Annotated in this window: 128 protein-coding genes and 11 pseudogenes (1 of these 139 cut by a window edge); 68 read left to right on the top strand and 71 right to left on the bottom strand. The window is 42.4% G+C overall.

The genetic code is table 11. The features are described 5' to 3' along the window. From HGT70_RS14845 to HGT70_RS14815, 8 genes are all read left to right on the top strand, one after another. Nucleotides 1-34 carry the final stretch of a S24 family peptidase gene (locus HGT70_RS14845; protein WP_214196381.1) on the top strand. It extends 347 nt beyond the left edge of the window, so 34 of the gene's 381 nt are visible here — the last part of the coding sequence; its start codon lies off the left edge, out of view; it ends in the stop codon at nt 32-34. An 80-nt stretch (nt 35-114) separates the two neighbouring features. Next, nucleotides 115-1374 (top strand): translesion error-prone DNA polymerase V subunit UmuC, encoded by a 1260-nt coding sequence (gene umuC, locus HGT70_RS14840; RefSeq protein WP_214196380.1) that lies wholly within the window; start codon nt 115-117, stop codon nt 1372-1374. A gap of 149 nt (nt 1375-1523) precedes the next feature. Further along, nucleotides 1524-1874, top strand: coding sequence for a type II toxin-antitoxin system RelE/ParE family toxin (locus tag HGT70_RS14835; RefSeq protein ID WP_214196379.1), 351 nt, complete (start codon nt 1524-1526; stop codon nt 1872-1874). Between the two features lies 1 nt (nt 1875). Beyond that, nucleotides 1876-2175 carry a helix-turn-helix domain-containing protein gene (locus HGT70_RS14830; RefSeq protein ID WP_214196378.1) on the top strand — a complete coding sequence of 100 codons (300 nt, stop codon included), beginning with the start codon at nt 1876-1878 and terminating at the stop codon, nt 2173-2175. Nucleotides 2176-2244: 69 nt separating this feature from the next. Next, on the top strand, nt 2245-2373 hold the full coding sequence (locus tag HGT70_RS16910; protein ID WP_425328691.1) for a type II toxin-antitoxin system HigB family toxin: 129 nt from the start codon (nt 2245-2247) through the stop codon (nt 2371-2373). After that, a complete protein-coding gene (locus tag HGT70_RS14820; RefSeq protein ID WP_244968964.1) occupies nt 2370-2666 on the top strand; it encodes a transcriptional regulator in 297 nt (98 codons plus the stop codon). The genes HGT70_RS16910 and HGT70_RS14820 overlap by 4 nt, the downstream gene beginning before the upstream one ends. A 15-nt stretch (nt 2667-2681) precedes the next feature. Continuing rightward, on the top strand, nt 2682-2780 hold the full coding sequence (locus HGT70_RS16790) for a hypothetical protein (protein WP_342355584.1): 99 nt from the start codon (nt 2682-2684) through the stop codon (nt 2778-2780). Nucleotides 2781-3141: 361 nt separating this feature from the next. Then, nucleotides 3142-4089, top strand: a complete 948-nt coding sequence (locus HGT70_RS14815) for a FitA-like ribbon-helix-helix domain-containing protein (protein WP_214196376.1) — start codon at nt 3142-3144, stop codon at nt 4087-4089. Nucleotides 4090-4301: 212 nt separating this feature from the next. Here the strand turns inward: HGT70_RS14815 and HGT70_RS14810 are convergent, their stop codons facing one another. Together HGT70_RS14810 and HGT70_RS14805 are read right to left on the bottom strand one after the other, a co-directional pair. Continuing rightward, nucleotides 4302-4811, bottom strand: coding sequence for a GNAT family N-acetyltransferase (locus HGT70_RS14810; RefSeq protein WP_214196375.1), 510 nt, complete (start codon nt 4809-4811; stop codon nt 4302-4304). A 153-nt stretch (nt 4812-4964) separates the two neighbouring features. Further along, entirely contained in the window at nt 4965-5864 is a 900-nt protein-coding gene (locus HGT70_RS14805; protein WP_214196374.1) for a GNAT family N-acetyltransferase, read from the bottom strand. A 157-nt stretch (nt 5865-6021) separates the two neighbouring features. On the opposite strand from HGT70_RS14805, the gene HGT70_RS14800 reads away from it, so the two are divergent. The 6 genes from HGT70_RS14800 to HGT70_RS14775 all read left to right on the top strand — a co-directional run bounded on the left by HGT70_RS14800 (nt 6022) and on the right by HGT70_RS14775 (nt 8691). Further along, nucleotides 6022-6219 (top strand): hypothetical protein, encoded by a 198-nt coding sequence (locus HGT70_RS14800; protein WP_214196373.1) that lies wholly within the window; start codon nt 6022-6024, stop codon nt 6217-6219. Between the two features lie 177 nt (nt 6220-6396). After that, nucleotides 6397-6705: a type II toxin-antitoxin system HigB family toxin gene (locus HGT70_RS14795; RefSeq protein WP_214196372.1), complete on the top strand. Its 309-nt coding sequence runs from the start codon at nt 6397-6399 to the stop codon at nt 6703-6705. Further along, nucleotides 6705-7115 (top strand): helix-turn-helix domain-containing protein, encoded by a 411-nt coding sequence (locus tag HGT70_RS14790; protein ID WP_214196371.1) that lies wholly within the window; start codon nt 6705-6707, stop codon nt 7113-7115. The genes HGT70_RS14795 and HGT70_RS14790 overlap by 1 nt, the downstream gene beginning before the upstream one ends. 334 nt (nt 7116-7449) lie before the next feature. Beyond that, entirely contained in the window at nt 7450-7749 is a 300-nt protein-coding gene (locus tag HGT70_RS14785; RefSeq protein ID WP_214196370.1) for a helix-turn-helix domain-containing protein, read from the top strand. A 223-nt stretch (nt 7750-7972) separates the two neighbouring features. Then, nucleotides 7973-8281 (top strand): type II toxin-antitoxin system HigB family toxin, encoded by a 309-nt coding sequence (locus tag HGT70_RS14780; RefSeq protein WP_214196369.1) that lies wholly within the window; start codon nt 7973-7975, stop codon nt 8279-8281. Then, nucleotides 8281-8691 carry a helix-turn-helix domain-containing protein gene (locus tag HGT70_RS14775; RefSeq protein ID WP_214196368.1) on the top strand — a complete coding sequence of 137 codons (411 nt, stop codon included), beginning with the start codon at nt 8281-8283 and terminating at the stop codon, nt 8689-8691. Before HGT70_RS14780 ends, HGT70_RS14775 begins: the two co-directional genes overlap by 1 nt. A 202-nt stretch (nt 8692-8893) precedes the next feature. Here the strand turns inward: HGT70_RS14775 and HGT70_RS14770 are convergent, their stop codons facing one another. Continuing rightward, nucleotides 8894-9247: a GNAT family N-acetyltransferase gene (locus tag HGT70_RS14770; RefSeq protein ID WP_214196367.1), complete on the bottom strand. Its 354-nt coding sequence runs from the start codon at nt 9245-9247 to the stop codon at nt 8894-8896. 46 nt (nt 9248-9293) lie between these two features. Further along, a protein-coding gene (locus HGT70_RS14765) for an IS1 family transposase (RefSeq protein WP_214196389.1) occupies nt 9294-10006 on the bottom strand; the annotation gives its coding sequence in 2 pieces (ribosomal slippage) (nt 9294-9739 and nt 9739-10006; 714 coding nt in all). A 350-nt stretch (nt 10007-10356) separates the two neighbouring features. On the opposite strand from HGT70_RS14765, the gene HGT70_RS14760 reads away from it, so the two are divergent. The 5 genes from HGT70_RS14760 (at nt 10357) to HGT70_RS14740 (ending at nt 13464) form a co-directional block, all read left to right on the top strand. Next, nucleotides 10357-10710, top strand: a complete 354-nt coding sequence (locus tag HGT70_RS14760; RefSeq protein WP_214196366.1) for a hypothetical protein — start codon at nt 10357-10359, stop codon at nt 10708-10710. 636 nt (nt 10711-11346) lie between these two features. Continuing rightward, on the top strand, nt 11347-11613 hold the full coding sequence (locus tag HGT70_RS14755) for a hypothetical protein (protein ID WP_214196365.1): 267 nt from the start codon (nt 11347-11349) through the stop codon (nt 11611-11613). 526 nt (nt 11614-12139) lie between these two features. Then, the gene (locus HGT70_RS14750) at nt 12140-12340 is read left to right on the top strand and encodes a hypothetical protein (protein WP_214196364.1); all 201 of its coding nucleotides are present in this window, start codon (nt 12140-12142) and stop codon (nt 12338-12340) included. Between the two features lie 196 nt (nt 12341-12536). Then, nucleotides 12537-12800, top strand: a complete 264-nt coding sequence (locus HGT70_RS14745; RefSeq protein ID WP_214196363.1) for a hypothetical protein — start codon at nt 12537-12539, stop codon at nt 12798-12800. After that, complete coding sequence (locus HGT70_RS14740; protein ID WP_214196362.1) at nt 12790-13464, top strand: hypothetical protein; 675 nt, start codon at nt 12790-12792, stop codon at nt 13462-13464. Before HGT70_RS14745 ends, HGT70_RS14740 begins: the two co-directional genes overlap by 11 nt. Nucleotides 13465-13523: 59 nt before the next feature. On the opposite strand, the gene HGT70_RS14735 is transcribed toward HGT70_RS14740, so the two are convergent. The 4 genes from HGT70_RS14735 to HGT70_RS14720 form a co-directional block, all read right to left on the bottom strand. Continuing rightward, complete coding sequence (locus HGT70_RS14735) at nt 13524-13916, bottom strand: hypothetical protein (protein ID WP_214196361.1); 393 nt, start codon at nt 13914-13916, stop codon at nt 13524-13526. Between the two features lie 10 nt (nt 13917-13926). Continuing rightward, nucleotides 13927-14214 (bottom strand): hypothetical protein, encoded by a 288-nt coding sequence (locus tag HGT70_RS14730; RefSeq protein ID WP_214196360.1) that lies wholly within the window; start codon nt 14212-14214, stop codon nt 13927-13929. Then, nucleotides 14211-14507 (bottom strand): hypothetical protein, encoded by a 297-nt coding sequence (locus tag HGT70_RS14725; protein WP_214196359.1) that lies wholly within the window; start codon nt 14505-14507, stop codon nt 14211-14213. Before HGT70_RS14725 ends, HGT70_RS14730 begins: the two co-directional genes overlap by 4 nt. A 140-nt stretch (nt 14508-14647) precedes the next feature. Continuing rightward, a complete protein-coding gene (locus tag HGT70_RS14720) occupies nt 14648-15142 on the bottom strand; it encodes a hypothetical protein (protein WP_214196358.1) in 495 nt (164 codons plus the stop codon). Nucleotides 15143-15785: 643 nt separating this feature from the next. Between HGT70_RS14720 and HGT70_RS14715 the strand changes: the two are divergent. Then, nucleotides 15786-16463, top strand: a pseudogene (locus HGT70_RS14715) (IS5 family transposase); the annotation flags it as partial. A 95-nt stretch (nt 16464-16558) separates the two neighbouring features. Here HGT70_RS14715 and HGT70_RS14710 read toward each other — a convergent pair. Together HGT70_RS14710 and HGT70_RS14705 are read right to left on the bottom strand one after the other, a co-directional pair. After that, complete coding sequence (locus tag HGT70_RS14710) at nt 16559-16636, bottom strand: hypothetical protein (RefSeq protein WP_425328692.1); 78 nt, start codon at nt 16634-16636, stop codon at nt 16559-16561. A gap of 365 nt (nt 16637-17001) precedes the next feature. Next, nucleotides 17002-17460, bottom strand: a pseudogene (locus tag HGT70_RS14705) (antirestriction protein ArdA). Nucleotides 17461-17767: 307 nt separating this feature from the next. On the opposite strand from HGT70_RS14705, the gene HGT70_RS16905 reads away from it, so the two are divergent. The 3 genes from HGT70_RS16905 to HGT70_RS16900 all read left to right on the top strand — a co-directional run bounded on the left by HGT70_RS16905 (nt 17768) and on the right by HGT70_RS16900 (nt 19816). Next, entirely contained in the window at nt 17768-17875 is a 108-nt protein-coding gene (locus HGT70_RS16905; protein ID WP_425328690.1) for a hypothetical protein, read from the top strand. Between the two features lie 754 nt (nt 17876-18629). After that, on the top strand, nt 18630-19235 hold the full coding sequence (locus HGT70_RS14695; protein WP_214196357.1) for a hypothetical protein: 606 nt from the start codon (nt 18630-18632) through the stop codon (nt 19233-19235). Between the two features lie 410 nt (nt 19236-19645). Further along, nucleotides 19646-19816, top strand: coding sequence for a hypothetical protein (locus HGT70_RS16900; RefSeq protein WP_425328689.1), 171 nt, complete (start codon nt 19646-19648; stop codon nt 19814-19816). Nucleotides 19817-19947: 131 nt separating this feature from the next. Here HGT70_RS16900 and HGT70_RS16675 read toward each other — a convergent pair whose 3' ends face one another. Both HGT70_RS16675 and HGT70_RS16750 read right to left on the bottom strand, forming a co-directional pair. Continuing rightward, on the bottom strand, nt 19948-20406 hold the full coding sequence (locus HGT70_RS16675) for a hypothetical protein (protein ID WP_244968970.1): 459 nt from the start codon (nt 20404-20406) through the stop codon (nt 19948-19950). A gap of 731 nt (nt 20407-21137) precedes the next feature. Further along, the gene (locus HGT70_RS16750) at nt 21138-21266 is read right to left on the bottom strand and encodes a hypothetical protein (RefSeq protein WP_280527742.1); all 129 of its coding nucleotides are present in this window, start codon (nt 21264-21266) and stop codon (nt 21138-21140) included. Nucleotides 21267-21870: 604 nt separating this feature from the next. Between HGT70_RS16750 and HGT70_RS14685 the strand changes: the two genes are divergently transcribed. Next, on the top strand, nt 21871-22479 hold the full coding sequence (locus HGT70_RS14685; RefSeq protein WP_214196356.1) for a hypothetical protein: 609 nt from the start codon (nt 21871-21873) through the stop codon (nt 22477-22479). 881 nt (nt 22480-23360) lie between these two features. Here the strand turns inward: HGT70_RS14685 and HGT70_RS14680 are convergent. After that, a complete protein-coding gene (locus HGT70_RS14680) occupies nt 23361-24338 on the bottom strand; it encodes a ParB family protein (protein ID WP_214196355.1) in 978 nt (325 codons plus the stop codon). Further along, a complete protein-coding gene (locus HGT70_RS14675) occupies nt 24335-25540 on the bottom strand; it encodes an AAA family ATPase (protein WP_214196354.1) in 1206 nt (401 codons plus the stop codon). The genes HGT70_RS14680 and HGT70_RS14675 overlap by 4 nt, the downstream gene beginning before the upstream one ends. 262 nt (nt 25541-25802) lie before the next feature. Here HGT70_RS14675 and HGT70_RS14670 point away from each other — a divergent pair, with 262 nt between their 5' ends. Further along, nucleotides 25803-27017, top strand: a complete 1215-nt coding sequence (locus tag HGT70_RS14670; protein WP_214196353.1) for a RepB family plasmid replication initiator protein — start codon at nt 25803-25805, stop codon at nt 27015-27017. A 407-nt stretch (nt 27018-27424) separates the two neighbouring features. Here the strand turns inward: HGT70_RS14670 and HGT70_RS14665 are convergent, their stop codons facing one another. Next, nucleotides 27425-28006, bottom strand: a complete 582-nt coding sequence (locus HGT70_RS14665; RefSeq protein ID WP_214196352.1) for a hypothetical protein — start codon at nt 28004-28006, stop codon at nt 27425-27427. A 305-nt stretch (nt 28007-28311) separates the two neighbouring features. Between HGT70_RS14665 and HGT70_RS14660 the strand changes: the two genes are divergently transcribed. Both HGT70_RS14660 and HGT70_RS14655 read left to right on the top strand, forming a co-directional pair. Continuing rightward, entirely contained in the window at nt 28312-28671 is a 360-nt protein-coding gene (locus HGT70_RS14660) for a restriction endonuclease (protein ID WP_214196351.1), read from the top strand. A gap of 265 nt (nt 28672-28936) precedes the next feature. Then, nucleotides 28937-29920 carry an Abi family protein gene (locus tag HGT70_RS14655; protein WP_244968963.1) on the top strand — a complete coding sequence of 328 codons (984 nt, stop codon included), beginning with the start codon at nt 28937-28939 and terminating at the stop codon, nt 29918-29920. A gap of 152 nt (nt 29921-30072) precedes the next feature. Here HGT70_RS14655 and HGT70_RS16895 read toward each other — a convergent pair. Then, nucleotides 30073-30207: pseudogene (locus HGT70_RS16895) on the bottom strand (DUF2913 family protein); the annotation flags it as partial. 331 nt (nt 30208-30538) lie between these two features. Between HGT70_RS16895 and HGT70_RS16890 the strand changes: the two are divergent. Both HGT70_RS16890 and HGT70_RS14645 read left to right on the top strand, forming a co-directional pair. Then, the gene (locus HGT70_RS16890; protein WP_214196388.1) at nt 30539-30721 is read left to right on the top strand and encodes a DNA adenine methylase; all 183 of its coding nucleotides are present in this window, start codon (nt 30539-30541) and stop codon (nt 30719-30721) included. Next, a pseudogene (locus HGT70_RS14645) lies at nt 30657-31301 on the top strand (DNA adenine methylase); the annotation flags it as partial. The gene HGT70_RS16890 and the pseudogene HGT70_RS14645, both read left to right, overlap by 65 nt. Before the next feature lie 224 nt (nt 31302-31525). Here HGT70_RS14645 and HGT70_RS14640 read toward each other — a convergent pair. Both HGT70_RS14640 and HGT70_RS14635 read right to left on the bottom strand, forming a co-directional pair. Then, a complete protein-coding gene (locus tag HGT70_RS14640; protein WP_244968962.1) occupies nt 31526-31984 on the bottom strand; it encodes a GNAT family N-acetyltransferase in 459 nt (152 codons plus the stop codon). Between the two features lie 172 nt (nt 31985-32156). Then, nucleotides 32157-33516, bottom strand: a pseudogene (locus HGT70_RS14635) (IS3 family transposase). A gap of 788 nt (nt 33517-34304) precedes the next feature. Here HGT70_RS14635 and HGT70_RS14630 point away from each other — a divergent pair. From HGT70_RS14630 to HGT70_RS16670, 9 genes are all read left to right on the top strand, one after another. Further along, nucleotides 34305-34658, top strand: coding sequence for a hypothetical protein (locus tag HGT70_RS14630; protein WP_214196349.1), 354 nt, complete (start codon nt 34305-34307; stop codon nt 34656-34658). 100 nt (nt 34659-34758) lie between these two features. Beyond that, nucleotides 34759-36564 carry a polyurethane esterase gene (locus tag HGT70_RS14625; protein ID WP_214196348.1) on the top strand — a complete coding sequence of 602 codons (1806 nt, stop codon included), beginning with the start codon at nt 34759-34761 and terminating at the stop codon, nt 36562-36564. 55 nt (nt 36565-36619) lie between these two features. Beyond that, entirely contained in the window at nt 36620-38317 is a 1698-nt protein-coding gene (locus HGT70_RS14620) for a type I secretion system permease/ATPase (protein ID WP_214196347.1), read from the top strand. A gap of 4 nt (nt 38318-38321) precedes the next feature. Continuing rightward, nucleotides 38322-39602, top strand: a complete 1281-nt coding sequence (locus HGT70_RS14615) for an HlyD family type I secretion periplasmic adaptor subunit (RefSeq protein ID WP_214196346.1) — start codon at nt 38322-38324, stop codon at nt 39600-39602. A gap of 2 nt (nt 39603-39604) precedes the next feature. Continuing rightward, nucleotides 39605-40969, top strand: a complete 1365-nt coding sequence (locus tag HGT70_RS14610) for a TolC family outer membrane protein (RefSeq protein ID WP_214196345.1) — start codon at nt 39605-39607, stop codon at nt 40967-40969. Nucleotides 40970-41210: 241 nt separating this feature from the next. Then, nucleotides 41211-41591: a hypothetical protein gene (locus tag HGT70_RS14605; protein WP_214196344.1), complete on the top strand. Its 381-nt coding sequence runs from the start codon at nt 41211-41213 to the stop codon at nt 41589-41591. Nucleotides 41592-41918: 327 nt separating this feature from the next. After that, nucleotides 41919-43190, top strand: a complete 1272-nt coding sequence (locus HGT70_RS14600) for an HlyD family secretion protein (protein WP_214196343.1) — start codon at nt 41919-41921, stop codon at nt 43188-43190. Beyond that, nucleotides 43183-45288, top strand: coding sequence for a peptidase domain-containing ABC transporter (locus HGT70_RS14595; protein WP_342355582.1), 2106 nt, complete (start codon nt 43183-43185; stop codon nt 45286-45288). The genes HGT70_RS14600 and HGT70_RS14595 overlap by 8 nt, the downstream gene beginning before the upstream one ends. Nucleotides 45289-45385: 97 nt before the next feature. Next, nucleotides 45386-45766 (top strand): hypothetical protein, encoded by a 381-nt coding sequence (locus HGT70_RS16670; protein WP_244968961.1) that lies wholly within the window; start codon nt 45386-45388, stop codon nt 45764-45766. Between the two features lie 676 nt (nt 45767-46442). Here the strand turns inward: HGT70_RS16670 and HGT70_RS14585 are convergent. From HGT70_RS14585 to HGT70_RS14560, 6 genes and pseudogenes are all read right to left on the bottom strand, one after another. Further along, nucleotides 46443-46760, bottom strand: a complete 318-nt coding sequence (locus HGT70_RS14585; RefSeq protein WP_280527745.1) for a DUF2268 domain-containing putative Zn-dependent protease — start codon at nt 46758-46760, stop codon at nt 46443-46445. A 152-nt stretch (nt 46761-46912) separates the two neighbouring features. Further along, nucleotides 46913-47740, bottom strand: a complete 828-nt coding sequence (locus HGT70_RS14580; RefSeq protein WP_214196341.1) for a universal stress protein — start codon at nt 47738-47740, stop codon at nt 46913-46915. Between the two features lie 18 nt (nt 47741-47758). Then, nucleotides 47759-48583, bottom strand: a pseudogene (locus tag HGT70_RS14575) (SulP family inorganic anion transporter); the annotation flags it as partial. Nucleotides 48584-48992: 409 nt separating this feature from the next. Further along, on the bottom strand, nt 48993-49481 hold the full coding sequence (locus HGT70_RS14570; protein WP_214196340.1) for a hypothetical protein: 489 nt from the start codon (nt 49479-49481) through the stop codon (nt 48993-48995). A gap of 76 nt (nt 49482-49557) precedes the next feature. Continuing rightward, on the bottom strand, nt 49558-49857 hold the full coding sequence (locus HGT70_RS14565) for a helix-turn-helix domain-containing protein (RefSeq protein ID WP_214196339.1): 300 nt from the start codon (nt 49855-49857) through the stop codon (nt 49558-49560). 1 nt (nt 49858) lies between these two features. Next, nucleotides 49859-50209, bottom strand: coding sequence for a type II toxin-antitoxin system RelE/ParE family toxin (locus tag HGT70_RS14560; RefSeq protein WP_214196338.1), 351 nt, complete (start codon nt 50207-50209; stop codon nt 49859-49861). A gap of 150 nt (nt 50210-50359) precedes the next feature. Between HGT70_RS14560 and HGT70_RS14555 the strand changes: the two genes are divergently transcribed. The 16 genes from HGT70_RS14555 (at nt 50360) to HGT70_RS14480 (ending at nt 64362) form a co-directional block, all read left to right on the top strand. Next, entirely contained in the window at nt 50360-50647 is a 288-nt protein-coding gene (locus HGT70_RS14555; protein WP_214196337.1) for a helix-turn-helix domain-containing protein, read from the top strand. A 49-nt stretch (nt 50648-50696) separates the two neighbouring features. Continuing rightward, nucleotides 50697-51179, top strand: coding sequence for a DUF6882 domain-containing protein (locus tag HGT70_RS14550; protein WP_244968960.1), 483 nt, complete (start codon nt 50697-50699; stop codon nt 51177-51179). A 798-nt stretch (nt 51180-51977) separates the two neighbouring features. Next, nucleotides 51978-52496: a hypothetical protein gene (locus HGT70_RS14545; protein ID WP_214196336.1), complete on the top strand. Its 519-nt coding sequence runs from the start codon at nt 51978-51980 to the stop codon at nt 52494-52496. An 8-nt stretch (nt 52497-52504) separates the two neighbouring features. Continuing rightward, nucleotides 52505-53092 carry a hypothetical protein gene (locus tag HGT70_RS14540; protein ID WP_214196335.1) on the top strand — a complete coding sequence of 196 codons (588 nt, stop codon included), beginning with the start codon at nt 52505-52507 and terminating at the stop codon, nt 53090-53092. A 57-nt stretch (nt 53093-53149) separates the two neighbouring features. Next, the gene (locus tag HGT70_RS14535; protein WP_214196334.1) at nt 53150-53542 is read left to right on the top strand and encodes a TcpQ domain-containing protein; all 393 of its coding nucleotides are present in this window, start codon (nt 53150-53152) and stop codon (nt 53540-53542) included. A gap of 88 nt (nt 53543-53630) precedes the next feature. After that, entirely contained in the window at nt 53631-53972 is a 342-nt protein-coding gene (locus HGT70_RS14530; RefSeq protein ID WP_214196333.1) for a type IV pilus biogenesis protein PilM, read from the top strand. Nucleotide 53973: 1 nt separating this feature from the next. Continuing rightward, complete coding sequence (gene pilN, locus HGT70_RS14525; RefSeq protein WP_244968959.1) at nt 53974-55623, top strand: PilN family type IVB pilus formation outer membrane protein; 1650 nt, start codon at nt 53974-53976, stop codon at nt 55621-55623. A 1-nt stretch (nt 55624) separates the two neighbouring features. Beyond that, nucleotides 55625-56902: a type 4b pilus protein PilO2 gene (pilO2, locus tag HGT70_RS14520; RefSeq protein ID WP_214196332.1), complete on the top strand. Its 1278-nt coding sequence runs from the start codon at nt 55625-55627 to the stop codon at nt 56900-56902. After that, on the top strand, nt 56889-57407 hold the full coding sequence (pilP, locus tag HGT70_RS14515; RefSeq protein WP_214196331.1) for a type IV pilus biogenesis protein PilP: 519 nt from the start codon (nt 56889-56891) through the stop codon (nt 57405-57407). Before pilO2 ends, pilP begins: the two co-directional genes overlap by 14 nt. A gap of 15 nt (nt 57408-57422) precedes the next feature. Next, nucleotides 57423-58904, top strand: coding sequence for a GspE/PulE family protein (locus tag HGT70_RS14510; RefSeq protein WP_214196330.1), 1482 nt, complete (start codon nt 57423-57425; stop codon nt 58902-58904). Continuing rightward, nucleotides 58897-60003: a type II secretion system F family protein gene (locus HGT70_RS14505; protein ID WP_214196329.1), complete on the top strand. Its 1107-nt coding sequence runs from the start codon at nt 58897-58899 to the stop codon at nt 60001-60003. The genes HGT70_RS14510 and HGT70_RS14505 overlap by 8 nt, the downstream gene beginning before the upstream one ends. A gap of 12 nt (nt 60004-60015) precedes the next feature. Beyond that, nucleotides 60016-60597, top strand: a complete 582-nt coding sequence (locus tag HGT70_RS14500; RefSeq protein WP_214196328.1) for a type 4 pilus major pilin — start codon at nt 60016-60018, stop codon at nt 60595-60597. 11 nt (nt 60598-60608) lie between these two features. Further along, a complete protein-coding gene (locus HGT70_RS14495; RefSeq protein ID WP_244968958.1) occupies nt 60609-61073 on the top strand; it encodes a lytic transglycosylase domain-containing protein in 465 nt (154 codons plus the stop codon). A gap of 14 nt (nt 61074-61087) precedes the next feature. Next, nucleotides 61088-61717 carry a prepilin peptidase gene (locus tag HGT70_RS14490; RefSeq protein WP_214196327.1) on the top strand — a complete coding sequence of 210 codons (630 nt, stop codon included), beginning with the start codon at nt 61088-61090 and terminating at the stop codon, nt 61715-61717. A 16-nt stretch (nt 61718-61733) separates the two neighbouring features. Beyond that, nucleotides 61734-63143, top strand: a complete 1410-nt coding sequence (gene pilV / locus HGT70_RS14485) for a shufflon system plasmid conjugative transfer pilus tip adhesin PilV (RefSeq protein WP_214196326.1) — start codon at nt 61734-61736, stop codon at nt 63141-63143. A gap of 58 nt (nt 63144-63201) precedes the next feature. Then, nucleotides 63202-64362, top strand: coding sequence for an alginate lyase family protein (locus HGT70_RS14480; protein ID WP_214196325.1), 1161 nt, complete (start codon nt 63202-63204; stop codon nt 64360-64362). Between the two features lie 395 nt (nt 64363-64757). Here the strand turns inward: HGT70_RS14480 and HGT70_RS14475 are convergent. The 5 genes and pseudogenes from HGT70_RS14475 to HGT70_RS14455 all read right to left on the bottom strand — a co-directional run bounded on the left by HGT70_RS14475 (nt 64758) and on the right by HGT70_RS14455 (nt 68058). After that, a pseudogene (locus tag HGT70_RS14475) lies at nt 64758-66105 on the bottom strand (IS3 family transposase). 111 nt (nt 66106-66216) lie between these two features. Next, nucleotides 66217-66918 (bottom strand): replication initiation protein, encoded by a 702-nt coding sequence (locus HGT70_RS14470; RefSeq protein ID WP_244968957.1) that lies wholly within the window; start codon nt 66916-66918, stop codon nt 66217-66219. Between the two features lie 296 nt (nt 66919-67214). Next, nucleotides 67215-67421: pseudogene (locus HGT70_RS14465) on the bottom strand (type II toxin-antitoxin system HicB family antitoxin); the annotation flags it as partial. A gap of 2 nt (nt 67422-67423) precedes the next feature. Further along, nucleotides 67424-67837, bottom strand: a complete 414-nt coding sequence (locus HGT70_RS14460; protein WP_214196322.1) for a helix-turn-helix domain-containing protein — start codon at nt 67835-67837, stop codon at nt 67424-67426. After that, entirely contained in the window at nt 67834-68058 is a 225-nt protein-coding gene (locus HGT70_RS14455; RefSeq protein ID WP_342355583.1) for a type II toxin-antitoxin system HigB family toxin, read from the bottom strand. Before HGT70_RS14455 ends, HGT70_RS14460 begins: the two co-directional genes overlap by 4 nt. A gap of 380 nt (nt 68059-68438) precedes the next feature. Here HGT70_RS14455 and HGT70_RS14450 point away from each other — a divergent pair, with 380 nt between their 5' ends. The 6 genes and pseudogenes from HGT70_RS14450 to HGT70_RS14425 all read left to right on the top strand — a co-directional run bounded on the left by HGT70_RS14450 (nt 68439) and on the right by HGT70_RS14425 (nt 72106). Then, nucleotides 68439-68831 carry a S24/S26 family peptidase gene (locus tag HGT70_RS14450; protein WP_214196321.1) on the top strand — a complete coding sequence of 131 codons (393 nt, stop codon included), beginning with the start codon at nt 68439-68441 and terminating at the stop codon, nt 68829-68831. Between the two features lie 75 nt (nt 68832-68906). After that, nucleotides 68907-70166: pseudogene (gene umuC, locus HGT70_RS14445) on the top strand (translesion error-prone DNA polymerase V subunit UmuC). A gap of 197 nt (nt 70167-70363) precedes the next feature. Further along, nucleotides 70364-70561, top strand: coding sequence for a hypothetical protein (locus HGT70_RS14440; RefSeq protein WP_214196320.1), 198 nt, complete (start codon nt 70364-70366; stop codon nt 70559-70561). 57 nt (nt 70562-70618) lie between these two features. Beyond that, nucleotides 70619-71236 (top strand): hypothetical protein, encoded by a 618-nt coding sequence (locus HGT70_RS14435; RefSeq protein WP_214196319.1) that lies wholly within the window; start codon nt 70619-70621, stop codon nt 71234-71236. 193 nt (nt 71237-71429) lie between these two features. Further along, nucleotides 71430-71834: a hypothetical protein gene (locus HGT70_RS14430; protein ID WP_214196318.1), complete on the top strand. Its 405-nt coding sequence runs from the start codon at nt 71430-71432 to the stop codon at nt 71832-71834. 32 nt (nt 71835-71866) lie between these two features. Then, nucleotides 71867-72106 carry a hypothetical protein gene (locus HGT70_RS14425; RefSeq protein WP_214196317.1) on the top strand — a complete coding sequence of 80 codons (240 nt, stop codon included), beginning with the start codon at nt 71867-71869 and terminating at the stop codon, nt 72104-72106. Nucleotides 72107-72137: 31 nt separating this feature from the next. Here the strand turns inward: HGT70_RS14425 and HGT70_RS14420 are convergent, their stop codons facing one another. From HGT70_RS14420 to dinG, 4 genes are all read right to left on the bottom strand, one after another. Further along, nucleotides 72138-72515, bottom strand: a complete 378-nt coding sequence (locus HGT70_RS14420) for a beta-sandwich lipoprotein (RefSeq protein ID WP_244968955.1) — start codon at nt 72513-72515, stop codon at nt 72138-72140. Nucleotides 72516-72639: 124 nt separating this feature from the next. Next, entirely contained in the window at nt 72640-73557 is a 918-nt protein-coding gene (gene rdgC, locus HGT70_RS14415) for a recombination-associated protein RdgC (protein WP_214196316.1), read from the bottom strand. A 30-nt stretch (nt 73558-73587) separates the two neighbouring features. Beyond that, complete coding sequence (locus HGT70_RS14410) at nt 73588-74394, bottom strand: Dam family site-specific DNA-(adenine-N6)-methyltransferase (protein WP_214196315.1); 807 nt, start codon at nt 74392-74394, stop codon at nt 73588-73590. A gap of 115 nt (nt 74395-74509) precedes the next feature. Further along, complete coding sequence (gene dinG / locus HGT70_RS14405) at nt 74510-76570, bottom strand: ATP-dependent DNA helicase DinG (protein ID WP_214196314.1); 2061 nt, start codon at nt 76568-76570, stop codon at nt 74510-74512. A gap of 203 nt (nt 76571-76773) precedes the next feature. On the opposite strand from dinG, the gene HGT70_RS14400 reads away from it, so the two are divergent. Then, nucleotides 76774-77181: a hypothetical protein gene (locus HGT70_RS14400; RefSeq protein WP_214196313.1), complete on the top strand. Its 408-nt coding sequence runs from the start codon at nt 76774-76776 to the stop codon at nt 77179-77181. A 20-nt stretch (nt 77182-77201) separates the two neighbouring features. Here the strand turns inward: HGT70_RS14400 and HGT70_RS14395 are convergent, their stop codons facing one another. The 14 genes from HGT70_RS14395 to HGT70_RS14330 all read right to left on the bottom strand — a co-directional run bounded on the left by HGT70_RS14395 (nt 77202) and on the right by HGT70_RS14330 (nt 84659). Then, nucleotides 77202-77879 carry a hypothetical protein gene (locus tag HGT70_RS14395; RefSeq protein WP_214196312.1) on the bottom strand — a complete coding sequence of 226 codons (678 nt, stop codon included), beginning with the start codon at nt 77877-77879 and terminating at the stop codon, nt 77202-77204. Nucleotides 77880-77929: 50 nt separating this feature from the next. Beyond that, nucleotides 77930-78388: a hypothetical protein gene (locus HGT70_RS14390; protein ID WP_214196311.1), complete on the bottom strand. Its 459-nt coding sequence runs from the start codon at nt 78386-78388 to the stop codon at nt 77930-77932. A 501-nt stretch (nt 78389-78889) separates the two neighbouring features. Beyond that, nucleotides 78890-79297, bottom strand: a complete 408-nt coding sequence (locus tag HGT70_RS14385) for an H-NS family histone-like protein (protein WP_214196310.1) — start codon at nt 79295-79297, stop codon at nt 78890-78892. Between the two features lie 15 nt (nt 79298-79312). After that, the gene (locus HGT70_RS14380; RefSeq protein WP_214196309.1) at nt 79313-79525 is read right to left on the bottom strand and encodes an Hha/YmoA family nucleoid-associated regulatory protein; all 213 of its coding nucleotides are present in this window, start codon (nt 79523-79525) and stop codon (nt 79313-79315) included. A gap of 244 nt (nt 79526-79769) precedes the next feature. Next, nucleotides 79770-80273, bottom strand: coding sequence for a single-stranded DNA-binding protein (gene ssb / locus HGT70_RS14375; RefSeq protein ID WP_214196308.1), 504 nt, complete (start codon nt 80271-80273; stop codon nt 79770-79772). A 91-nt stretch (nt 80274-80364) separates the two neighbouring features. Continuing rightward, a complete protein-coding gene (locus tag HGT70_RS14370) occupies nt 80365-80649 on the bottom strand; it encodes a hypothetical protein (RefSeq protein WP_214196307.1) in 285 nt (94 codons plus the stop codon). A 14-nt stretch (nt 80650-80663) separates the two neighbouring features. Next, complete coding sequence (locus HGT70_RS14365) at nt 80664-80969, bottom strand: hypothetical protein (RefSeq protein WP_214196390.1); 306 nt, start codon at nt 80967-80969, stop codon at nt 80664-80666. After that, nucleotides 80951-81484 (bottom strand): hypothetical protein, encoded by a 534-nt coding sequence (locus tag HGT70_RS14360; RefSeq protein ID WP_244968954.1) that lies wholly within the window; start codon nt 81482-81484, stop codon nt 80951-80953. The genes HGT70_RS14365 and HGT70_RS14360 overlap by 19 nt, the downstream gene beginning before the upstream one ends. Continuing rightward, entirely contained in the window at nt 81481-82215 is a 735-nt protein-coding gene (locus tag HGT70_RS14355; protein WP_214196306.1) for a hypothetical protein, read from the bottom strand. The genes HGT70_RS14360 and HGT70_RS14355 overlap by 4 nt, the downstream gene beginning before the upstream one ends. Before the next feature lie 59 nt (nt 82216-82274). Then, complete coding sequence (locus tag HGT70_RS14350) at nt 82275-83057, bottom strand: hypothetical protein (RefSeq protein WP_214196305.1); 783 nt, start codon at nt 83055-83057, stop codon at nt 82275-82277. A gap of 98 nt (nt 83058-83155) precedes the next feature. Then, nucleotides 83156-83602: a hypothetical protein gene (locus tag HGT70_RS14345; RefSeq protein ID WP_214196304.1), complete on the bottom strand. Its 447-nt coding sequence runs from the start codon at nt 83600-83602 to the stop codon at nt 83156-83158. A 203-nt stretch (nt 83603-83805) separates the two neighbouring features. Next, on the bottom strand, nt 83806-84093 hold the full coding sequence (locus tag HGT70_RS14340; RefSeq protein ID WP_214196303.1) for a hypothetical protein: 288 nt from the start codon (nt 84091-84093) through the stop codon (nt 83806-83808). Between the two features lie 2 nt (nt 84094-84095). Further along, complete coding sequence (locus tag HGT70_RS14335) at nt 84096-84389, bottom strand: hypothetical protein (RefSeq protein ID WP_214196302.1); 294 nt, start codon at nt 84387-84389, stop codon at nt 84096-84098. 36 nt (nt 84390-84425) lie between these two features. Then, nucleotides 84426-84659 (bottom strand): hypothetical protein, encoded by a 234-nt coding sequence (locus HGT70_RS14330; protein ID WP_214196301.1) that lies wholly within the window; start codon nt 84657-84659, stop codon nt 84426-84428. A 171-nt stretch (nt 84660-84830) separates the two neighbouring features. Between HGT70_RS14330 and HGT70_RS14325 the strand changes: the two genes are divergently transcribed. After that, on the top strand, nt 84831-85232 hold the full coding sequence (locus HGT70_RS14325; RefSeq protein WP_214196300.1) for a hypothetical protein: 402 nt from the start codon (nt 84831-84833) through the stop codon (nt 85230-85232). Between the two features lie 38 nt (nt 85233-85270). Here HGT70_RS14325 and HGT70_RS14320 read toward each other — a convergent pair whose 3' ends face one another. Together HGT70_RS14320 and HGT70_RS14315 are read right to left on the bottom strand one after the other, a co-directional pair. After that, the gene (locus HGT70_RS14320; RefSeq protein WP_214196299.1) at nt 85271-86173 is read right to left on the bottom strand and encodes a DNA replication terminus site-binding protein; all 903 of its coding nucleotides are present in this window, start codon (nt 86171-86173) and stop codon (nt 85271-85273) included. Nucleotides 86174-86440: 267 nt separating this feature from the next. After that, nucleotides 86441-86722 (bottom strand): hypothetical protein, encoded by a 282-nt coding sequence (locus HGT70_RS14315; protein ID WP_214196298.1) that lies wholly within the window; start codon nt 86720-86722, stop codon nt 86441-86443. 767 nt (nt 86723-87489) lie between these two features. Here HGT70_RS14315 and HGT70_RS14310 point away from each other — a divergent pair. Together HGT70_RS14310 and HGT70_RS14305 are read left to right on the top strand one after the other, a co-directional pair. Continuing rightward, nucleotides 87490-88479 carry a tyrosine-type recombinase/integrase gene (locus HGT70_RS14310; RefSeq protein WP_214196297.1) on the top strand — a complete coding sequence of 330 codons (990 nt, stop codon included), beginning with the start codon at nt 87490-87492 and terminating at the stop codon, nt 88477-88479. A 390-nt stretch (nt 88480-88869) separates the two neighbouring features. Then, complete coding sequence (locus HGT70_RS14305; protein ID WP_214196296.1) at nt 88870-89052, top strand: hypothetical protein; 183 nt, start codon at nt 88870-88872, stop codon at nt 89050-89052. 198 nt (nt 89053-89250) lie between these two features. On the opposite strand, the gene HGT70_RS14300 is transcribed toward HGT70_RS14305, so the two are convergent. From HGT70_RS14300 to HGT70_RS14220, 17 genes are read right to left on the bottom strand one after another with little or no spacing between them, the layout of a single operon-like run. Continuing rightward, on the bottom strand, nt 89251-91032 hold the full coding sequence (locus HGT70_RS14300; RefSeq protein WP_214196295.1) for a hypothetical protein: 1782 nt from the start codon (nt 91030-91032) through the stop codon (nt 89251-89253). Continuing rightward, nucleotides 91022-91453, bottom strand: coding sequence for a hypothetical protein (locus tag HGT70_RS14295; protein ID WP_214196294.1), 432 nt, complete (start codon nt 91451-91453; stop codon nt 91022-91024). The genes HGT70_RS14300 and HGT70_RS14295 overlap by 11 nt, the downstream gene beginning before the upstream one ends. Then, nucleotides 91450-92271: a TauD/TfdA dioxygenase family protein gene (locus tag HGT70_RS14290; RefSeq protein ID WP_214196293.1), complete on the bottom strand. Its 822-nt coding sequence runs from the start codon at nt 92269-92271 to the stop codon at nt 91450-91452. Before HGT70_RS14290 ends, HGT70_RS14295 begins: the two co-directional genes overlap by 4 nt. Beyond that, the gene (locus tag HGT70_RS14285; protein WP_214196292.1) at nt 92255-94159 is read right to left on the bottom strand and encodes an alpha/beta hydrolase family protein; all 1905 of its coding nucleotides are present in this window, start codon (nt 94157-94159) and stop codon (nt 92255-92257) included. Before HGT70_RS14285 ends, HGT70_RS14290 begins: the two co-directional genes overlap by 17 nt. A 36-nt stretch (nt 94160-94195) precedes the next feature. Further along, complete coding sequence (locus tag HGT70_RS14280) at nt 94196-95416, bottom strand: ABC transporter permease family protein (RefSeq protein ID WP_214196291.1); 1221 nt, start codon at nt 95414-95416, stop codon at nt 94196-94198. Further along, complete coding sequence (locus HGT70_RS14275) at nt 95413-96561, bottom strand: ABC transporter permease family protein (protein ID WP_214196290.1); 1149 nt, start codon at nt 96559-96561, stop codon at nt 95413-95415. The genes HGT70_RS14280 and HGT70_RS14275 overlap by 4 nt, the downstream gene beginning before the upstream one ends. Beyond that, nucleotides 96558-97307, bottom strand: a complete 750-nt coding sequence (locus HGT70_RS14270) for an ABC transporter ATP-binding protein (protein WP_214196289.1) — start codon at nt 97305-97307, stop codon at nt 96558-96560. The genes HGT70_RS14275 and HGT70_RS14270 overlap by 4 nt, the downstream gene beginning before the upstream one ends. Then, nucleotides 97304-98413, bottom strand: coding sequence for an efflux RND transporter periplasmic adaptor subunit (locus tag HGT70_RS14265; RefSeq protein ID WP_214196288.1), 1110 nt, complete (start codon nt 98411-98413; stop codon nt 97304-97306). Before HGT70_RS14265 ends, HGT70_RS14270 begins: the two co-directional genes overlap by 4 nt. After that, complete coding sequence (locus HGT70_RS14260) at nt 98410-101007, bottom strand: lantibiotic dehydratase (protein ID WP_214196287.1); 2598 nt, start codon at nt 101005-101007, stop codon at nt 98410-98412. Before HGT70_RS14260 ends, HGT70_RS14265 begins: the two co-directional genes overlap by 4 nt. Then, nucleotides 101004-102074: a zinc metalloprotease gene (locus tag HGT70_RS14255; RefSeq protein ID WP_214196286.1), complete on the bottom strand. Its 1071-nt coding sequence runs from the start codon at nt 102072-102074 to the stop codon at nt 101004-101006. Before HGT70_RS14255 ends, HGT70_RS14260 begins: the two co-directional genes overlap by 4 nt. Beyond that, complete coding sequence (locus HGT70_RS14250) at nt 102061-104565, bottom strand: SagB family peptide dehydrogenase (protein WP_214196285.1); 2505 nt, start codon at nt 104563-104565, stop codon at nt 102061-102063. Before HGT70_RS14250 ends, HGT70_RS14255 begins: the two co-directional genes overlap by 14 nt. After that, nucleotides 104562-105185: a hypothetical protein gene (locus HGT70_RS14245; protein WP_214196284.1), complete on the bottom strand. Its 624-nt coding sequence runs from the start codon at nt 105183-105185 to the stop codon at nt 104562-104564. Before HGT70_RS14245 ends, HGT70_RS14250 begins: the two co-directional genes overlap by 4 nt. A gap of 8 nt (nt 105186-105193) precedes the next feature. Next, nucleotides 105194-106555, bottom strand: coding sequence for a YcaO-like family protein (locus HGT70_RS14240; protein ID WP_214196283.1), 1362 nt, complete (start codon nt 106553-106555; stop codon nt 105194-105196). Continuing rightward, entirely contained in the window at nt 106542-107450 is a 909-nt protein-coding gene (locus HGT70_RS14235; RefSeq protein ID WP_214196282.1) for a thiopeptide-type bacteriocin biosynthesis protein, read from the bottom strand. The genes HGT70_RS14240 and HGT70_RS14235 overlap by 14 nt, the downstream gene beginning before the upstream one ends. A 20-nt stretch (nt 107451-107470) precedes the next feature. Beyond that, entirely contained in the window at nt 107471-108526 is a 1056-nt protein-coding gene (locus HGT70_RS14230) for an ABC transporter permease (RefSeq protein WP_214196281.1), read from the bottom strand. 2 nt (nt 108527-108528) lie between these two features. Continuing rightward, nucleotides 108529-109467: an ABC transporter ATP-binding protein gene (locus HGT70_RS14225; RefSeq protein WP_214196280.1), complete on the bottom strand. Its 939-nt coding sequence runs from the start codon at nt 109465-109467 to the stop codon at nt 108529-108531. A gap of 33 nt (nt 109468-109500) precedes the next feature. Beyond that, nucleotides 109501-109749, bottom strand: coding sequence for a hypothetical protein (locus HGT70_RS14220; protein WP_214196279.1), 249 nt, complete (start codon nt 109747-109749; stop codon nt 109501-109503). 353 nt (nt 109750-110102) lie between these two features. On the opposite strand from HGT70_RS14220, the pseudogene HGT70_RS14215 reads away from it, so the two are divergent. After that, a pseudogene (locus tag HGT70_RS14215) lies at nt 110103-111010 on the top strand (IS3 family transposase). Nucleotides 111011-111057: 47 nt separating this feature from the next. Here the strand turns inward: HGT70_RS14215 and HGT70_RS14210 are convergent. Beyond that, nucleotides 111058-111261 (bottom strand): hypothetical protein, encoded by a 204-nt coding sequence (locus tag HGT70_RS14210; protein WP_244968953.1) that lies wholly within the window; start codon nt 111259-111261, stop codon nt 111058-111060. Nucleotides 111262-111509: 248 nt separating this feature from the next. Continuing rightward, entirely contained in the window at nt 111510-111662 is a 153-nt protein-coding gene (locus HGT70_RS14205) for a hypothetical protein (RefSeq protein ID WP_214196277.1), read from the bottom strand. Here HGT70_RS14205 and HGT70_RS16745 point away from each other — a divergent pair. Together HGT70_RS16745 and HGT70_RS16740 are read left to right on the top strand one after the other, a co-directional pair. Then, nucleotides 111661-111927 carry a DUF1281 domain-containing protein gene (locus tag HGT70_RS16745; protein WP_214196276.1) on the top strand — a complete coding sequence of 89 codons (267 nt, stop codon included), beginning with the start codon at nt 111661-111663 and terminating at the stop codon, nt 111925-111927. The two genes, HGT70_RS14205 and HGT70_RS16745, sit on opposite strands and share 2 nt — an antisense overlap. Next, the gene (locus HGT70_RS16740; RefSeq protein ID WP_214196275.1) at nt 111909-112310 is read left to right on the top strand and encodes a DUF1281 domain-containing protein; all 402 of its coding nucleotides are present in this window, start codon (nt 111909-111911) and stop codon (nt 112308-112310) included. The genes HGT70_RS16745 and HGT70_RS16740 overlap by 19 nt, the downstream gene beginning before the upstream one ends. Nucleotides 112311-112432: 122 nt before the next feature. Here the strand turns inward: HGT70_RS16740 and HGT70_RS14190 are convergent, their stop codons facing one another. Continuing rightward, entirely contained in the window at nt 112433-112804 is a 372-nt protein-coding gene (locus tag HGT70_RS14190) for a winged helix-turn-helix transcriptional regulator (RefSeq protein WP_214196274.1), read from the bottom strand. 83 nt (nt 112805-112887) lie between these two features. Between HGT70_RS14190 and HGT70_RS14185 the strand changes: the two are divergent. Beyond that, nucleotides 112888-113394: pseudogene (locus HGT70_RS14185) on the top strand (NAD(P)H-dependent oxidoreductase). A gap of 115 nt (nt 113395-113509) precedes the next feature. Here HGT70_RS14185 and HGT70_RS14180 read toward each other — a convergent pair. Both HGT70_RS14180 and HGT70_RS14175 read right to left on the bottom strand, forming a co-directional pair. Beyond that, nucleotides 113510-113956 (bottom strand): OB-fold putative lipoprotein, encoded by a 447-nt coding sequence (locus HGT70_RS14180; RefSeq protein ID WP_214196273.1) that lies wholly within the window; start codon nt 113954-113956, stop codon nt 113510-113512. Between the two features lie 78 nt (nt 113957-114034). Then, a partial coding sequence (locus HGT70_RS14175; RefSeq protein WP_214196272.1) for a DUF6882 domain-containing protein occupies nt 114035-114517 on the bottom strand: 483 nt, incomplete at its 5' end.

Genomic DNA, 114517 nt, shown 5'->3' with positions numbered 1-114517 from the left:
GGGCTTCAATACGGTGTGTGACCCACCCTCTTAGTCTAGTCAGTGTTAAGGCTTGCACTCCAAAAAACCACGATCAATACTGTATATATGTACAGTCTATTATGAGGGGGAGCTATGTTTGCACTTGCAGATGCCAACAATTTTTATTGTAGTTGTGAAACTATTTTTCGTCCTGATTTAAGAGGTAAGCCGGTTGTTACTGTTAGCAATAATGACGGTTGTGTTATCGCCCGTTCAGCCGAGGCCAAAAAACTTGGTATTAAAATGGGTGATCCTCTCTTCAAATTTGACCGATTTTTCAAGCAGCATGGCGTACACGTATTTTCAAGTAACTATGCGTTGTACGGCGATATGAGTCAGAGAATGATGTCTATTCTTGGAGAAATGGCCCCAGGACAGGAAGTATATTCAATTGATGAGAGCTTTCTTGATGTGAGTGGAATATCTAACTGCATTAGCTTGGAGGATTTCGGCAGACAAATGCGCACGAGGATCAAGAAGGAAACAGGATTGGTGATTGGCGTGGGCTTTGGCCCGACTAAGACACTAGCTAAGCTTGCTAACCATGCAGCAAAGAAATGGACCAAAACAGAAGGTGTCGTTGACCTTTCCTCTGCTACCAGGCAACAAAAGTTAATGTCTCTTGTTAGTGTCGGTGATGTTTGGGGAGTTGGGGGGAGGATTGAAAAGAGACTCAATACAATGGGGATTAAAACGGCATTGGATCTCTCTCGTACAAACTTGTCATTGATCCGTAAAAACTTCAACGTCATTTTGGAACGCACAGTAAGGGAATTAAACGGTGAGAGTTGTATTGCACTTGAAGATGCGCCCCCGCCTAAACAACAGATAATGTGCTCACGTTCTTTTGGGCAACGAATTGTGTCAATTGATGATATGCGCGAGGCTGTCTGTAGTTACGCGACTAGGGCCGCTGAAAAGCTTAGGGAACAGACATCTAAGTGTCAGCATATCAGTGTTTTTATTGCCACCGGTCGGCATAGTAATGAGCCGCAGTATTACAATACAGCCTCACTCACTTGCGAGTACCCCACCAGCGATTCTAGGGACATCATAGGTCTTGCTATGCGTGGCCTGGATATAATCTGGCGGGACGGCTATAGGTATGCTAAAGCAGGGATTATGCTTAGTGATTTTTATCAGTCTGATATTGCCCAATTTGATATGTTCAGTGAACAACTTCCGAGAGCTAATGCTGATTCACTTATGGCTACACTGGATATGATAAACAAGTCTGGTAAGGGTAAGATCTACTTTGCGAGTCAAGGTACGGAACAAGGATGGCAGATGAAAAGAGAAATGCTTTCACCGCGCTATACGACCTGTTTTTCTGAGCTACTTACTGTGAAATAAAGGCAGCAAAGGTAAATTAATCTCACCGTTTAGAAGGCCTCGCCCCTTCCATGTACTTAATCGACTATTCAGGTTTTCTATCGTTCAGATGTTCCATGTTATAGCCTATATGCTATAATTTAATGGAGTAAAAGGAATGAGGTTTTTTCATGTGGGAAGTGATAACAACTGACGTTTTTGATGAGTGGTTTTTCGCGCAGGAAGAGGGCTTAAGAGAAGATGTATTAGCTGCTATTGGCGTTCTTGAGGAAATGGGACCGCAGTTAGGTAGACCTTATGTGGATACCTTAAAAGGCTCTGACATCCCTAATATGAAAGAGCTACGGGTACAACATGCGGGGAATCCAATACGTGCATTTTTTGCTTTTGACCCGATCCGTAGGGCTATCGTGTTATGTGCCGGTGATAAGACAGGCTTAAACGAAAAGCGGTTTTATCGTGACATGCTCCGCCTTGCAGAAAATGAATACCGTAAACATTTGACCAATTTGGAGAAGTAATATGTCCACTTATAAAGAACTCTTAGCAAAACAAAGTCCTGAAAGTCAGCAACGTATCAAAGAGAAAGTAGAGGCCTTGCGTCAGGAAGTGGTGTTAAGCCAGCTGCGTGAAGAACTGAGTATCTCACAGACTGAGCTTGCTCAAGCGATTGGCGTGTCTCAGCCGACCATTGCCAAAATGGAGCGTCCAGAGAACGATCCGCGCTTATCAACCTTAAAACGGTATGTTGCTGCATTAGGTGGTGAGCTGAGCATCGATATAACGCTTCCAACAGGAAAGCGAGTAGGTTTTCATCTCTAATAGTAACCCACCAGAGTTAACCTAGCGTTTAATGAAAGTGCCTTTACCGAACGCTGGTGAGTCATAAACGTGAGAGGGGGAAACATTATGGTTTTGCTAAAGATAGACTTGCCTACACAAACAGTGTACGTGAAAAACATTACCAATCATGCCGACTATGACAAGCTGATCGCTGGTTTTAGGAGTACGAAACAATGAATACAGATATGCTGTCAACGTTAAACGCCTTGATTAAAACCATTCCCTTATTTGATGGATACCCTAGCGAAAAAGAGTATGAGGAAGCACTCGAACTCTCAGAGTTTCTTTTTGATAATGACCCTCACTCACCCATTTTGACAATGCTGATTGCCAAGATAGAAGAATACGAAAATTCTCTACCAGAAATGGCAGACTTTAATGAACGTATCGCCAATACTCCGGCAGGTGTGGCCATGCTCAGGGTTATCATGGATCAGTATGACTTAAATCAGTCTGACTTTGAAAACTAGTTAGGTAAAAAGTCACTGGTAAGCCGGATTTTAAACGGAGAACGTACTCTAACGGCTGAAGCCATTAAACGGCTTTCCCAACGTTTTGGTCTACCTGTTCATTTATTTATTTAACCCTGCATTGATCTTCGCGTTCCCTTCTATCGTTCACATCGGCTCAGAGTCTATCTGGGGCAATCCTATTTCATCTTGGGGTATTACAGGCTTGTAATACCTCTACGATGGTCGGGCAACGTTACAGGCCTGTAATACCTCGCCGTCTATTAAGTACCTTTGCTGATCTCGACACCGTTACAGGCCTGTAACGGTGTCTACAGGGTAATATTTAGAATTGAAAAAATGGAATGGAGAGCAACTTTGTAGGCAGATTAGGTAGTTCTAAGTTAACTAAACCACATTAAGTTATTTCGTCACACTGGAAGTCGCTTCAGAATGCTGTCATTATGATTTCACATAAAAAATAGAGATTATATATATGAGAAAATTATCAGTCAGAAACATTCCTGAAGAAATATATGCAGCCCTTGAATCTCTTGCTGAAGTCAACATGCGCTCAGTTGAAGCACAGGTACGATACAGTATTCAGCAATGTGTTAACGCTACATCAGAAAAAAAAACAAGCAGTGACATATATAGAGATGCTGTGTCAAAACGCTTAATACAGGTTCTCAATGAAGCAAATAAGATAAATAAAAAATCTTCTAAATTAAAGCCAACTCACATAGCTGAAGAGATGGGTTATGAAAGCATTGGTACCGTCACTGATTGGTTTAATGGGGACATACTACCTACTCTATCCGAAATGAAAGAGCTATCTGAAGTTTTGGGGTGCAGTAGTAATTGGTTAATACACGGTGACTTGCCAGTATACCGGCCAAAAACAAGAATCGACTTAGATAAATACGGTAGGTATGCAGTTGAAGAGCTAACAAAAGCTGACGAAAAAGGTAATAAAGTAAAATCAATTCATTTGATACGAGAGTGTGGTACAGGGTCTTTACTTATAATACGAGAGTTTGAAGGGGTTAGAACCGTAGATGCCTTCTGGCCAGGCATAAATATCATAGATTCTGGCCATATTAGAGGTGAATCAGCATTAGCTAGATTTTTCGTTACATTATGCGGATTATACTACACATACGGAAAAAAAATATTAGTTCATGGATACTTGATGCAAGAAGGCGTACATCAGGAAATATGTGAGGAAAAACACCAGCACCCACTTACTCTACTTCAGGACTATCGTACTATACCGAGCATGTGGTGGGAGGACATTTGGGATAAAATTCAAAACGACCGTAAGAAGGAATATTGGGAAGATGAGAAAAGTACCTCAGCCACAATTCAACGTCATGTTGATTCTAATCCTCGGTTAGTAGATGAAATTGACGCTATAAAAAAACAACTTCCTTTAGAGGACTAATGCTTTTAGGCGTACAAGTAGAAGCTCCGCATATTAGGTATTACAGGCCTGTAATACCCCCGTCTGTTAAGTACCTTGATGATTTTGACTACCGTTACAGGCCTGTAACGGAGTCCACGGGATGGGAGTATAAGTTTATGTTATGAACCAGAGAGTACTGTTAACGAAAGTTTAGTGTTTAGTTCATCTGAAAAAATTTACTAAAATCCAGCTTAATCCTTTTTAGCAAGGGCTTTTAACTTTTCACCAAAAACGCGTCTATAAACCACATCAGTCACAATGTCACTTCCAAGTGAATCATAGAATTTTTGCGCTCGAGGATCAGACTCTACAGATAGCCAATCTAACCTGTCACATTGGTTTTCCACAGCTGATTTAGCAATAAACGCCATGAGTTTCTGGCCAATACCATTACTTCTATACCCAGACTTAACAAACAGCTCCTTTATGAACATTTGACCGCTAAATTTTGGAGCAGGATATAGGATAGACACGCATGCAAAACCAACAGTAGTATCGTTCAACACTGCTTTTAATATTTGAGTACCTGACCCAACCGCTAACACTCGATCCCTCAAATACTCCCCCATCAATTTTTCATCAATCACTACGTTGCCATAGTGGTGATGATTCATTTCTAAAAAAATGTGAATTAACTCCATGTAATCATTAGGGGAGCAATAAGAGATTTTAACCGAATTAAAGTTAGTATCTATGGACATAGGGATAAATCCAATATAGAAGAAAATGTATAAATATCAGGATGTTTTCGTGTTTCTAATGTATTGTGTTATCACAATCACATAAGTGTTTATACCCACTATAGTAAACTTACCTCTTGCAGGGTAGATTATCTTTGAACACATTCTACCGATCTATAACGAATCTGTAGGAAGAAACTCGTACTTAAGTACACAGATACGTCCAACTTTCTCCGCTGTTCTTATAGAGGGTAAATTTTCTGGAAGTATAGTTCCAGCTATTAAGCAGTCTTTCCCAAACAGTTGGTAGAGGTGGTTTTGTAATAAACGTTGTGCGCGAGAAGCCAAAGAAGAACCGCGAAAGGATGGAAGGATAACTTCTTCCAAGATAAAAAGGCCCTCTAAAAAAGCTAACTCCCTTTTCTCACAGACGATTAGCCCAACCTGATTTCCCATATGATTGATAATATAGGTATTACCTTTAATAAGATGGTTCATTAGATCATCGTTATCTATCGGATATAGGCTACCTGCAAGTGTCGGAATAGTAGAGTAAGAATAGTTATAACAGTCCAATACAGCCTGTCTGCACCAATCAAAATCCGCGCTGGTAGCAAGACGTAGGGTAAGAGGATCATCACTATCTTCAAGATTATGTGTCAGTTTTTCTGCATATAAAAGTTGGTCAATAACACCATTCGCGACTTTTCTCCCTGGAATAAGCTGGCGAATATGCTGAGGTTTTAACTCCGACCACTCTGTATTAATAGCTTTGAGTACAAAAGTATCAACGTTCGCACTAGAGGCTACTATATCAATAAAAGGGCGATTAATATCACCGGCTAAATACCTAGGACCTGTCAAAAAGCACTGCCCATTAACCCATACTTTTCGTTGTAAAAAATAGGATTGAGGTAGGCACATTTCTTTCCAAGGAAATCTCGCTGAAAAAGTACTATCCGTTTGCCTATGTTCTTGACTATGAATCCATTGCCTAAGCCAGTGATGGAGCGTGTGCTGTGATACAGGTAGCTCTTCATATTGAGACATCATAAAATTCAGTATCTTATCCATCAGGTGCGCCTACTAAAAAATTACTACCTTAGACTGTGTTATTTTTTCACGTATGCAGCAAGTCATTTCTTATTTTTAAAGACCGACCTTTCTATTGGAGTTGGCTCAACGCCATGGTACTAATCGCATTCGAAAAAACTAATGGATAGGAATAATAATGAATAACAGTGCAACAGAAGCAGTAATTACTGCTCTTTTCTTTGGGGGGTTATGGTTTGTTTTTATGTATTTTTGCTCAAAGCGAGGATGGAATAAGCAACCGCTAAAATTTACATTCATCTGTTTAGTAGCGGGTGTAGCAGGTGCTCTACTCACTTGGGGTTTCAAATACGCCCTCCACTACTATTTAGGATAACCTCCCTTACGTAATAGCTCCTACGGCCTCAGAGCCATGAGGGTGCTACAGACCCGTAACGGTAAGCCTAGAACTACTAACTCGGTAGTTATGTATAAGAAAATCCACAATGAAAGACTGGATAATCAATGATTGTTCTTTGATTATGTTTCCATGTTGTCAATATAAGGCTAAAGCATGAGGGTAGTGAGTCGGGTCCCGTTTCGTGAAGCAGCGGATGAGTTCAAGCAGTTTGCCAAGGCGATAGAAGATGTGTATCAGGTCTTAAAAAAAGGCGAATTTACATCTCCTGATGAGTTAAAGAAAGCCTTTCCAAGTCTCGATAGAATGAAATACAAAGAACGCTGGTGGGTCATAGACGTGAGAGGGGGAAACATTAGGATTTTGCTAAAAATAGACTTACCTACACAAACAGTGTACGTGAAACACATTACCAATCATGCAGACTATGACAAACTGATCGCGGGTTTTAGGAGTACGAAATAATGAATACAGAAATGCTGTCAACGGTAAACAGCTTGATCAAAACCATTCCCTTATTTGATGGATGCCCTAGTGAAAAAGAGTATGAGGAAGCACTCGAACTCTCAGAGTATCTTTTTGATAATGACCCACACTCACCCATTTTGACAATGATGATTGCTAAGATTGAAGAATACGAAAATTCTCTTCCAGAAATGGCAGAGTTTAATGAACGTATCGCCAATACGCCGGCAGGTGTGGCCATGCTCAGGGTTATCATGGATCAGCATGACTTAAATCAGTCTGACTTTGAAAACGAGATAGGTAAAAAGTCTCTGGTAAGCCGGATTTTAAACGGAGAACGTTCTCTAACGGTTGAAGCCATTAAACGGCTTTCCCAACGTTTTGGTCTACCTGTTCATTTATTTATTTAACCCTGCATTGATCTTCGCGCTCCCTCCTACCGTTCATATCGCCTCAGAGTCTCTCTGGGGCAAACCTGCTTAATCTTAAGGTATTACAGGTCTGTAACGGTCAGTCTTACTTTCTATCGTTCTATGCAAAATTCTTAATCTAACCATTTTGCTTTAGTGATCTTTTTATGAAAGATGGCTTCATTAAGTGAATCAGGATAGATGCCATAATTACTTTTAAGGATTTCTTGGGGATTTACATTTACTTGATCGCTCTTTCGCATTTTACTTGATCAGGTATTCGCAGATTATTTGGGCACTTCCAACAGAAATTTGATCAATTTGGAGAAGTAATATGGTCACCTACAAAGAACTGTTAGTAAAACAAAGTCCTGAAAGTCAGCAACGTATCAAAGATAAAGTGGAGGCCTTGCGTCAGGAGGTGGTGTTAAGCCAGCTACGTGAAGAGCTGAGCATGTCACAGACTGAGCTTGCTCAAGCGATTGGTGTGTCTCAGCCGACCATTGCCAAAATGGAACGCCCTGAGAACGACCCTCGCTTATCGACCTTAAAACGGTATGTTGCTGCATTAGGTGGGGAGCTGAGTATCAATATAACGCTTCCAACGGGAAAACGGGTAGGTTTTCGTCTCTAAAAATAGCCCACCAGAGTCCATTAAATTTTAGCGGTCGGAGTTTACATAAGCCTTTTCGATGTAGGGTTACAGGCCTGTAACGGTAAACCTAGGAGTACCAACTATAGGAAACTCTTCAAAGAGAGGCCGGATAATCAATAATTAATCTTTAATTGTGTTTCCATATTGTCAACATTAATGAGTGGTGTATAATGTTTCCATATTGTCAATATAAGGCTAAAGCATGAGGGTAGTTAGCCGGGTCCCGTTTCGTGAAGCAGTGGATGAGTTCAAGCAGTTTGCCAAGGCGATAGAAGATGTGTATCAGGTCTTAAAAAAAGGCGAATTGACATCTCCTGATGAGTTGAAGAAAGCCTTTCCAAGCCTCGATAGAATGAAATACAAAGAACGCTGGTGGGTCATAGACGTGAGAGGGGGAAATATTAGGATTTTGTTAAAAATAGACTTCCCTACACAAACAGTATACGTGAAACACATTACCAATCATGCAGACTATGACAAACTGATCGCTAGTTTTAGGAGTACGAAATAATGAATACAGAAATGCTGTCAACGGTAAACACCTTGATTAAAACCATTCCCCTATTTGATGGATGCCCTAGCGAGAAAGAGTATGAGGAAGCACTCGAACTCTCAGAATATCTTTTTGATAATGATCCACATTCACCCATTTTGACAATGATGATTGCCAAGATTGAAGAATACGAAAATGCTCTTCCAGAAATGGTAGAGTTTAATGAACGTATCGCCAATACACCGGCAGGTGTGGCCATGCTCAGAGTTATCATGGATCAGCATGACTTAAATCAGTCTGACTTTGAAAACGAGATAGGTAAAAAGTCACTGGTGAGTCGGATTTTAAACGGAGAACGTTCTCTAACGGTTGAAGCCATTAAACGGCTTTCCCAACGTTTTGGGCTACCTGTCCATTTATTTATTTAACCCTATATTGGTCTTCGTGCCCCCTCATATCGTTCACACAGTCTCAAAGTTACTCTGGGGCAATTCTACTTAATTTTGGGGTATTACAGGCCTGTAAGGGTGTCCACGGGGTGGAATTGTAAGTTTAATGTTATCAACCAGAGAGTACTGCTAACGAAAGTTTAGTGTTTAGTACATCTAAAAATATTTACTAAAATTTAACTCAATATTTTCCAGCAAGGACTTTCAAGTTTTCACCAAAAACGCGCCTATAAACTACATCAGTCACAATATTACTTCCAAGTGAATAATAGAATTTTTGTGCTCGATAATCAAATTCTACAGATAGCCAATCTAACCTTTCATAATGGTTTCCCACTGCTGATTTAGCAATAAACGCCATGAGTTTCTGGCCAATACCACTACTTCTAAACTCAGACTTAACAAACAGCTCCTTTATGAATATTTGACCACTAAATTTTGGAGCAGGATATAGGATAGATACGCATGCAAAACCAACAGTAGTACCGTTCAATAGTGCTTTTAAAACTTGAGTACCCGACTTAACCGGTAACACTCGATCCCCCAAATACTCCCCCATCAATTTTTGGTGATGCCTCCAACTAGTAGAACATGTATTTCTCAATAAAAGCGCCAATGACTTTTTCATGAAGCTCAACAGAGCGGGAGAAGCAAATGGTTCTGCGAGCCAGACGCTTGAGTCGGGTTCTCAGTGTCAGGTTGTTGCGCTCAATGCGTTGAGTAAAGATTTTACCGGTCAGGTGTTTCTCTTTCGGAAGCTCTCTGGCATAGCTGCCCCATTCATCAGTGGTCAGCATACCGATGTTAAAGGGGGTGAGCAGTGCCAATAATTCGCGACAGGTTGCATCGGTTCGTGGACCAAACGTGTAGGCCAGTACACCCGTTTTTGTATTGTACGCGTACCAGAGCCAGTGCTGTCGGGCCTTACTGCCAACAAAGCTCCACTGCTCATCAAGTTCGGAAATAAGCGCCACATCAGCATGGGCGACGGGTGAAGAAGTTATTCCCTTTGACATGAGTTTTTTAAAGTCCGAATGACGGTATTGATACCGACTTTCAGCGTCCTGGCGGTATCGCGAACGCCGGCACCGTTGAAGGCCATTTCGGTGATCTGCTCTTTAACCCCCGGCTTGCGGGCCTCGTATGAGTAAGTGAGCTGAAACACGCGGTGGCAGTCCCGGCAGCGGAATCTGTCGTGTCCGTTAGGGTTCTGCCCGTGACGATAAACCTGAGCAGACTGACAACGAGGGCAATAACGGTAATGCTGGCCATGATAAAACCTTAAAAGCCTTATTCTACATAACTTCTACTAATTGGATGCACTACCTTAGAATACATGGATAATTGGAATTGACATTACCTTACAAAAAGTTAAATATTGATAATTGAAAGACAGTGAGTTATTACACTCCAATTAACTCTACCCCTCTAGAAAAAGGGTTATTAATATGAAGTTATCAGTTAAAAAAAACTTAGCCACTTTAACTATTTGTATCGTAATATCGTGTATAACTATCTATTTTTTATCAAAAAATGAATTATACAGTAACTACTCAGTATTAATTGTCTCTGTAACTGTTGCTATTGCTTTACCTATATCGAAAATAATCTCATCCAATTTAATGGAATCTAAGGACAAATAAAATGTTAAAAGAATTAACTAGAGAAGAGATTAAAATAGTTTCAGGTGGAAAAGATAATATCGGTGACGGAGGAGCTCACAGTTGTGTCGGTGCAGCCATTAAGAGTGGCCTGGGAGCGGCAGCGGGAACAGCTGTCGCTAATGGGGTCAGAGGTGGTGTAGCAGGTATTGCTGGCGGTCCTGCAGGTATCGGTGCAGGAATAGTAACTGGAGCAGCTGAGGGCGCTGTATATGGTGCTGTGTCTGGCAGTATTGGGGGATATATTGGCTGTAGAAATAGTAACGGTAATTCCGACAATAATACTCATGGAGCATCATCGAACTGTGGAAGTTCTATGGGCGGGCAATGTCATTAATAAATCACCAATTGGAAGGCCTACAACCCCTCATCAACTGTAGTTCTATCACTTTCTGGCTCGATGATGAGGCGATTAAGTCGTAGTATGACTATAACGCCACACCTTCAGCACAGCGGAAGCCTTGCCTGCGTTAGCAAACTCAGCGTAAGCATATCAGCGTACCGATCCCTCACCAGAAGGAGACGGTCACTGACCCGGAGATTACGTTGACCGAAACCGTGCAGTAGCATTCTCAAAGTTGGTGAAGTTGCATGATATTGAAGTCATTACAGATGCTTTGAATAGTAAGCATATAAAAAAGCATCGTGCCCTATGGTTTTTAGCATATTGCACGGTGATACAGTGATAATTTAGGCCATCATGTACCACAGAGGTAGAAGACCTCACCCTCCTGCCAGACCGCCTTTTTCCTTTGACCTTTTGCCAACTGATCACACGTGCCTGGCCACCTTTTATTTTTTCTTTTTTTCTCTTTTCTTTTCTTATTTTTTCTCCGGGGCGTTGGCCAGAGAGACTGTGCAGAATGCTAATGCATTGGAAACTACTTTGGATTATGGGATAACAATGACACTGCATATCGCATCATCACCATAAGGTGATCACTGTGTTTAAATTTCATCAGAGGAATTGACCATGACAGAAGGGCAAATTAAGTTTCGGGTAATGGTAGAAGATTACCCACAAATTGCGTGTTATTGGGATTTCGATGTTATGGAAGCTAAGGTATCGTCCTCAGAAGGTTTACCGCTGAGTCGAGGTGAGCGTCTTATGGTCGATTTTTTCCTTTCAGTATGGTTTAACCGTAACCAGAACTTTGACTTCATTGATGCAGCCGGTGTACTCAGCAGTGACAATAGACACGTCATCATGGAATGGTTCTTGGCTCCCTTCTGGCCATAAATCGCTTTCCGGTCGGGAAGTCACATTACCCGGTGGCGCAGCTGCGTGATCTTGGTCTTTCAGGTAAAAAGAATTGGGGTCCCCTTCCCGGTTTTACCGCGGGGATTTTCATTTCGATAGATTGAGTGTCGTTTATGGCGCCCTATTTCTACCGGGCGCACCGGTAACATCGATAAATTCAATTGCGATGTTCGGTCATGGTTTTGAATACCGATCACCTCATCCGGGGAGTGCGACCGGCACAATGATTTGTTCCAGGGAACGAATGCCAGCTCCCCGGTAGCTTTTCAAATTAACTCTCTCAGTTTCAATTCTCGATGTCTTAAGACAGCTCAGGTACAGGTAAATTCAGTCGGCTACTCTCGATATGATTTTCTTCCCGGTGTATCGATGTCGGCCTAAACCCCTACCCGGTTTTTGGCCAGCTCCAGGCACTCATCCGTCAAGTTGAACCGGAATGTTTCGCGCTCAATTTTGCATACCGATCACCTGTATCCCGCCAGGGTAAACCAAGGCTCATCTCTTCATGAGATTATCAATCTCAATGTGTCGGTTTGGTTTTCGTCACTTCAGCCTCGCGCTCGATGCCGGGCACCGGCAATCAGATCAGGACACCTATTTCTGGCCGGTTCCCGGCCAAAGGCTTAAAGCGTTTTCCGGGGGGGAAAGTGATCACCGGCCAACGGGGAAAGTCGAACAGAACGACTCCCCCCGGAGCGCAGCGTAGGGGTGCCCATACCCCTTGGCACATGATGGCCTAAATTATGAGGATTTAGAGGGTTTTGCTTCACAGCCGGTACGATCAGCCCACAGCGGTGGCCGGTTCTCGGATAAATCAGCTCCGTTTTGATGCTACAGTAGGCAGATAAGAAAGTTATAAAATAAATGTCTCTTTAATAAACAATTTTTTCAGGAGAATTGTCATGCCAGAAAAGCAATCTGTCTTTTTTGTAGAATCATTTTCCGGGGCGCGCCAGCAACGCCGTTACACCCTTGAGCTATTCAGAGAACCCGATGGCCGGTATCGCCTGATCCAATGTAGAATTCATCAGGAATATAAGTCCATTCTTGAGGAGAAGCATACACTCGCAGCCAGTAAGGATGAACTTAAAATGATGAGCCTTGGCAACAACCGGCTGGTCAAACAACTCAGACGATCCGAATGGTGGAACAGTGATGAGCAATAATCCTGAACGAGTGATTAACTACCCTAATACGCTTGCCGGACAAGGATGGATGAAACTTAAGTGGATCTTCATCACCTTAAGTATGCTCGGTGCGATGATTTCAGGGGCGAATACCGTTACAAAATTCCATGCTTGGATATTTATCTCTCAGGACTTTGGCCATGCCCGTTTATTCACCATACTTCAGCTGGCGGGGCTAACTCTCGCGTTCATTTGGCTATTACATCGAAGTCTACTCATGGGTGGAGTGGATAAGAACAGTAGAATGATGAAGCTAAGGGCCTTTTTTGAACCAAATGACCATGATGAAACTACCCAGGTAGCGCGTGGTAGCTACTTTGGGGTGGACTTTAACACAGGCATTATCGGTATCGCTACCGCCTATGCCACGCCCCAAAACAAAAAGAGAATACTGTATTTTGAATCGGATGTTATTGAGAGCTTTGACTATGACTCGGAAACTCATCACTTGATACTGAACCTGCGGAACCGGCGTATGCCATCGCTTTCCATCCCGGTTAAAGATGAAAAGCTGATGTTTCGTAAGATAGAGCAGCTGGCGGTAATCGGTAATAAACGTCCCTTCCTGAGAGGATCGGATAACTACAAACAGCTTAAGGGAAAGATGGTAGAGGCCGGGAAGATGATTGAAGCTGATTACTGATACTCAAGTCAACCACACTATAGCTGGCCTCAATACCGCTCTGAGGCCAGACTAAATCCCTATAAATCTTTCACTGTCTGCTGACCATTACAGGTCAAATGTAATGAGTTGATTTTATGGCCCAAAAGATAGTGGCCGTTAATTTCGATCCCCGAATTATCATAACCAACTGAGTCTATCTGGCAGTCTTTCGCCCACTCTTTAAAGTCAGTTATTTGCAGCTGGTAGGCTTCTTTTAACGGCGTTCCATAGGTCAATGCAGCGAGGCCGGTCAATGCAACAAGGAACACGACACAGCCAAGCCAATAAAAATTCTTCTTCTTACTTTTGATGTGAATAAATAGGCCTACGACCAAAAAAACACTGATGCAGACAATCTCATAAAAATGCAACCTTGAGATGGAGTCAATGAGTTCTTGTCTATTACTAATAAGCGTATCGAACGTTATCATAGGGATTTTCCTACTGCACGGTGGCTTTTAGATAACCGTTAAGTTCGGCATAGCAAACATGGCTGGTGGGTAGGTTTCCTAAGACTTCTCGCGCTACCTCCGTATGTTCAGGAGTCTTATTGACGGTTCTTTCTAAAAGACCCAGGGCAACATCGAGAATACGTTTGTAGCCATCGTAAATATCTGTTTTAAACAGCCGGTCAAAAATACCGACTTCCGCGAGCTTTTCTTTACTCTGCGCAACGGAATCCATGGCTAGGAGGATTTCAGCTTTAACCTTTGGATCGAGGATTGTCATACTGATTCACCTACATTACGGACGAGTACGGGTAAAATATCGTGATAAAGGAGTTGCTGCCCTAAATCTGAGGGGATCTGTCTAATGCTCTCAAGCGATGCCATCACTCCACCATAGTCCCAATGCCCTTCACTCGTTTCTTCTCCCTCTCCCCGGAACTTCGGCATTGCATCCCAAACCGCTTTTTTTACCGCAGCCTCGGTTTCGCCAATGGCCAGAGTTTTATGTACAAACTCCAAATCGCCAACTTCCTCTAAAATCGTGACAACAAAATACAGTTGTGGCTCAGTCATGGGTGTTCCTTTTGGTCGGATCAATATGACCCTCAGTATTTCATAACTTTCATAGTCTCGAAGTGCTAAAGGCCAATACTATGACACCATTCCATGAAGGGTGGTGACAACGTGACGATGGGCTATATACCAGCAAATCGCTAACCGTTATCGTTGGATGATCTCGCTATCGATACCGATTGTCGCAGAACGGCCAATACGTCACTAGGACTCACGCCCCAAGCTTGTGCTTGTCTTCTCAGGACAAAGACCCCCAACTCTATTCTCTGATGATGGCCAAGTAGATGTTGGAGCACTCTTCCGGCTTCAGACAGCTGTATTATTACCCCGGTCGCGCCGTTGTTATAGAGTGTAAATCCTTTATTCTTATGTTGGCCATGGTACTTTGCCTCAACCTTTTTTTTCAGGCCGAACAACAACGAGCATAAGTCGGTAAGTTCATACTTCGACAGCTGCAAGCTAATCTTTGCGTCCCATTCAGGGATATTATTCACACCAATCGTAGCCATCTCAACGTTTAGCGTGAGTACATTCCCTTTAGGTTTCTCAGTGTACTGAATATTCAAAGCAGTACGTTTTGTTTCATCTCTCTGCCAATCGGCAAAGAAGGTTAGAGCTTCTCCATATAAAGACATCCCGGCCCCCCGCTGTTACCGATACTGTGTTGTTCAACTAAATAACCTAATACGGCTTTTCCCACTGCCATACCCTCCCAAATTTTCTAGTGACAGCTGCTTTGGCGAAGCTTGCTTTAGAATAGTACCGAGGAAACCAACCATCATAGCTTTGTGTACCGTTGCGTCTATTCTCAGGTTCTATTGATAATCGCCACCGATCATGAATGAAAACGAGATGTAAGGTTTCGCCCTGTAATTCCTGAGTCTTCAGACGTTGATAGGTCATACTTTGTATTGCCTATGTATAAAGGGAATTTCGGTATTGCTTATTTTATAGGGATTATTTTCTACTCGAAATGAAGATTGTCATTAAAGCTATCCATTTGTTTTCTTCCCTCCACAGCACACGCAACCAAATACCCAAATATCAACGTGTGTTGTAGAGGGAAAACGAACCAAGCACGCGAATATCTACATGTGTTGTAGAGGGAGAATGAGCCAAATACCCTAATATCAACATGTGTTGTACACACCAAGACACCGGCTACTCTTCCCTCCACAGCACACGCACCCGGATACCGGTCGCTCTTCCCTCCACAGCACACGTACCCGGACACCGGCTGTTAACAGAGATTCATCGAGTTTGAGTGATGGTAATTGAAGTACTTTAAACGTTACGTTGCGCTACCCAGATTATAGTAGTGTAAGTAAGCGGGCAACGTCGGTTAATGTCTGTTTCAAAACACCCACTAGGGGTGAAATCGCACACCTAGTGATTGATTCCACTGAGCTGAAGGTCTTTGGTCAAGGCGAATAGAAAGTCAAAAAGCACGGTAAAAAGCGACGTCGTATCTGGCGTAAGTTGCATCTGGCTGTGAATGTAAAAACACATGAAATTATCTGCGCGGACCTGTCGCTGAACAACGTTACGGACTCAGAAGCCTTCCCAGGTCTTATCCGACAAACTTTCAGAAAAATCAGGGTATCAGCTGCAGATGGAGCTTACGATACCCGACTCTGCCACGATGAACGGCGACGTAAAAAAATCCGCACGCTTATCCTTCCTCGGAAGGGTGCGTGTTACTGGCCAGATGAGTATACAGACCGCAATCGTGCTGTTGATAATCAGCATCTAAGCGGGAACAATGCGCGATGGAAGTTGACAAGGTTATAAGCGTCGCTCGATAACGGAAACGGCGATGTATCGGATAAATAGTTCCTCGGAGGTTCACTAACGCTGCGTGATTACGATGGTCAGGTTGCTGAGGCTATGGCCATGGTGCGAGCGCTGAACAAAACGACGAAGGTAGATATGCAGGGAAGCATCCGTACGCCCTGAATAAGCGCTTAGCCACAGGTACGCTCGCCCGAAATCTGATTTATTCAACCATAGCCTATATTTGGATGCATTTGCGCGCGGCGGTGCTGACTGGTCTACCGATGAACTTCAAGCCGTTCACGGAAATACTGGCGAGGATGTTCAGACTGTTCCCGTTCAACAAGTTTAGGCATCACAGGGTTGTTCACCCTTTCCTTCTGGGCAAAAGCGACTAACAATGGAGAGGAGAGTTCGCCGCAGCCTGCCAAGATTTTTCCGCATGATGACAGGTACCATCCGGCTTTTATGACTGCAACCTGCTTACTTCTCTTTTCCAATCTATAGAAATGTCCGCCGATATACACCGTATACTGACAGATCATTTGATAACAGATTTAATTTATCCTTGGGCGGTAGTCTGTTCCCGCTAGTAGATATCACGATTTTGTGACGAAAATTTCATAACTTTTCTCCTTGACCGGCGGGTTTTCCTACCGGAAATTTTTCAGTTGCTGAAGAGATATTCGTCATGGCACACATAACCGCTGCTGAACCGATCTCACGCATAAGCTTCAAAATAAAAGTAGTTACGCAATGACTCCGGCACCTCATTATAGTCAATCGTTTCCTGTGTATAGTCTTACTCATTTTCCGCCTCCCCTCGGTACACATTATCAAAAGCGTCATAGTCACACTCCCCGGTATACTCCGCCCAGATGATAAAAGCGGCATCCCTGCCCTCTTCTGCGGCGCGTTCAAAAGCGGCAAAAAATCCCAGTTAATGAAGCATTCAGAGGTAACTGAGATGAAATATCTTCCCAATCCTGAAGCACAAACTTGGCATCCCATTCATCGGCATGCAGTGCCCAGTGCCTGAAAGGCCTCGTAAAAATCCTCCCTTCCGTCAAACTCCGTCAGATCAAACCATTTGCCGAAAATGCTGCCACCGTTGTATTTTTTGATACGTACCCAGGTAAACATCCGGTGTGATAGTAGTACCCCTAAAAAAATCCTCCATAGTCGATGTCGTCTGAGTTCCGGCTTACGCCTTACCGACACGACAGCCGGGCCAAAAGCGGGAGATTCAAGGGGGATCGTGGTCGCAGCAGCGAAAGCACTGGATACCTGAGTGAATGGCCATCGATATTTAAAAGCGGTTAACATAATCAACGATTTCCACTCTAACAGGAGTTTCACTGCTAATCCTGCTCGATGGTACTCAGCCCCAAAGCTGTAATGAGCTGATGAAAGTCTTGGTCGGTATTAACCATTCATGGCTGGGAAAAGTATAGTTTTAGGGACAGGGGATTGCATCGGAATGGCAAATGAAACAGGAAAAGCTTTCACTGCTCTATACAACTCGCAGGTATGAACGGCCAATAGCGAAATTACGGATTACGAAAATACTAATAAACGCGGTGATTTCAGTATGAAATAATTTTAAATTTGTCTTTATAATCATAGAAATAACCAAGATAAATGTATGGTGAAGATATTTAAAAATATACTCTCAGAGAATGCGTACATTTTATTGGTGAGAAGTCGCTGTATAGTCTGACTGGAGAGAACGTTGGGATAGCTATTGCTGCACAATTACATGATGTACAGACTACCCCTGAAATTTGTAGGGCCTTTCCTTGGTCGACCGCGAAAGTACACGAACTTCCTGCATTGGAATACTTCAGAACTAATGCAGATGAATTTGTGAACTCAGTATTCATAAGCTCACAGGAACAGGGGGAGGCAATCACAGACGTGCTCGCGCTAGTAACACTTAGCGATAAAATGAAGGTTAGGATTATCAGTGAAATGATTTTTAGTTTGGATAGCCTATCGGCGGTATCTTCCTAACCCGTCCTCGCGGAAGAGAATCTGCACCTATCTTTTCATGACTTATTCTATCATCACGATCGTATAAAGGCAGGATAGCCGGAAATACCCTCATATATAGGTGAAGACTACAATATGCAGGTTCTTAGCACATTTATGGCTCGATAGGCAGATACGTTTGCACTATCTGGCCCCGATGTTAGTGATGATAATATTTACTGTTTACTCTATAGGAAAGTTATCTGTAACACGGAATTTAGCGATGAAAATTACAAAAAAATAATGACTCAAGTTGAAATAAAGACTTAATTTTTCGATGATAAGACCAACGATTCTTCAATTATTCATCTGCTAAGTATGAATAAAACACCATTATCAGAAGAGTCTTTTACTCATTTAACTAAAAGTGTATCAGAAACTGACCACGATTTCCGCTGCGCACTTACAGACTGGTTCTGCCACTATCAAAATGAATTCATGGCAGCAACCGATTTATATCTGTATAGAAACGAAAATGAGCATATTTTTTCCAGCCTTTTAAGCCAAATAATGTATTCCCCATTATTTTCTTATAGTATTAAAATTAAGTTATATAAATACTATGAAGAATATTATTTCAATAATCACGAAGGTGAAATTAACCCACCACAGGATATAAAAATATCTGTCTTCTCTGAATCCCACTCTCAGGAAATGAAAATTCGGTTAATGACTTCACTCATTAATGAAAACTTTCACGATAAAAAAATACTGGCAGGGATGGCTGAAAACATGAGTGAAAACGAATTAAAAAAAATATTCACTCAAAGAACCGCAGCGACCCTCACTCTTATCGACCGGGATTTATGCATTCCACTACTGGATACATTACAGAAAGCGGCTCTAATTAGAGACTACGAATTAAGAGACGACAAGAAAGTTTTTGTAACCATCCAACGTTCAGTATCTAAAAACAAAAAATAAGCGCGTAGGGTCGTTTAGATTGCTCCTTATCCTTTAGGGTAGGGAGCAGCCAAATGAAGACTGAAATGAGCATAAGTCGTGGTGATTTCATTATGAAATAATTTGATAAAAACATTTATTTTCAGATAGATACATACAAAAAATCGTGGTGAAAATTAAAAAATCGAGATTACATAAATCTAGATAGTTAGAACTCACACATTCATGAATACAAAATTTAAGTATCGTGATAACAAGGTAAGGAGGTGTTAGAGGAGCGCTGGAGTCGTTAACTATCTTTCGCACCTTTAACTATCACAATTTGAAAAAACGCATTCAACCGATAATTTCGTGCCCTATCTAAGTGAATCCAAACAGCTTCCTGTCTCTACAAAAAAGTAGGCATTGATGTTGGTTTAAAAAATTTATTTGTGACTGATATCGGATTAAAAACTGGTAACCATCGCCATACTACAAAGTATGCGAAACGTTCAGCGCTGCTACAGAGCTGTTTGAGTAAGAAGGAAAAAAGCTCAAATATCCGCGCTATGGCCAAGCCAAAATTCGCAAAACTCCACGCAAAAAAAAGATCACAAACCTAAACTATCGAAAGTGATAGCGAATATAAGTTGGGGTGAGTTCAAGCTCTAACTGGAATATAATACTGATTGGTCTGGCGTTCTGTCTGATCTTCATCGTTGAACCGGACCGAGAGCCTACCTTCGTCAACCGCCTAGTAAAGGTAGGACATAATGGCGTTCTCGGACATCGCCCGCAATGTTCGCCAACTTGCCCTAGGTGCAACTGACAAGAGGTCCCTAGGCAGTTGAGTATCATTGACTAGCTGTGTGCCTATTAACAGAACCATATTATCTGGGCAGGGAATAATCTGGGAGAACACATTGTCCAGAGGACATTTATCAGCGTTATTAATGCGCCATACGTAGTCCAGGCCGTCCAGAGTTAATACGAATGGTTTACTTTTAGTCTTATAGTAGGTTACGCATGCTTCGAGGAGGCCACCCAAGTGACTACCAGGCGCATCAACATCCGGATGTAACCTTTTGACTTGCGCCTTAATCCATTGCTCAACCACGTAGCTGTTCACACGGTATCGACCCCGATCGGTCGTCGAAAGGAAGTAATGGTGCCGTACCGTGGGATCACCTGATTCAGCAAGCACTTCGCACATTGCACTCAAGTATGTAATCTTCCCGCGACCTGGCGGCCCTGTGAGCACGATTGTCTGCCCCGCCTCGGCAACCGTGTCACGTACGAATTCACGGTGGAATGTCTCGTCAGGCACCTCATATCCAAGGGGCACAACAAAATCTTCCGGTAAGGGGGCCGGCGGTATTGCCCGCAGAATAGTACGCACTTGCTCCAAAGAACCCCCCCCTCCGGCGGCGGATAGTTTTTCTGAATCGACCAGTTCAAGGCGACGCTTTTTAAGTTCGCAATTCCCTCTGGTGTGCCGTGCAAGCGCAGTCGGGCATCAATCTCGTGTTCGAGTGATTCGAAACTCTTATCGCTATGAACAATCTGCAACTGCTTGAAAAAGAATTCGCATTTCTTTTCGTCACCGAGCTCGGCAATAGCCTCTAATCGCCGTGGCTCTGGAACTTTTGGTAAATCGATTTTTCCATCAGTCAGGCAAGACTCAATCTCGGCATCTGGTCGGCGATTGGCCCTCAACGATAGCTCTTCAATGTGAGCAGGATCTAATTTAACAAAAGCATCAAACCATTTACGTAACATCGACCTCGATCGCGTAGTCTTTCCAGACCTCTCCAACATCCATGCCCAATTGAGGGTATGCTCAGCAGGATTAGGAGTATATTTAACCTGTTGGAGGTCAACGAGATGGTTAGGGCGCTCGGCAACGATGTAATCCAGCTCGATTGGAGCAACAGTCTCTTCATCTCACTCAAACTTTACTCGGGCATAGCGTGTCGGTGCGTCTAGCCAGTCACATAGCCGTTTAAGCCCCTGCCTGTTCTGATAGAGATAGCCTGCAGCAGTGATTGCAGTATTTTTGATTTCGTTAGACATTAAATGTGCACCTGTGTTCTGGATACTTGACCAACGCTCTCTTAGAGTCCTGCTCCTTGTTTCTCAATGAACAGGACTCCGATTCAGGGATATGCTTTCAGATATTTGAGTAGGCAACTAAAATCACATGACTGTCATGTATAATACTTTACTTTATAATGTATTATGCACTATAAAATAAAACCTATCCGCACCTAAAGAGATTACAAAGTAGCGCTCAAAATACTAGAAACGCTGTTCGAAAATGAGCCGGATGTTGAGACCGAAAAAGGTGATTTTATGGATGTGATGATAACATTCGTTAGTAAGTACGAATATGTTCACTTCAAAATCGACATGTCAGTTTCACCCATCGAAGTTGAAATCAGAACATTTCTATGACCACGCTATCACTGAATACACTCTCGCATATTAGAGATTGCGCGGCAGCACTTATCACCGCCGTAAACTCAACTCCAACTAATGAGCTGTTACACCAAAACCTAGGCAGCAGCTTCCTATCTCACATCTCTTTGGTGATGCGGAAATTTTATATCTATCAACGAATAGATGACAGAGCTATTGCCATCGCTGACCCTAGCTAGCCACATGAGGAGGTAAAGAAATGAGAGAGGAAACCACTTTTCGTATCCGGGCGTTTTGGCAGGCATTGGAGAAGGCTGCCCAGGAACAGCCTGAAGAATACATGAACGAAGCGCGCTGGTGTGAACTGAAAAACTTTCCGGCCGGAAGTTGCGACCTAGCCAGTAATTGTCTCGCGCAATACCTCAAGGACTGTGGGGAAAAAGGCGAGCCAATCATTCTATTTATGTGCGGGAATCAGGATTTTTATAAGGCTGAAAATTCAACTGTTCATGCTCACGTCATCGTCATACATAACGGCGAGTACATCGTTCTGACTCTGGACCAGTTCGATGAATACACGGACTACATAGCATCTGAGCCACTCGAAACCTGTGGTGTTATTGGTAGGCTACTGAGAAAAATCCCGCAGAATGAAGGCGAGATAGAGACCCGCCGAATAAATATCGATCGTCTCCAAAGAATTTACGCGTGGTTACGGAACCGCGCGGATATAATACTGAAAGCAGATCCTCAATGGCAGGCCAGGGAACAGTTGATAGAGCATACAAGGAAAGCCGCCATGGCGTTATTCTCGTTTTCACAAACTACGCCAGAAACTAGAACCGACGCCCCAGCATTAGATAAGTGAATATTTATCAGTGTACCGACCTGAAGAGCATTACAGAATCAGATTCACTTTTCCTCCCTCAGTGACAACAGCTTGTATAACCAAGGCATTAACTTTTTAATATACCAAAGAGGATTCCCAAATTTAGCCCAGAACTCGATCCTAGTTTTCTTCAATGTCCATGAAGTGCTATCTGGCATGTCCATAAATTCTTTCAATAGCATATTAAATACGCTGGTTTAAGTTACCTATAGCCATATCATGGTTAAGTCGATATCGAATATCGATAGTGGTGATTTCACCATGAAATTATTTCAAAAAATATTTAAATATCAATAAAATAGCTATCAAATAAAAATGGTGAAAATAGGAATAATATCAATACGGTCTAAATCAAAATAGTCCATACTCACTGGATTTTTTCGTTTCACCATGGGAATTATATTATCAAACTCAAATGCGTCTACTCAATCTGGCTGAAAAAAATCTGTAACCTGTCAAAGGCTGTACAATCATAGGTATCTCTTTCGATACGTTTCATTGTTATAGATAATTAATAGATAATGTGCGTTAGAAACACTAGTAATTGTAGCCTTCTAAGAACCTATTAACTTACTGAGTCTGCTATTGTTGATCGTTCAGTTTCATTCCCGGCTCGCCATCGGTACAGGACTTGACGAACGACTAGTCCATTATGATAATCACCAACCCCATAAGGGGAAAATAGGTCGCGGCCGTACGTAAGTGGAAATATTAGTTGATATATAGAGCTAAGCTTAACTGAGTAAAATTCAATACAGATGAAATTTGATATTTACCAGTCTGTATCACTGGTAAATGCCAGACCAGGTCTCAGCTAATCCTCCCAGCTGTAGGAATTATGCCAAAAGATATCCTGTTGTTTACTTGTCGATCTCAGTTGAAGATGTCTTTTCAAGAATACGTCTGATAGCTTCATCAATTTCTAACTGTATTTCATTAGATACCCGTGAAAACTCATAAATAACAAGTCGCTTCTTAGAATCAGTTTTTTTCCTGGCAAACTGATTGCGATCAGCAAAATCTTTTAGCTTCTCAGTTTTTATAGTTTTTGTCGGTTTGTTCGTGAGCGCTTTACTCTCTTCTCGTAAGACCGCTAAGATTCTACTTTTATCAATAGTCGGATAGTCAGGAAGTGTCATCAACTTTTGTCGTACTTTTTCCATCAACTCTTTCACTGACGTTTTTTTATTGTTTGCTTCTTCAGAGAGTTTCAGTAGATATTGATAATCGGCTATCGAAATATCATTGATAACAGGGAATACAGAAATCATTTCGTCCGGTACCAACGCAGCCTGGAACGCCCGTGTAACTTTTGCCGAAGAGATATCTTCAGCCCGTGCGATTTCTTCTTTAGTTATGCTAGTTCCATAGGTCAGTTCCAATCTTTTCCCAAGCTCACGCAGACTATGCTCTCTGGCTGTTTGTATATCTTTTGCAAGCTGTCGGGCGTCTACCAGTTCAATATCGTCTTTGGTTACTAAGATTTCGAATTTTGCGTTGTTATAGATACAGGCAGCTCGACGACGTGTGCCATCTAATATCTCAATTCTTCCCTTTACTTCTCTACCAATAGCTGGAAAAAACTGCTGAAGTTTAATTGTACGGGAAATATCATTAACCGACTCTCGGGAAAGCATAGTTTGATCACGTCCGTTTACCGAAGTATCAACAAATGTTTTAGATTCAATCTCTCCGCTTAATATAACTGTTTTAACAAATTTTACCTGCTTTCCTGATTTGAGAGTAAAAGTTTTTATATCTCCGTCACTCTCGAGCATACGAGCAAACTCAGAATTAGCATTCCCGAGAACCCGTCCACGAGCTAAAACCTTCTTCATTTCGATGCTCCCCGGATATATTCAATTCGGTCAAATACAGCTTTAGTAAACCGTTCTGCTTCGCTACGAGATTTCTTTAATGCTTCTAAGCTGCCTGGATAGGAAACGGGATTGGCACTAATGATGGTATCAAAAGACTCACCACATCGTTCAAATCCGTCCAAGCGGGGGAGGGATGAGTCTAAAATATTACTGGCATAAACTTCCCGAGCCAGGCTATGGGATGTTTCATGATCGCGTTTACTGGTCATTTTTGACATAAATCCAATACTTGCACTCAGACGTGGTTCAACCCCTTCTTCTTCAAGACTTTCGAGCATTTCAGGCAAACGGGTCAGATATTTAAGTGTTGAATGAAAATCAACCTGTGCAGGAGGTGTAGGCGTAAGGAGTAAATCACTTGCAGCTAACCCATTCAAAAGAAAAGGATCTAGATGAGGGCCAGTATCAATGAAGATAAAGTCATAATCACCTGCAATCCGATCAATTATTGTTTTTCTAAGCACTTCAGAAGGCTTAAGACCAGGTAAATGTTCTTCAACCAATGTATTCCATTGGCTTGCTACAAAGCCATCATCGATAGAAGCAGGAATAACATCAACTCCTGGAATTATAGTTGGTCGTATAACTGACTCTCGCAATGTTTGGGTATCAAGATCATTTAGCATGGCTTGAGCTGCAGTTTCAAGAACGGTTCCGATACTATGAGTGTGGTCCAAAAACATAGTGCTAGATGCCTGTGGGTCAAGGTCTATGACCAAGATGCGAAGATCATGGCGGAGCAAATCCTGATGTACACGCAACGCATGTGCAAGCGTTACTGTACTGACAGTTTTAGATACACCGCCTTTTAAGTTAACAACAAATATTACGTAGGGGTCTTTATGAAGATCACGATACTTAGGTATTTGTCGGTGGGCGTATATATCAATGACATTCTGGATTGTTAATGCATATTGCTCGGCGTTGCCAATCCGTTTTTTGTTAAATTTGTAGCCATTTTCTTCCATTTCCTTTATGGCTAATTCAACTATACGACGGCTTAGCTTTGGTAATTTCGCTACGGCATTTCGAGTGTATGTTTGATGATATTCCGTCAAATTAAACTCTTTCCGTTGTGCTTCTATATCTCGGCTCATAGCCTTAAGTAAAGCGCTAGCTCTAAGAGCTATAGTACCCACACCACCGTAATCGCGTTTCATAGTTTTCCCCTGAGATAAGTAGTTCCCTGTACATCTATGAACTAGGAATAGCTTTAGTGTACATCAAAATTAATCACGTACAACATATTTAGAAAAAAATATTATTATTGTACGTTATTAGATTAAAGAAAATTACTTTTTATCCACAATATCCACACGATAGATCCAATAATTAAGATCCCTATGAGATCAAATCAAGATCCTAAAGAGATCCCTGATCGCTAAGAGACACGCTATTACTGGCTTTGTAAGGGTATCTCGTATGCTATCAACGGTATTTGGTATTATACCAACGGTTTTTAATATGCTAAGAGCAGTACATTGTATTCTGTCAGCGGTTTTTAAGGTATTCTGTCAGCGGTTTGATGTAAAAGGTATTCACTTGTCCACAATGAATAAAAAAATCATAAAAAACATAGATATAGATATAGAAAAGCCGAAGTCTACAAATACTACTAATAATGTATACACTGGCCAACTAAATCCTAATAGTAATAATACCGTCCAGCCAATTGCTCTCATGAGACTCGGTTTATTTGTACCCACGCTCAAAGGAACAAAAAACAGCAAGCGTGGGAATAGGAATCAAATCGATGCTTCTACTGAACTTGTACAACTTGATGTCGCTAAGTCCGAAGGCTACACTGATATAAAAATAACTGGTCAACGACTTGACATGGACCATGATTTTAAAACATGGGTCGGTATAGTTCGTTCACTAACAGAATTCGGTGACGCAGCAGGTAGGGTGGATATTAGTATCATAAAGTTTGCCAAATACTGTGGTTATCCATCTTCTCAGATTCGTAAGACTTTAAGGGACAGGATCCTCACTAGCTTGCGTAAAATTATGTCTACTACGTTGTCATTCCAACGTACCCATGATGAAAAAAATGTAGATGGATCAAACAAAATTCACTTGTTAATGGTGCACTTGATTAACAGCGTGGATTATAACGAAAAGAACGACAACATCACTTTTTATGCAGAACCGAAATTGAAAGAACTTTACCAGTTCGATCACAAAGTACTATTGCAATTAAAGGTAATAAATAAACTACCACGTAAAGAGACCGCTCAGGCACTGTATACTTTTATAGAAAGCTTGCCCACTCGACCCGCCCCGATCTCGTTAGCTCGATTGAGGACAAGGCTTAATCTTAATAGCGCAAGTATTAGTTCTCAGAATCAAACGATACGAAACGGTTTGAAGTCTCTTAAAGAATTAGGATACTTGGATTACAGTGAAATCAAACGTGGTAGATCAGTCTACATACAAATACATCATAGAAACCCGAAACTCACTGTCAAAGCCAAGAATGATTCGGAAGACACACTGGTAGTAAGTCCTACTGAATCCATATCGTTAGATGCAAAACAAAATATAATCAACAAGATAGCCATATTATCCGAAAACCTAACGCCTGAAAATATCAGATTTATTGAAATTCTTACCAATAGCTTGAAGGCCTTCTAAAGAATGAGCCATAGCATTTAGTATGCTGTGAGCGGTAAGTAAGTATTAGTATGCTACCAGCGGTAAAACTAGGCTAGTATTATATAGTCTGTAGGTAAGTGTATTCTACATTGAGTTTAAAGGTATGCTATTAGCGGTAAATTTAACTCTATTATATGCTATCAGCGGCCAAGATAGCCTAGCAGCGGTAACGAAAACGGTAGCCGTATTGCATGTGATACTCCTATCGAGAAGAAGATTCAAACTATGGCCCCTAAGATCCGCTCACCGCGAGAACCGTACTTATTAGGTTATTGAGGACATTTATGCCGAGGATAAAGATGAAATGGTTTTTAAGGTATCGACTAGTCTGACCTCTAGGAACTAGTTATTTAAGAAAAGGCGCTCTTCAGGTAGCTTGTCTCGTTTCAGCTCCGATCGGTAGGCTCTAGCTTCATTTCCGCACGAATAGAATCAACATTTATGTAAAAGATATCTTCGTCTCGCCAGTAAAATATCTTTCGGTATGCTGTATTGATAATATTCGAGTCGCGACTAGCTATCTCATTGAATAGAGAAAAGGTCAGAGATAGCCCTCGAGGGATGTAGGAAAATTGAGAATTTAATATCTGGCCAGCCCGGAATTGAAGATAGGGCATATTCTTCATCATGATTTTCTGTAAATCATCGACAGAATCGAGTTTCAGAAGGGTTCTATATTTTAGATTGGTAGCTGTAATCATATCGTCCTCATACCAATGTTCAGCGACCTTCACGCCAGACATCTTTTCTAATTCTTTATCCATCAGAGATACAAGTGAGCTGGTGCGGCTATAGTTATTAATCAGATCCTGAAATTCCCGAATAAGGAGCTCTTTGATAAAATCGCTCTTAGATTTTCCGAGCTCATTAGCTTGCGTTGTGATTATGTCATCTACATCACGCGGAACATTTCTCACTGTAATTACAGCTGTGTTGCTTTTTTTGTTTGCTTCATCTGGAGTATTCATTTACACCTATTTACTACATATTGATTAAATTTTGATAAATTGTTTCTTTTGGCGTTAACTCCATCATAATTTAATTAATGATGCAGTTAAGTTATTTTTGGTTGTAATCTTGATTTTTGTTATGTTAAGTGGCTTTTAGTGTCGGTGGCTTATTTTTGAATCATTGGAACTGACTGCATCATATAGATGAAGGTGATTTTTTTGGACGATTTTTCTAACGTAGTGTAGTTTGTGATGGAAACATTAGGGTATGGCTTAATGAACTATTTGCCGCCTTCTATCTATCCCCTAAAGGCGCATTCAGGTTGGAGGGCGAACAGATTGACGGCAGTTTTCTGTTAAATAATGAAACCTATCTTGTGGAACGAAAGTGGCATAGTACTAAAACAGGAAACGCTGATCTCCATGCATTTCATGGCAAGCTGGATCAGAAAATTTCATGGGCTCGCGGCGTATTTATCAGTTGGGCTGGATTTACAAAAAGTGGTCTAAATGCATGGGGGAGGGAAGAGAAGGTCATCTGTGTCAGCGGTTATGATCTTGTTCTCATGTTAAAAAATAATATCAGTTTCAGAATATTGATGGAAGAAAAAATCAGACGAGCAGCCGAAATGGGCAACTTATATATTAAGATTGACGAAATTTATCCTGATATTGTTAAATAAACATGCGCTTTTATGTCACAAGATCAAAAAAGGCCTCCATCAGGAAGCCTTTTTTGAAAAATTTATTTGCGTTCCGACCATCGTTGAGTAGGGGCGGGCGCTTACATATATAGAGTTACCTCTGGGGTAGGGTTATGATTGTCTAGGTGCCGCATGTCAACCTCAATCTGTCACAAACATAGACACGCGCTAACCACAAATTTGGCATTTTTGTCTAAGCTCATGGAAGGTATACTGAATCTATGAAACCTTATGGATCGGAACAATGACAATTCAAGCGATTACAGAGTCCCTTTCTACAGCTAGGTTCTCAACATACCAACTACCTATCTTGGGCGGGGCCTCGCCAGAACTATGCCTTGGTATCTATCTTTGGAATAAGCAACTTGCCAGTGCATTTCTACCAGCGCTTCAAATCATTGAAATTTCACTTCGTAACGCTATCTATCAGTCCTGGATAGTACACGAAGAAGAGCAGGTTGAGCTGCATTTCCAGCCGCATAATTGGGTGACAGAAAAAGCTAAAATTGACAAGCTTTGGTTTGTTAATACATTTACAAAAAAGAATAACTTTATCGCATGGAGTAATATCCAAACAGCGGTAAAACAGCTTAATTATGAAAATAAACCTTTAACCGCAGAAAACTTCATTTCAAAGTTAACTCTGGGCTTTTGGGTATCTCTGGTACAAAAAGATTTCGACGTACAAAAAAACGCCTATCTCACATTATGGCCACATTTAAGGCATCGTGTATTCCCGAACGCTGTCGATTCAACCTCCGGCTCTCCATTGTCAATAAACAGCGTAGGTAATGAACTCAAAGATATCAGTAAGATAAGAAACCGGCTCTCTCATCACGAGCCTTTATGGCGCAATAAGAAAGCATATCAGGTTGAGGATATAATAAACAAAGTAATTGAACATTATGAAAGATGTTTGAAAGTAATATATTGGATAAATCCTTCTAATCTCAAATTACTTGACATAATTGAGAGTAATACAAGAATGTCTGAACTTTGTTCATTACATGCTCTCTGGAAGAATAAACAACTCCCTACAGGAATTCCCACTTTGCAAGTGAGAAAAGACTGGTCAAAAGGAGTTAAAATCAATCCTGAACATACGGGCGAAATAATAAACATTACTGCAGCGAATGTGTTGATCAAAAGTGACAAAAACCAGGCCATTTTTTATGGAGCGGATAGAGCTATGCAGGGCGGAATCAATACATTTTCCCTTAATGATTAGGTTCGATTCACGCCAGAAGCAAGCTCCGCAAAATATCCTAATGCAAAGAATATAATGAAGCTTTAATACCTCAGTAATGTCATGAAAAGGACCGGTCTGACTGAAGACGAACTGGCACAGATCAGCCACTAATCACCTTTTTCTGGCACTCCCTATCCGGCCATAATCGTATACTGTTGGGGCAGGGAGGAACCAGACTCATGCTTTGCCTGCCAGCCACAGTGATGAAACAGCTTCATCACCCCCACTACGTTTCCTGTCAGACGCGCTGTCGGCGACGATTGCCTGTACAGAAAAATCACTCCAAGCTAACTCTATTCGCCCGGTTATCCCTCATGTTGGGAAGGACGTTTGCTCGGTTAAAACATACTGCGACATTGATATGTAGGAAAGCTATCGAATAACCATCAAGTAAAAAGGGCGCTATGTGCGCCCTTTCACTACTCAACTAATTTTGGATCCTACTTTCTATGTTTTTTCTGGTCAGTATAGAAATCCTCGTGAGGACCAAGACTCAAAAGATACAGCTTAAGGGGCTTATAACTAGGCCTAGCTTTAATAAGCCATTCCTCAAGTGGGGGGCGGTAAGTTCCTTCAGTTACCGGATATTCTGTCGCTATTGGAGGCCACCAGCGGCTTATCGAGCCTTTTGCTGGTGGAGGTTCAATATTCCTTAATGCTGGCCTTAAAACGGCTCTCATTAACGATAATTGCTCAGACCTGATTAAATACCTATCAGCAGCTCCAGGAGAATGCCCACGACATTATTGCGAGGGCGTTTCGATTATTCCAAGACTATAACCAACGTAAAATATTTCTACGTATACGCCAAAAATTTAATGAGGGGAGATACACGCCGGCAGAACGCGCGGCTGTATTTATCTACCTCAACTGTCATTGCTTTAAAGGACTCATGCGCTACAACCTAAAAGGAGAGTTTAACGTCGGTTTTGGCGATTACGATAATCCTTATTTCCCCTTAGAAGAAATGGAAAACTTTATTTGCTGCAGTGAAGACCTGACCTTTAGTTGTGAGGATTACTCAAAGATTATCGAGCAAGTCGGTGCCGGGGACGTTGTGTTTTGCGGTCCACCTTATGAGCCTCTACCGGACAAAGAAGGATTCACGCAGTACAGCAACGGTACAACATTCAAAATGGCAGACCAAGCAAGGCTCGTTAAATACGCACTAGAAGCCCACCAGCGTGGCGCAACAATAATTATAACTAATAGCGGCGCTGAGTCGATTAAAGAGCTATACCGTGCCAATGGCTTTGACGTTCGCGACGTATCAGTAAAACGTAGCATGTCTAGCAAAACTGGAAAGATACCCAAGGCGAGAGACATTATCGCCGTGAAGAAAAGCCTCATACTTTTTTGAAAAATTAAGCCCTGACTTGAACTGACCCCGTAATGTTTGACACTGGATCATCGGAGATGTTGTGCCCTCTGGCCAACTTGGCATAGATTGGTCGGAGGGCTTCAACAGGACCTTATTGGCTGTTGTTCTAGCATGTATTAGTCGCAAGTTGAACTAACACACCTACTGCTTAGAGCTATACCTAATCTGACAGGCAGCTCAGTTCCAGAAATCGGCATGCCCGATTAATACAAGTGCAATGCTTTTGAGAAACAGACGGCTTCTGTTCTACCTATGTAGGGGCCGTAATTTTCAATGCGGATATATCCGTTTTTCTCGTAGAAATTTACTGCCCGATGGTTGATGTGCCGGGTTTCCAGTCTGAGTTCGCTATATCCCATATCTTTTGCGGATCTTTCGAGAAAAGAGAGTAACGCTCTCCCAATCCCTGGCACACTTCGGTCTGAGAACATTCTCTTAAGCTCTGCTGTATTTTGCGTTGACGGTCTAATAGCTCCGCATCCTATTGCTTTGCCATGAATATTCTTTGCCAATACCCATAAGGCTTTATCATCATACATTCCTTCAATGGTGAAATTGCTTTTTCCGTTATCACCCGTAATAGCGGCAAGTTCTTCTGACAGCATTTCGATTAAGCGATAGGATTCTGAAGAAAATGGATCTGACTTCTCTACGGTTATCATGGTTATATCCTGCAAAATGAGTGTGACCAGCATAAAGTATGCTGCCAAGGAAAGCATCAGCACAGAACGGGTAAATTGACAGCACTGTTACCAAACTATTCTGGTGATCCTATGTCCGCTTCACGGTTTGAAACATTCGACAAGCTTTTATGGGGGATATCGCGCTCCTTTGTCATGCTGCTTTCAGGTGCAGTAGCCTGAACTCAACAGGGCTGAGGCCGTTCAGCCGCAGGCTGATTCGCTCATGATTGTAGTAGTGAATATAGGCGTTAATGGCCTCTCTCAGCGTAGGAATGCTGTTAAATTCCTCCAGATGGAAGCATTCAGATTTGAGCGTACTGAAAAAACTTTCAGCCATTGCGTTATCAAGGCAGTTGCCCTTTCTCGACATGCTCTGCACTACGCCTGCTGCCCGGAGCCTGTCCTGATAAGCCGTCATCTGGTACTGCCAGCCCTGGTCAGTGTGCAGCACGGGTGCATCCCCCGGCGTCAGCCGCGTAAATGCTTTGTCCAGCATCGTATCAACCAGCGCCATCACGGGCCTTTCTGACAGGCTGTACGCGATAACTTCGCCGTTGAAGGCGTCAATCACCGGGAAGAGGTATAGCTTTTCGCCGTTAACCGCGAACTCCGTCACGTCACTCACCCATTTTTCGTTGGCACTGCTGGCCGTGAAGTCGCGTTGCAGGCGGTTAGGTGCGATTTTCCCAACCTGACCTTTCCATGAGCGGTATTTTCTGACGCGTATAACGGCACGGAGCGACAGCTCGCCCATCAGGCGCTGAACCGTCTTGTGATTAACTGGGACATTACTGCGCCGGAGCGCCAGAGTTATCCGGCGATAACCGTACCGCCCCTTATGGTGGTGATAAATATCAAGGATTAGTTCTTTCAACGCCAGGTGCTTATCTGCTTTCCTGATGGCGCTGAGGTTATGGTAGAACGTGCTACGCGCCATGCCAGCCGCCCTCAGAAGGTCATTCAGGCCGTGCTCGCGGCGCAGTTCCTGAATGATAAGGGCTTTCCGGCGCTGAAACTTACCACCATCCAGCCCTTCGGCTCTTTTAAGCCACGCGATCTCGGCGCGAAGATAGCGCAGTATGGCCTGAACGTCAGGAGAATTATCGCGTGGTGCTGACGGGGAATTGATGCCCTTATACATGTGTTCCGGATTTTTCGGTCTTCCGCTTTTAATAACGAAGAACGCCCCGGCCCCGGACGCCTGAAAGCGCTTAACCAACTGGTAAACGGTGCTCTAACCGGAAAGGTTAAATTTAGCGGTAGCATCACGGATGCGAAAGTTTATCATCGATGACTGCGCGGACAACCTTCAGCCGAAACTCAGGCATGTAGTAAGCAGTTTTCTAAGTCAGTCCGTCAATTCCGTGCTGCTGCCATGCAGCAATCCAGCGGCGAACCGCTGTGCGACCTACGACAAAACGGGCGGAAGTCTCACGATAGCCATCACTGGTGTTCAAATAATGAGTAACAACGGCGAGCCGTAATTCGAGGAAAAACTTTGGATTGCTCACTGAACTGCACCTTAATCAGTCGGGTGTCCAACTTTTGGGGTGCAGTTCATCGATGGCGCTAGTCACAATCGGTTGTGTCACGATTAACCAAAACTAAAGACTATGTACGCGTTTATTTCTTCTCGTAAATGAGTGGCATATTCACACGGTGAGTATAAAGAACTCAAGGATATTATTGCGGATAAGCAACTGAACGGAAGTGATGCCTGGTAGAAGAGGACAATAGAGAACAACCATCGCCCAACAACGGACACGGATATAAATAGTTTTAGCTCGTTCACTAGCGGTGCGTGCGACGAATAAGATGACAAAAGCAGGAATTCCAGAGAGCGTGCGTATTTATGTAAAATCTGATCATCTAAAGAGACGTTCACCTTAAATCTGCTTTATTTTACAAAGCCTATTACAGGGCAAACAGGTTTCTTTCTGCGCACATAGCACTGATTACTGATACTCACTTTTTGAGTTTCGTTCTCTAACTGGACATTAATACGATACTGGCTTGATATAGTTCGTGAAGGCATTATTCACGAGCGGTGTTAATTTTAATTCTGAGATCAGAATCACAATTAACACCGCTCGGGCGAATGTTTCATGGCTGTTTGCTATGTTGTAGGGAAACTCACTCCAACTCTAATTTTTAATACACTGAAATGATATATGGAGAGTATACGTACCTGCGTAACAAAAAGTTCATCTAATGTGTGCATAATGTACTTGACATATAGAGTTATAAATTGGTTGATTATGAAGGGTCTTTTTTGTTAGTAATACTTAGGAGAATCAATATGAAAGTATTGACAGTAACTGAGGTTAAATATGTATCAGGTGCTGGTTCTGTGACAGGTCTCACTAAACCGGTCCAGGATGGAGCACCTCAAGCAGATAGTTATGCTGCAATTGGCGGACAAATTGGCAAAGATATCGGATTAGCTATTGAAGCTGGTTTAGGTGTAGCTGGTGATCTTACAAAAACTATCAGTAATATTTTCAGAGACGTGCTCCCCCCCATCATTGGAACTGCTGGCAGTACCGTCTCTCCAATTATTTCGATAGGTGCCTCTGTTGGAAGCACGGTATTTGGAAAAGTCGTAGGAGGTGTTATTAGAGGCGTAGTAACTATAGTCAATCCAATAAAATGAATGTAATTTCTTTCAATTCTAAGATAGAAAATTTGGTTTCAATAATCCTTTAATTAGAGGAAAACCAAGTAATAATCAACATCAATAATGAGGTATTATTATGGGAATATTTGATAGTAATCAATACGATAGTGTAAAGAATAAAGAAATATTTAAGGATGCCTTAGATTTAGCTACGTTCTCGTACAGAGGCATCGATGATGGATTCATTAACGGTTATGAGAAGTATGGGTTTAAAGCTGGACTTCCCTTAACATTGACTGAGAGTATTTTTGGCTCTACGACGTCTCAAGGCGTACTACAAGGTGTTCCATATAATACTGATGCTAATGCGCAGGCAGTGAAAAATATCGAATCTGCAGGGTGGAAACAAATTACGCCAGAACAACTTAATTACTCTGGAAAAACTGATAGCAATGGTACTTATCTGAGTTCACAATTAGGGTACACCTCTTCTCAGGTAGAAATTATGGGTAAATACGATGACTCAGGTAAACTTACTGAGATAGGAATCGGTTTTAGAGGGACTAGTGGATCACGCGGACCTGGATTTCTAGCAGATACATTAGGTGATGGGATTAATGATGCCATTGCTGCAATTAACCCACATCGCAATGAAGTGTTTACTGAGAAAGCCTATGGCGACCTATTAAATAGTGTTGCGAATTTTGCTCAACAGAATGATTTAAAGGGCAGTGATGTTGTTGTATCGGGTCATAGTCTTGGTGGTCTGATGGTAAATAGTATGGCTTACTCATCAGATAGTCAGTGGGGAGGCTTCTTCTCTGATTCGAATTATATTGGCTTTGCTTCACCAACCCAATTTGAGGGTGGAAAAGTTTTAAATATCGGCTACGAAAATGATCCTGTTTTTAGAGTTCTTAATGGTTTTCATTCCGATATTTCAATTATAGGTGCCCATGATCAACCGCATCAGTCAACTACAGATAATATTGTCAATTTCAATGACTACTATGCTTCAGATGCATGGAATCTTTTACCCAGTTCAATTGGGAATATCAGTAGCTGGATTTCGCATATGCCGAGTTTTTACGAGGATGGTTTACATCGGGTACTAAACTCTGAATTTTACTCGTTAACTAATCGTGATTCTACAGTCATTGTTTCAAATCTTTCTGATCCAGCAAAAGCGAACACCTGGGTTGAAGATCTTAATAGGAAGACGGAGCCGCATACTGGGGATACCTTCATTATTGGTAGTCAAGGTGATGACCTTATTCGAGGTGGTGGAGGCAATGACTATCTGGAAGGATTGGGTGGGAATGATAAATTTTCAGATACCCATGGATATAATCTCATATCAGGTGGTGAGGGGGATGATCTTTTAATTTTAGGTGATAAAGCTAACTATGATATCGCATTAGATGGGAATACCCTCTTTATCCGTAATGAGAACGGTGAGATTACGCAAGCAAAAGATATTGAGGATATTAAATTTAATGGTACTGATAATTACTCAGTACATGATAACTCTAACGGTAACCAAATAGGTTATTCAGCGTCGGTTCATGGGACACAGGGTGATGATGTTTTACATTCAACTCAAACCTCAGGCTGGATTTTTGGTGGCAACGGTAATGACCAAATTTCAGCGGATCATGGTAACCAAAATTTTGTTGCTGGAAATGGTAACGACACTATTGATGCAAAAGAGGGTAATAATACATTTTTGTTTAATGGTGATTTTGGAAAAGACCTTATTAAAGGTTTTTCAGCCACAGATAAGCTTGTATTTACCGGAACCGATACTTCTCACTTAGCTCAGGATCACCATAATTTAACGTCTGTACACGGGAATGACTTACTGATTACACTCGGAAATAATCAAGTAACCCTCATTGGCGCAGCCAACATGAATGTTGATGAACACATTTTAATAGCTTAGTTCTATGGGGAGGTTTCTCCTCCCCACTTTTTAAATTTTACTATTGGCGAGTTAGATGAATAAAAATAATGAAATAATAGTATTTATTCGAACATTGAAGTTTTATTTCCTGTCTATTGGCTGCTTTAGCGCTGTGATAAATATATTGATGCTAGCACCTACTTTTTATATGTTACAGGTCTACGATAGTGTATTGGTTTCGCAAAACTTGATAACATTATTAATGCTTTCTTTAATTATAGTATTCATTTATGCAGTAATGTCTCTGTTAGAATATTGCCGTGGCATGGTAGCCATTGTTATTAGTAAAAGGATTGATAAAAAATTTAATTCTCGTGTTTATAATGCTGTGTATCAATCTGCATTGAAAGGTAATAAAACTGAAGCATCAGTTGCGGTCAATGATTTAACCATTATAAGGCAGTTTGTTACAGGAAATGCTTTATTTGCATTCTTTGATATTCCATGGTTACCTATATACTTGGCTATCATGTTTATTTTTAATAAATGGATTGGTGTTTTTTCAGTTATTGGGGCATTATTACTTATTTCATTGGCGTTTTTTAATGAAATATTAACGACTAGATACCTAAAAAAAGCTAACAATCAATCTATTATATCAGGTGTTATAGCTAGAAATACGCTTACTCATACTGAAACGATTAATGCTATGGGAATGTTTTCCAATATAAGTAAGCGCTGGTTTGAAGCTCATAATAAATATCTGGCATCACAATTAAAAGCAAGTGAAAGAACAATTGCGATTAATGCAATCACCCGATTTACCCGTATTTCATTACAATCCCTTATTTTAGGCGTAGGGGCAATAGTTGTCATCCTAGGAGAAATAAGTCCAGGGATGATGATAGCCGGATCAATATTAATGGGGCGTACTCTTTCACCAATTGAACAGATTATTAGTGTTTGGAGAAGTTTTAATGATACAAGAAGTTCTTATGAGAGAGTTAAAAAACTTATTCGATCTTCACCAGAATCTGGCAATAAAATGCCATTGCCAATTCCTCAGGGAAATATTTCAGTCGAGAAGGTAACCGTTGAAAATAAATATAATTCTGAGCATAAGATATTGGATAATATCAGTTTTTCATTAAACCAAGGTGATGTTGTATTACTTACCGGGCCGAGTGGATCAGGAAAAAGTACGCTAATGAAAGTGCTTGCTGGTCTACCCATAGTCCAAGAAGGAAAAATTAGATTTGATGGGAGTGATTTAAGCCAGTGGCAACGTGACGAGCTAGGGCCTTATATCGGTTATCTGCCACAACAAACTGCATTCTTTAATGGCACTATTGCAGAAAATATTGCTCGTTTCTCTCAAATTGAATCAGATAAAGTGTTGGCCGCAGCGATACAAGTAGGAATACACCCTACTATTTTAAAACTCGAAAATGGCTATGATACATTGATGAACTCAAATGATTTCACTTTATCTGGTGGTCAATTACAACTTATTTCCTTAGCCAGAGCGATCTACGATGATCCAAATGTCATTCTTTTAGATGAACCAGAGACCTTTCTCGATAGTAAAGGTGAGAATTATCTTATTGATACAATAATTAAACTTAAAGAAAAAAAGAAGACAATCATCATAACAAGCCATAAATCTATGTTAATACCATATACTACAAAAATAATTTTTCTAAAATCAGGGATAATCCAAGTCTTTGGACCGACTAAGCAAGTGATTGACTCTTTTGCCAATAATCATCAATCGGATAATTTGGGGAGTTAAATTAATGAGAAACGATAAAACTCACATTATCTTCGGTTGGTTAGTTATTTTTTTAGGGATTCTAATCGTAATTATATGGGCATTCTTCGCCCCCCTTGAGAAAGGTGTCGCCGTTGAAGGTACCGTAAAGGTTATTGGTGATCGCAAAACAGTTCAAGCTGCTATCAGTGGTGTTATTGAGAAAATCAATGTTACAGAAGGGACGAGAGTTAAAAAAAATGATATTCTTATCGCGCTTGATTCCGATGAAGCCAACATTCAATTGAATGCAACTAAAGAGCGTTATTATAATATAATGACAACGTTAATTAGACTTAATGCCGAAAAAAATGATGTTGATAATTTAACTCATCCAAATAATATTCCAGAAGAGGATGTGTTATTTTTTGAAAAATACTTTTCTATTCAAAATAATATGTTTTTAACTAGGAAGTTCTCACTGGATCAAGAGTTATATGGATTAAGACAAGATATTATCGGTCATCAATCACAAATAATAAAACTACGTAGGTCTTTAGAGAATAAAAAGACTCAGTTGAATAGTTTTCAACGTCAAGTATTAAGATTAAAATCATTAGCATTTAATGGTTATATAGCAATGAATCGTTATGAGGAAGTGTTAAGACAAAGTGAAGGCCTTCAATCTGATATAAACGAATCTCAGGCTAATATTTCTCTATTAACAAAGCAAACTGAAGAGAGTGAAAGTAAATTAATTCAAAGGAAGTCTGAATTTTACCGCGATGTTGCAGCTGATATATCTACTAACGAAGTGGATTTTCATGATGCCCAACAAAAAATGGCTGCTGCGACTCAAATGTTGAAAAATACTCAAATCCGTTCACCTGTAGATGGCAGTATCATGGATCTGACCGTGCACACAGTGGGTGGGGTGACTAACGTTGGTGATAAATTAATGGATGTTGTCCCTGATAATTCAAAACTTATCGTAGAAGGTCATATGGATATTGATATGATCGATAAGGTTCATAAAAAATTACCGGTGATGATATCGTTTAGTGGTTTTAATCAAAATAAAACCCCAAGAATTAATGGAGTGTTGAATTATATTTCTTCCGACAAGCTGATAGATAATAAAAGTCAAAAAAGCTATTACTTAATACAAGCTTTAGTCACTCCCGAAGGGTACAAAATGCTTAATGGTAAAGAACTTAAAGCAGGTATGAATGCAAGTGTATTCATTAAAACAGGGACGCGTAGTTTTATCGACTATTTGGTTAAACCGATTTCTGACCGGGCAGCAACAGCCTTTACTGAGGAATAATTATGATTAAATTTATAAATAAAATTCTATTTTACTCCTTAGCTATAGTTATTTTTAATGTGCGTTCTTCTCATGCGATCACATTAGATCAAATTTATTCTGTAGCATTACAAAACGATAGTAATTTTAAATCTGCAATGATGCTGCATGCTGCAGATGTTGAGGAAAAAAATATCTCTAAAGCAGAGTTACTTCCTCATGTAAGACTTGACTATCAGAACTCTCCTCATAACACCCAACATAGAGAGTATCAGCAACAAACCTTAGATAATAAAACTAAAAATGTCAGTCAAAAAGAAAAGTATAACAGTAGTTCGGCGTCGATCACTGTTACTCAAACTCTATTTGATTATGGAGCTTATGAGAACTATAAATCCTCAACATTTAAATCACTTATGGCCGATGAGAAGTATAGAAATGATTTGGAAGTGCTTTTCCTTAGGATCACTGAAGATTATTTAGATATACTCCATAAAGGAGATAAGCTAGATCAGATAAATAAGCAGCTTTCTACCTATTACTCTTTAATAAAGATAAATAAGGCATTATTCTCTGCTGGGGAGGGAAGCTCTGCCGATGTAGCTGAAACTCAATCTATGATTAGCCAGTCTGAAGTTAAGAAAATTTCAGCACAAGTAGAATTGGAAGAGTCCGAAACTAAATTAAGTAGAGAATTAAAAGTGCAGCATATTAATTACTCCTCTTTAGCTAAGTTTGATAAGAAAAAATTCAAGCAGATAATGATTTCACCAAAAGAAATTACGCAATGGGAACAGCTTACTTTATCCGGAAACCATAATATTACCGCAGCAAATCTGAATTCAGAAGCAATGAGATATAAAGTCAGGCAGAGTTACTCTGGTTATTTACCAACAGTTCAACTTTATGCAAGTCATAGTCTTAATGATTCTAATACTGAAACTACAGTTAATCAAAAATATGATACAAATAGTATTGGAATTCAAATTAGTATGCAACTTTATAATGGTGGTGGAACCAGTGCAGAAACACGTCGTTCAGAAGCTCTTTATGAAAAGGCAGTTTATGATAAAGACTCTGAAACTGTTGACGCACTTACCCGGTTACATAAAAACTTTGTCTATGTTGCCAATAGTCATTTAATTTTTAAACAAGCTTCATTAGCAGTAAAGTCAGCAGAAGATCAATTAACAGCGATGAAAGCCAGTTATAAAGAGGGGCAAAAAGACAATAGTGATTTACTTAATGCGGTTCAGCAAGTTTATAATGCTGAGGTAACCGAAAAAGATGCTATTTATCGTTATTTTAATAGTTATTTAGCAATTCTTTATTCGGCTGGAAAGTTAGATGAAAATAGCACCCATTATATTTCATCATCTTTTAGATGATGTTTTTTAAGTTCGGCATAAGGCTAAAAGAAAGTTTACAATCAATTGTAAATCATTATCTTTATGGTTTTTGAACTTTTTTTGTCCTAAGTTATCCATGCACCCTATGGATGTAGTTCGTAATATTAATGAAATAAAAATATCATAAGATATTCACAATTATGTGTTGACATATAGCCTTACAAATTGCTTACATAAGGTTGTAAGTTATTCTTCTAACTAAATGCTCTGGAGATTTATTATGAAAACATTGACAGTGAATGAGATCCAATCTGTGTCAGGTGCTGGTGCCATTGCCGATGCGTTTTCTAATGCGGGTAGTGGTTACGGTGCGGCAGTTGATGGTTTCAGTAATGGTGCTAATAGCTCAACGATTGGTGGTGCTATTGGCAAAGGATTCGGTTCGGTTGTTGAAGGGGGCTTAGGGATTGCAGGCAGTATTTCTAAGGGCATCAATAATTCTATTGGGCAAGTAGCTCCTCCTGTTATTGGAGCAACCGGTGGGGCCGCCGCTGCAGTTGTAGGCGCAGGCATTGGTGCCGCGGGTACTGCTTTTGGTAACGCTGTAGGGGGTATTATCAAAGGAATTGAATCTGGTCTAAATCCAATAAAGATTGGCTAATCCCTGTACGATAAAAAAAGACAACCTTGGGTTGTCTTTTTTATTTTCAAATTATATTCAATATCTTTCGAAATCATCCTACAGTCTATTTTATTGCTACAGGTGAAAGGCTCAACTAAAGCCTTAAAAGGCTACAGAATTATCCTATAAATTCTCTATTTTAACGTTTACATAATATTGATCAAACTGAATGCTTATCGCTATGAAAATTCGATATTTTTTTGTTCTAACGAATGATGTCTGTTAGTCATGTTGTGTTTACCCTATCTTTACACTGAACTAGAGCATTAGACAAATTTCATTGTACCAGCGTAAAAGGAACCTGACTTGTTTAGAGAAGAAGCTGTTGAGCATAAAAGAAATGGGTGGAAGGGCCGGGCAATATTGCTAGAAGGCGTACCTACCTGGCTGGTGTGCGTGCTTATTTCCTTGTTAGTTGCCGTATTTCTGGCCTTTATTTTCCTTGGAAACTATACTCGTCGGATTAATGTTACGGGTGAAGTGACAACCCTACCACGCCCAGCACGTATTTATTCACCGACCCAAGGTGTTATAACTCAGATATTCAAACAAGAAGGTGATGAAGTACGAATTAATGATCCGATTATGCGTATTGATACTAATACCAGTATCAATAAAGGTACGGTAAGTAGCTTTCAGCGTGCCGAGATTGAAAGCCAAATTACTACACTTGAACAAATTATCACTAAAATTCGTCTTGCCCAGCAGAATACCTATAAATCGTTAGAGACGCAGAAAAACAATTATCTCTCAGCGTATAACGAATCAACACAAATACTTGAGACGGCGAGACAAGGGTTGAAAAAGATGAGCGGCAGTTATAGCTCATATTCAAGCTATCTTGCTCGCGGTTTGATCAATAAAGATCAAATGAACAATATGACTTACCTCTACTACCAGCAACAAAACAGTTTACTCAGCCTAGAGACGCAAAATCAGCAAAATAAATTACGGGTTAGTAGTATTGATAATGAAGAAATAATCCAAAACTCGCAGTATGAAAATCGAATTTATGAGATAGAAATGCAGAAGATTGCTCTAAATAAAGAATTGATAGATATAGATGCTAAAAGTAGCTTACTGATTACTGCTCGCAGTAATGGAGTTATTGATCAGCTCAATTTTAGCAGTGGTCAAATGGTTAATAGTAATGATGAGCTTGTTGATATAGTTCAGAAAGCTCCCCAAGGCTACTACCTCACTCTTTGGGTACCGAATGAATCTATACCTTATGTAAAACTTAATGATTCAGTGAATATTCGCTATGACGCCTTCCCATACCAAAAATTTGGGCAATTTAGGGGGCTTATTGTTGCGATTTCAAAAACACCGTCGTCACTCTCAGAAATGGCTCGTTATCAAAGCGCTCCGAGTAATAATGCCAGTAATAAATCATTCTATCGCGTTATGGTGAAGCCGCAGTTAAATGAAATTGCCTTCAAACACAAAAAATTAAAAATTGGTAATGGAATGAAGGCGGGAGTAACACTTTTCCTCGAAGAAAGAAAGGTTTATCAATGGATCTTATCGCCATACTATGACATGAAGAGTAGCGTACAAGGAGTCGCAAGTGAGTAAAATTAGAGCTCTATATGACAAAATTGACTTCTCTTTTAGCGATAAGGTGCCGATTGTTCACCAATCTGAAAGTGCAGAATGTGGGCTGTCCGCTATTGCGATGATCTCGGGGTTTTACGGTAAAGTTATCGATATTTCTGCGCTGAGAAGACGTTTTAACCTCTCTACGCGTGGTGCAAATCTTGAGAGTATTATTGATATCGCTTCTGAGCTTGATTTAGATAGTCGCGCTGTCTCGTTGGAGTTAGAAGAGCTTAATGCACTCAAACTGCCTTGTATCCTCCACTGGGATTTTAACCATTTTGTCGTGCTGACGAAGGTAACACCTAAAGGGTGTACCATTCATGATCCTGCTGTGGGGAAAAGAGTTGTTTCGATGGAGGAAGTTTCTAAGTCATTTACGGGTATTGCGTTAGAACTCTGGCCGAAGCAGGAATTCAAAAAAGAGACCACCAAGGAAAGAATTAAACTTTCCGCGTTATTACGTAATGCAAAGGGTATCAAGGCAGCGCTAACCAAGATTGTGTTGTTTTCAATAGTGATCGAAGCGATAACGTTAGTCTTACCTGTTGGTACGCAATTGGTCATGGATCACGTCATTCCCGCTAACGATCATGGCTTACTCAAGTTGATCTGTATTGGTCTAATCCTATTTATATTTCTAAAAACTACGGTCGGTTTCTTTAGAACCTGGTCGGTACTGGTCATGTCTACAATTATTAGTATTCAGTGGCAAAACAGTCTATTAACTCACTTATTAAAACTCCCATTAAGCTTTTTCGAAAAACGAAAGCTTGGCGATGTTCAATCGCGCTTCGGGTCGTTACATGCGTTGCAAGATATCTTAACCACCAGTTTGGTCGGCGCGATAATGGATAGCATCATGATCATTATAGTGACCGGAATGTTGTTTATCTATGGGGGGAAACTTGGCCTCGTCGTATTACTCTTTACTGCGCTGTATATTGGTATGCGATTTATGACTTACAACTACTATAAGCAGATTAATAAAGAATCCTTGATTAGAGAGGCAAAAGCTAACTCTTATTTTATGGAAACGCTTTACGGTATTGCCAGCATAAAAATGCAATCTATTATGCAAAAACGTCAAGCAAACTGGTTAAACCTCCAGATTGATGTCGTCAATACTGGTGTGAAAGTGCGGAAGATGGATATGCTGTTTGGCGGCGTAAATACCTTCATAAATACTTTTGACCAGGTCATTATTCTTTGGCTAGGAACCCAGTTGGTGCTCGAAAATCAGATGACTATCGGTATGTTTGTCGCTTTTAATGCTTTTCGTGGGCAATTTTCTGAGCGAGCAGCGTCTTTAACCGATTTTGTATTAAAAATAAGGATGGCGAGTCTCCATAATGAACGTATTTCTGAAATTGCGTTGCATCAACAGGAAAATGTTAAAAAATGTATTTCGGTCGCCCATCTTCGAAAACCGCTAAGCCTATCGGTTGAAAATATCAGTTACAGTTATGACCGTCAATCACGACCAATCTTAGACAGATTCAGCCTCGATATTAGTGCCGGTGAATCTGTGGCATTGATAGGTGATTCAGGTGTGGGTAAATCAACGCTCATGAAATTAATGTGCGGATTGATGGACCCGACGTCCGGACGTATTCGTGTCGATGGCATCAATATAGACGACTTAGGTCTCAATAATTACCGTAAGCTTATCGGCTGTATCCTGCAAGAAGATAAGCTATTATCGGGTACTATAGCTGATAATGTCAGTGGTTTTGATAATAATATCGATATGCCATGGATGATCGAATGTTGTCAGCAGGCTTATATTCATCATGTCATTGAGCAGATGCCAATGGGCTATGAAACCTTGATCGGTGAATTAGGTGAGGGTCTGTCTGGCGGGCAGAAACAGCGCTTATTTATTGCTAGAGCCTTGTATAAAAAACCTGGGATCATATTTATGGATGAGGCGACCAGTGCTTTGGACAGTCATAGCGAATCGATGGTTAACCAGTCAATCAAAAATGCACAAATCACACGGGTTATTATTTCCCATCGTGCATCAACTATTGAGTCCGCCGACAGGGTAATTAATATGAGTGCAATAAATTCGTAATAATATATACACATTTAAATGTTGACATAGAGCCTTACAAATTGCTTACATAATAGTGCAAGCTCTCTCTTTAACCAAAATGTTCTGGAGAATCATCATGAAAACATTAACAGTGACTCAGATTCAAGCAGTATCGGGCGCAGGTGCAATTGCCGATGCGTTTTCAAATGCGGGTAGTGGCTATGGTGCGGCATTCGATGGTATCCGCAATGGTGCGACAAGCGCCACAATTGGCGGCGAAGTTGGTAAAGGGTTCGGCTCCATTGTTGAAGGCGGTTTAGGCATAGCCGGCAATGTCTCTCAGGGTGTGAATAACTCCATTACTCAGGTCGCTCCACCGGTAATTGGTGCAACGGGCGGAGCCGCCGCCGCTATCGCGGGTGCAGGTATCGGTGCTGTAGGTACGGCCTTCGGTAACGCGGTTGGCGGTATCATTAAAGGCATCGAGTCTGGACTGAATCCAATTAAGATTGGTTAGTATAGGTTCACTGAAAGCCTCCATTTTAGGGAGGCTTTCACTGTAACAAGAAAAAAGATAACATTGACTGTGTTTGATTGATTAAAAATATTAGTCTCATGGCTAGAACCTCGATATAAAAGACTTACAAAATCAACAAGAAAAGTTCCTTTCAAGTGTAATTGTTAGATTAGCCATCTCCTACCGTTTTTGGTTAATGCATCCAATTAATAGAATATATATTTCTCAATAAAAATACTGGTTACCTTTACACATTGAAGTGGTCAACAAAAGCTGGCCGTAGCTTTATAGTTTTCCCTGTGTCATCGTTGGGTGATAACCAGCCGTTATATTCGTATGACCTGAGCGCGCTGTAATTGTAGGCTGACAAAATAGTTGTAAAACGAACAAAATAGATCTAAAGCATGACAAAATATTTGTAAAATAAAAAAGCTTAGTTTTGCTGATTAGCCTTACCTCTTTACTCTTTATAAAGAGAGATACTGACCTAGTTTTGTAAGTTCGATTAACAATTGATTCTCAAATCATCCATCAGTCACTTGGATGCATAACGATTCATAGGCTCATGATTTATTTAAGCTATTTTGAGCGGTTTTTAGGGGGTAAGACTGTGAGTTTTATGGATTGCGTCCCAGAATGGCTCTGAGGGCGTTTGAGCTGCGCGCGTAAGAGGGGCTTATATTAAATCCAGCCAACCTCCATTCTTTAAATCGGCTATAAACTTATCCGGATGTATGTCTACGAGCGACAATGGCTTCGACGTTGTTTCTGAACGTAAATACCAAGAAACTAATTTGAACCCTAGCGAGTACCCCAACCATCTAGGTAGTTTACCCGTTCCATAAAACCAATCATTGTGGTTGTAGTACTTTTCGTCCCAATTTTTGAGCATATGACTAAAGTGAGAATGTAACGTATCGCAATCCATCATTTCCCATGGTTCAGGCTCTCCGCTGAACATTTCTAAGACAAAATGCCCAGCAAGCCCCCTCAGATAGGGGGCCGCTTGGAAAACGGAAAATATCCTACGCTAAGGATGTTTTTTATACAGAACGAAGTGCGATGCCAGTGAAACATCCCGTTCAGGGACTGCTGACATCGCACCGATATTAAATCCTGGACTGACTAACAGAGAAGTTCCATGTATCAGCGAAGTATCAGTAGTGGCTGTTGGGTTTTTTCCAGCATCTCAGCGGTATGACTTCCGAGGAAAAATTGCTTCAGTCGGGAGTGCCCGTAAGCACCCAACACTATCAGATCGATATCATTTTCTTCCCCATACCGAATAAGCGCATCCCCGACAGACTGATCTGTAAGCTGCACGCAGCTGGTTTCGATACCTGAATTACGTGGAATTTGTTGCGCGATCCGAAGTTCACCTTCGTCACCATTTATCATGACAATATGACAGGGCAGATCTTTCAGTAGTGGGCTCACTGTCAGGCGCTCCAGATTTTTCCTGCTTTCTTCACTGCTATCATAAGCAAACATCACTCTGGATGGTGTCGAGAACTTATCTGGAACAACCAGTAGGGGTTTCTTCTGTAAGTGGATCACGTTTTCCAGATGAGAGCCTACCTGATGTTCAGAGCCTTTGCGGCCCAGTACCATAAGACGTATATCGCTCAGTTCTGCTAGGATTTCATCCGGATCACCATGCTTTTGCAACGACATCACATCCTGGCTCCCCTGCTGTTGAAGTAACCTGGTGCAACCTTCGAGTATTGATTTTCCCTGGGCCATCAGCAGACGGTTTCGTTTGCCTTCGATTTCCACAAGTTCTTCCGTCAGCAATTGTTGGCTGTCGATGCCGAGGGTTCCGCTCAGAGCAGAAATTGCGGGATTATTATCTTTTTCGATAACGTGCAATAAGGTAAGCGGTACACTAAAGGTGCAAGCAGCCCATGCAGCATATTCACAGACAGAACGTGTTGATGGCGAACCATCCACACAGCCCGTAACGGTATTTTTCATGTTCTTGTCTCCTGACTGTTAATGGCCACCCATCAGCTTTTCCACTTCATCGGATTTGTCGTGAACTCCGAAACGATCAATGATAGTACGGGTGGCTTCATTCATCCCTCGGATCTCAACGTCAGTCCCTTCCCGTCGGAACTTTATGACGACCTTATCCAGTGCGCTGACTGAAGTGATATCCCAGAAATGGGCATGTGAAACGTCTATCATCACATTCTCAATCGCTTCATGGAAATCAAAATGGCTGGTAAAGCGGTCTGATGATGCAAAGAATACTTGGCCGGTGACGGTATACGTCCGGATCGTCCCCTCCAGAACGGAGGTTACCCTCATAAACTGGGATACTTTAGTGGCAAAGTTGAGCGAGGCTATCAGTACGCCGGTCAGCACACCAAAGGCCAGGTTATGTGTCACAACAACGACGGCGACAGTAGCGAGCATGACCACACTGGTTGAGAGTGGATGGCTGCGCAGATTGGTAATGGAACGCCAGGAGAATGTCCCGATGGAAACCATGATCATCACCGCAACCAGTGCCGCCATTGGGATCTGCGAAACCCAGTCCCGCAAAAATACAATCAGACAAAGCAGTACCACGCCCGCCGTGAGGGTTGAAAGCCGTCCACGGCCACCGGATTTTACGTTAATAACGGATTGCCCAATCATCGCGCAGCCTGCCATTCCTCCAATAAAGGATGTGCAGATATTTGCAATACCCTGAGCTTTGCATTCCCGGTTTTTATCGCTTGGCGTGTCGGTCATGTCATCCACGATAGTGGCGGTCATCATCGACTCAAGAAGGCCAACAACTGCAAGTCCGGCAGAATACGGTAGGATGATAGTGCGCGGGGTTACTTTACCTAAAGCAGAAGTTATTGCTTTAATGCAATCAGCTATAAAAAATGGCGATGTTAGGATCAGAGGGAATTACTCTTCTAACTATTCTCTAAGAGGCGATGGTACCGTAACGACTGTTGATGATGTGCTATATGAGATTGCTCTCTGGGGGGGCCGGTGAAGATTTTGATTACGATAAGTTTCCCCTTAAAACTGAAGAAATCCTTAAAAGCAATTATGACATCTATCCTGATTCACTTAATGAAGCCATCTTTCATAAAAAGATCACTAAAGCAAAATGGTTAGATTAAGAATTGCGCATAGAACGATGGCAAGTAAGACTGACCGTTACAGGCCTGTAATACCTCAAGATGAAGTAGGATTGCCCCAGATCGAGTCTGAGGCTCAAACACTACTTTTGATTTATATTAAACTGATTTGGCATACCATTTACGCCTCTATGCCCCAAACCTGTAGTTGATGGGTTCACTACATTAGATGGGTCCTGGAATGATCTCATTGATGATTTAGCTACATTATTCGAGCCGAATGAATTACCTTGAAATGTATTTTTTGAGCTTTGGCTCTCGCCTGAATAGGAATAAAACCTTCCTTTTTCATCTAGTTCCATATTGAGGAAAAACATAGAAAACAGCACTACCATCACTACTAATATAACCAGGAATAAAAGACCAACATCTGCCCCAAAATATGCAGAAATGACTATCAAGGATATGATTGATGCATTATGCACAACTCCATGTGTTTTTGATAAAAGCAATATCAATCCAACCAATAGCACCGATACAAAACCGGTCCTTTCTTGTAATCCCCCATAATAGAAAGTCACTAATAAAACAGATACACAAAGAAATAATGTTATTTTTATAAAGATTTTCATAAAAACCTCTTCCGTAGTACTACCTATTGGTAAGGGCACTTTCATTAAACGCTAGGTTAACTCTGGTGGGTTACTATTAGAGATGAAAACCTACTCGCTTTCCTGTTGGAAGCGTTATATCGATGCTCAGCTCACCACCTAATGCAGCAACATACCGTTTTAAGGTCGATAAGCGCGGATCGTTATCTGGACGCTCCATTTTGGCTATAGTCGGCTGAGATACGCCAATCGCCTGAGCAAGCTCAGTCTGTGAGATACTCAGTTCTTCACGCAGCTGGCTTAACACCACTTCCTGACGCAAGGCCTCTACTTTCTCTTTGATACGTTGCTGACTTTCAGGACTTTGTTTTGCTAAGAGTTCTTTATAAGAGGACATATTACTTCTCCAAATTGGTCAAATGTTTTCGGTATTCATTTTCTGCAAGGCGGAGCATGTCACGATAAAACCGCTTTTCGTTTAAGCCTGTCTTATCACCGGCACATAACACGATAGCCCTACGGATCGGGTCAAAAGCAAAAAAGGCACGTATCGGATTCCCCGCATGTTGTACCCGCAGCTCTTTCATATTAGGAATGTCAGAGCCTTTTAAGGTATCCACATAAGGTCTACCTAACTGCGGTCCCATTTCCTCAAGAACGCCAATAGCAGCCAATACATCTTCTCTTAAGCTCTCTTCCTGCGCGAGAAACCACTCATCAAAAACGTCTGTTGTTATCACTTCCCACATGGAAAAACCTCATTCCTTTTACTCAGTAAAATTATAGCATAAAGGCTATAAAGCGGAATATCTAAGTAGTGTTTAATCACCATTTTGGGCACAATAACCTGTGCGAATTCGGATTATTTACATCACGTTCTGTACGAAAAATGAGGGCAAATGATAGCAGATGAAAAGCTTCAGAATCAGACCCCACTAACTAAAGAAGAGTTGAAGTGGGAGGGTAGCGTACCGAGTAAATTGTTTGATCTTTACGTTCCTGACGTTAAAGCACTTAGATTAAAAGCTGGAATGAGCCATGAAGAATTTGCCAAGGCACTAGGCGTATTAACGCCATTGATTGAAAGCTGGGAGTCTAACGTAAGATGCCCTAGTGGGGCTGCCCTGAAGTTACTCGTGGTCATAGAAAAGCATCCAGAAGTGTTGCAGCTATGTATCGACTCATAGGTGCTACCGAGGCAACTCAGGTATTTTTAAAAACAATGAGAGAGTATGAATGGTGAAATTCTTAGATAAGCTTTTGGGAAAGAAAGGCCATAGTCCTTCTGAGGGCGCAGAAAGTGTTGTCGAACCTGATCTCACTATTGCGAGAGCCAATAACGAAATGCAATTGCATACGCAATCTGCGATTGCTATGTGGGGTATCGATACCGCTGTATGGAGTGTTGACCTTGATATAGGGACGATAACCTTCACTAATGACGAAAAAGGGATCATCGTCACTGCACCTGTTCAAGTCATTGGTACCTACGATACCCAACAAGATACCTGGCTGTGGGGGTGGGACCATCCATCAGTAAGCGAGTCGATTGGAGAGTATGCTCAGCGTGTACGTGAGTTCGGTGAACAATATAGCCTGGAAAAACTGACGACACGTGAAATCTCAATATCTATTGATGAGGCATGGGAGTTTACCGCTTTAGCTTGCCATCTGAACGGTGATCGAGGGGATACAGAGGCTTGTATTCATTGTGTATAGGCTTTTAACAGTACAAAAGTTAGCAGAACAGAGATATTTAAGGGTTATCGATATAACGAAGTTGCAGCCAATCAAAGGTGGGTTAGCCAATGGGCAACGATAGCAGGTCAAATAAAATTATTTCTGATAGTCAATATGGATTAACGAACAAAACCGTTTTCTTAATTACCTAACTGAATTTTATTATATTCTGCTCGCAATTATAAACTGACACAACATTTGATAATTTAATATTCATAATATCTCACAGAAAATAAATTTAAAAATAAGAACAAAATTCCACAATAGAATTACGAGAAATACAAATAACAAAAAATTAAATATTTATTTCATATGTTCACTATAAGTTATTTATTGTGAAATTAACGAAAGCACCATCATTGTAATCAGGGTGTTAAAAATTAAAAATTTTACCTACATGCTTATTGAATAAATTAAATACTGCAATATCAATAATATTATATATTTTAGGAAGCGCCTATATTTAAACATGATAAGACTAATAATAAATTTACGAATAATTAGCTTGCTCACTTTATTGCATGATAGATTACAAGATCGAAATATAAATATTAGATATACCTATATTCACGAGGATAAAGACACACATAAATATAAGATTTTTATACTTACGAAATGGCTTTTTTAAGAACATACATCTATGTTTTTTTTGTAATTAGGAATTAGGTGGCTGTGAAAGTAAATCATTCATACTTTTTTACATTATGGGAGAAAAAATATAATAAAAATGAAATCTATTTACGTTATGTTTATCTTACTTCGAAAAAGGAGCATTAAATGTCAAAAAAACTTAGATGTACTGTACTAACTATTGCAATGAGTGTAGGTATGTCATCTGCATTTGCGGTTGGATCAACAACTACGACTGGTGATATAAATACAGGCGAATTGAATAAATATAAAATTCACGAAATAGATGATCAAAATGGTTTCGTATATAACTATATGAGATCAAATTCAGAATCTGTTAGTGAGTCTGATGCTGATTATATTCTCATTGGTCAAGATATTAATGTAAACACTACTAATATTAATAAAATTAAAACTTATCTTTCACAGGGGAAAAAAGTAATATTTGATGGATTGAGTACTGGATCAAGCGCAAGCAAAACAGCCATGTCAGTGATGAAAAATTCTATTCAAGCAGATGCAGTGATGTTTAGTGGTAGTTTAGAAGATAAAAATCTTGCTATGACACCAATTATTTCAAATGCAAATAATTATGATATAAAAAAATTAGACACGGAAGAAAGGCCACAGAATAACAATACAGTTGAAAATATTTTCTCCCAATAGGAATAAAAATGAATAAAAAATTATCGTTATCACTAGGGTTAATGATTATCACTGTTTCAAATGTCTCTTTGGCAGGTCAGTGTACACAAGATAGTGGCCCAGTATTTCTTACAAAAGATTCGAAAGCATTTGAGACTAAATATAATAGAAAAACCTGGGAAGATTGGATATGGCGGGGGCCTGTGTTCAAGTGTCCCACTACAGGTACAAATAACTGTACATATATGTGGGGGCAATCTCAGACAACAGGTTATAGCTGGGGAGTGGGAGTGACTCTGAATCTTGACAAAATCCCTGTCATTGGTGGAGCACTGAGCTTAATTGGAGTTAACGGTAAATACGATCGTCAACAAAGCTATACAACTAATTACAGTTGGAATGTTCAAATGTCCCCAGGGTACTTTGCTCAACCAATCCAAGTAGTTGATAGACGGTGGGTCACAGGAAAATATCGAGGGGCCATAGTGCGGAATTATAGTAAAAAATGCGCGCAACCTTCGCTGACGTTTTATGAGTGGGATGGGAATGCCGTTGCAGGACGTTGGAATGCTAATGTTGAAGTAAGCCGATACGCGACATATAACATCCATAAATAATGTGATTATAGGCTAATTTGTTTATCACGATTAGCCTCCTTAGGTAACAAAATTTTAATGAAGAAGAATATTCTATTCTTATTATTTCTTTATGGATCTTATTCGTTAGCTTCGCCATTAACGAGAGAAGATATAGGATTTAGTAAACAAACAATTCATCCCCCGCATTATAGTGGTGAATGGGTTGTACCTGAAAAACAAACGTTGAAATCTGGAATAATGAATTGGGTATCTTCTCAGCAATGTGATAATCCTAAAATAGATCGATGGTCTCTTAAATGGCTGACCAATGTCGATTACCGCATAGATGAAGCGCTTTCATTCGAAGGTGAGTTACACGATGCATTAGTATCTGTATTGAATCTATATAGGTTTGCACCGAAGCCATTAAAAGCAAAAGTTTATAAAGAACAATGTTTAATTGTTATTTATAGTCCAGGTGATAATTGAATTGGGATACTTCATATTTGTCGTTTTCTTATCGTTTGTTTTTTATGCATGTGAGGTTGACTATCCAACCACGCTCGATTTGGAAAAAATGCGTTCCGCTGAATATGATGCAAGATATATCGTAGATTATGTTGATGAAATAAGTGAGTTGCAATATAAGTATCCAGAGTTACCGATTACAGAAATTCCTAGTCTGATAAAAGAAAAAGAGGCAATTAGAATATTTCATGTTAGCAGTGATGAAAAACTTTACCTCTGGGTAAATAATGAAGATTCCCTTTACTCCTCACTGAATGATGCGCTGGGTGGAAGCTTAGTCCTAGGATATTATAAGCAAGGCGTCATTCTTAATTCATTTGGTAGCATCGTTGATGCTCGACCTCCTCAGGGTATTACCGAGGGGAGTTTAGTTCTAATTTTTAGGAATTAATATGTTAATTAGTAGAAGAAATATAATCTTGGTTGCTACATATCTTTTATGTTCACAGATGACAGCTTGCAACAGTTGGGAAAATATAAGATCTGCTGATGAGCATGTTTATGATATTGAACGCCAAGGTGGTAGAGATATTAAAAATCAAACTAAAGATGATGTCGTTAGTGATATCCCTTCGCAATGGGTTAACTTGACGCCTATATCGAATAATATTGAAGAGGATGAAGAGCACGATATACCAGACTGCAATGTAATTATTAATCACCCTAGTAGCGTCTCAATTAATTATTTAATATCGTTCCTAAGTGAACAATGTAATATCCCTATATCGTTAACGCATGATGCAATGAATGCTATGGCGGCCGATAAGAAAGCACCCTCATCACAAGATTATAACCCATCAGCAGCCGAGGGGGACTTACCGACCCCAAATGATGATAATAAAGATTATCTGCAAGAAAAAAACTCAGACCATCTGGATGGGATAACTTGGAATGGTAATTTGAATGACTTGTTGAATAATATCACTGGACGTCTTGGTTTGGGGTGGAGATATCTACAAAATAGAATTGAAATATATTATATCGATACAAGACATTTCCCGATATTATTTATGGACAGTAAGGCTAGTTTTTACTCAAAAATACTTAGCGGCACGACGTCATCCAATGATAGTAGTGGTTCTAACTCGAATGTAGCATCAAATGATAATAATCAAGACGGTAGTAAAAATGACGGAAACACTAATCAATCAACGACGATGGAAATAAAATCCAGCTTATATGATGACGTAAGTAAGAGTGTCAAAATGATGTTAACCCCAGAAGTAGGGAGAATGAATCTGTCCGCGGGGATGCTCACCGTTATGGATACACCTTCGGTATTAGCGAAAGTGAACCGTTATATTAATGATAGAAATAAAGAATTGAATCGACAGGTTATGCTCAATGTTCAAGTGTACAGTGTGGAGAAACAACAGAAAGATCAGTTGGGCATTGACTGGAATGCAGTGTTTAAAGATAGCTTAGGATTCTCTTTTACTAATGCCTATACCGAGGCTTCTGCAGCCATGATGAGTGGCGGAGTTTCAATACTTGATGGTAAGTCAAAGGGCAGCAGTGCTTTCATTAAGGCATTAGCGCAACAAGTAAATGTTAGTATGTTAACTCAAGCGTCAAGTATGACCACGAACTTATCTGCAGTACCAATCCAAGTCGCGCTTCAGCAAGATTATGCGTCCAACGCTTCCACGGAAAATACAGCGAATGTTGGCTCATCCAGCAGTATTAGTAAATCCACAATCACTACAGGTTTCAATATGACTGTTTTACCCTATTTGATCCCTAATAGCTCTCGCATGCAAATCCAATTTTCGATAAATATGTCTGATGAGCCCACAATTAGAACATTCAAGAGCGAGAATACCTCTGTAGAGTTAATGAAAACTCGCCTAAAAACGTTTAATCAACGAGTGATTATGTCTTCGGGTCAAACTCTCGTCCTAAGTGGTTACCAGTCCCTGAATAATACTGCTGATCATCAAGGTGTTGGATCATCACATTTCTTCGCGCTGGGCGGGGGAGCAGAAGGTGATGAAAATAAATCGATGCTCGTGATATTGATTACCCCGGTTGAGAGTAACTAATATGAATCAAGGATCCTTATTAGGTAAATATAAGATTACTATTAATAATAGGACCTTTGTTGCTGGCTTGGTGTGGCATTATTGGCCAATTAAAAATCATCGATTATTACGTATGCAAGCTAAATCGGAAGGTGCTGACTATTGGATAGCTGCTCATTATGACAATTCAACTCAAGGACGACTTCTTGGAACATTAAGTCTTGATAGTTCATTACCATTGAAGAAAAATGAAAGGGTTTATTCTTTAGCGTTAGCTATGGTGGATTTATTACCTGAAAACAGTTATATAATATACCGATTAGCGAAAAACCTATTCTGGTTTGTTGCAGTGCATAATGGTAACCTTTCCCTTTATAGTGACGTGATAGGCACCCTGGAAGAAGTTATAACGTATAAAAATAATTTCGTAAAATTTGTTCCCATAGAGGGCGAGTGGAATTTTTTTTCTACTGAAAAAAATCATGAAAGTAAAAATAGCCTCCCTGAGTTAGAGGCATTTTTTTCACAACCGGCCATTTCTTATAATCGATATAAACTTAGGTGTGTTAGCCGGAAAAATCTGTGGCGCTTGAGTAGTATGGTTATTGTTGGGAGTGCTGCGCTATTCTCTTATCACTTTTTTCATATGCAGCAACTTGAAAAAGAGAGAATTGAACAGGCGCAATCTATATTGCTTGCGAGAAAGCATGAGAAAAAAAATCCTCCACAACCATGGCGCAAGCTCCCTACAGCACGAGAATTTTTGACTAAATGTGATAGGGTACTTAAAAATACACCACTATTTATTGCTCAGTGGGAGTTCAACAAAGCGAAGTGTTCTGTTGATTCTACAATTGAGATGCAATATTTATTACATCAACAAGGTCGAGTAAATGATTTTACTGAACGGTTATCATTTTATTATGGTCATGACATTACACCTATCTTTAATATTCCAGGTGGTGGTGACGTAGCGCAATTCACGTTAACTTATCCATTGTTATTGGACAGTAATAACGCTGAACAAACTATTCCTATAAATAAACAACAATTGGTCACTTTTGCCCAGTCCTTCGATCTACAGTTGAATATCAATACTAATGATGGTGATAGGAGTAAGGGGGTAGAAAACCCATGGACAATGACAAGGTTTACATTGATTTCCTCAATGCCGCCTATCAAATTCATTGAGTCTCAAGTGTTTAATAATGATCATATGCGACTCACTCAATTGACTATCAATAAGAAAGGCACAACTATGGAATATACTTTGACAGGTGTTATTTATGAACGTTTTTAAAATGTTACCTGTTGGCTTCACAGCCAGATTTCTAGCTGTAATTTTTATAGGTCCTGCATCTATATTCTATCCGTCTACCCTATTAGCTGACGAGCAACCACTGACTTTAGGCCAGTTAGAAAAATTACAAGCTGAAACCTTGCTTTATGAAGCGCAGCTCAATCATGACAAAGCGCTTGCTGCATTGAATACGCAAAAGCCAAGTCAGCCTTTAGTTTCCCCTGCTACAGCCGATACTCATCAATCGGACAGACCGCCTATGGACTCGAATACTGAAATTCAAAGGCATTCTTCGCAGTCAGATAAATCATGGCAGGTGATAGAGGTTACTGGCAATAGGTACAAAATAGTGGCGGCTTTGTTACTGCCATCAGGGGCGGTGCTTTCGGTGACACGAGGTACTGTGCTGCCTGATAGTAATTTCTATATCGAGAACATCGGTCCTACTCGAGTGACGGCCAGAGATACGGCTGGGCACGTTATCATTTTACCCTTTAAGCGGTAGGCATTGGGAGGCGCTATGTTAGGGTATGTATATATCGAGGCTCTACCCGATGAGCAGGTGACGGTGTTCTATTCCCAGGACCATCTACATGAACCTGACACACAAAATACATTATCGCAGGTGTTGAAGAGTACTCCCAATGCTTGCTTCACATCAGTACCGTTAGAAGAATTACGTAATTTACAAAAGAAAGGCGTCGGTAATCTTTCTGAAAAAGCGATGAGTTCGGAGCAGCAAGCGAAAGTCGTCGCTTTTTTTAAGATGGCAAAACAAAAAAAAGCCTCTGATATTCATTTTCTAATAGGAATGAATGATGTCTGCATTGTTCAGCTGCGAATTCACGGAGAATTGCAAACCATTGCACAATTGGAGAAGCAAGAAGGATTGACCTTAGCGTCTACAATCATCATGTCGATGTGTGATGTAACTGAAAAAAGTTTTAACCCAAATCGTCCTCAAGATGGTCGAGTTCGTAAAGAGTTTTTAAATGAATTAGGTCTGTTTGGCGCAAGATATGCACATACGCCTGCTGAGTTTGGTTTATATGTTGTAATGCGAGTCTTACCTGATGATGGAAGTCAACCACCGACCTTGGAAGAATTGGGTTTTTTACCACAACAACGATTACTCATCGAACGTATGCTTGCTCGTCCAGAAGGGATCATTATCATTTCTGGGCCGACTGGATCTGGGAAAAGTACTTCTTTACGTTCTTTTAGTGACTATTATCTAACGTTAACCAATTATCAAAAAAGGCTCTATACCCTTGAAGATCCTCCTGAGGGATTAATTTATGGTGCAGTACAATCCCCTGTGATTGCGGACAAGAGCGATCCAGATGCGGTGTCACTGGCTTGGACAAGGTCTATTTCAGCTTCATTACGGCTCGATCCCGATGCTATGATCATTGGGGAAATAAGAGATTCCCACTCTCTTCGTTCGGCACTCACTGCGGCCAAATCTGGCCACCTCGTACAAACCACACTGCATGCCAATGATGCGTTAGGAATTATTGATCGTCTCACCGATACATTAGATGTTCCATTAAATCATGTAGCGGATGCGGATGTTTTAATAGGTTTGATTGCTCAACGATTGATACAACTACTCTGTCCATTTTGCAAACAAGATTGGACGAAAGTTTGTGGTCAACTTACCCCAGAACAATCACAATTTATTCTTCGACATTGCGATCCCGATAAAGTTTTTTTTCGTAATCGCGAGGGTTGCTCTCATTGTGTAACCGGCATTACCGGAAGAAAAATAATTGCAGAAGTGTTAAGTCCAGATGCCGAGTTCATGACACGCTATCGCCAAGTAGGCAAGGCCGCGGCTAAGCATTACTGGCTAACCTCCTTGCAAGGAATAACTAAGCGTCAACATGCTGAGTATTATTTAAATGCCGGCTTGGTTGACCCTTTCGATCTCGATAACCAAAGCCCATTGGATGAAAAAGGGTGGCAATTCCTCGACGAGGAGGGGAGCTGTAATGCTTAAATCAGCGGGTAAATGGATCCCTATTTTTAATATGGCTAGGGCTCTTGATGGGAAGAAAATCAGCAGATGGCTTGCGATTAAAACGTTTTCGACAAAAGATCGAATCGATCTATACGAAGATATTTCCTTCCTATTAGAAAATAATCTTAAGATGGAAGATGCGCTGGTTTCGATGATTGAAAGTCAGAAAAACAAACAGTCTGCCCAGTGCTGTTGTTTGCAAGATATGTTAACTGCATTGAAAAAAGGGAGTTCACCTGATCGGGGTCTTATAGGCTGGATCCCAGTTCAAGAGATGGTTCTGATACAAGCCGGTAATCAAGATGGTAATTTTGCGCAGTCATTCAAACGTGCCATGACGATTGCTCAAGCAAATGCAGAGATGCGATCAGCCTGTTTTTCCGCACTCTCCTATCCAACTTTATTATGTTTCTCATCGCTAATTATGATGTATATGGTCGACACACGTTTTCTACCTAGATTGGCGACTATGGTACCAGAATCAGAATGGACGGGCGCACTTTGGTGGTTATCATTAATTTCTGATGCGATTATCAAACATATTCTGCTTATTGGTCTTATTTTGTTTTGTACAATCATAGGGATTGTTATTTCCCTAGATAATTTGACTGGTACGATTCGTTCAAGATTTTTAGATTCACTCCTCCCTTGGAGTGTATATCGTGATGTACAAGGCGTTGCTTTTTTGTTGAATTTTACTTCCTTAATGAAAGCGCAAATTAAAACCTATGATGCATTAGTGATGTTATCTCGGCATGCATCACCTTGGTTATTTGAACGTCTGACTGCAACAATAATGCAAATCAAGCAAGGAAAGCAGATAGGACAAGCCTTTAGAGATAGTGGTTATCGATTTCCCTCTCCACGTTCAATCGATAGGCTAGTTTTACTCACTCGTGGAGATAGGAACGAAAATATTATAGAGAACTTTGCGTATCATTGGTTAAAACAGACCATCTCTAAAATCAAAAAGATAGCTTCGTTATTATCATATATAGCGTTATCGATGAATGCGTTGTATATGGTTTTGATTTTATTATCAACACAAGATCTAAATAATTTAATTAGCGTAAGATAAGGGTAATGTAAAATGTTGAATAAAAAGAAAAATATCGATTCAGGTGCAATTTCTCTTTTTGAAGCGGGGATTTGGATCACAATATCGCTCGTTGTCTTAATTATTGGCATTAGTTTAGGGGGAGGGTTATTCAGTAAGAACGATACTAATACAGAGCTTAGTAATATCAGCGAATTAATGAATAATACCCGTACTATGTTGAAAACCAATGGGGTATATAATTTTGATAAGCAAGAATCAATGATAGGTTCATTGATCCAATTCGGGGGTGCCCCAGGCAATATGTCTGTTATCGGTGATAAGACTAAAGGAAATGCTCGGCTTCATAATGTATGGGGTGGGGATGTGTCATTGGCAACGAAAACGGATGATAATGGAGACGCAACAAAATTCGTCCTCAGCTACGCCGGAGTCCCACAAGAAGCCTGCATTACATTGGTTGAGAAATTAAGTACGATGAGTTTTATTCAAGAGGTGGACATTAATGGAAACATTAATCAAGGACAAATTAGTGCCGGAAGTGTCGGCGCGCAATGCGTGACGAAAAATAGCGGGCACCAAGATAATAATATTTCATTCATTAGTAATAATTGAAATTAGACGATATGAAAATATTCGTTTTTCTAGGCTGTATGATGATAATTATTTGTCATGCGAAAGCGAGCGATGAATGTTTTCAAACGGCCGGGCAACGCTATCATATTTCACCCTATCTGTTGAAATCTATAGCCCTGGTAGAAAGCGGTAATTCAACTAAGAGTATAAATATTAATAGGGATAGAAAGGGTAAAGTCATTAGTTTAGATTATGGAGTGATGCAAATTAATGATATGCATTTTACTGAACTTCGCCGATTAGGGATCCCTACAAGCAGTAAGGATCTTTTAGAAAAAAAGTGCCTTAATATTCAGATTGGTGCATGGATACTCGCTCAGCACTTACGTCATTGCGGGCAGACGTGGGAGTGCTTAGGTTCTTATAATGCTGGCTTTAGTAAAAAAAATAAACTTTTGAGAAATATCTATGCAAGAAAAGTCTATGCTACTTGGTTAAAGATCAGAGAGAGATAAATTGGAGGAAGTAATTGTATAGCTTTTTTCTGTTTGGGTTTTTGTTAAGTCTGATTTTACTCGTTACAGCCGAGATTCTTGCCTTATTGTTCATTGAATTGAATAAAGGGAAATATCTCTCTAAAAAAGAGCTATTCATATCGAGGGCGATATTTTTTTTGTATTATTATTTTGCTGGTAGAAATATAGCAAATGGAAATAATCATGATATATTTGTTTTTTTTGCTTTATTTTTCTGGGGATACCTCTTTACTTATTTAGACATTAGTAACCATTGGCTTCCAAGGAGGTATACCATGTTATTTTTAATTACGGGAATGATCGGTAATGTCGTGTCCCACAATTTTAATTATAACATCCAATTGATAATCTCTGGTAGCTTATGCTTCTTAATATTACTATCAATCAGACAGTCAATTATTCAACTTTCTAAGAAAGAAGCTATAGGAATGGGTGATGTATTCATTATTAGCGGCTGTTTTTTTTGGTTCAGTTGGCAGGTGGCTGCCTTTTTTTCAGGGCTTGCTTTTTTCTTTCTATCTTTAATTTCTGTGTTATTAAATAAAAATAGGTTGCCCTATGCTCCATTTTTATTTTTCAGTATAGCACTTGTTTATCTGGTAAAAGATCGGTGGTTGGTTTAATTTATCGGGAGGATAAATGAGTATAGATCGTGGTGATACATTATTTTCATTAAGCTTAGTGTTGGCGGTAATTTTGATCGCAGCACCGATAGGTTATCAACGTTATAGCAATTATTTAGAAACCCAAGAATGGGAGTTAACTGCCTCTCAGATGGAGATTATTTCATTAAGTGCTAAAAGATATATCAAAGACCATTATAACGATTTATACCTAAAGTTTGAGAGTGAGCAGATTTTTACGCTCGATGCGGAGGTTTTACAGCAAAGCGGGTATTTACCTATAGGCTATACACTTAAAAATAATCAAGGGCAGAATTATAAAATTCTCATTTCCAAAAATAAAAATAATAACATGATGAATACATTTATCGTGACGACAGGAGGGCGGAGCCTTCCATTTAAAGGATTAAAGTATATCTCCAAAAGGATAAAAGGGGCAGGAGGTTATATCTACGTGGAGGGTATTGCCGATGGGGCAGAGGGTGAGTGGAGTGTCGATTTAAAAAGTTTAGGATTCGATGTAAGCCCTGGTCATTTGGTGAATTATCTTTCCGCTGTTTCACAAAATACGATAAGAGAGGATAGCGATAGGCTTTACCGCTATCACGTTGCCGGTCGCGACGATCTTAATCAAATGCATACCGATATCGATATGGACAAACATGATGTAAAAAATGTTAAAAACATTGACGCTTATAATGGTCTATTTAAAGGAAATATCGGAGGCCAGCGTATTATTGCGCACCAAGCGTTATGGTCTGATGGCAATATAATGGCTCAAGGAGATATTCACAGCTCTGGTGGATGGTTAGTAACTGATCAATCAAAGGGTTGGATAAATATTGATCATCAAGGCGGCTTCTATATGGATGATGATGATTGGGTTAAGTCCTATAAAGGGAAGGGGATTTCGACTACGGGTGAAATTAGAGCAAATAAAATTACTTCTGAAGGACGTCTCACTGCATCCGAATTTATTAAAATTAAAGGTCAAGTTTTTGGCAATCAAGTTTGTGATGAGGACGGATTATTAGGAAGTAGCGATGATGCAACATTGATGATATGCCGAAGAAATCATTGGCAAAAAGCGGGAGGTAATTTAGGTGTTTATAATAATAACGGCCACTTTGTTGGTCAATATTATGGGCTAAATAGTTCTAATGAAACACTATGGATTATTGCAAGCGGAGGGAATTCTATATCCAATAAAGTAGTAAATAAAGGTAAGTGCTCAAATTCATCTTCGCTGGTCGGTTTGGTGGAGGGTAATAAAGTTGGGGAAAACACCAATGATGGTATTGACGCCTTCAGTAGAAGTACTCTTACTTTTCCTGTTCCAGCAAACAGTAAGTTTCAAATTATTTCATCTCCAGGTCGTCAGTATGGATGTAGTCAGGGGGATTTTGTAATAAAGACGTATCAATAAATTGTAATACGCTGGATTAAAATTAAATTATCAATATATTATTTTCTGAGGTAAAAATATGAAAGTATTAAGCTTTATTATAGTTAGTTTATTGATGTTAATGAATTCCTGCTTTGCTAGGAATTTTGTACATCCGGGTATGCTAAGTACAAATGCCGATTTTGACAAAACTAAGGAATTAATATCTCAAAACTTCACTCCCGTTATGCAGAGTTGGAATTTGTTATTAACAAGTAGATTTTCTAATGAAAATTATACTCCTAATGCTAAAAGTTATGTCATACGAGGTAATCCTAGTTGGGGTAAAGACAACTATACTTCACTATATCAAGATGCAGCGGCAGCATACCAGCTGGCATTGCGTTGGAAGATATCCGGCGATGCTAAGTATGCGGATGCTTCAGCACGCATCCTTGATCAATGGAGTACGACCCTTACCGGTATAGGTGGAACGAGTGATAAATTCCTTGTTTCGGGCATTTATGGGTATCAATTAGCTAATGCAGGTGAGATTTTAAGAACTTATAGTGGTTGGACTGGATTAGAGAATCTTAAGTCGATGCTGCTTAAAGTCTTTTACCCTATGAATAGCGATTTCATTAAAAATCATATTAATTATGGGCCTGAAGGAAAGCATTATTGGGCTAATTGGGATTTAGCTAATCTAGCCTCTATGATGAGTATAGGTATACTTACCGACCGTGATGATATTTATCAGCAATCACTTAACTACATCTATGAAGGCGGTGGTAATGGTGCCTTTAAAAATGCCATGTGGAAAGTCTATCCTGAGGGCTTTGCACAAGTCCAAGAAAGTGGAAGAGATCAAGGCCATACAATGTTGGACATTGAATTAATAGGCGTTATTTGCCAGATGGCTTGGAATCAAGGGGATGATCTATTCTCTTATCAAGATAATCTCTTTTTGAAAGCTTCTGAGTATGTCGCTTCTTACAATTTAGGGAATGACGTTCCTTGGACTCTATACACTTCTTCAGATGGTTGGATACAAACGGAGATATCTTCCGTTGCACGGGGAAATGTTAGGCCAATATGGAGTTTGGTTTATAATCACTATCATAATATTTCAAAGCTAGATGCTCCCTATACTTTGCAAATAATGAATAAGGTCGGCCCAGAGTCAGGTGGAGGTAGCTATGGAGGAAATAGTGGTGGTTTCGATCAGCTTGGGTTCGGGACATTGATTTTTAATAATTAATTTCAGTCATTTGGAAATTACTCTGTAAGTTTTGCATGCCGATAATTCTATTTTTAGATTTACAATCAGGAGTGATTTTCATGGAAAAATCCTATTCTGGTAGCCAAATTGTTAATACCCCATAAAAGCTTAAAAGAGCTAGAGGTAATGCCCGTGCTCTTCATCTATATGAGGGAAGAGGTTTTGGAATGACGGGTCTTAATATGAGTAAGGCAATTTTTCGTTATTAATAATTGAAAGTTTCGTATGATTTTCGCCTAAAGCAGAGTGGCAGATTTACCTAAATCTCTACTTTTCAAAACCTGCCAGGTCAAGTCTGAGCTAACACTCCCTACGTCTGCCTTATTTGGTTTAAAGCATTGGGGAAAAATGGTTATATGACATATGTTCTTTGGTCATGCTGCTTTCAAATGCAGTGACCTGAATTCAACAGGGCTGAGGCCGTTCAGCCGCAGCCTTATTCGCTCATGGTTGTAATAGTAGATATAGGCGTCTATGGCCTATCTCAGCCCAAGAATGCTGTTGAATTCCTCCACATAGAGGCATTCGGGTTTGAGCGTGCTGAAAAACTTTCAGTCATTGAGTTATCAATGGCAGTTTCCCTTTTTCGACATGCTCTGTGCCACGCCTACTGCCCGGTTCATGCCCTGATAAGCCGTCATCTGGTACTGCCAGCCTTGGTCAGTGTGCAGCACGGGTGCATCCTCAGGCGTGAGCCGATTCAATGCCTTAACCAGCATCGTATCAACAAGCGCCATCATGGGCCTTTTAGACAGGCTGCGTGCGATAAACTCGCTGTTGAAGGAGTCAATCACTGGGTAGAGGTATAACTTTTCGCCGTTAACAGCGAACTCCGTCACGTCACTCACCCATTTTCCGTTGGCGCTGCTGGACGTGAAGTCGCGTTTCAGACGGTTAGGGGCGATTTTCCTCATCTGACCTTTCCACGAGCGATATTTTCTGACTCGGATAACGACGCGGAGCGACAACTCCCCCATCAGACGCTGAGCAGTTTTGTGATTAACAGGGCCATTACTGCGCCGGAGCGCCAGCGTTATCCGGCGATAACCGTAGCGCCCCTTATGGAGGTGATAAATATCAAAGATTAGTTCTTTCAACGCCAAGAGCTTATCAGCTTTCCTGATAGCGCTGAAGTCATGGTAGAACGTACTACGCGCCATGCCAGCTGCCTTCAGAAGACCATTCAGCCCGTGCCCGCGGCGTAGTTTTTTAATGATAAGGGCTTTCCGGCGCTGAAACTTAGCACTATCCAGCCCTGCGGCTCTTTTAAGCCAGGCGACTTCGGCTCGAAGGTAGCGCAGTTCGGCCTGAGCATCAGGGGAATTATCGTGGGGTGATGGCGGGGAAATGATGTCCTTATGCATGGGTTCTGGCTTTTTAGGTCTTCCGCGTTTTATGCCGGAGAGCGCCCCGGCTCCGGACGCCTGAAAGTGTTTAACCCACTGGTAAACGGTACTTTCACCGGAAAGGTTAAATCTGGCGGTGGCATCGCGAAGCGATAGTTTATCATCGATCACTGCGCGGACAACCTTCAGCCGGAATTCAGGAGTGTAGTCGCCCGCTTTCCAAGTGAGCCCGTCAATGCCATGCGGAAACCCAGCGTCGAACCGCCGTGCGGCCCACAGCAAAACGTGTGGCTGTCTCGCGATAGCCATCGCTGCTGTTAAGATAATGCGTGACGACGGCGAGCCGTAATTCGAGGGAAAACTTTGGATTGCTCACTGAGCTGCACCTTAATCAGTCGAGTGTCCAACTTTTGGGGTGCAGTTCAACTATCAGGGCTTTTTCATGTATGGGAAGTAGCACAAGTTTGAGTGTGGGAAATGGCACAAGTTAACCTGTTATCTTGGCTTTTCCGCTCTCTTTTTCCGCGAAGGTAAAGACGAAATCGCTGTTAGTGTTCTCCGAGTACACAACGGTTAAAACAGTATTTTTATTAATACTAACTATCGAGGGCTCAATAAAAGTACGTTTCATTTCAGCGCGATTGATGCGCTGTGATTCGGGCAAATGAAAACGTTCGGCCAGCCACTCAGGCGAAACGATGAATTGACCGGTACTGCGATACTGGCATAAGCACTCATACAGGCGTATTACGCGCACTGATTTTAGCTTTCCGCAGTCATAGAGGTTGTAAGTTGTGAATTTCGATGAAAGCCCGGTTATATAAGGCATTATCTTCGAATTAAATTCGATAGACCACGCCCCTCGTCCTCGTTTTAACCCCACCTCAGCAAGCCAAGGACGCCGTATTTCCTCACATTCACCATTTGCTGGATAGAACACGACAGAGCTGTTACTTATCGTCTCAATCGCGCTTTTCAAGTCCTTGGAAGCTGTGGATAGACTGACTTGAAAAATTGCCGCATAGTCCGAAACTTTGACGATGTAGGTCGGCTCAAGCGGGTCGGTTTCTGATTTTTGGAATATCTGTCGCAGGCACAACCAAAGCATACGTTTTGCTTGTAAAGGTAGATGATACGCGGCTTCTGTGAGTTCGTTAGACTGGATGATACGAGGACTTTTAGATCTCATGATGCGCCTGTGGGGTTGAATAATTATGCCCATAATAGACTGTTAGCTATCTGAGTCAACTATCGCAAGTGTAAATCATAAACTTGGGGTATTTCCCATAGTAACTTGGGGTGCTTCCCATATTCTCTTGTGCTATTTCCCATGGTTAGTTAGGGCGATTCCCATAATTAGTTGGGGTCATTCCCATATCAAGACTCTACAGGGCTTGGTATCAAAGGGCTGGTGGGCTGCTAAAAGGGGGTAAAGGTAGAAAGGAAAGAAAATGTTATTAAAAGGGTACTGTGGATAAACACAATTTAAATTGTGGTGTTTCCCATAAATCCTGATGCCCAGGGCTTATGGAGTGTATTATCGTGAGATTTTTTTCTTGCTAACTCAGCGAGAAACGCCGAACGGTTTTTATATCGCCCGGACGCTTCAATGTGGCGGTCGATAACACTGAGAGGATTGCGAGGCATTGTTAGATTAAGCTTCTCTGCTTTCGACTCGAATTTTGTTGGATCCCTTAGATAAAAAGTTGTACTGGCAACCCAAAACGCTCAGATAGCCGCTTAATAGCCTCAATAGTTAATGACCGTTCACCATTAAGAATTCGGCTTACCAGTGATTTTTTACTTATTTCGTTTTCAAAATCAGATTGATTTAAACCATACTGATCCATGAGAACGCGAAGCATAGCCACCCCTGTAGGAGTTTTGGCAATGCGCTCATTAAACTCAGCCAGTTCGGGCAGGTTATCTTCATATTCCTCAATTTTTGCAATGAGCATGGTCAGGATGGGTGATTGAGGATCGTTGTCTAGCAGGTACTCAGATAGTTCGAGTGCTTGCTCGTACTCTTTTTCGCTAGAACATCCCCCAAATAGGGGGATGGTTTTAATTAAGTTGTTTACCGTAGACAGGGTTTCAGTGGTAATCATTTTTCGCTCCTAAAGCCAGCAATCAGTTTGTCGTAATCAGTGTGGTTAGTAATGTGTTTTACGTAAACGGTCTGTGTTGGGAAGTCTATCTTTAACATTATCCTGATGTTCCCTCCTCTTACGTCTATTACCCACCATCGCTCTTTGTATTTCATCCTATCGAGGCTTGGGAAGGCTTTCTTTAACTCGTCTGGTGACTTGAAATCACCTCTTTTTAGTATCCTCTATCGCATTCGCAAACTGCCTAAATTGAATTTCAGCTTTACGAAACGGGATGCGACTGATCACCCTCATTCTCTTGCCTTAAGTTGACAACATGGAAACATTATACATAATTCCCAATGGTTGACAACATGGAAACATTAATTAATTCAGCATTAAGGTTTTGATAACGATCCCGAAGAAATGCGGCCAATTGTCAACGAATAACGCATCCACCTTCACGCGACGTTACGCGATTCAGGAGGGGGATCCCCACTATAGGGTAGCTAACTGATTACTCAGGCGCTTGGTTCCTTATGATGACGGCAATGGAGAATCGATTAATTAACTATACTTAACCCGCTGACTTTTAATCGTTTATAGAACGCTAGAGGTAAACATGGCTTTTCCGTCGCCAGCCCAAAATTACACTGAAAATCGGCTAGATTTGAATGATTTCCTTAAGCTTTCAGCGTATTCGCATTACTTCATGATATCCGAAGGCCATTATCCTGCGGTCGGTATTTTGAAAGGTGCCTTACTAATCATCGATAGGGCCTTAAATCCAAAAGATGGGAGTGTCGTTATCGCAGAGATCAACAATGGATTAGAGCTTAGACGTCTAACGTTATCGCACGCTCCAGCCTTAATTAGTCTTCAAAATCCGGACGACATTATAGGGTTAGCTATTAACGATTCGCTTCCCATATGGGGCGTCATCTCGTATGTGCTCAACGACATGGCCGAGTTAGGTTTCAACCCAGTGGGTGATCGATTTCTATCGCGGAATTAAAACTTTCGACTTGCGCTCATAAAATCCATGAATAATACTGTATATGAATACAGTGTTTATAGTTAGGAGGGAGACATGTTTGCGCTTGCTGATGCCAACAATTTCTATTGCAGTTGTGAGACTGTTTTTCGCCCGGATTTAAGGGGTAAGCCCGTTGTCGTGGTAAGCAATAACGATGGTTGCGTCATCGCCCGTTCTGCAGAGTCGAAGAAACTCGGTATAAAAATGGGGGATCCTCTCTTCAAGTTTGACCGCTTTTTCAAACAACACGGTGTACACGTCTTTTCGAGTAATTACGCCTTGTACGGTGATATGAGTCAGCGGATGATGTCGATATTAGGTGAGATGGCATCCGGCCAAGAGATCTACTCGATAGACGAAAGTTTTCTTGATGTTAGCGGAGTTTCTAACTGCATTCCTATAGAAGAATTCGGAAAGCAAATTCGCGCTAGGATAAAAAAAGAGGCTGGTTTAGTCGTTGGGGTGGGCTTTGGTCCAACTAAGACACTTGCGAAGCTTGCTAATCATGCGGCCAAAAAATGGACCAAAACCGAAGGTATTGTAGACATATCCTCCTATACAAGGCAGCAAAAATTAATGGCACTGGTTGAGGTTGATGATGTGTGGGGGGTGGGAGGAAGGATCGAGAAAAGGCTCAATACGATGGGTATCAATACAGCCCTGGACCTTTCTCGCGCGAATCTTTCGATGATCCGAAAAAACTTTAACGTCGTTCTTGAACGTACGGTTAGAGAGTTAAACGGCGAAAGCTGTATAACTCTTGAATATGCGCCACCCCCTAAGCAACAGATAATGTGTTCCCGCTTATTTGGCCAGCGCGTTACCTCTATCGATGAGATGCGTGAGGCGGTCTGTAGTTACGCGACTAGGGCCGCTGAAAAGCTTAGGGAACAGACATCTAAGTGTCAGCATATCAGTGTTTTTATCGCCACCGGTCGGCATAGTAATGAGCCGCAGTATTACAACACAGCCTCACTCACTTGCGAGTATCCCACCAGCGATTCTAGGGACATCATAGGTCTTGCTATGCGCGGCCTAGATATAATCTGGCGAGATGGCTACCGATATGCCAAAGCCGGGATTATGCTCAGTGATTTCTATCAAACGGGGATGGCTCAACTTGATATGTTTAGCGAGCTTCAACCCCGGGCAAACGCCGATTCTCTTATGGCTACACTTGATACGATCAATAAATCAGGGAAGGGGAAAATTTACTTCGCAAGTCAATGAACCGACCAAAATTGGCAAATGAAAAGGGAAATGCTCTCTCCTCGTTACACCGCTTCTTACGCCGATCTACTCACAGTCAAATAACTGCGCGGCGCACCGCCGCCGCCAGCGCCACATCGTCATTTTTTACATACCTCAAATTGGCGGAACCCTTGGCGCACTAAGTGCGCGCCAACGTATGAATTTCGGATTTTTTTAGAAATTTTACAGTTTTTTTAGGAATTCTTAATGCAACAGACTCCGTCTACGTATAGAATTATGTGAAATGCGGAGGAGAAACCATGGCGAATTCTTATATTAAGCCGCTTTCTGCAAGTGAAATAAGCGACGTTGTACGTAAATCGCTGTCTGACACTTCAGTGAGTTTACGCACAAGAAAAAATAATACTGCGTCTGGATACGAAGTGAAGTCATCGAACGGCATCGCGCGTGGCCGGTCCATATTTGCGAAGGCGTTTAATTCAGCTCGTAAAGGATAGTGTTATTTTCTAGTAAAGGCCCCACAAGTTGGGGCTTTTTTATTGTGATGGTGAAAAATGGCAGGACCAGATCAAAAATGGGTCTTTACGGAATTAGTTAAGGACATAAATAAACCTGAACAGCTTATTGCATACGCGCTGTATAAGGCTGATAAAGACGATCAAGCCAGAGATTGCCGCAGACGTGGTTTGACTGAGGTAGAGATTAACCAAGAGCTCTCCAGGTTTCATAATCAATTAGTCGCGTCACAACGCCGCTTACAAACTTATAGGGATCAGGCCAATAAAGCTATCGATACCTTCGTAACAGCGGTAAGTGAAAATATTGAGGCAAAATTTAAAAAACAACAGGCTGACCTTGAAAAAGGTCATAAGCAAGAATTAAAGAGCCATGGTGTTGAATGGCTAAAAAAGGTCAATGATTTTGCCGAAACCCAAAATAAACAACCTTGGTGGAAGACATTAATTAAATGGCTGTTAAGCGGTATACCTGGGCTTTTATCTACGGTAATCGTTGCGGCTATTATCGTCGGTGCTGTTGGACTCTTTAATGGTGCTTCGCGAGGCGTAACCAAGCAAGCCATTATGGATGCGATCAATACGTTGATACCTGATACTCCAGTAGTCGGTGTTACGGACCAAACTGGCTATAAAGACGCCACGAAACCTCATTGACCGACCGTTTGCCACCAGCACTCACGCTGGTGGCGTGACACTGTAACGGCTCCCTATACCTTAAAGCTCCCCCTATCAGTGCTTTGCTTAAAAATTAAACTCTGTTTTTGCCTACTTGCTCAACTACATTTACAGGCCCGTAATTAAAAAAAATTAAGGTATGATGGTTTGTTCAATCACAGGAGAGGTGGCTATGTTGGAATATTTATTACTCATTGATATGCAAGATACGCTTGAGAAAAAAGGGTTTTTGCTCAATGAATTTGACTTCATTATCGATGAAAATTCTTTTAATGAGTTCAATACAAGACAGAGTACTAATTACACTCTCGAAGAATTCCAAAAAGCTGTAAATATTTGCCTGACTAACCGATGGATTAGCCAATCTTATATCGCCGATGATGACCGTTTCAAATTAACGACAACAGGATCAGGGGTCGCAAAATCTAAACGTAGCTCTAACCAACTTGAAGCAAAAAAAACGCCACTTAAAAGAGCGGCGGAGAAACTTGAAGATTCGGTGATACCTTATTGGGTTAACTTAATCTGGGGTGTAGGCGGGGCAATTGTTGGTTTTATTGCTGGGCGTATTTCTTAACTTAAATCTTCTTAATATTAATGGTGACGATAATGAGTGATACCCGAACTTTTAATGTGAAATGTCTTTTCTGTCATCAGCCTTTAGAGCGTGAAAAAGGCAAAGATATTGAGCATGGCGAATTAGTAAAATGCAGTGACTGCGGAGAGCTCAACGACCTAGACAGTGCGGTTGAGGTTACCAAAGAAGAAGCTGTAACAGCTGTTAAGAATGAGTTTAGAAGGATGGTTGCTGATAGTTTAAAAGGCTTAAAGGGTTTTAAGCTCAAATAAGTTTGAGAAGAAGGGCCCTGAGGCCCTTCTTTTACCTGATTTCCAGATCCGGAATAATCACTTTGGGATTGAAGACAACCCGATAATGATAGGGACTCGCCTCAATAGGTGTTGTTTGCTCCATGAACCAAGTAACGTTGTCAGATAGACCTAGCATGTGCTTTTTATACTGATTAGGTCCAACCTTGCACACTACCCCCAGAGTTTTATCAGTGCTGGTATTATCCTTTGAGCATAATCTCTCAATAGTCAGCAAATAGCCACCGGTGATCCCGTTGTAGAAAACGAAACGGCGTTCTACCTCAAAATTATCTGAAGCCGTAGATAAATTACGGCTGGCCGTATCGCTGGCGCTATCACAACCGGCTAACGCCAGAACGCCAAGTAGTAATATTTTACGCAGAATCATGCTCAGCCTCGCTACATTCTAAGCTGGTGGCCATAACGGGTAATGGTTGGAAATCAGCAACGCGGTCCTGCAGTGCTAATTGATAAGAAACCATAGCCAGTAGCTTTATCGGCTACTTATCGCGCTAAATCAGTATGCGGTATTTGCTTAATTCTTTTACGGTTTGCGCCATACCTTGCCTTAGCAGCGCTTCTAAATATTCATCAACCGACACGGGCGGTTTTCGTAAACTACTGCGCTGTGTAGTTGCGGCCGAAAGCACAAGTGCTCTATTTAAATCGAATAAATCCATAACAAAATCGTCAGGATGTAATGCTTCGATACCAAAGGCATTAAGAGCAGGTGCCGGAAAATCTCTAAGATTCAGCGTCACAATGATTTCAGCATTACTACGGACAGCAGCTGCGGCAACATGCCGATCATCTACATCAGGTAAGTCAATGCTATCAATCAGAGGCTCAAATCCGGTAACTAACGCATCGGGTAAATCGCCGGTTTTAACCCAATTGGTCAATGACACATTCACCGGGGTATTAAGTTGTACAGGAACACAAGGGAAGGAACCGATGGTACCCCTAAGTAGGGCTGTAACGTTCTCAGCAGCCCGTGGACTAGAGCTATTAACCATTACAAGCTTTGCCTTAACATCTAACCAGATAAACGTCCTGGTGGCCTTTGGCAGCGTTTTTGGCAGCAACTCATGCTTTATATTGTCCTTAATGGTCGCAATCTCAGTCTTCTTCAGCTTCCTATTTAACTTTTGCTCCTGGTCGTGCATCTTTTCATCAACATATTCTTTCAACGTAGAGGCTGGGATATTTTTCTTTTCTGTCTTATAACTCAGCAAGACTAGTCCATTGGCATGGTGCGTGAACGCTTCGAACTCATCGCCCATTGGCGGTACCCAGCCCGTTTTAGATACATCATGAGGTCCACAAGGCGTAAACACACGCTTCTTGGCCAGCTCTTCCAAATTCGTTAGATCGATGTCATTAGTAAGGCGATAAAGCACAATGTTACTTACGTTAAAGGGTGTCAGCATGATGAGTCCTAATACGAGTCATTTATCAATTTAGGGAGTCACTGGGATGTGGTACGCAATTAGCTCCGGTGCATGTTTTGCTTTTCCAACATCCACACCGACTCTTCTACGTACAGACAAATAACTCTGGCTAAAATCTGAATAGAGCAAGCGCATATCTTCATTGTCATGTGAAGATGCAACAACACAGATATTCTGAGCGGATAGTTCTTTTAGCTTAGCCACCAGCTCTTGTTGCTCTTTCATTGTAAAACCATTGGTATGGTATGACGTAAATTTCTTTTCATTCACATACGGTGGATCACAATAGACCACATCACCTTCCCTGGCTAAAGAAAGCGTATCTTGAAACCTACCACAAAGGATAGTGGTAGACTTTAGTTTCTCATGGAGTGCGTAAATTTCCTTTTCTGGAAAATAGGGGGACTTATAGTTACCGTATGGCGTATTAAAGAAACCCTTGGACTTGTTATAACGACATAATCCCCGATAACCATGGCGGTTTAAATATAAAAAAATTGCTGATTTTGTCAGTAAATCACCACTGCTCAGATTGAAAACATCTCTTAAGCTATAATAATCTATCTCATTATTATTATCATGAAATAGACATTGGCTTATGGAAATGAATCGTTCTGGTTCGATCTTAATACTCTGATAGAGAGCAATTAGGTCCGGGTTAATATCGGCAATAATATAGTGTTCAAAGTCAGTGTTCATCATCACTGAGCAGGAACCTGCGAATGGCTCAATCAAACGTTTCCCTTCAGGGATAACTTTCTTTATCTCATCAATAATGGTTGCTTTCCCCCCCAACCATTTTAAAACTGTGCTCATATACCCCCCACGGATACTCAAAGGTTACGATTTCATCTGTAATGCAGGTTTTTGTTTTCTCCACACCGAGATAACCATTGAATGTTACCACTGGTTTTATTATGTCAAATGCTGTCTAACGAAAGACTCTCTTAAAAGAAGGTAGGGTATCAATCATTCCTGTCCCATAGTATTTACTCAACAATCGTGTATCCAGAATGGTTACGGCACCTTTATCCGTTTCTGTTCGGATCAATCTTCCTACTGATTGAATCAACTTAATACAAGCATTAGGTACCGATATTTCAGTGAACGTATTACGATTAACCGATTTCATCCATTCGGTTAAAGTTGCACTCACCGGATCTGTTGGGACCATGAAAGGCAGCTTAGAAATGATAACGTTATTGCAGTAATCTCCAGGTAAGTCTACGCCTTCGGAAAAGCTAGATAAGCCAAAAATTACACTTTGCTGTCCACTATCAATCCTATTTTTATGTCGATTGATAATTTCATTTTTCGGGTACATAGACTGAACAAGAACATTTTCTTTTAAGTCTTCAGGCATCATATCGAACACTTCATGCATCTGCTTTTTTGATGTGAAAAGTACTAAGCAGCCTTTTAAACGAAACGCTAACTTGGGGATCATGGCCCCTATCTCTTGAGTGTGGCCTTCTACATTTGTAGGGTCATACTTCATTTTAGGTATGAATAACACGCCATTTTCGTGATAGTTGAAGGGGCTACGGGCATGAAGTGTTTTAGCAATACCAGTTAAGCCGGATAATGCAAGGTAAGAATCAAAATTACCCATCGTTCTGAGCGTTGCGGAAGTGATAACCGAAGCAAATGCCTGTTTCCATATGTGTGTATGGAGAGTCTCAGCTGCATGAATGGGACTTGCGTTAATGATCACCTCATTCTTTGAATCCTGTAAGACATCAATCCAACGAGCTATAGGCATTTCTTTTTGCTCTTTATCGCTTACCTCACTAAACAAGGTCCAGGCTCTCAAATAGTCGCTATAACGATTCTCTAACTCGCTAGTAATGAGTTTGTGCTCAGCTTTCTCACTATTTTCGGCCTTGTCGATTAACTCATTTAGTTCAGCGATGATTTTCAATATGGCTTTTAAACTGAGTTTGACAGGTAGGATATTATTCACCAACTCAGCTGGTGGTTTACCTTTAGGGAAAACAGTCGTCCCTTTATTTTCATGTCGTGTAGTAAAGCCTATATTTTTGAGCATGAAGTCTTTTAAAAATTCACTCTCTTTCTTCAGATCTGCAACTGAATTATTCAGTCGGTTAACCTTCACCAAAACGTTATCATCATAGGCTTCAACTAGTGGAATGCACATATCGATAACTTCAGTCGATAACTTAAGCATTGAATCAACGGAACATGAACGAGAGAAGTGTGATAAGGCTTTTTCTGTTAGGTGGTGGCCTTCATCAAAAACATAAATAGACTCAGAGGGAGAAGGTAGAATGACACCGCCTCCCAATGATAAATCGGAAAACAACATGTCATGGTTCGTAATAATCACATCAACGTTATCAAGCTCACTCCGCGCCTTGAAAAATGGGCAATTATCGTAATAAGGACAGTCCTGATTTAGACACTGGCCAGACTTAGCGTTTACTCTTTGCCATACGTCCTCATCAATATGGCTAGGATAATAATCTTTATCACCATTCCATGATTTATTATCAAAATGCTGCAGCAGTATATCAACCGAAGCATCTTGAAAACCAAATAAAGACATACTTCTTTCACTGTCCTTGTCTGCTCGTAATTTGCAGAAATACCGGCCTTTTCCTTTAGCAATATCATAGGTGAAATCCAGACCTGAGTTTTTCCTTATATCAGGAAAATCTTTAATAATGATTTGCTCTTGCAGCGCAACAGTCGCGGTCGCAATGATCAAAGACTTCTTCTTTTCTTTGGCTAAAGATATAAGGGGGAGGGAATATGCCACAGTCTTCCCTGTGCCGGTACCAGCTTCAATAACGGCTACAGCAGGGGGGCTACTTCTCAAATTATTCTTATCGACCGTAATATCGTTAATTAACTGATAGCATGCATTCATCATCGATACCTGGCCATCTCTCTTTTTTAGTCCTTTTGAACTGAGAAAGGTCGTATAGGAACGCTCAATGATCGCGCTAACAGAATCCGATTTACTGCTCATAACAAATGCCCCCTTAGAAAGTTATGGCCAATTTATCATGTTTACTGAGATACCGAATAATGGGGGTCTAAAACGGGAACGTGGCATCGAATAAAACTTGTTTTGTGAAGATGCCAGGTTGAGCAAGCCAAAGGCGCGCAAGTGGTCTTAGCTATTCGACCCCATGAAGAATTGAGTACAATAGGGATAACCAAGGGGGAAAAATGAAATTCAATGTCATCGGTTTGTTATTCGCGCTTTCATTTCAGGTTTATGCGCAAAATCCACAGTATTGTGGTGGTTCTGAGATAACATCTTCTGTACAAGCTACTGAACAGAGTAAAATAGCTCAACGCAGCCCTAGTTCTCTTCAAGAGCGTATGAACTCTCTTTCTAACCATCCTGAATCATCACAGCCGGTGGCTTGTAATTCAGATATTCAACCGGCTCAGGGAAAGAATGCAGTCACTTTTGATACGGAACATGTTAAACGGACACCTTATTGTGTTTATGCGAGTCTGATTTATGGTAATGGTGCGGTCGTTAGTGACAAGAAAGGCACGGAACTACGATGCAATGTTACGGTAGATAAAGAGGGGTGGCACAGTGCTACTTGGGTACCTCTTAAATAGATATAGCTTAACGGGGGAGGCTAAAAGTCTTCCCCAGCATCCACATCAAAACCAAGTCTAGTTTTAAACATCCAAGTATCGCCGTGAATATTATCTCTTACGTAGGTTAATAGGGCGAGAAGGGTATCAAAGTATTCTGCCTTTCTTGTACCGTATTGGATATGTACAAGAGTAATAAAGCCCATGTCTATGTGTTGCCTTATCTGTAAGCAAAAGCTCTCTGGGGAAGCGTGATTAAGGAAAATAGTTCTTTCATAGTTATCTAAAGGGACTATATGAGGCAGGATATAATTTAAGGATTCTGATAGAAAGGTAAGGTGATTGTTTGTATCGGTGTGATATACGGCGACTCCAACAATACGCTGATTAGTAATTTCGCTATGGCCACAAGTATAAAGGCCTATCTTTTCTAGTTCGTCATGACAACGTTTATCAATGATATGGCTATTACTTAAAGGGTTCATCAATAAGTATGACCATTCCGGCTCACCGTCACCCCACCGTTCAATCATTAACTGGTCCCGCTGCATACGGTACTCATACAACTCATTATCAAGTTTATCTTCGATGGCTTTTTCATGGGCGACCTTTTCCTGCTGTCTACGCAGAGAGGCAGCTTTAGTCGCTATTGCACTATTAGCTATAAGAAGCTTGGTTTCACGTATGCCAGCTAGATTAGCTTCTAATTCAGAGTCCACTCATAAACCTATAAAATCAAAAGGCCACCGGCGTGGCCTTGAGTTAAGGATTAACCCGCATTAAATTGACCGTTCATTACCCTCTGTGAGCGATCAATCCAGTTTTGAGAGTCCTGACAGTCTACGTTAGCTTCGAGGACCTGGCGAGCTGTTGAGTAGACCGGACTCGCGTACCCACCACGGGATTGAAGCACCATACGAATACCATTTAGGTAGCCATAAATAGGGTCCCCGGCAATCACCGTATTAACTGTATTTTTAGTTCTACAAAACTGAGTGCGCATTTGAGCTACATCCGAAGCAACTTTTACGCAATCAGGACATCCGCGCTTATAGGCTTCTAACGTTTCTGGTGTTTCTCCGGCAATTCGGTCTGGTTTAATCAGCGAATAGTTATCAGTTTGAGGCTGACGAGAGAACATCGTCATATTAGCAAACGTTAAGGAGCTGCTTAACAGCATTGTCATTGCCCCACCAGCAATGAACATTTTTTGCAATCGTACTTTCATGAACCCACCTTTCATGTTTAAAGCGATGTTATATTTTATCTGAGTTTCTAACTAATCAAAATTCACAGTTAGTTTACATGACATTATCAACTTGAAGTAGTACATTATTCATAATGCATATGATTAGTGATGGATATGAACTCTACACAGCAGAAATCAAGAATCTCATCAGTACAAAAGAGCGTTCTTATTACGTTATACGCACTATCGTTGAAACGAAACTCTCCAGTACTAGTTAAGAATATCAGGCGAATTATTAACGTAGATCGCAATAATAATGGCTTTGCTGCTCTTGCGGAAAGTAACTTCTCAGTATCGTGCAAATCTCTCTTTAAAAAAGGTCTTTTACATAAATTCCGTGATGAAAGATTACAGGTCGCATATCTTCTTACGGATGAAGGCGTGTTCAAGGCCGAGGAATTCTATGAAGAGTTACAGGATCAAGGTAGGGGTAATTAAGAGGGCAATGCCAAACTGGATTAACCAGCTTGGCATAAGGAATTATTGAATTAAGAAATCGTCTAAGCTTGCTCCAGCTTCGATTTTTTCAGCAATAGCTTTTGGGGTACGGCCTTGGCCGGTCCAATACTTAGTGCGTCCTTTATCATCAGTGTACTGGTACTTTTGTTCTCTTGATGCTTTTGCTTTCAATACGCCATTGCCAGATGCAACACCGTAAAGCTCTTCAGCACTAACACCCATAGAGTTCATAATCTCAAGAACTTCTTTAATACTTTCGGCCTTTTCTGCTCTTGCCTGTTCTTCGAGTTTGATCTCTTCTTTTTTCTCATTAATGACAGTCGTTAGTTTTCCTAATGCATCTTCTAACCAGGATAATTCACTTTCACGTGCTAAAACACGGAGGGAGCGAATATTAGATAAAGTTGCTTTGGTATTTTCAATAGACATGGCTTACCTCAATTTTTATTTTACGTATTTCCAAACTTCAGCTGGCACTTTATCGTACAGCTTACCCATCGTGATCTCTGCTCTGCGGTGATCGGCAGCGGTCATGAGTTTAAACTGTTCGGGACCATCGAGTTTTGGTAATGCATTTTCATAGACTTTTTCAAGCGTATCGATAGAGCTGCAACGTCTAAGCCTTAAAAGCCAATCCGTTTGGTTTTGATTTAACATATCGATAACTGCTCCAGATTTTTAAATATTTAAGTAGATATTTAATATAGCTTTGCAAATCGAATCTACTCCATTTTTATCAGTATGTATTGTCTTTTGGTAACAGATTTTTCATATCTTTACCATTTCATTTCAAACTGGTTTGAAACTAATCACTATTGACTAGTAATGGTGCAAAATTGCCAAAAAAAAAACCCCTTAAAAGGAGGTTACATATGTTTAATGTATGTGAAATCGTTTAGAACTAGAAGGGGATGGAATCGTTCCACCCATTGTATTGATTATTATCCTGTGGTTGTTGCTGAGCTTGATACTCTTGTGGTTGAGGATTAACAGGAGGGGTGTTGCTAGGTTCGTTCTGAGAATTTTTTTGATCAGTATCGTGATTTTTTTCAAGAGGACGGCTGATTAACTTGATTAAACCAAACCCTGATTTAACTTGTACTTCTGTGATGTACTGCTCAACATTCTGGTCATTAACCCATTTACGGGTTTTTAATTGACCTTCGATTAATACTGAGTACCCTGATTTGATATTGTTAGCAACATATTCAGCTGCTCGACCAAACACAACAACGCGATGCCAATCTGTCACTTCTTTAAACTGTTGGGTTTCTTTATCCTTCCAACGGTCCGATGTAGCGATATTGAGGGTAGCAATAGGGGACTTATCTTGTGTGTAACGTATCACAGGGTCTTGGCCTAAACGACCAATCAATGTAACGCTATTATGAGTGCTTAATGACATGTGAGTTTCCTTTAGTCTGCTAATACCTAATGCATATTTTACAGCTCAATGCAGTTAGCCGAATGCCTTAAGATAAATTTATCACATTCATTTAGTTTCGTTTAAGTAATGTTTCTAATGCTTCGAGTATGTGTGGTGGGCAGGGCTTAAATCCAGTAAAAGTATCTTTTATGTATGTTAGTTCTGATAGGGTCCCCATGCTATCAATATAATACAATTGCCTTATGCGTAATCCTCCCTTTAATGTTCTATTTAGATATGGAATGATGTTATCTGCATCATTTGTTACTGACATATGATGATCTTCACCTTCATCTTTAATCAAAACGAAAGTGTCGTAATCAAAAACAATTGAGAACTTGGATTTTACTGTCATATTGCCCCCATTAACTAATCAGAATTCCGCTTTAAGCTTTTAAAATCGTCACTACCATATTTATTAAAATACTCGGTAAAGCTTTTATCGCTTTCACTCGTTGCTTTTTCCGCAGCTTTATTTGCCTTTGCCATATCCCTATCTGCAAGCTTTTTACTGAGTTCCATATACTTAGAGACATTATCAGCGTTTGGGTCCTGAATAACTGCTTGATAGGCTTTCTGATACCGTTCATCGAGGCTCATTCCAAACGTACAACCGGACAGTAGATAGCAGGGCAAGATAATCAATAGAAGTCTTTTCATTTGTGCTGGTTCCATAGGTCCACCACCTCCATTATCGATGGTCTTGGTACCGGAGCTATCCATTCACAGCAGGTTAGCCAAAATCGATTGAATTTATACGGATGGTTAGTAGCAAACACATCACCGTTATCCGGGTCAATTTTATTCCCGGCTAATGTAGGCTTCCCACTGCAAAAAGGGCATTCTTTTACAAGGTGATCAATTTTTTGCACGACCGGGAAGCTATCATTACCCAATTCCTTTGGGTCGTAGTGCTCAGCTTCCCGCCATCGAGTTCCTTCAGGGATCACCAGAAATTCATCATCAAGAAAATATTCAAATGTCGGAAAGATAACAGTATGAACGCCGTGCCTACGCATCCGCACTTTGGCTAAAAATTCGATAGTCTCAGATGGCGCACATTCTAGGGGAACCCGGAAACGGTAAACACCTTCTTCCTGTGGAAGGCCAATACCTTGGGGCGATGTCTTACGCCAAAAACGAGTTATATTTTTAGTGATTGGTTGAGGTTTTTGGACATGTTGATTCATTTTGATTTCTTCCATTTCCAATTTGCATGCCCGATCAGTTGAATAGTCGCTTCCGGCTGGGAACCATTTTCAGTCTTCATTAGGATGATAAATGCATAAACTAAATTCCATACCAAAAGAACAGGAAGGAAAAGGGCTGGGACAATACTAACTGGCGTACTGAGTAAGAGCAAAATAGATAATGACGGGAATACGCACATCTGTAATACCTGGCCAGCAAAGTTGAGTACTATTCGTTGTATTACGCCCTGTTTCATTATTTTTTCATTACGAAACCGGTCCAGTACCATCAAGGCGACTACGTATACATAATGGCCCAGCACGATACTGAGAAGTATGTTGGTAGTCAGTAGTGATGAAAGTGCGTTGAATGCCATGCTATGTGGTACTGGATTATGATTAAGTAAACCCTCTAATACCCATAGCAAACCATGGCCGTGATAATTCCAGAACAGGATGCTCACGGCGTATACCCCATAACTGGTATACATCAGACCTTTATTCAATTCTTTATCAGCAAAGCAGCTGCACACGGTCGCTACGATAAAGAGATACATACCCAGGAAAAGTGTTGCTCTGGCCATCGCATCAGAATACCCCACCCCTGTTAAGGTTAGCCAAGACACTAAAAAGGCTACAAAACATAGGAGTGTTTTACATGTTGTATAACGACTTAGATAAAAAAACTTGAAGCTTTCCTTAAGGCATCGCTGAGCTTCAGGAAAGCTCATGATCATGTTCAATCGCATAAATACGCTCTCATTTAGTACGTATAAAATTTACTTGCCGGTTAGAGTACTGAATTCGCTTCAGCTTTATAAACGTGCTCTAGCCAACAAAAACTATTGATATTATTTAGTGCTGATTTTAACGAAATCTCGGAGGATGTCTTGGTAATCAGTACCGTATCCGAAGATAGATAACGGTATACACTGCAGTAGCCGGTACCCTGTAGAAAAACGTCTTGAAGTCGCTGCAGCAGCTCGATAATAGATAGGCTGAGTCCTGCTTGTAGGGTCACTATCACTGCCGGTGCTTTTTGAACGTTTAACCACTCTTGGAATATAAATTCGTTTACGTACATACCATTTAAAAATAGCGTATTACCATTGTACCTTGCGCGAATAGTTGCGCTTGGAGGGCTTTTTTCTACGCTATTATGAGGGTCTATACCAACTTCCCGCATTCTCTTTACCAGGCCTTTTTTACCGCAGGTTGAGTCCGGGCTACGTATAGTATCGAAACCATGGCTAGAAATATTCCAAATACTGCCATTGTTTTGCGCATAGACCCAAAATGGGGTGCAATAGCGTTTCGCTAAACGATCAGCACTAGATTTCGCCTCATCATAACTATCGTAATCAAGCTTTTCTTTCCTGCAGGTCCCATGTAGAAAACCAATATGTTCTTTTTTTAGTTGCTGTCCATCCGTGTTTAAGAACCGGACTTTATCGTTGCTGACGTGGCCATCAGACTCAAAACTCATCGAGTCGAGATTATGACTGCAACGGTACCATTCTGCTTTGGCTGAGTGATAGAAACTTGCCCGGCTAGTGATTTCATTTCTGAGCACTCTTCTCGCTTTACGTATCCGAGATTTGAAGCTATTCCTCTTCTGTATTGTCCCGTAGTCTAAAGATTGCATAGGTCCTCCAAGGGTCATAGAAAGGGCTATGCAGCCCATTTAGCTTTGTAGTTAAGATATGAGGCATTAGAATACCGTTCCTCAAAGTCCATGGCCTCAATTTCATTACGAATCGATGAAAAGAAACTGTCTAAGTGGACTTCATCATTATCACTACACAGCCTAATATGGTGATCACCTTCATGAACGGTAAATCCTCGTTTTTCATTTGAGAAGTTTGAATAATGAGATACCTCAATTCTCATATCACTTCCTTTTTGAATTCCTTTTTTCTTCAGATTTAAAGTACAGACAATAGTGAAAATAAAGCGGTCGTGATTATCTTTATGATCAAGGAAGAATTGGTATTTGTGTTGTTGACGGCATGAGGTCCCACGAATACCCCAAGAGGTATAATCGACCAGAACGCTTGCAATAATTGGGTTGCGGTTAGAGATATTGAATTTCTTTTTAAGATCATTGATGCTTTTCATTAAAGGACTCCTTAGTTGTGTTAGGACCATATTTCCACAGGAAAGGAGGGGGTCGAATAGGCTGTTCATTAATAATTAGTGGGATAAATCCTAATGTCAAAGGGCCATCACTAGCGATGGCCCTTGTTTTAATTAACTCTTAAAAATGGTTTACTATCGATAACCACAGAGAGGGTTGCTACATAAACTGAGAGCCTTTACGCTTACTGATAGCTTATAGAATCAAGAGCTGAAATTAAGGATAAAAGGTTAATAGAACGTACTATAGGTGATACCCAAAGCGTTTTCCCCGCTAGGCTCTTAAGTATAATTCGACTTGAACCCATACTGAGTGTTTCGATAGTTTGTTTACTAGTCGGCTCATTTAATTTTCTGATTTGGAATGTTTTTAGCTGTGCTTCAAGCTCAGAACGTTCAACGTCATTAACTAATGCAGCAGTAAATGCTCCAACAGCTGCTTCAAAGGCTATGTTGAGAGTTGTGATATTCATTATTATAAAAAACCCATATGGTGTGGATTATCTAAGCGATTAAAATCAAGTGTGCTCCATATAGGGGAACCTGAATTATGTGTATAGCCAACAGCTATGAGGCAATCGTGATAAAGGCTACGTTTATCTATTTCATCGACATTAAGAATATCGTGGATAGATTTTACGTCAAAGCTTAAGCTTTCATTACTAATAGTCACCATCATTTTAGAAAAAACATAGTCATTTAGTTTTTTATATTCGGTCGCAATATGTAAAACACCTAATGCGCTGACTGTATTTTCAATTATTTCCATTTTACATGTATTTCTCTTAAAACTCATAATGACCCCCTAGTGAGAAAGTAAACAATAACGACAAACTTCAAGCTCTTCCCTTTCCTCATTAGTGAGGAATTCACGAGCAGATTTGTGGGCAGTATTCCCACCAGACTCAATACAATTCTTAGCCCATAATCGCTGAGATTCGTTCATAAGATGTTTATAGCGATAGTAAATCTGAGTATCCGTAAACTTACTTTTATACTCTTCTATTTTATGTTGAAGTTCATTATTTCTTGTACTCATAGCATCTCCTTACCAAATATATGTAAACCTTAGCATAGGTTTTTATACGTCGAAGTTAACGAATGACATTAAGATAAATCCCTATAAATAAGTCCTAATTATTTAGGTTTTTACTATTCGACTTTCTGTAATCTATATTAATATAGATTCATACATTAGACAGGAGGCCATATGACAAGCTTAATAAGTAAAATTAATAATCAATTCACAAATTCAAACCATCCGACCATCCCATTACCACGCATTAATGTTGTGAAATCATATGGTAAATACCGGATTAGCTTTAATCCTAGTGTCGCTGATTTTGGTGTTCAAACAACGGCAATTGTTTTGGCAGGGGCAGTATTTTTCATTCTAAAAGGTGATCATGCTCTTGAGTTGGATGCTGTTGCAAAAGAGAATGGTTTAGAAGGTTGTATCGATTATTTTATCGCTCACAAAGAAGAAATCCACGAGAATAGTGAGCATGCTATGGCATGTCGATTGAAAGAGGATCTCTTTGAGCTTAACCCAATTGCTCTATCCGTAATGGGTGATGAATTGATGTGGAAGTTATTTCAAACATTTGCGTAATATAGAGGCCTCATTAGAGGCCTTTTTTAATTGAATAGTTACTCACTATAAGCCACCTCAATTGTCTCACCTTTAAAAACACCTATCACCTCATTCCTTGGTTTATCTTGGCGTTCTTTACGCAACTTACGGGCTTCATGATCATAGATACCTAGGGGTGTAATCTCTGGAACCCGTGCTTGGATAACGATAAAGGGCATTGCTGCTGCCACGGATTCGCGTATAGGTACTAAAGGATTTTCGTTATTGAAAAACATCATATTAGCTACAGGTTGAACCTTAACCTTTCGTCTAATACGCAACTGGTGTGCAGGGGTACGCATAATCTTATTTAGCATATCATGTAGAGATGGGATATTTTTAGTCTCGATAGGCTTACCACTGCTATCAGTCGTCATTCTTGTTAATAGTTCTGACTTATCCGGTGTATAAAGAGCTGTCTTATTTCGCCATGAAAAGCTCACGACAGAGAGATCGGCATCATTCCAATACCTGATATGCCTGTAAAGGTGTAACGTGTGAGCATCAGGGCATTGCGTGTGTAAGGCCTCATAACGCTCATTACGGGTAGTAAATTGCGTAACGATGTACCTCTCAATATCTGTTTTAAGCGTATTGATACGTTCAATGCATGCGACAAGACTATCGATCTCATCAGTTTCGTCAGGTGAGATATGGATAATCCCACTCGAACGCCTTGAGGCCTTCAGTGAATACTTGTCAATTATTCTTATGTCTTTCCACGCCTCTACAGCAGAATTTACGGCATTTTCACCCTTGAGTAATTCAGGTGTGATCAACATTTCTTCTAAGTTCTCTTCACCCCTGAGTGTTGGTGGGATTTTTGAAACAATACTGAGGCTACTGGCACTACTTTGAATAATTTCATCAACAACATTAAGTTCTGCTTCTATGGTAACGAATGCTTTTTTGATGTCCATAGTAGTACCTTGTTCTTTTTTTGCTCATAATGACAAACATCATATAATGGTTTTACGTTTTGAGAAAGACAGTATTGAAATCATTATTTTTGGCTTGTGTTCGTATGGTTAAAAAGTAGGTAGTATCAATAATAGTTGTTCATATCCAGTGCGGATTCAATCTGATAAATATAGAAAATAATTTTTAGACAATTGAGAATTGATAGCTTGATAAAGTCTTTAAAGGGAAGGTAAGCATAGGATCTGAAACCTATGCTGAATTATGAATTATGGGTTTTTGCTTTGTGCTAAAGATTTATGAAATTCAGATAAATTTACATTATGTTTATACAAACCAATACCCGATATTATCACCCCTAATAACATAACAACTACCGGATGTCCTTTACCTCTGATACCCAATGTTCTAGGAGCGAAAATAAAAAGTAATACCCCTACCACAAACATTATACCACCTGCATAAACCATCATTAAGTCCTCAATTAATTGTATGTCTGAATCTTTAGATAATAAGTTATCGGTTATATCATTATAAACTCTTGCTGACAATCGCCACACATCAGAACAATAGCTCCATGCTCTAGCTCAAACTCACCTCTATGATTATTATACGCACCACGCTCTACGAAAGCATCAGGATGTTCAGGCGCATTATCAATGTTTCTATTACCACCACAATTAGGACAATACATAAGAACCTCACTTAACTAGTACCATATTACCATGAGTATTAATACGGTCATGCATTACAGAATTAGCGACTAATACCCGTTTGTTTACTGAGAAAGCTTAAGCTATAGATATGGTCTGTCGAAGACTCATTTATCACTTTCTATTGCAGAACTGTCTCATAAAATGCGAGGTTCTTTCCCAATCTTTATTATGGATTGAGTTTCGCTGCTCAGTGAGTTTCAATAATGAAATCGATATGTTTAATTTCAAAAACGATATGAAATTGACTGACCTGATGTGTGACTCTTTTCTACATCGACCATGGAAGACGCTTTGAGTGTCTACGATGCCGACCATGGCAACTCGATCAGCCGATTTGGAACCCTAAACCCATTCTGATGTAAAAATAGTGAAAAAAATTTCAAATACTATAACTTTACATAATAAGGATTATATAAAGTTATGATATAGTTACTGGATAAATACACACTTGCGCCTTAGTGGGAACTATGGCAGGAATTTTTGGCGCGTCTACGCGAAAAGTTGGGGATAAAACCCCTGATAGCTCGAAATTTTTCACGTAGCGTTACCAATCGAAAATAGGACAAAAATTGAACCAACTGCCCGAAACTCACGAAGTAAACATGCCAGCACATCTTGCCCATATTACTGCTGAGGATGTGGCCCATAACTTACGTAACTTTTTACGGGATAACGAAGGTTATGCACCCAATACACTCGCAAGCCTAATGTCCGGTACCAAACTCTATGCCAACTGGTGTATCAGTAAAGGTTACACGTGGTTGCCCGTTAATCCTGATAACTGTCGTGAGTACCTAATATGGATGAAGAACGTTAAAGGGAACTCCATTAATACGGTTCGTTCGCGCCTATCCATGCTTAATATGCTGATGAAGGTATCCGGTTTGCCAGGTGTCAGTATGGAAAGCGTAGTCAGTCTAGGGATGAAGAAGCTTAACCGCATAGCTGCGACTAACGGTGAGCGTGTTGGGCAAGCGGTTCCATTTTATTTAGCCGACCTGCAGGTTGCCGATTACTTATACAAGCAATTGGGAACCTTAACCGCGATGCGCAATCGAGCTTTTTTATACGTTGCGTACAATACGATGCTCCGTATATCCGAAATCGCACGGCTACGTGTACGTGATGTTCAAATAAAAGGTGACAGTGTAACGTTATTTATTGCTTACACTAAGACGAATACCCTGACAGAAACCATAAAACAGCTCTCAAAGAAAACCGTTAATGCACTTTTCGAATGGTTAAAAATTTCTGGATTAGAACATCACCCGGACGCAATGATTTTCTCCCAGGTTTTCAAGAACGGAAAAGTGAGAGTCGCTGAAAAATCATTGAGTAATGTTGCGATTGAAAAAATATATAAAGACACCTGGGAACTGATGGGCCGGGAGGATGAACCTAAAAATAAAGGCAGATATAGCCAGTGGTCTGGCCATAGCTGTCGTGTGGGAGCTACTCTCGACCTTAGTATGAGCGGGGCAACTCTGCCTCAAATAATGGCTGAGGGTGGGTGGAAGAATACCGAAACAGCTATGCGCTATATGAGAAACACCGGTTCGGTGATCAGTGCTGTCACCAAGATGATGGACTAAGTACACCTTCTGCCTAAACTTCCTAGAAAGGTGACAGTCCTAACGAATAGAGTATTCAAAGAACTTGCTTATGATAAAGTACGTTTTCTTCTCAACACGGAAAAGTAGTAGAAGAAACCCACAACTAAAGTTGGTGTGTAGTAGTGTAATACGCTCAGCGCAGTAGTTTTACTTCTATCTAGGAAAAAATTGTACGTTCCTAATAATGAGTTACAAACGCACAGAACCAATACTAATGTGAATAAAATGGTAGCTATTCTCGTGGGCATTTTTCCCTCTATATTCTAGTCTGTAGAGTTATTTAAAGACTTCAGTAGTATCATACAAGAAGATCCACAATACTTTAATGTACTAGCGGCACATTAAGCTGAGAAATAGAAGCATTAAATAATGGAAAATAAAAGATTATCCGATGTTTTTTCTGGTGATGATTTAGATATGGTGAATCAAGATTTAGCTCAATCTGCTGATCTTATTGATTCATGGTTGGAGGGCGGCGAGATATACCCTAACTTATTAGGGTACATGGCTTACTTCTTTGAGTCATTGACTAGCAAGTTCCCTCAGTCTTAACTGATTTGGATTTATTTTCCGAAACTCAGCATATTTAACATAATAATGATTTAAGTACTTTTGTTGAGAGTCCAATTTGATAAGGAGATGCGGACGTTTTCCTGTGCTATTGACCGCGATAACCTGTGTGTCACCAAAGTGTATATTTAGCTCAGGTTGAATTAATCACCTGCCCACCCATGATACTGTAAAGTTGCATTAAGCTTCCTTTAGCAATTGGTTTGCCGCCTCAAGCAGTGCCTGACAACCAGGCAGAAAATCATAGCCCCGCATAATTAAGCATTCGGTAAAATTGTCGGCCATGACTTCTCTTATCTTATTCGGATCAGTCGAGTGAAGAACATTCTTGCCTTCATGTGAAACAGAGAAAGCCTGGCTTTGCTGGTGCCAGGTCAGTTGAATGGAAGGAAGGGAAAGTAACATCACATCGCCTGTATCATCGGCGTATATCATATCAACAATACTGATCTGCTCTTTCAGCCATGCTCCGGCTACGTTTACTCCAATCTCAGCCACACGGCGCGCCTCATTATCAATGCGTGTACGATAAAAATAAGCTCCGAAGAGTAAGCGCCTACCCACACTTAGGAACCTAGAAATTTTAAAACATCTGAATGATGAATTTGCTTCGTTCTCGCTTTGCATTTGTCGAGCATTCCATTCTGAATACAGAAGCTCATGAAACATTTCTGCCAGTGGATACTCTGACAGACCATGGAACCCTAGTAGCAAATTCCAGAGAGCGTCATTTTTTGGGTCTGCATATTCTTTTATACCAGCGATATTTGTATCTGGTTCGGCCCAGCCGGAGCATATCTTTTTTTCTTTCGTAAGTATCTGCTCTGTCGCCTTAGCAATAGCTTTTAGCGCAGGAAATAAGGCTGCCTGGCCCGACCGCATTACAGAAGTAAACCCATACAGACGCGCACATGCTACCAGTTTTTGCATATCCCATTGGGATTCATAGAAGGTGCTGAACTGACCACTATCAATTCGACTAGTATTGATTTTGTTGTACAGGTAAATCATCTCCATCACGATTTCCAAAGGCATCAAATGCTCAGCCTGAAACGAAGGTGAATCTGGTGCAGGTTTATAATTTTTACCGGTTGGAAGGATTGAAGTACTCATTAAATCCAGCCATCGCCCATCTAGCGTGAGGTTTGAGGGGGAAAGTGTGCCATGTATAAAGCGGTTAAATCGGGCAGTTGCAAACTGAGCCGCACAACGCGCAAGGAAGTTGAACATCATCTGTTCAAACCCCATATGACCACGAGAAAGGCCGGCCAGTTCACGATAAAGCTGGCGTATACGCTGAGTATCATCCATCAGCTCAGGATGCGCGCGCCATGGAACAAAAAACTCTGCCCGCAAGAAATGTGCGGGGCGTAAACATGGCTGCCGTAATAGCAATGCCGCATCAGCGCACTCACGCCAACTGCGCATTGCCGGATCATTGAAGGTAATACGTACTCCAGTGGCTATAATGCCGTAGACCTGGGCACAACCATATGGTAAAATACGTTGGGACAGGTGGGTGTATAATGCTTCTGTCATTGCCTGCTCAAGCAACAAAGCACCATAGGAATGCTGAATATTAGTTTGCTTTCCGATCATTGGTGTTTTACCTATACCTTTAATCTGCACACCACCATAGATACCTACGCGGCCACCTCCACCATTGCCTCCTATCAGTTTCCCGCCGTAGGCTTCAGCCCAGGCTGTTACACTATGCTCCGGCTGAAGATGAACAGGTTTAAATATAGCCGCATCCGGTGCTGCGATCCCCCAGCATTCAGCCATACGCGCCAAATCGTCCTGTTCATGTTCTGACTGCCCCTCAGGCCAGGGGGGAGTAAACTCCGTATTCACCCAGACGCCCTGAGCATCCCTCAGGCGCAATGCGCCAAATGGAACATAGGCTGCTGTGAACTTCAGTCTGTCAAGGTTGTAAAGATCTGACATTTTATTACGTAACATCGGATGCTCCAGCTGGAACAAGTGATACTGAAGTGTGACGACGTAACGGCTGTTCATCGCGCTGCCAGATCATTACCTGGTGATCACGACGTAATTTCAGTAGTTGCGGAATCAGTGAGCCACGCCATTCAGGAAGAATTAAAACATCCAAAATCAGGCTCAGCGTCCCTTCATCCCATTCATGACGATACACGGGCCACACTCCAGTGCTTTTTAGCTGTCGCCATGTATCGCGATTTACGGAAGCCCAGATAAAATAACCAGCCATGACACCACTTGGTGTGTAGATGAAAGTAACCTTCTGGGTTGAGGCACTAAAATAAACCCATTTTTGCTGTAACGGAGAACTTCCTAACCCGGCAGCCATACGCAGAACATGAATTTTTCCCAGCAGGGTGAAAAGTGCGTTTTCATCCATCATGAGCGCATATCACCTGATAGCTCGTCAGCAGGTTCACGGGTGAGACCACGCATCAATATTCTTGTCTGACCATCAGAAGAGTAAGGTTCTCGCTCATGTAACATCAGTCGATTGTCACAAATAAGCAGCTGATTTTGCGTCCAATAATGACGATAGTAATAACGTGGTTGTCGATAAAATGCCTGTAGATCACGGTAATATTGTCGGCATTCTGCCGTAGTTAATCCTTCAACAGCACATTCCCAGCTGGCTGGCTGCCCTTCATCAAATGGGAAATAGATCATCATTCTGAATGCCCTACCCATGCCACTGAACACCGGTATTTCTTTCCACGTCTGTTCGACATCGCCATTAATGATGCGCATATAATGCTTACGACCAAATAAGATCCGGCGCAACGATTCAGGTAGTTCCAGATTTGCCAGACGGTAGTTAACCAGACAGGTTGCTCCCCCGTTATCAGAGGTGCTGACCTCTAGCGCGAACAGAAAGAGGTGATCAACGATGAAGTCTGTAGTACCACCATCCGCATGCAATGGCAGTTGCCCGCGTCCTGCGACAATATCATCTGGTCGCCCCTGCAGCACTGTCACATCGCTGGACTTATAGTCGGGCGCAAGTGGGTCGGTGACAAACCTCACCACGTCACCAAATCCTGAAAAGAACATTGCGAACTCTTCACGAGTGAAGGAAATATCATTAACAATGATAAAACCTTTACGGAGCAGCAGTGATTTTATGTCGGTCACCTGCACGCGCAGAATCTCATTGGCATCGATCACTTCTCCAAATAGCGTGAATTCAGGCATCCTGTTCATTATTCTCTCCAGCAATGACCGCCAGTGATGCCTCACGCTCAGTGGCTTCCAGAGGCTGAACACGCCCACCAAGATATCGTGCTAGAAAACGCTCTGCCTGTGCAAAAAACAATAGGCGGTTGGGTTGTTTGTATAGTTCATGTCCCTCATCCGGGAACAACAGGTACTCAACATCCCTGTTTGCATCCTGCAAAGCATGAAAGATCTGCTCGCTCTCCCCCTGACTTACGCGTGGATCGACGGCACCTTGAACGATCATCAATGGTTTGATCAGCTCGTCAGCGCGATAGAGCGGAGAACGCTCCTTCAGCAACGCCTGGCCTTCAGCCGTATCCGGATCACCTATCGCCCTGACAAATCTCGCCCGCACGGTACTCCACCAGACGGGCAGAGTATTCATCAGTGTCAGCAGACTGGAGGGGCCACAAATATCAATTCCACAAGCGTACTGCTCCGGGAACCTCGTCATTCCTGACAGTACCGCAAACCCCCCGTAGCTTGCTCCGATAATCGCGACCTGCTCAGGTGAAGTCATACCAGAGTCAATAGCCCAGTTGACAGCATCCGTCAGGTCATCATCCATTCTTCGGCCCCACTCACCGTCAGCAGCATTTATAAATGCCTTACCAAACCCGGTAGAACCCCGAAAGTTAACGCTCAGACAGTGGTAACCGCGGTTAGCAAGCCACTGATGGAGAGGATGGAAACCAAAACTGTCTCTGGCCCATGGCCCTCCGTGAACCAGCAATACCAGTGGTGCACATTGCTCATGATTGCTGGTTAAGTAGCTGGTAAGTGAGTAACCATCTCTTGATGGAATCGCGACCGGCTGCATCGCAGCTAACGGAAGGCCGGTTAAGTGTGGATAGAGATCGAACAGTTTTTTGCAGCGCTGATGCGTGCGATCCCAGATGAATAACTGGCCTGGCGTTATATCGTTTGCATGCAATATTAACCACAGATCATCCTTTTCAGTACGGCTAATCAGGCTCCAGTCACCATCAAAATAGTGAGTTAGTGATGCGATATCAGCCGCACCGGAAGCTCCATGTACGTGATATTCCCGGCGGTAGGTTTCAGTTATCCATGCGATTATTTCATTGCCGCTGACATCGGTGATAATACCGGTGATATCAACTCCAGCTTCTGCAACAACCTCACGTACTGCATTCTCAGAGTCTATCAATACCAGCGCTGTGGTATCACGCTCCCGGCTGTCCAGCGCGATTAGTTTTTGAGTGGATGGAACGATTCCTGACAGGTAAAACCATGTAGCGTCTGTGGCGGAGATTATATCGAAAGGCTGCCAGTCACCGGATGCATGCTTTTTAAGCACCGTCAGTGCAGCATCTGCTTCATAGCGCAGGGCATAACGAGCGTCCAGATTATCATCTGCAATATAGCCGATTGCCCCCAGATGATTTTCCTCAACCATTCTTGCCTCTCCACTCAGCAGATTGATGGAGTAAAGATCGAAACAATAAGCAACCCGGAAATTCATCATTACCAGTATTTCTTCTGGGCATAACCGACTCTGACGCACCAACTGAGCGCGCACCTGTATCTCTGAGGTTAACGCCTTAGTACTGCCATTTTTTGTGTCAATTCGGTAAAGCACATAATTTTCATCACCCTTGTTATCAATGGCGCATAACATAATACCGGGCAAAAAAGTCCAGTTGCAGAATCGAATCGCGCCATTGACACCGGGAACGGGCTCAGCGTGGTCCAAATCTTCGAGTGGCGCTGTCCAGATCGCCATACCGTCTTCACCAGGAGATAACCACGCCAGATGCGTTCCCTGTGGATTCAGGCTCACAGCAGAATAAGCCGGGTCACTGAACAGCACATCCCGTGGAATTAGCGGTAAATCGTTCGTGGGGGACATTTCTACACTCCTTGTTAATATGCTGGATCGCCGGGATCAGTGCTTTGATGCAATAATTTTCATGACACGACGGTAATTAATCAGACAGGCAAACAATGCGATAAACATGCAATAAGCCAGTGCAAAGAGGATAATCGACAGATTCAGACTGGCATGAAAAACCATCTCGGAAGGCCCCGCCATTGTTGAGAACGTGAGTCTCATGGCGACCAGTCCATACAATCCCATACCAGCCAGGCCCCCTATCAGACTGCAAAGCAGAATTGGAGCGGTGAAAGCAAAAAACAGCACCTGCCCATAGCCAATCAATCTCAGTGCCCGGAGTTCTGCGGTAACATTCACCAGAAGCGATTCCACCAGCACCGCAACACCACTCAGAACAATGACCCCACCAATAATGGCAAACGTGCTTCCGAAAATAGCCAACAGACTGGCTAAATCCTGTCCGTGCGAGGCATAGTGAGTCTGACTATCGGAAATCGACAGTGGACCCTTTTCAATCTGGCCCAGTTCATCATTAAGCTGATTAAGCGTGATACCTGGCACACTAAAGAAAGCCACAACATTGGCCGTACTCCCGACGCCAAATTCAGTACGCAACATTTCCCGGTCAGCCCAGATTTCTGACTCGCGAACAGAACCACCTGAGGTGAATGTGCCGATTATTTGCCACTGTGTGCCATGAATTTTAAGGGAGTACCCAGGTCGCAGCTGTGGATAACGATGGATCAGCTCAGCCCCAATAAGCAACTCCCGCTTCCCAGGACTGAAGTCTTTACCCTGACGGATTACAGCGTAAGGTAATCCGCTACGAGGATCTTTCATCGAAAAGGCCGACGGAGTCACTCCGCGCACGATAAAGTCAGACTGGGTTTTATCAAAGGTCTGCCGCGACAGTAACACCAGTTCAGGTGAAAACTGCGCCCTGCCCTGTTGTTGCGCCACCCCGCTCATATTTGATGGATAGCGCTGCTGCCCGGAGTTCAGTAGACTGGTCAATTCCGTATTGCCTTTACCGTTCATCAAAAAATAAAGACCCGGCTGCTGATTAGCGTCAATGACGTTCTGCAGACCACCTCTTACAGCAAATGTCAAAACAGATACGCCCGCAACAACCACAAAAGTAAGGATGATAGCTGCAAGATAAAGAGGTTTACGCAGGTAATGACTTAATGAGACTCTCAGCAGCAAAAAACACTGACGTATAACGGTTGAAGACGGCAACCCTTGAGATGAGTTTATAGTGCGTGAATTCATTTCACCCTTCCTTTACTGATCATCACTTGCCATATAGCAGCCGGAGAAACCAGTACAAGCAAAAAGGCGGCGACCATCAATGTCACGCTTACATCAGTTACGCTGAGCTGCAACCCAGTCAGTGCCAGCGGCCCCCAAATGGCAGAAGTGACGACCAGTCCCGCCCCGGCAAGGCTCCCTACTACCACACCAGGCATTACAAATGCAAATTGTTGAAGAACCGCCGTGACGGCTATCCATTTTTTCTGATATCCACACAAATAGAGCAGCCCATACTCCTCAGCATTTTTTTGTGAAATAACAAATAAATTTGTTACTAGCAGAATCACCAGCAGAATGAAGACACTGAAATTGATAAATGAGATCGCCCGTCCGATATCAAACGATCGTTTAATGAGTTGCTGCATATGAATGTTTTTTGTCGCAGTCTGTGTAATACCCTGGTAAAGATTTCCCTCGAATAATCCATCAATCTTTTTTGCCAGTGAGGCAGGTGAGATACTCTCGCGAGGCATCACCATGAAATAGCTGACCAATCCTTTCGCACCTGCAAGCCGGTCCTGAAAATAGTCATAGTGCAAATACAATCCCGGAAAGGAGTTTCTGTCATTGTTACTAACCATCCCACTGATGATCAGGTCAAGAAGGCCACTTCCGCCGATAGGCCAGATGGAAGATTGCAACGGCAAACGTCCCCCAACATGGAGCCCATAGCGTCTGGCAAAGCGTTCATCCACCAGTACTCCATTCTTCTGCTGAACCCATTGAGAAAACGCCTGAGGCTCCACAGTAAGTTCCGGGTTCATAGTAAAAAAAGAGCGTTCTTCGACCGCAAGAGCTGGAACCAGCCATCCCGGATGACGAAAATAGGCTCCTGTCCAGGTGGCAAAACTCACCTCACTCACATCATGCATCGCATTCAGTTTGGACGCATAGTTGGCAGGTAAAGGCATTTGCGCATTGATGCCGTTTAGTACCAGTAGTTGTCTATCCGCCTGATCGGAGCTGTCGGGTGTCAGAGCATGGGACAGACTGAGCGAAATTTGCAAGGTGGCAAACCCCGCCGCAATGAATAGAGAGATCAGCAGAAAGCGAAGCCGGTAGTAACTGACGCTTTTAAGGATATAAATCCATCTCACGGTCATACTCGAGCCTTCACTTCAGCAGCATTTTCCTCAAGAAGCCTGCCATTTTCGAGCCGGTAGTGTCGATCAGCATACAGCGCTACATCATGATCATGTGTTACCACCACCACGGTTTTGCCATACTCGACGCAAAGCTGACGTAGCAGTGTCATGATGGTTTTACCCATTTCACGATTAAGATCGCCTGTTGGTTCATCACACAGAACAATGTCAGGGTTGCTGACAACAGCCCGCGCAATAGCGATGCGCTGTTGTTCCCCACCAGAAAGTTCACTGGGCAGATGCTGCTGGCGGTGTTTCATCGCCACCATATCCAGCGCGGCATTGACGCGTATCTGGCGATCCGCTTTAGACATCTTCCACAGACCCAATGGCAACTCGATATTCTGCCAGGCATTTAGCACTGGGATGAGGCAGTAGAACTGGAAAATAAAGCCAATATGCCGGCCGCGCACCTGGGTTCGCTGTGCTTCGGACAGCAGAGCAAAGTCATGTCCTGCCAGTAATACTTGGCCACCGTCGGCAGTAGTAACGCCCGAAATGACATCTAGCAGCGTCGATTTACCGGCACCCGAAGGCCCCATGATACTGATCATTTCGCCTTTATTGACCTGCAGGTCCAGATTATCTAAAACCTGAATGTGCTCCCGATTGCGGCGATAGGCTTTACTTACCTGCTGTAAACAGATGGCGGCTTGTGCCACCGCATCCTCCGTGACTACGACAGCCGTTTCTCCCTGCATCATACTGATTTCCCCTCTTTTCCTAGCAACTCTGTGCGCTGAAAGTCGACATGTACAGACATATTGTGTTTGAGTTCCCGCGGACCTTTCTTTAACTCAATCTGAATCAGAACTGCCGCACGGCTTTCATCCACTACTGGAGAAATAAAGCTGACAGTGCCGGGCACTGTTACGTTGTTCAGCCCATCAGGAGATACCGTTACGGCTTGTCCGGTCATCACTCTGGAGAGAAATGATTCCGGCACCCAAACGTCGGCATGAAAAGGAGAAGTTGAAACGATGGTGGCGATACCGGTACGCGCATAGCTGTCTGCAGAGGACACCGGGGAAACAATCTCACCTAGCGCGGCATCCAGTGACACCACCATGCCATCAAATGGCGCGCGGATAATAGCTTTGCTCAGGTTGATCTGATTACGTGCGAGTACATTTTTCGCATCCTGAACCTGAAGGTCCATACTGTGCACCTCAGAAGCCGTATTGATCCAGTCAATTCTGGCGTTATCCACTTCCTGTACTGAAGTCATATGCGTTAACGAAAGCTTCATCTGTCGCTCATAGCGTGCTTTCATCAGTGGAAGCAAATTCTGCTGGCGTAAAAGATCGTTTTGCGCTGAATACAACTTTGTCGTCGCTTCATCCACCGCGTTCTGCTGATAAGCTGTGTCTAGCTCAGCGACAGGCTCTCCCTGTTTGATGAACTGGCCGCGTTTCACATAAATTTTGGCTACAGTGCCAGTGATTTCAGCTGACACTGTCGAAATTTGCTGAGCTTTGATCAGGCCAGCCGCGGAAAGATTTTGCTCTGCAATCGGCTGAACTTTATCCACCACTGGTTCTACGGCCACAACGTTGCTCTCGTTCCTGGGTGAGGGAACATTTATCTGTTGCGGGTGCCTCTGCCCCCAGTGTATCCCCGCTGCACAGACCAAAATCAATAGCACACCAGTGGCGGCCCAACGCAGATAGCGCCTGACGGCCTTGCCATGCTTTTGCTCAGCTATTCCTGCGGCTGCTGTTGGCCGGCCCAGAGTCCCGGTAATTATTTTCAGGGCCGCATCTCCCTGTACATCCTGTTCATCGCGGTTCCCCTCATCACGACTCTTCAAGTGCTACTCTCCTTACCACTCTTCAACGTCACGTTCATCTCAAGCATGAATTCACTGACATAAGGCTTTCCATCCCTAAAGCACCATGCGGCAGAGGGTGAAGGTAATGCTTCGCGCAACACCAGCCACTCCGCATCCCTCGCTAAATCAAATAGATAATCAGCAGACATCGAGTTACCTGCCCTACACCACATCGGTTTGCGCATACTGGTAGCGGCTAATGCCTCCCAGCTGAAGAAATCACTATGCTGACCATGCACAAAAACTTCGTCAGGGATATTCCATGCGGCAAAAATATCAAGCAGGGACGCCACCCGCTCTTCTGGCGTGGTAGAGGGATAGTGCTGTTTAAACCAGGAGGAACGCACCCACCAGGTTTCCCTGATAAGCACACAATTCTCAATCTCCAACCTCGGCTGATGGCGAACGTGCTTTTCAGCACTTTGCGGATTGTCGGTGGCTATAATCATGTCAGTACCAGGTCGCCCCACCTGAACAGGCTCGGACAGTGCAATCAGCAGGTACTTCGGCCCCCATGCTGGCATGGGAGTACTTCCTCCCAGGTACTGCAACTGCAAAGGCGTCCCTAAGGCATCAGTCAGTTCCAGTAACCCGGTTTCACTATTGTGGTAAAGGCGCAAATCGCTTAAACGCAAGTCATCAGCATGTTGGGATTCCTCGTCAACACACAGCACGGCATCGCTAAGCCGGGCATGCGCCTGAAGATTGCTCGATTCACCGCTCACAGAAAGCGTGGCCAGCCGTCTTTTTCTGCCAGCAACGCTAAGCCAGTCGCTAATTTGCTGTGTGAGTGGTGAGGCTGCGTCAGGAGAAGTTTGACGTGCGGATTGCCACCCTAGCCGGTTGTAAGCCAGATTGATTATCACCCGCGGAGTGCCCTGCATGACCTGCTCGCTATTTTCCGCATCGATCTGAAAATAAACCGTCAGTGGTAACGCTGTTTTATCTACCGGGATATCGTGCGACATCGTATGCAATGCTGACCAGGTCATAGGGTGATAGCCTATGCTGAACTGAATAAAGGCCTGCCAGGAAGTAGTAATAAATTCGGCAACATTGACGCATTCCCCCCCTTCACCAAAAATCTCAATGAACCGTCGATGCAGCCACAGATAATCCATAGAAAAATGCGCGCATGATGCCAGTACCCGCGCAATACGTTCAGCCGTTTTTTCAACAAATCCGGCAGGTAACGTCATAACAGATTCCGTAGTTTTGACGTCTTCAAAAACCAGCGAACGCACGTCGGGTTTCGGACGATTATCGAGCAGGGAATGCAAATGGTGCCATTGCTGCTGGATTGCATGTAGCACCGCAGGACGTTGATCGGCGGTAATAGCACTGAAATGGATTGCCCGCTCTTCAATAGAGCTCAGCTCCTGGATCACCTCCAGCCAGGGCAATACATCAGGAAGAAAGGGAATTAGCTTTTCCAGCTCTCTGGAGAGACGGTTAGCAGGTGATGGCTCATGCGCATTCCACTGGATTGCGGGGCGAACTATATCCTGCCTGAGTAACTGTCGGATTAGACGTTTTGCATCTGTGTTGCTGTACCCTAGCCCTTCCATCTTCGCAAGCAATTCACTTGGCGTGAACCTCGCTGGCATGTCACCCAGTAAAGTTAAAACTGGGACAAGCTGTGTCCGGTTGATGCTATGCTCTTCTGCCCACAGCATTCCCTGGCGAGACTGATACTGCCGCACTGGAACATGGACACTTTTCAGTTCCTGACCGTTATCATCATGGCGTAAACAAAGACGCACAGACGGATTTCGTATTAAGGGTAAATTTCGTTCGAATAATGAGACGGGTTGATAAAGTGCCTCGCGGAGGCTTACCGCGATACTACGATTTAGCTGAGTGTGCTGATGAAGCTCCATCTGAGCCGTGCGGTTTTCACCAATTTTCTGCGATCTGTTAACCACAACCGCGGCTGTGCAGCCAAAATGACTAAAAGGACTTGTCTTCATCGTGGCACGGATAAAAAAGCTGAACAGACTTCTTTCTAGCGCACGCCTTTTTTTACGCGGAATATTGTGAGATGCGCTACCGATGAGGCCAGTCATCAGGGAGGGTGCTGCCAGTGCCAAAGCTTGCCGAAACTCAGGAATGGCTGCTACGCGCCAGAGAAGATCCCGCGAGGAATCAATATCCTGCTGAACGGCAAGACAAAAGTGATGAAAACGGCTTTCAATCCGCTCCAACTCACCCTGATACTGCTCAAGGAGCCTTAAAGTCTCAGGAGCATCTTGCGTGAGGCGGGCGGATGACGCTGTTGATAATTTTATTTTGCGATCATTGTAGATAGCACGCCGCAGATTGAGCAGATTCTGACGAACATTATTATCATTGATCACCGATATCGCCTGATAGAGGCTATCTGTGCAGGCCTGCGCCAGCCGAATTTTTTCCTGTTTCGATTGACGCAACGCTTCATATGTTCGCTTACTTTCTTCACGATTTAACGCCGCAGCATTATCAACCGACAAACCAGCCAGACGCAGAAAACCGAAGCTGGCTATCTCAATAACGATTCGCTCACTATCATAGAAAACAGCGTTGTTATTCATCATGGCAGCATTCCTGTCATGCGAGCCAGTAAAACCATCACCAGCATTACATACAGCACTACCCACAACGCAAAGACCAGTCTGCCAATAGACACACGACACAGTGTTCCTCGGGCCGGGGTCAAATGAGATGCTGATGAAAACAGGGCATAATACATGCTGCTTCCATCAGATGCCCTGAAGGGTGTCAGATTGAAAAACAACCCCATTACCATGCCCAACGAAGCGTACTCACCGACCAGAAAGAGTGGGTGGAGTGGATCATAAATCAGCATCCATGCTGCGCATCCACCTGCAAATATCAAATCTGACAGTGGACCCGCCAGTGCGACCTGAAAATGGAGGCTGCGTCGGGATGAAAGCTGGACTGAACTGGTATTGACATAAATGGAGGGAACAAAAAAGCCACGAAACATGAATCCGGCACCTGCAACCGGGAAACCATAAAAACGGCACACAGTAGCATGTGCAAGCTCATGTGAAGCTATCCATGTCATCCATAAGCAAATCACCATAAGGACAGTACCTGGCGTCACTGCAACGAGGTGATCAAGAGGCGCATAGTGCCCTATAGCTTGCCAGAGGAAGAAAAGAGCTGCGGCAACCAGCAGGTCAAGAAGCAGATGGCGATACAACGATGGTAGCTTCTTCACCCAACGAGCCAGCCTTACGGCCAACAGGTCAGGATTAGGTAATGCCCATCGCTCTAATGACCTACGCTGAGATCGTGCAGGATCTGAAAGGTTCAGGCTGTCAAGTGATGCACGATCAGCCTGGATGAAACCCGCTTCATGAAATTTACGTAGCATGCTCCGTAACGCCACAGATAGTTCATTTTCAGAATGATGAGGATAATGCTGGATAAGCTGATGCAGTAGTTCGGTGTACTTTACCGGCCGTGAAAGCTCCGCAGCTATCAGACGTCCTGGCCCGGACAATTTGAGTGCACGCTCGAACTGGCCACCAGCGATCACGGTGGTTAGCAGGTCAATCTCGCTGCCTACCACGTCCTTACGCATAGACCAGTAGCTGGAGTTAATTTGCTGATTTCTGGCTTCAGAGAACTGCATCTGTGCTCCCTGTGGTTTGCGGTAGCAAAGCTGGCTGTCCCAGCACCAGGGAAAACATCACACTTTGATGAAATCCGTCTATTCCCTGATTCCGTAGTCCATGCTCTAAAAAGCCACCACAGGGGGCGCCCACCAGACCTGCATCTGTCGCCCCCATCCAAGCTAATGCAATAGCGGCACCTGCCTGACGTTGAGCGTCACAGTACCCCTGCTTGCCCCGGGAAGACAGTAAGGCTCCCATTCGTGTCACTACCAGTAAAATCAGCCCTGCACGGGCAAAACTGGCCTGATTAACACAGGCATTGAGTTGTTCCGGCGTTAAATAGCCTAAACACGTCCAGCTTGCGCGTTCGCTGGCGTCGCAGGCATAAACTCCGGCACCACCAGCCCCATCCGTTTTCGGCAAAATAACCCAGGGTTGCCACAGTGGCTGACCGGCCTCCTTAAAAGCGTGTCTCGTTTGCTCGATTAACATCAGTGCGACCAACCTCTCCACGATGGGGGCTGGCACCTCTCTCGCAGCGAAGTCATATCGGGCGCGTCGTTTTAATAATGTTTCACCGATTGAAGTGTCTGATTGATGTAAAGTTGCCAACAGCTTTTCCTGCCAGCCGCGTAGTGTGTCACGAGCTGCTTCTGACTGGCTGATTCCACAATATCCCTGATAACTCAGCAACAGTTCGCTGCTACTCACTTTTCTTACCAGGAGCGGGTTTACTGCATCGGCGTTGGTGGGGGTCTCTGACACGAACAGATGGAACACTGACGTGACCAAATGTTCATGTCCTCCTTCTGACTGGAACAACAATTCCGTAAGCTGAGTATAATCAGTGATATATGGTTCACTCAGATGACAACCCAGTGCTGCGGCACAGACATTTAGGTAACTACTGGCTACACCAGTGTCCAGATAGGCAAGATTCAGTCCAAAGTCATCATATTTGTCCCGCAACCGCGCAAGATAGCTGGTGAGCAACAATGTCACTGCTGGCCTGTCAGGTTCCTGCTCGCCTAGGGGGCCATACAGTAATCGCATCAGTGTGCTTTGCTGGGTATGAGTTATATGCTGTAACTGGTGTGACTCGCCATTGTAGTAATAGATACCCGGCGCAATACCCTCTGCATCATTGACTACTAGATAGAACGAGACCGATTGCAGACTGCCCGCTGATGGCGCAATGCGACGCGAGACACCGCTTTCTGACGTCTGGCGACCAGCGCTATATCTCAGCAAAGTGCTCAAAATGGTTGGAGTAATCGTCTGTTGCGCTCCAGACACCATGATTAGCGGCAAAGGAGGTACATCAGCGGTTGCTGACCATGTCAGCTTTGATGTCGAATCCGTTGCGGGTAATAAGGCTAGCCCCGACTCAGCATAAAGCTTGATATTTTTCAGTGAAAAGTGGGTCTGGAACAATGTTGGCGCAAGATATTCATGCGGCGGCGGCCGGGTACTGACGTGATGCAGCCAGCTGATATATCCCCCTTCAGTACTGGCCTGAATATCACCATTCTCCCAGGGGGTGCCCCAGAGACGTGCAATACGGACCCGCTGAATATAACGGCCCTGACCGCTCAGATCATGCAATCGCAACGTATTAATATAGAGTTCACGGGTCAGCCCCGACAACACCTGAGTGAATTCATGTACAGCCAGAACGGCCCACCAGGCAGCAATCAGCGGGTCGGATTGATCATTCGGAACAGAAAGTTGTTTTGCTGCACAGCGATGGGTTGCGCTGAATCCAGGAATCACATAGGGGCCCTGTTGCATCTCTTCCTGACCAATTCTGGCGCAAAAATAAGGATGCCCCATTGCAAGCCAGGCATCCATGATGGCTTCCAGTGCAGTGGCATGTACCTCTGTATAGCCAATAAATATTGCATGTGTGGCATTGGCTGGAAATGCTGACAGATCTTCAATGGCGATGACATGTGCATCGGCGAATGGAATGCCCTCAATGGTCCGTAACATCGAGTCGTAAAGCTCTGCTGGTGCTACAACAAGTGGTACAATCCGTTTTACCGCATCAACCACAGCAGCCCGGTTAGCATGCTTACGCGTGTTCCCAATAAAACGTCCATACCAAGCGGTAATGTTTTCATCTTCACAGCATTCGGCCAAACGCTGATCATCACCCTCCTCCAATAGACCATAACGGAATAGCAGCGAGATAAACCCCTTAGCCCCACCCTCTATCTGATTGTCAAACAGCAGACTTAGCTCATCAAGCGTTTTACTACCGTCCAGCAGGGATAGGAGTTTGCGCAGTATTGTTACTCCTTGAGCACAATGAAGTGTGCGGGGTATCTGTGAACCATATAATGTCAGGCTGGTGAGTGAAACGGGGACCCATACCAACTCGGGGATTAAAACAGGTCTTACGGGTAAACCTATCTGTAAATCCTCATTCTGCTCAAACTGGCTGGCGGACATGCCGGAGCTGACGAGGTTTTCAGGCAACACATCGCTGGGATTTATATTATTCATTGCAGCAACGCCTCCAGCCCGCTTCGCAAATGCTGTGTCCAGCGCTCCTCAGAGGATGTGAATGACAGATTGCGGCAATCGCAACCATGTAATGCCAAAATGCGGCTTTCGATGGCGTGACCATCTGTAAGACTAAAAACTGTCATTATCCCAGCATCAACAGGCTGACAGCGTTGATGCTGGGATATTTTAAGCAACGCCATTTCAATTAGTCCCGGCATGTAACCACGTAATTCACAGGCAGCTGACTTCTCAACAAATGCGTGAAAATCACGGTCCTGCTTTGGTGTTCGGGGTTTTTCAACCATGCTGGCGCTGCGTTTCAAAGCACATTGATAACAAACCGATTTTCCCGGCAGCACCAGCGGACCAAAAGTAAGCGCATCATCGGAAAGTATGACCGCGGTATGAGGTATCGCAGCCACATGTAACTGATGTGTGAGTATGGGCAACGATGCAGGATGCCTGCCGGTCAGAATGATCACCACAAAGGTTGTTGGCTCAGACTCCCAGGCACGCTTTTTGGCGTCCTCTAAGGGAATCAGAGAACTATGCGCACAACGTTGTTGCAACGCATGAGCAACTGCAGCATCGAACTCTCGCTCGTAGACGATAATCATCACGTTTCTCAGGCAAAAGGTTGGGGATAGGGGTTAATCGTCCGGAGGTTTCCAGTGCGGGCTTCAAGTTCGCGTTTCACATTGTGCAAGCGGGTGTGCCCGAGATAGCGGGCTGTGTGGCAAGCCGACATAGGCATCAACCCGGGAATAACGGCACGAACCACATGTAGCCCAGCATCCCGTAATTCGTCAGTAGTCATATCCACCATGACAATATCCATACCCAGTTTGGTGAAGTGGTTGGTGAGGTAGCGCAGTTGTAATGCGGGGTCGGAAGGCATTCCTCGGGCAAGAGCAGTCAGTGTCTGTGTCTCTCCGACACCACGTTTCTCCGGAGATAACAGGAAATCAAAGGCTGAGCGGTGTTCCCTCCGGCCCATAAAGATTGCACCGTGTTCCAGTTCGATAAAGTCCTGAATGTCGTCAGGGATCGGCAAATTATGTTCAAGGATGGTTCGCCCAACCGCACTTTCCCGAATGAGCTTCCCGTAGGAAACCCATGGATCAAAATGTGTGGAACAGTTCACAAACTGCGCTGCTCGCTCACTTCCGGCTCGCAACTGCACGCTGTACAAAGTAGGTACTCCGGTATCCAGCGTTGCATTGAACACCCGATTTTCCAGACAACTGTTGCGCAATCTTCTGACTTTTTCCGCATGTTCCTGCGGGATTGCATCGTCAGTCACAACGGCAGGATGTTCCATTTGCAGCAACCAGGTCAGTGCGATCGCATCTCGCTCAATAACTTCGCAAATAGCAGAAACAGCCGCCTGAGCGAGATCAACATGAGCAGCGACACCTGTCGAAATCGGTAACCAAAAATGTTCTGATGGCCATGGACGCGCAAAAAGATGGGTCATCATCAGAGGAACCCAGCATGTTTCGCGTCTTGTCAAAGAATATCCCGCCACCCAACGCAGAGGTGCCTGCTCGTCTATGGGGCGAATAAAGCAGCGAGGATTGGCATATTCTTCATCAGAACAGCGCGGAATATCTTCTGCTCGAATTCCCTGGATCGCCATGTCATTAAAAGTTGCAATTCTGACATCACGTTTATCGTAGACACAGGTAGCGTAGCGCTCGGCAGCCTCTGCCACTGACCGGAGCAACGCCATATCCAGAGATTCATCTGCGCCGCATCCGGTCAATTCAGCGTGGCCTTTGGTGTTACCGGCGAGGTCGGCAATATGCGAATAGGCAAGCGACAGAAAACCCGTCCCCGCAATGACGGAATGGAAACGCGGAATATGCAATTCACGACTTCGCAAGGTAGTCGCACTTTTGACTACTCCACCAAGCGGAGAAACCAGTGACAGAAATGGGTAACGCTGCAATCGCTCCGGTGACAGCATCAGATTATGCAAATTCATAGTGATACCCGGATTCCTCTGCGGTATTAAGCAGAGTCGCAAGATACGCCTCTTCCAGCGCGTTAAAGCCCAGTCGGTTGTTCATCAGGTGAATGAAATGGAAGCCCAGTTTTTCCACAATATCCTTTGCCAGCTGAGCAGACTTTTTGGCATATGCATCGCGTGCCAGTTTCAACGCTACGTGCCACTCCTGCAGGATTTTCTGCTGTTTTTCGGAGTATTCAGACATTGGTGAAACAAGGACATCACCTGCATCAAGCAGATTATAAGCCTGCTCAGCAAACGCCATTTTTAGTGAACCTATAGCAGGATTTCCTGACAACCAGAAGGTGGCGTATCGACTAAGAAATGTCTGCCAGTTACCCGGATGAATAAAGACCCCAAGTCCGATAATAAACAAAGGCAGTACTAAATCTTTACGATTGAGCTCTCCCTGACGTTCCAGGCTGATAATATGCCTTGCAAGGATACTTGAACGATGGAAAACATCTTCTGCGATTACAACGCCGTCTTTGCCACCAAAATTCTCAAACTCCGGCTCATATTCAGCTTTTTCACAGAAAGCGGAATAACGCTGGGCACTGACGGGCAGTTCTGCCTCACCGGAAATGGAAATCAGTGGGGTATAACTATTGTAGGGTGCGACATCCAACTCCGTCATACCATCATGCAATGAAGAAAAGATATCGGTTTCACGGGAAAGTTGCTCCGCAGGTAACTTAATGCGGAGCCGAAGATGAATGCCTTTTTCATCGAAGTAACGTAAGTAAAACCATTGATATTCTGAAAGTAGCGTTTGCAGGCTTTCCAATATATCGACGACGACATAATCTAGTGCATCATAACGCTGACCAACATAAAGCTTATAATACAACCAATCCCCTGATCCCGACATCAGCTATTCTCCCTAAGTAGTTATGCTTTTCCTGGCTCGAAACTAAAAAACCTAATACCTATAAAACATGAGACCAGTAGATAAATCAGCATGCCAGTCATAGACTGAAATATCGTGAACATCGAAGCATAGCCGGTAGTAGCATAATGTAATGCTTCACTTATAAATCCTACCGGTGTCGTATAAACAAGCAGCTGCCAAGATGAACCGTTAATATCACTGAACATCTGACCGAAGAAGATACAGTAGAAGTTTAATACAATTAAAAATGCAGAGGCCATCGACATGCGATTAAAAAAACCAGCGATAGCGTAGCCATAATTCACCAGAGTCAGCGCCGCACAGCTAATCACCATAATAAAAGTTACGGGGTATTTTACTGGTACATTAAAAACAAATACAGCAATTGCTGTAAGCACTAGCAACTGAAGCATAGAGACAAAAAAACGCACTGCAACCTGCGCTCCCAGTAGCCCCATACGTGGAACGGGGATGATTTTAAATAGTCTGTAAAGTCCCTTCTCTTTGGCAGTTACCACTGGGGCCGCTGTTCCAAATAATGCAACCTGCAACAATGAAAGACTTAAAATAGCAGCAAAAGAGTAATCCAGACCAGCGATACGGTTATCAGATACCACGCGTGTCGGAATATCCGTGCTACTCGCATGTGTCATCACTTCACCCTGCAGTGTCTTTTTGATGAGTGTAGCGACATTTAGGTACTGACTTGTTGAAGCCACCTGTGGAGTACTATTTTCCAATACACTGACGACTGCCTGATACTTGCCACTGGCTATTAAGGTATCAGCCGACTCTATACTATTAATCACCTGGATTTTGAAAAGCGTAAAATCCTTCAGCTTTTCTTCTATTTTTGCCGTATCGTTTGCTGAGCCAATAATTGCAACATTAGCGCTGAAAGCTTGTTCTGTTTGCGTTCCATTTTTTGACACACCATAAGCAACAATAAAAAAAACTGGCATTATGAATGAAAACAAAAAAGGCAAAATGTCGCGTGTATACTCTTTCAGATTCGCCCGAAACATGGAAAAGAATACTGACCAATTATAATTCACCACTATTCCCTCAATACTTTTCCCGTGAGTTTAATGAAAACATCTTCCAGGCTACTTTGAGAAACCTGTAAATTTTTCATTTCAAATTGGTGATCTTTCTCCAGCATTTGAAGTTGCTGAATTGTGGTGCTGAGTGTATTAACTACCAGACTAATATTCGCCTCCTGATTTCCTTTTTGGATGGAACGGAAATGGAGTGCGGGAAAAGAAGACTTCATAACATCGAGGTATTTCTCATTAATATTGAATCTGATTAGATGCTCAGGACAATGGCGTTGTATTAACGCCTGGGGCGTATCGCTATCGAGAATACGTCCCTCATCCATAATCACAACTCGCGAACACAACGCTTCAACTTCATCCATCTGATGGGTACTGATTATCACCGCCCGCTGTGCCTTTTCCGTTTCATTGAGCAGTAAGGACCAAATATAGCGACGGCTCTGGGGATCTAGGTCTCCTGTTGGCTCATCAAGGAACAACAATTCAGGACGGCCAACCAAAGCGACAGCAAGTGCCAGCCGACGTTGCTGCCCACCTGAAAGTCTGCCAAAACGGACACCAGCCTGCTTTTCTAGTCCGACTCGGGCGATAACTTCATCTACTGCCATCGCTCTGAGATACAACGACTGATAAAGCGTTGCTATCTCACTTACGGTCAAAAGCGGCGGTAGTGAAAAGAACTGGGGTGCGATACCGATACGCTGACGAGATTGGAACGTGAGACCGCGATAAACATCCTCGCCGAACAAAGCTACTGAACCGGCGTCAAAAGGGATCAGTCCCTGTATACATTCAAGAGATGTGGTCTTTCCTGCGCCGTTGGGACCAACAAGACCAACAATTTCCCCTTTGCACGCAGTGAGTGAGAAATCATCCAGCGCCAGTACATCTTTAAAAGATTTCCTGACATTTCCAGCCTTAACAATACATTCACTCACTTACTAACTCCCTTTAGATTTCTTTTTTTCTGATCAGGAATTTGCCCCTGTGCTCGCGACACTACCCATTGATCCCGCTGTTGCAGCAGAAGAGGTACAGCCGCCCATACAGCCTCCTGAGGTACTCAGGCTCAATGCGGAAGAGGCACAGTCACTTAGATAATGTAAAGTTTCCGTTATCTCTTCAATACCTAAATCCAGAGTTTGATGACCAGAAAAATCCTTCTGAAGGATCAGATCCAGAGGGTGTGACGCAGTTCCAGCTGAAGCAATCGAAAACATAACTATCTCCTTTAGTGTGCAGATCGCAGAAATTCTGACATTTCAAAAGCGGATGAGAATAATTACACATTCTTTACGTAAAAACAACGCAACATTATCACTGAAATATCGAGAATTTTTTACATTAAGAAAAAACTTTCAATAGGAATAAACAAGATGAATAAAAAATAAATCTAACAAAAACTCTTAAACAGATATTAATATCTGCATGATATGTTTTTTTTTGGTGAAAAAGGTGGGTATTAATAATTCTATACAACAATGACTTACCGCATTTTGATTTGAGCTGCTCCCCGTTGATTAACACATCGCGATGTTAGTAATGTCTTCATAAGCCACATGAGGACATCCCCATGAAGAAGCGTTTTTCCGACGAACAGATCATCAGTATTCTCCGCGAGGCTGAAGCCGGCGTTTCTGCCCGGGAACTCTGCCGTAAGCTCGCCATTTTCGACGTCACGTTTTAAACCTGGCGTAAGAAGTATGGCGGCATGGAGGTGCCTGAGGTTAAGCGCCTAAAGTCACTTGAGGAAGAGAACGCCAGACTCAAGAAGCTGCTCGCCGAGGCCATGCTGGATAAGGAGGCGCTTCAGGTGGCTCTTGGGCTAAAGTACTGACGACAGACCAGAAGCGCGAAGTCGTGGTGTTGATGTGTGATGCGACCGGTCTATCACAACGTCGTGCCTGCAGACTCACAGGTTTGTCCCTGTCGACCTGCCGCTATGATGCTCAGCGTCCGGTGGCGCCCAACATGATCTTGTCGATGGATTTCGTCATGGATGCGCTGGCTACTGGTCGCAGAATCAATTGCCTTACCTACGTCGATGACTTCACAAAGGAATGCCTGACGGTCACTGTTGCCTTCGGGATTTCAGGGGTGCAGGTCACGCGTATTCTGGACAGCATTGCGCTGTTTCGCGGCTATCCGGCTACGATAAGAACCGATCAGGGCCCGGAGTTTACCTGCCGCGCACTCGATCAGTGGGCCTTTGAGCATGGAGTGGAGCTGCGACTTATTCAGCCCGGCAAGCCGACACAGAACGGATTTATTGAGAGTTTTAACGGACGCTTTCGCGATGAATGCCTGAATGAACACTGGTTCAGAGACGTCAGTCATGCCAGGAAAACCATCAGCGAATGGCGTCAGGATTATAACGAATGTCGTCCGCACTCCACGCTGAATTATCAGACGCCGTCTGAATTTGCAGCGGGCTGGAGAAAGGGTAATTCTGAGAGTGAAGAATCCGACATTACTAACTGAGTTTTGTATTTAATCCTGGGGGCAGGTCAAACAGCATCGTTACCCGCTCACCTGCCAAAATCGTTTCCAGTTTCTTTTCCTGAGACCTCGGCCGTCATTTTCTGAAGCATCTGCAGCAGTAGGTCTTTGCTGAGCTGATCTGATTTCAGCGCTGGCATAACGTTGATAAGCGACAGCGTAACAGTGACCATTGTCACCGATCGCTTTACACGTTCTGCGTTCTCGTAGTCTTTGTACGTGCGAAGGCTCACCCCGAGCTCTTCGGCAGCCCTGTTGCCCATATGTATCGCTTTATTATCTATAAAAAAGTGCAGAAATTGCACTTTTTTTAGAAGTTATTAATTATTCGCGTTTCTCTATTCTCCCATATGCGTGACGCCAGAGCACTTCAAAGGCCGGCGCCCGTTCCTAAAAATGCCGTGCAAGTTTCCTCTGTGCCATCGGGCCTGCACCGTGCCTTCACCTTAGCCGGGCCGCTGCGCCGGCAAGGGGGCTGTCGTCACCCGTTTTCTGCCGTATGCGGGACATTCAGTCCGCTCCGGCAGCGCGTGCGGCTTCCTCCCTCGCCCGTTGCCTGCTCCGCTTTGCGCCCGGCTTCCGTGGCAGCACGGTGCAGATGGTGCCGTGCAACCCTTAACGGAGGAGTCAACATGCCAAACAGGTGTACCAACTGGCTGCGGGTTTCAGGCCCGGAATATCACGTACAAAATGCGCGTGCGCTGATTGAAGGCGGGGAGGGCGTTCCGCTTTACGCACGGGCGGCTGCAGAAAGGATCCAGCTCTTTCTGGCGGGCTGTGCCGGGCTGCTGTACACGGTGGAATCGACGGACTATGCCCCGTATCCCGCTCTGGTGAATGAGACGGGAAGCGATACTCTGCAGAACCACGTTTTTAAGCAGTGGGTGGCGCAGAGCTGACGCCGGAAATCTACAACACGCTGCACGAACTGTGGCTGGCCAGCGGCCTGCAGCGCATGACGTGGTCATCGCTTTCTGCTGAGCAGCAGACGGTGATCGCCGGGCTGTGGCAGATAAAGCAGGGTGAATGGCACTGGATGCGGGGTAATAACGGCCTCAAAGAGTCGTGGGACTGCCAGTGCCGCGAAGACGCGCTGCCGCTGCAGGAACTTCCATTCGACATGCTGCAGCTGATCCCGCCGCGTCTTGATGCGGAGATAAACGGATATAACGGACGCCTGCTCCACGGTGTGCCGGACGGGTTTACCGACGTAGTGGATCGCTGCGGCATAAAGTGGCCACACGCGCACAATCTTGACGTGTCGCACTCCGCACTCATGTAAGCGTCTCATTTAGACCGTCTGTGCTGTTGGCTCCGATTCCTGCTGCATAGTAACCATATTATTTTAATGGTCATTGTCGGCACTGACTGGCATAAGATTTTTACCAGACTCATCATACGTTATTAATAATCATCGTTTTCCAGATCGTATCTAACCCTAGCGGCGTCAAGTTCAGGGAAATTTATCTTTGTCCAGCGATCATGAGCTGTAAGTGTGCTGACTAGTGAGTCAGCTACTGCTGTCAGACTGTATTCTACGCAGGCAGGTTTTTCTTCGTGGTCAAATCTGGACACCAGACCATGTAGTTCGAGTTGCCGCAAAGTCTGGGTAAAAACCTTTTGTGAAATACCCTCGATTTTTCTCATCAGTTCGCCATTGCGCATAGGGCCTTCAGCAAGAGCAGGAAGAATAAGCATTACCCATTTTCCTGATATAAACTCCAGGGCATCACGTGCTGAGCATTTAGCAGAGTATATGTTTCCTGGGTATGGCATGAGTAGTTACCTCAAAGTGCGTAATTGATTGCATAACTAAAAGAAAACACTATGGCAGTTAAAAGTCACCAGAGAGGTCCAATATGAATGTACTGATTATCACTGCTCATCCTGAAGGGGATTCGTTTAACTCATATCTGGCTGCCAGAGCCGCACGAGCATTTGAAAATCAAGGTTCAGTGGTTAACTCAGTGAATTTATACAGTGAAAACTTCGAACCTGTTGAGGGTAAGATCTTTTACCCGGACAGACAGGATTCAGTGAGATTTGATGCCCTGCGGAAACAGCTCCACCACTGGGAAAAGCTAATTCTGCCCGATGATGTTACGAGGCACATTCAGTTATTGATCAACTCTGACCTGTTGCTTCTGCATTTTCCTTTCTGGTGATTTGGCATGCCCGCCATCCTGAAAGGATGGATGGATCGGGTGTTTGTTTATGGTGGAATCTATAACAGCAGACACCGACATGAGTATGGCGTGATGAAAGGCAAGCTCAACCTGCTCCTGGCCTCTTTATGTAACTTAACCTCACAAACTGAGAGTCTAGTATTTAAGTCAGACCGGAGGATCTCAGAGGGCATCAAGTGAATAACTTTTACAATTCGTTATGCTCAACTTGGGCTGCTATACCCTGCTTGATGAGATGAAGGCTGAACCATAGAGGTAACGGTCATACCATAATGGTTCAGCTCTCTTTAATCCATTATGACTGAATCGAACCCTTATCGAGATGGATTAAACAACCTCCAACTTCTGAGAATCCACTGATTTGCCCTTTCATCGTTAGGCGTTGACCTGTTTTAATTTTCATTACTTTATTCTCTTCTGTCGGTTTCAGAGAAAATGCAGCATCAACATTTTTAGTTACTTTTAAGAAAACGGTTTGGTTAGTGAGGCCAAATTGACTATCAGAAATAATCTTTGTTTGACCTGTCATTGTTACCCACTGGCCAACCCACTTTTTATTGGCTGCAATTTCGTTATCTCGATAGTCCTTACATATTTCTGTTCCACTAACAGTCGTTGCGCTTGGCTCTAAGGCAGAATTTAGCTGATCTAAGGTACTATTTACCGATCCCATTACGCCATTCATTTGCTGGCAGCCCGATAGCAGAGCAAGGAGTGATACGGCTAATACTTTTTTGTACATTTCTATTCCTTAATAATTTAGGTAACGGTTCCAATAGTACCCTAATAATATCGCTCCCAAAATCATAAGCTTAACTAACTAATCTATTTTTTCGACCGTTACTGGCCCATACACCATGAATACCCACGTAGAGCCTGACACGCCTCTGTACCCCCCTTGGCCACCGTTCAGATGGCAAGCTAAAGCGGTAAACTCCCATGCCTCATCAATAGATACTGAGAGTTCTCGTGTCGTGAGCTTTTCCAGGCCATATTGTTCACCAAACTCACGTACACGCTGAGCAGACTCTCCAATCGACTCGCTTACTGATGGATGGTCCCACCCCCACAGCCAAGTATCTTGTTGGGTATCGTAGGTACCAATGACTTGAACAGGTGCAGTAACGATGATCCCTTTTTCGTCATTAGTGAAGGTTATCGTCCCTGTATTGAGGTCAACACTCCATACAGCTGTATCGATACCCCACATATCAATCGCAGATTGTGTATGCAATTGCATTTCGTTATTGGCTCTCGCAATAGTGAGATCAGGTTCGACAACACTTTCTGCGCCCTCAGAAGG

Source organism: Rosenbergiella collisarenosi (assembly GCF_018494085.1).
Classification (GTDB): domain Bacteria; phylum Pseudomonadota; class Gammaproteobacteria; order Enterobacterales; family Enterobacteriaceae; genus Rosenbergiella; species Rosenbergiella collisarenosi.
Note: the sequence above shows the minus strand (reverse complement) of the source record. Positions and strands in the feature narration are given on the sequence as shown.

Bases quoted from the DNA above. Each gene is read 5' to 3' on its own strand.
- umuC (WP_214196380.1), top strand. From the start codon at position 115: ATGTTTGCACTTGCAGATGCCAACAATTTTTATTGTAGTTGTGAAACT.
- HGT70_RS14835 (WP_214196379.1), top strand. From the start codon at position 1,524: ATGTGGGAAGTGATAACAACTGACGTTTTTGATGAGTGGTTTTTCGCG.
- HGT70_RS14830 (WP_214196378.1), top strand. From the start codon at position 1,876: ATGTCCACTTATAAAGAACTCTTAGCAAAACAAAGTCCTGAAAGTCAG.
- HGT70_RS14820 (WP_244968964.1), top strand. From the start codon at position 2,370: ATGAATACAGATATGCTGTCAACGTTAAACGCCTTGATTAAAACCATT.
- HGT70_RS14815 (WP_214196376.1), top strand. From the start codon at position 3,142: ATGAGAAAATTATCAGTCAGAAACATTCCTGAAGAAATATATGCAGCC.
- HGT70_RS14810 (WP_214196375.1), bottom strand. From the start codon at position 4,811: ATGTCCATAGATACTAACTTTAATTCGGTTAAAATCTCTTATTGCTCC.
- HGT70_RS14805 (WP_214196374.1), bottom strand. From the start codon at position 5,864: ATGGATAAGATACTGAATTTTATGATGTCTCAATATGAAGAGCTACCT.
- HGT70_RS14800 (WP_214196373.1), top strand. From the start codon at position 6,022: ATGAATAACAGTGCAACAGAAGCAGTAATTACTGCTCTTTTCTTTGGG.
- HGT70_RS14795 (WP_214196372.1), top strand. From the start codon at position 6,397: ATGAGGGTAGTGAGTCGGGTCCCGTTTCGTGAAGCAGCGGATGAGTTC.
- HGT70_RS14790 (WP_214196371.1), top strand. From the start codon at position 6,705: ATGAATACAGAAATGCTGTCAACGGTAAACAGCTTGATCAAAACCATT.
- HGT70_RS14785 (WP_214196370.1), top strand. From the start codon at position 7,450: ATGGTCACCTACAAAGAACTGTTAGTAAAACAAAGTCCTGAAAGTCAG.
- HGT70_RS14780 (WP_214196369.1), top strand. From the start codon at position 7,973: ATGAGGGTAGTTAGCCGGGTCCCGTTTCGTGAAGCAGTGGATGAGTTC.
- HGT70_RS14775 (WP_214196368.1), top strand. From the start codon at position 8,281: ATGAATACAGAAATGCTGTCAACGGTAAACACCTTGATTAAAACCATT.
- HGT70_RS14760 (WP_214196366.1), top strand. From the start codon at position 10,357: ATGTTAAAAGAATTAACTAGAGAAGAGATTAAAATAGTTTCAGGTGGA.
- HGT70_RS14755 (WP_214196365.1), top strand. From the start codon at position 11,347: ATGACAGAAGGGCAAATTAAGTTTCGGGTAATGGTAGAAGATTACCCA.
- HGT70_RS14750 (WP_214196364.1), top strand. From the start codon at position 12,140: ATGAGATTATCAATCTCAATGTGTCGGTTTGGTTTTCGTCACTTCAGC.
- HGT70_RS14745 (WP_214196363.1), top strand. From the start codon at position 12,537: ATGCCAGAAAAGCAATCTGTCTTTTTTGTAGAATCATTTTCCGGGGCG.
- HGT70_RS14740 (WP_214196362.1), top strand. From the start codon at position 12,790: ATGAGCAATAATCCTGAACGAGTGATTAACTACCCTAATACGCTTGCC.
- HGT70_RS14735 (WP_214196361.1), bottom strand. From the start codon at position 13,916: ATGATAACGTTCGATACGCTTATTAGTAATAGACAAGAACTCATTGAC.
- HGT70_RS14730 (WP_214196360.1), bottom strand. From the start codon at position 14,214: ATGACAATCCTCGATCCAAAGGTTAAAGCTGAAATCCTCCTAGCCATG.
- HGT70_RS14725 (WP_214196359.1), bottom strand. From the start codon at position 14,507: ATGACTGAGCCACAACTGTATTTTGTTGTCACGATTTTAGAGGAAGTT.
- HGT70_RS14720 (WP_214196358.1), bottom strand. From the start codon at position 15,142: ATGTCTTTATATGGAGAAGCTCTAACCTTCTTTGCCGATTGGCAGAGA.
- HGT70_RS14710 (WP_425328692.1), bottom strand. From the start codon at position 16,636: ATGCCTAAACTTGTTGAACGGGAACAGTCTGAACATCCTCGCCAGTAT.
- HGT70_RS16905 (WP_425328690.1), top strand. From the start codon at position 17,768: ATGAAACAGGAAAAGCTTTCACTGCTCTATACAACTCGCAGGTATGAA.
- HGT70_RS14695 (WP_214196357.1), top strand. From the start codon at position 18,630: ATGAATAAAACACCATTATCAGAAGAGTCTTTTACTCATTTAACTAAA.
- HGT70_RS16675 (WP_244968970.1), bottom strand. From the start codon at position 20,406: ATGTGCGAAGTGCTTGCTGAATCAGGTGATCCCACGGTACGGCACCAT.
- HGT70_RS16750 (WP_280527742.1), bottom strand. From the start codon at position 21,266: ATGTCTAACGAAATCAAAAATACTGCAATCACTGCTGCAGGCTATCTC.
- HGT70_RS14685 (WP_214196356.1), top strand. From the start codon at position 21,871: ATGAGAGAGGAAACCACTTTTCGTATCCGGGCGTTTTGGCAGGCATTG.
- HGT70_RS14680 (WP_214196355.1), bottom strand. From the start codon at position 24,338: ATGAAGAAGGTTTTAGCTCGTGGACGGGTTCTCGGGAATGCTAATTCT.
- HGT70_RS14675 (WP_214196354.1), bottom strand. From the start codon at position 25,540: ATGAAACGCGATTACGGTGGTGTGGGTACTATAGCTCTTAGAGCTAGC.
- HGT70_RS14670 (WP_214196353.1), top strand. From the start codon at position 25,803: ATGCTATCAACGGTATTTGGTATTATACCAACGGTTTTTAATATGCTA.
- HGT70_RS14665 (WP_214196352.1), bottom strand. From the start codon at position 28,006: ATGAATACTCCAGATGAAGCAAACAAAAAAAGCAACACAGCTGTAATT.
- HGT70_RS14655 (WP_244968963.1), top strand. From the start codon at position 28,937: ATGACAATTCAAGCGATTACAGAGTCCCTTTCTACAGCTAGGTTCTCA.
- HGT70_RS14640 (WP_244968962.1), bottom strand. From the start codon at position 31,984: ATGATAACCGTAGAGAAGTCAGATCCATTTTCTTCAGAATCCTATCGC.
- HGT70_RS14630 (WP_214196349.1), top strand. From the start codon at position 34,305: ATGAAAGTATTGACAGTAACTGAGGTTAAATATGTATCAGGTGCTGGT.
- HGT70_RS14625 (WP_214196348.1), top strand. From the start codon at position 34,759: ATGGGAATATTTGATAGTAATCAATACGATAGTGTAAAGAATAAAGAA.
- HGT70_RS14620 (WP_214196347.1), top strand. From the start codon at position 36,620: ATGAATAAAAATAATGAAATAATAGTATTTATTCGAACATTGAAGTTT.
- HGT70_RS14615 (WP_214196346.1), top strand. From the start codon at position 38,322: ATGAGAAACGATAAAACTCACATTATCTTCGGTTGGTTAGTTATTTTT.
- HGT70_RS14610 (WP_214196345.1), top strand. From the start codon at position 39,605: ATGATTAAATTTATAAATAAAATTCTATTTTACTCCTTAGCTATAGTT.
- HGT70_RS14605 (WP_214196344.1), top strand. From the start codon at position 41,211: ATGAAAACATTGACAGTGAATGAGATCCAATCTGTGTCAGGTGCTGGT.
- HGT70_RS16670 (WP_244968961.1), top strand. From the start codon at position 45,386: ATGAAAACATTAACAGTGACTCAGATTCAAGCAGTATCGGGCGCAGGT.
- HGT70_RS14580 (WP_214196341.1), bottom strand. From the start codon at position 47,740: ATGAAAAATACCGTTACGGGCTGTGTGGATGGTTCGCCATCAACACGT.
- HGT70_RS14570 (WP_214196340.1), bottom strand. From the start codon at position 49,481: ATGAAAATCTTTATAAAAATAACATTATTTCTTTGTGTATCTGTTTTA.
- HGT70_RS14565 (WP_214196339.1), bottom strand. From the start codon at position 49,857: ATGTCCTCTTATAAAGAACTCTTAGCAAAACAAAGTCCTGAAAGTCAG.
- HGT70_RS14560 (WP_214196338.1), bottom strand. From the start codon at position 50,209: ATGTGGGAAGTGATAACAACAGACGTTTTTGATGAGTGGTTTCTCGCG.
- HGT70_RS14555 (WP_214196337.1), top strand. From the start codon at position 50,360: ATGATAGCAGATGAAAAGCTTCAGAATCAGACCCCACTAACTAAAGAA.
- HGT70_RS14550 (WP_244968960.1), top strand. From the start codon at position 50,697: ATGGTGAAATTCTTAGATAAGCTTTTGGGAAAGAAAGGCCATAGTCCT.
- HGT70_RS14545 (WP_214196336.1), top strand. From the start codon at position 51,978: ATGTCAAAAAAACTTAGATGTACTGTACTAACTATTGCAATGAGTGTA.
- HGT70_RS14540 (WP_214196335.1), top strand. From the start codon at position 52,505: ATGAATAAAAAATTATCGTTATCACTAGGGTTAATGATTATCACTGTT.
- HGT70_RS14535 (WP_214196334.1), top strand. From the start codon at position 53,150: ATGAAGAAGAATATTCTATTCTTATTATTTCTTTATGGATCTTATTCG.
- HGT70_RS14530 (WP_214196333.1), top strand. From the start codon at position 53,631: ATGCGTTCCGCTGAATATGATGCAAGATATATCGTAGATTATGTTGAT.
- pilN (WP_244968959.1), top strand. From the start codon at position 53,974: ATGTTAATTAGTAGAAGAAATATAATCTTGGTTGCTACATATCTTTTA.
- pilO2 (WP_214196332.1), top strand. From the start codon at position 55,625: ATGAATCAAGGATCCTTATTAGGTAAATATAAGATTACTATTAATAAT.
- pilP (WP_214196331.1), top strand. From the start codon at position 56,889: ATGAACGTTTTTAAAATGTTACCTGTTGGCTTCACAGCCAGATTTCTA.
- HGT70_RS14510 (WP_214196330.1), top strand. From the start codon at position 57,423: ATGTTAGGGTATGTATATATCGAGGCTCTACCCGATGAGCAGGTGACG.
- HGT70_RS14505 (WP_214196329.1), top strand. From the start codon at position 58,897: ATGCTTAAATCAGCGGGTAAATGGATCCCTATTTTTAATATGGCTAGG.
- HGT70_RS14500 (WP_214196328.1), top strand. From the start codon at position 60,016: ATGTTGAATAAAAAGAAAAATATCGATTCAGGTGCAATTTCTCTTTTT.
- HGT70_RS14495 (WP_244968958.1), top strand. From the start codon at position 60,609: ATGAAAATATTCGTTTTTCTAGGCTGTATGATGATAATTATTTGTCAT.
- pilV (WP_214196326.1), top strand. From the start codon at position 61,734: ATGAGTATAGATCGTGGTGATACATTATTTTCATTAAGCTTAGTGTTG.
- HGT70_RS14480 (WP_214196325.1), top strand. From the start codon at position 63,202: ATGAAAGTATTAAGCTTTATTATAGTTAGTTTATTGATGTTAATGAAT.
- HGT70_RS14470 (WP_244968957.1), bottom strand. From the start codon at position 66,918: ATGAGATCTAAAAGTCCTCGTATCATCCAGTCTAACGAACTCACAGAA.
- HGT70_RS14460 (WP_214196322.1), bottom strand. From the start codon at position 67,837: ATGATTACCACTGAAACCCTGTCTACGGTAAACAACTTAATTAAAACC.
- HGT70_RS14450 (WP_214196321.1), top strand. From the start codon at position 68,439: ATGGCTTTTCCGTCGCCAGCCCAAAATTACACTGAAAATCGGCTAGAT.
- HGT70_RS14440 (WP_214196320.1), top strand. From the start codon at position 70,364: ATGGCGAATTCTTATATTAAGCCGCTTTCTGCAAGTGAAATAAGCGAC.
- HGT70_RS14435 (WP_214196319.1), top strand. From the start codon at position 70,619: ATGGCAGGACCAGATCAAAAATGGGTCTTTACGGAATTAGTTAAGGAC.
- HGT70_RS14430 (WP_214196318.1), top strand. From the start codon at position 71,430: ATGTTGGAATATTTATTACTCATTGATATGCAAGATACGCTTGAGAAA.
- HGT70_RS14425 (WP_214196317.1), top strand. From the start codon at position 71,867: ATGAGTGATACCCGAACTTTTAATGTGAAATGTCTTTTCTGTCATCAG.
- HGT70_RS14420 (WP_244968955.1), bottom strand. From the start codon at position 72,515: ATGATTCTGCGTAAAATATTACTACTTGGCGTTCTGGCGTTAGCCGGT.
- rdgC (WP_214196316.1), bottom strand. From the start codon at position 73,557: ATGCTGACACCCTTTAACGTAAGTAACATTGTGCTTTATCGCCTTACT.
- HGT70_RS14410 (WP_214196315.1), bottom strand. From the start codon at position 74,394: ATGAGCACAGTTTTAAAATGGTTGGGGGGGAAAGCAACCATTATTGAT.
- dinG (WP_214196314.1), bottom strand. From the start codon at position 76,570: ATGAGCAGTAAATCGGATTCTGTTAGCGCGATCATTGAGCGTTCCTAT.
- HGT70_RS14400 (WP_214196313.1), top strand. From the start codon at position 76,774: ATGAAATTCAATGTCATCGGTTTGTTATTCGCGCTTTCATTTCAGGTT.
- HGT70_RS14390 (WP_214196311.1), bottom strand. From the start codon at position 78,388: ATGAAAGTACGATTGCAAAAAATGTTCATTGCTGGTGGGGCAATGACA.
- HGT70_RS14385 (WP_214196310.1), bottom strand. From the start codon at position 79,297: ATGTCTATTGAAAATACCAAAGCAACTTTATCTAATATTCGCTCCCTC.
- HGT70_RS14380 (WP_214196309.1), bottom strand. From the start codon at position 79,525: ATGTTAAATCAAAACCAAACGGATTGGCTTTTAAGGCTTAGACGTTGC.
- ssb (WP_214196308.1), bottom strand. From the start codon at position 80,273: ATGTCATTAAGCACTCATAATAGCGTTACATTGATTGGTCGTTTAGGC.
- HGT70_RS14370 (WP_214196307.1), bottom strand. From the start codon at position 80,649: ATGACAGTAAAATCCAAGTTCTCAATTGTTTTTGATTACGACACTTTC.
- HGT70_RS14365 (WP_214196390.1), bottom strand. From the start codon at position 80,969: ATGGAACCAGCACAAATGAAAAGACTTCTATTGATTATCTTGCCCTGC.
- HGT70_RS14360 (WP_244968954.1), bottom strand. From the start codon at position 81,484: ATGAATCAACATGTCCAAAAACCTCAACCAATCACTAAAAATATAACT.
- HGT70_RS14355 (WP_214196306.1), bottom strand. From the start codon at position 82,215: ATGAGCTTTCCTGAAGCTCAGCGATGCCTTAAGGAAAGCTTCAAGTTT.
- HGT70_RS14345 (WP_214196304.1), bottom strand. From the start codon at position 83,602: ATGAAAAGCATCAATGATCTTAAAAAGAAATTCAATATCTCTAACCGC.
- HGT70_RS14340 (WP_214196303.1), bottom strand. From the start codon at position 84,093: ATGAATATCACAACTCTCAACATAGCCTTTGAAGCAGCTGTTGGAGCA.
- HGT70_RS14335 (WP_214196302.1), bottom strand. From the start codon at position 84,389: ATGGAAATAATTGAAAATACAGTCAGCGCATTAGGTGTTTTACATATT.
- HGT70_RS14330 (WP_214196301.1), bottom strand. From the start codon at position 84,659: ATGAGTACAAGAAATAATGAACTTCAACATAAAATAGAAGAGTATAAA.
- HGT70_RS14325 (WP_214196300.1), top strand. From the start codon at position 84,831: ATGACAAGCTTAATAAGTAAAATTAATAATCAATTCACAAATTCAAAC.
- HGT70_RS14320 (WP_214196299.1), bottom strand. From the start codon at position 86,173: ATGGACATCAAAAAAGCATTCGTTACCATAGAAGCAGAACTTAATGTT.
- HGT70_RS14310 (WP_214196297.1), top strand. From the start codon at position 87,490: ATGCCAGCACATCTTGCCCATATTACTGCTGAGGATGTGGCCCATAAC.
- HGT70_RS14305 (WP_214196296.1), top strand. From the start codon at position 88,870: ATGGAAAATAAAAGATTATCCGATGTTTTTTCTGGTGATGATTTAGAT.
- HGT70_RS14300 (WP_214196295.1), bottom strand. From the start codon at position 91,032: ATGTTACGTAATAAAATGTCAGATCTTTACAACCTTGACAGACTGAAG.
- HGT70_RS14295 (WP_214196294.1), bottom strand. From the start codon at position 91,453: ATGATGGATGAAAACGCACTTTTCACCCTGCTGGGAAAAATTCATGTT.
- HGT70_RS14290 (WP_214196293.1), bottom strand. From the start codon at position 92,271: ATGAACAGGATGCCTGAATTCACGCTATTTGGAGAAGTGATCGATGCC.
- HGT70_RS14285 (WP_214196292.1), bottom strand. From the start codon at position 94,159: ATGTCCCCCACGAACGATTTACCGCTAATTCCACGGGATGTGCTGTTC.
- HGT70_RS14280 (WP_214196291.1), bottom strand. From the start codon at position 95,416: ATGAATTCACGCACTATAAACTCATCTCAAGGGTTGCCGTCTTCAACC.
- HGT70_RS14275 (WP_214196290.1), bottom strand. From the start codon at position 96,561: ATGACCGTGAGATGGATTTATATCCTTAAAAGCGTCAGTTACTACCGG.
- HGT70_RS14270 (WP_214196289.1), bottom strand. From the start codon at position 97,307: ATGATGCAGGGAGAAACGGCTGTCGTAGTCACGGAGGATGCGGTGGCA.
- HGT70_RS14260 (WP_214196287.1), bottom strand. From the start codon at position 101,007: ATGATGAATAACAACGCTGTTTTCTATGATAGTGAGCGAATCGTTATT.
- HGT70_RS14255 (WP_214196286.1), bottom strand. From the start codon at position 102,074: ATGCAGTTCTCTGAAGCCAGAAATCAGCAAATTAACTCCAGCTACTGG.
- HGT70_RS14250 (WP_214196285.1), bottom strand. From the start codon at position 104,565: ATGAATAATATAAATCCCAGCGATGTGTTGCCTGAAAACCTCGTCAGC.
- HGT70_RS14245 (WP_214196284.1), bottom strand. From the start codon at position 105,185: ATGATTATCGTCTACGAGCGAGAGTTCGATGCTGCAGTTGCTCATGCG.
- HGT70_RS14240 (WP_214196283.1), bottom strand. From the start codon at position 106,555: ATGAATTTGCATAATCTGATGCTGTCACCGGAGCGATTGCAGCGTTAC.
- HGT70_RS14235 (WP_214196282.1), bottom strand. From the start codon at position 107,450: ATGTCGGGATCAGGGGATTGGTTGTATTATAAGCTTTATGTTGGTCAG.
- HGT70_RS14220 (WP_214196279.1), bottom strand. From the start codon at position 109,749: ATGTTTTCGATTGCTTCAGCTGGAACTGCGTCACACCCTCTGGATCTG.
- HGT70_RS16745 (WP_214196276.1), top strand. From the start codon at position 111,661: ATGCCAAACAGGTGTACCAACTGGCTGCGGGTTTCAGGCCCGGAATAT.
- HGT70_RS14205 (WP_214196277.1), bottom strand. From the start codon at position 111,662: ATGTTGACTCCTCCGTTAAGGGTTGCACGGCACCATCTGCACCGTGCT.
- HGT70_RS14190 (WP_214196274.1), bottom strand. From the start codon at position 112,804: ATGCCATACCCAGGAAACATATACTCTGCTAAATGCTCAGCACGTGAT.
- HGT70_RS14180 (WP_214196273.1), bottom strand. From the start codon at position 113,956: ATGTACAAAAAAGTATTAGCCGTATCACTCCTTGCTCTGCTATCGGGC.